This is a genomic window from Pleomorphomonas diazotrophica, assembly GCF_002844595.1.
Classification (GTDB): Bacteria; Pseudomonadota; Alphaproteobacteria; order Rhizobiales; family Pleomorphomonadaceae; genus Pleomorphomonas; species Pleomorphomonas diazotrophica.
Genome location: NZ_PJNW01000011.1, coordinates 57,672 through 169,686, shown reverse-complemented (window position 1 = coordinate 169,686; position 112,015 = coordinate 57,672). Strand labels below are relative to the sequence as shown.

At 65.6% G+C, this 112,015-nt stretch carries 105 protein-coding genes, 2 tRNA genes and 1 other RNA gene (1 of these 108 running past the window's edge); 61 read left to right on the top strand and 47 right to left on the bottom strand.

Annotation, left to right across the window (positions count from 1 at the left end; all coding sequences use genetic code 11):
* On the bottom strand, nucleotides 1-1,124 hold the 5' portion of the coding sequence (ubiB, locus tag CXZ10_RS14150) for a 2-polyprenylphenol 6-hydroxylase (RefSeq protein ID WP_180335999.1). 409 nt of this gene lie to the left of the window's left edge; 1,124 of the gene's 1,533 nt are visible here — the first part of the coding sequence; the start codon lies at nucleotides 1,122-1,124; the stop codon falls past the left edge of the window.
* 86 nt (nucleotides 1,125-1,210) lie between these two features.
* Nucleotides 1,211-1,966, bottom strand: a complete 756-nt coding sequence (gene ubiE, locus CXZ10_RS14145; protein WP_101289988.1) for a bifunctional demethylmenaquinone methyltransferase/2-methoxy-6-polyprenyl-1,4-benzoquinol methylase UbiE — start codon at nucleotides 1,964-1,966, stop codon at nucleotides 1,211-1,213.
* Nucleotides 1,967-2,084: 118 nt separating this feature from the next.
* On the opposite strand from ubiE, the gene mutM reads away from it, so the two are divergent.
* The 7 genes from mutM to gyrB all read left to right on the top strand — a co-directional run bounded on the left by mutM (nucleotide 2,085) and on the right by gyrB (nucleotide 11,485).
* Nucleotides 2,085-2,954: a bifunctional DNA-formamidopyrimidine glycosylase/DNA-(apurinic or apyrimidinic site) lyase gene (gene mutM, locus CXZ10_RS14140; RefSeq protein ID WP_101289987.1), complete on the top strand. Its 870-nt coding sequence runs from the start codon at nucleotides 2,085-2,087 to the stop codon at nucleotides 2,952-2,954.
* A gap of 165 nt (nucleotides 2,955-3,119) precedes the next feature.
* Nucleotides 3,120-3,386 carry a 30S ribosomal protein S20 gene (gene rpsT / locus CXZ10_RS14135; protein WP_101289986.1) on the top strand — a complete coding sequence of 89 codons (267 nt, stop codon included), beginning with the start codon at nucleotides 3,120-3,122 and terminating at the stop codon, nucleotides 3,384-3,386.
* A 663-nt stretch (nucleotides 3,387-4,049) separates the two neighbouring features.
* Nucleotides 4,050-4,454, top strand: coding sequence for a rhodanese-like domain-containing protein (locus tag CXZ10_RS14130; protein ID WP_244617159.1), 405 nt, complete (start codon nucleotides 4,050-4,052; stop codon nucleotides 4,452-4,454).
* 328 nt (nucleotides 4,455-4,782) lie between these two features.
* Complete coding sequence (gene dnaA, locus CXZ10_RS14125) at nucleotides 4,783-6,246, top strand: chromosomal replication initiator protein DnaA (RefSeq protein WP_101289984.1); 1,464 nt, start codon at nucleotides 4,783-4,785, stop codon at nucleotides 6,244-6,246.
* Nucleotides 6,247-6,571: 325 nt separating this feature from the next.
* Nucleotides 6,572-7,690 (top strand): DNA polymerase III subunit beta, encoded by a 1,119-nt coding sequence (gene dnaN, locus CXZ10_RS14120; protein ID WP_101289983.1) that lies wholly within the window; start codon nucleotides 6,572-6,574, stop codon nucleotides 7,688-7,690.
* 20 nt (nucleotides 7,691-7,710) lie between these two features.
* Complete coding sequence (recF, locus tag CXZ10_RS14115; RefSeq protein ID WP_101290125.1) at nucleotides 7,711-8,862, top strand: DNA replication/repair protein RecF; 1,152 nt, start codon at nucleotides 7,711-7,713, stop codon at nucleotides 8,860-8,862.
* A 193-nt stretch (nucleotides 8,863-9,055) separates the two neighbouring features.
* Entirely contained in the window at nucleotides 9,056-11,485 is a 2,430-nt protein-coding gene (gene gyrB, locus CXZ10_RS14110; protein ID WP_101289982.1) for a DNA topoisomerase (ATP-hydrolyzing) subunit B, read from the top strand.
* 67 nt (nucleotides 11,486-11,552) lie between these two features.
* On the opposite strand, the gene CXZ10_RS14105 is transcribed toward gyrB, so the two are convergent.
* The gene (locus CXZ10_RS14105) at nucleotides 11,553-11,924 is read right to left on the bottom strand and encodes a winged helix-turn-helix transcriptional regulator (protein WP_101289981.1); all 372 of its coding nucleotides are present in this window, start codon (nucleotides 11,922-11,924) and stop codon (nucleotides 11,553-11,555) included.
* A gap of 80 nt (nucleotides 11,925-12,004) precedes the next feature.
* Here CXZ10_RS14105 and CXZ10_RS14100 point away from each other — a divergent pair, with 80 nt between their 5' ends.
* The gene (locus CXZ10_RS14100; RefSeq protein WP_101289980.1) at nucleotides 12,005-12,376 is read left to right on the top strand and encodes an MAPEG family protein; all 372 of its coding nucleotides are present in this window, start codon (nucleotides 12,005-12,007) and stop codon (nucleotides 12,374-12,376) included.
* Between the two features lie 33 nt (nucleotides 12,377-12,409).
* On the opposite strand, the gene CXZ10_RS14095 is transcribed toward CXZ10_RS14100, so the two are convergent.
* Both CXZ10_RS14095 and CXZ10_RS21570 read right to left on the bottom strand, forming a co-directional pair.
* Entirely contained in the window at nucleotides 12,410-13,231 is an 822-nt protein-coding gene (locus tag CXZ10_RS14095) for a DUF429 domain-containing protein (RefSeq protein ID WP_101289979.1), read from the bottom strand.
* Nucleotides 13,212-13,544, bottom strand: a complete 333-nt coding sequence (locus tag CXZ10_RS21570) for a hypothetical protein (RefSeq protein WP_180335998.1) — start codon at nucleotides 13,542-13,544, stop codon at nucleotides 13,212-13,214. The genes CXZ10_RS14095 and CXZ10_RS21570 overlap by 20 nt, the downstream gene beginning before the upstream one ends.
* A gap of 211 nt (nucleotides 13,545-13,755) precedes the next feature.
* On the opposite strand from CXZ10_RS21570, the gene CXZ10_RS21565 reads away from it, so the two are divergent.
* From CXZ10_RS21565 to lpdA, 9 genes are all read left to right on the top strand, one after another.
* Nucleotides 13,756-14,259, top strand: coding sequence for a protease inhibitor Inh/omp19 family protein (locus tag CXZ10_RS21565; RefSeq protein WP_180335997.1), 504 nt, complete (start codon nucleotides 13,756-13,758; stop codon nucleotides 14,257-14,259).
* An 8-nt stretch (nucleotides 14,260-14,267) separates the two neighbouring features.
* The gene (zapE, locus tag CXZ10_RS14085; protein WP_210199934.1) at nucleotides 14,268-15,416 is read left to right on the top strand and encodes a cell division protein ZapE; all 1,149 of its coding nucleotides are present in this window, start codon (nucleotides 14,268-14,270) and stop codon (nucleotides 15,414-15,416) included.
* A gap of 170 nt (nucleotides 15,417-15,586) precedes the next feature.
* Entirely contained in the window at nucleotides 15,587-16,549 is a 963-nt protein-coding gene (mdh, locus tag CXZ10_RS14080) for a malate dehydrogenase (protein ID WP_101289977.1), read from the top strand.
* A 115-nt stretch (nucleotides 16,550-16,664) separates the two neighbouring features.
* Nucleotides 16,665-17,861 carry an ADP-forming succinate--CoA ligase subunit beta gene (sucC, locus tag CXZ10_RS14075; protein ID WP_101289976.1) on the top strand — a complete coding sequence of 399 codons (1,197 nt, stop codon included), beginning with the start codon at nucleotides 16,665-16,667 and terminating at the stop codon, nucleotides 17,859-17,861.
* A gap of 4 nt (nucleotides 17,862-17,865) precedes the next feature.
* A complete protein-coding gene (gene sucD / locus CXZ10_RS14070) occupies nucleotides 17,866-18,780 on the top strand; it encodes a succinate--CoA ligase subunit alpha (RefSeq protein ID WP_101289975.1) in 915 nt (304 codons plus the stop codon).
* 126 nt (nucleotides 18,781-18,906) lie between these two features.
* The gene (locus tag CXZ10_RS14065; protein WP_101289974.1) at nucleotides 18,907-21,876 is read left to right on the top strand and encodes a 2-oxoglutarate dehydrogenase E1 component; all 2,970 of its coding nucleotides are present in this window, start codon (nucleotides 18,907-18,909) and stop codon (nucleotides 21,874-21,876) included.
* A 62-nt stretch (nucleotides 21,877-21,938) separates the two neighbouring features.
* Nucleotides 21,939-23,159 (top strand): 2-oxoglutarate dehydrogenase complex dihydrolipoyllysine-residue succinyltransferase, encoded by a 1,221-nt coding sequence (gene odhB, locus CXZ10_RS14060; protein WP_101289973.1) that lies wholly within the window; start codon nucleotides 21,939-21,941, stop codon nucleotides 23,157-23,159.
* 118 nt (nucleotides 23,160-23,277) lie between these two features.
* Nucleotides 23,278-23,910 carry a LysE family transporter gene (locus CXZ10_RS14055; RefSeq protein ID WP_101289972.1) on the top strand — a complete coding sequence of 211 codons (633 nt, stop codon included), beginning with the start codon at nucleotides 23,278-23,280 and terminating at the stop codon, nucleotides 23,908-23,910.
* A 52-nt stretch (nucleotides 23,911-23,962) separates the two neighbouring features.
* The gene (gene lpdA / locus CXZ10_RS14050) at nucleotides 23,963-25,351 is read left to right on the top strand and encodes a dihydrolipoyl dehydrogenase (RefSeq protein WP_101289971.1); all 1,389 of its coding nucleotides are present in this window, start codon (nucleotides 23,963-23,965) and stop codon (nucleotides 25,349-25,351) included.
* Nucleotides 25,352-25,356: 5 nt separating this feature from the next.
* Here the strand turns inward: lpdA and CXZ10_RS14045 are convergent, their stop codons facing one another.
* Both CXZ10_RS14045 and CXZ10_RS14040 read right to left on the bottom strand, forming a co-directional pair.
* Nucleotides 25,357-26,277 (bottom strand): DMT family transporter, encoded by a 921-nt coding sequence (locus CXZ10_RS14045; protein ID WP_101289970.1) that lies wholly within the window; start codon nucleotides 26,275-26,277, stop codon nucleotides 25,357-25,359.
* A gap of 99 nt (nucleotides 26,278-26,376) precedes the next feature.
* Nucleotides 26,377-27,321: a tyrosine recombinase XerC gene (locus CXZ10_RS14040; RefSeq protein WP_101289969.1), complete on the bottom strand. Its 945-nt coding sequence runs from the start codon at nucleotides 27,319-27,321 to the stop codon at nucleotides 26,377-26,379.
* A gap of 151 nt (nucleotides 27,322-27,472) precedes the next feature.
* On the opposite strand from CXZ10_RS14040, the gene CXZ10_RS14035 reads away from it, so the two are divergent.
* The gene (locus CXZ10_RS14035; RefSeq protein ID WP_101289968.1) at nucleotides 27,473-27,817 is read left to right on the top strand and encodes a hypothetical protein; all 345 of its coding nucleotides are present in this window, start codon (nucleotides 27,473-27,475) and stop codon (nucleotides 27,815-27,817) included.
* A 12-nt stretch (nucleotides 27,818-27,829) separates the two neighbouring features.
* Here CXZ10_RS14035 and CXZ10_RS14030 read toward each other — a convergent pair whose 3' ends face one another.
* From CXZ10_RS14030 to CXZ10_RS14020, 3 genes are all read right to left on the bottom strand, one after another.
* Entirely contained in the window at nucleotides 27,830-29,308 is a 1,479-nt protein-coding gene (locus tag CXZ10_RS14030; RefSeq protein WP_149744467.1) for a glucosamine inositolphosphorylceramide transferase family protein, read from the bottom strand.
* Nucleotides 29,286-30,419, bottom strand: a complete 1,134-nt coding sequence (locus CXZ10_RS14025) for a LacI family DNA-binding transcriptional regulator (RefSeq protein WP_101289966.1) — start codon at nucleotides 30,417-30,419, stop codon at nucleotides 29,286-29,288. The genes CXZ10_RS14030 and CXZ10_RS14025 overlap by 23 nt, the downstream gene beginning before the upstream one ends.
* 249 nt (nucleotides 30,420-30,668) lie before the next feature.
* A complete protein-coding gene (locus CXZ10_RS14020) occupies nucleotides 30,669-31,139 on the bottom strand; it encodes an L-2-amino-thiazoline-4-carboxylic acid hydrolase (RefSeq protein ID WP_101289965.1) in 471 nt (156 codons plus the stop codon).
* A 245-nt stretch (nucleotides 31,140-31,384) separates the two neighbouring features.
* On the opposite strand from CXZ10_RS14020, the gene accD reads away from it, so the two are divergent.
* Together accD and CXZ10_RS14010 are read left to right on the top strand one after the other, a co-directional pair.
* Nucleotides 31,385-32,260: an acetyl-CoA carboxylase, carboxyltransferase subunit beta gene (gene accD, locus CXZ10_RS14015; protein ID WP_101289964.1), complete on the top strand. Its 876-nt coding sequence runs from the start codon at nucleotides 31,385-31,387 to the stop codon at nucleotides 32,258-32,260.
* 88 nt (nucleotides 32,261-32,348) lie between these two features.
* Nucleotides 32,349-33,671: a bifunctional folylpolyglutamate synthase/dihydrofolate synthase gene (locus CXZ10_RS14010; RefSeq protein WP_101289963.1), complete on the top strand. Its 1,323-nt coding sequence runs from the start codon at nucleotides 32,349-32,351 to the stop codon at nucleotides 33,669-33,671.
* Nucleotides 33,672-33,678: 7 nt separating this feature from the next.
* Here CXZ10_RS14010 and CXZ10_RS14005 read toward each other — a convergent pair whose 3' ends face one another.
* Complete coding sequence (locus CXZ10_RS14005) at nucleotides 33,679-34,347, bottom strand: sulfate transporter family protein (RefSeq protein WP_101289962.1); 669 nt, start codon at nucleotides 34,345-34,347, stop codon at nucleotides 33,679-33,681.
* Nucleotides 34,348-34,462: 115 nt separating this feature from the next.
* Here CXZ10_RS14005 and CXZ10_RS14000 point away from each other — a divergent pair, with 115 nt between their 5' ends.
* Nucleotides 34,463-35,467 (top strand): adenosine kinase, encoded by a 1,005-nt coding sequence (locus tag CXZ10_RS14000; RefSeq protein WP_101289961.1) that lies wholly within the window; start codon nucleotides 34,463-34,465, stop codon nucleotides 35,465-35,467.
* Nucleotides 35,468-35,586: 119 nt separating this feature from the next.
* On the opposite strand, the gene CXZ10_RS13995 is transcribed toward CXZ10_RS14000, so the two are convergent.
* Entirely contained in the window at nucleotides 35,587-36,573 is a 987-nt protein-coding gene (locus tag CXZ10_RS13995) for a 2-hydroxyacid dehydrogenase (protein WP_101289960.1), read from the bottom strand.
* 217 nt (nucleotides 36,574-36,790) lie between these two features.
* Here CXZ10_RS13995 and CXZ10_RS13990 point away from each other — a divergent pair, with 217 nt between their 5' ends.
* Nucleotides 36,791-37,303, top strand: coding sequence for an SH3 domain-containing protein (locus tag CXZ10_RS13990; protein WP_180335996.1), 513 nt, complete (start codon nucleotides 36,791-36,793; stop codon nucleotides 37,301-37,303).
* Between the two features lie 200 nt (nucleotides 37,304-37,503).
* Here the strand turns inward: CXZ10_RS13990 and gshB are convergent, their stop codons facing one another.
* The 4 genes from gshB to CXZ10_RS13970 form a co-directional block, all read right to left on the bottom strand.
* Nucleotides 37,504-38,442, bottom strand: a complete 939-nt coding sequence (gene gshB / locus CXZ10_RS13985) for a glutathione synthase (RefSeq protein WP_101289958.1) — start codon at nucleotides 38,440-38,442, stop codon at nucleotides 37,504-37,506.
* Between the two features lie 73 nt (nucleotides 38,443-38,515).
* The gene (locus tag CXZ10_RS13980; RefSeq protein ID WP_101289957.1) at nucleotides 38,516-38,872 is read right to left on the bottom strand and encodes a YraN family protein; all 357 of its coding nucleotides are present in this window, start codon (nucleotides 38,870-38,872) and stop codon (nucleotides 38,516-38,518) included.
* The gene (rsmI, locus tag CXZ10_RS13975) at nucleotides 38,869-39,795 is read right to left on the bottom strand and encodes a 16S rRNA (cytidine(1402)-2'-O)-methyltransferase (RefSeq protein WP_180335995.1); all 927 of its coding nucleotides are present in this window, start codon (nucleotides 39,793-39,795) and stop codon (nucleotides 38,869-38,871) included. The genes CXZ10_RS13980 and rsmI overlap by 4 nt, the downstream gene beginning before the upstream one ends.
* A complete protein-coding gene (locus tag CXZ10_RS13970) occupies nucleotides 39,792-40,097 on the bottom strand; it encodes a Dabb family protein (protein ID WP_101289956.1) in 306 nt (101 codons plus the stop codon). The genes rsmI and CXZ10_RS13970 overlap by 4 nt, the downstream gene beginning before the upstream one ends.
* Nucleotides 40,098-40,279: 182 nt before the next feature.
* Between CXZ10_RS13970 and CXZ10_RS13965 the strand changes: the two genes are divergently transcribed.
* The 5 genes from CXZ10_RS13965 to CXZ10_RS13945 all read left to right on the top strand — a co-directional run bounded on the left by CXZ10_RS13965 (nucleotide 40,280) and on the right by CXZ10_RS13945 (nucleotide 45,768).
* Nucleotides 40,280-41,536: a penicillin-binding protein activator gene (locus tag CXZ10_RS13965; protein ID WP_101289955.1), complete on the top strand. Its 1,257-nt coding sequence runs from the start codon at nucleotides 40,280-40,282 to the stop codon at nucleotides 41,534-41,536.
* A 63-nt stretch (nucleotides 41,537-41,599) separates the two neighbouring features.
* A complete protein-coding gene (locus CXZ10_RS13960) occupies nucleotides 41,600-42,259 on the top strand; it encodes a phosphoribosylanthranilate isomerase (RefSeq protein ID WP_101289954.1) in 660 nt (219 codons plus the stop codon).
* Nucleotides 42,256-43,476, top strand: a complete 1,221-nt coding sequence (gene trpB / locus CXZ10_RS13955) for a tryptophan synthase subunit beta (protein ID WP_101289953.1) — start codon at nucleotides 42,256-42,258, stop codon at nucleotides 43,474-43,476. The genes CXZ10_RS13960 and trpB overlap by 4 nt, the downstream gene beginning before the upstream one ends.
* The gene (trpA, locus tag CXZ10_RS13950; RefSeq protein ID WP_101289952.1) at nucleotides 43,473-44,309 is read left to right on the top strand and encodes a tryptophan synthase subunit alpha; all 837 of its coding nucleotides are present in this window, start codon (nucleotides 43,473-43,475) and stop codon (nucleotides 44,307-44,309) included. Before trpB ends, trpA begins: the two co-directional genes overlap by 4 nt.
* 1 nt (nucleotide 44,310) lies before the next feature.
* Complete coding sequence (locus tag CXZ10_RS13945; RefSeq protein ID WP_101289951.1) at nucleotides 44,311-45,768, top strand: sodium:proton antiporter; 1,458 nt, start codon at nucleotides 44,311-44,313, stop codon at nucleotides 45,766-45,768.
* A 70-nt stretch (nucleotides 45,769-45,838) separates the two neighbouring features.
* Here the strand turns inward: CXZ10_RS13945 and CXZ10_RS13940 are convergent.
* Both CXZ10_RS13940 and CXZ10_RS13935 read right to left on the bottom strand, forming a co-directional pair.
* A tRNA-Ala gene (locus tag CXZ10_RS13940) sits at nucleotides 45,839-45,914 on the bottom strand.
* Nucleotides 45,915-46,184: 270 nt separating this feature from the next.
* On the bottom strand, nucleotides 46,185-46,565 hold the full coding sequence (locus tag CXZ10_RS13935; protein WP_101289950.1) for a TIGR02300 family protein: 381 nt from the start codon (nucleotides 46,563-46,565) through the stop codon (nucleotides 46,185-46,187).
* A 339-nt stretch (nucleotides 46,566-46,904) separates the two neighbouring features.
* Between CXZ10_RS13935 and aroA the strand changes: the two genes are divergently transcribed.
* From aroA to CXZ10_RS13905, 6 genes are all read left to right on the top strand, one after another.
* On the top strand, nucleotides 46,905-48,257 hold the full coding sequence (gene aroA / locus CXZ10_RS13930; protein ID WP_101289949.1) for a 3-phosphoshikimate 1-carboxyvinyltransferase: 1,353 nt from the start codon (nucleotides 46,905-46,907) through the stop codon (nucleotides 48,255-48,257).
* Nucleotides 48,250-48,915 (top strand): (d)CMP kinase, encoded by a 666-nt coding sequence (gene cmk / locus CXZ10_RS13925; protein ID WP_101289948.1) that lies wholly within the window; start codon nucleotides 48,250-48,252, stop codon nucleotides 48,913-48,915. Before aroA ends, cmk begins: the two co-directional genes overlap by 8 nt.
* 254 nt (nucleotides 48,916-49,169) lie before the next feature.
* The gene (rpsA, locus tag CXZ10_RS13920) at nucleotides 49,170-50,864 is read left to right on the top strand and encodes a 30S ribosomal protein S1 (RefSeq protein WP_101289947.1); all 1,695 of its coding nucleotides are present in this window, start codon (nucleotides 49,170-49,172) and stop codon (nucleotides 50,862-50,864) included.
* 411 nt (nucleotides 50,865-51,275) lie between these two features.
* Nucleotides 51,276-52,232 (top strand): signal peptide peptidase SppA, encoded by a 957-nt coding sequence (gene sppA / locus CXZ10_RS13915; RefSeq protein ID WP_101289946.1) that lies wholly within the window; start codon nucleotides 51,276-51,278, stop codon nucleotides 52,230-52,232.
* A gap of 40 nt (nucleotides 52,233-52,272) precedes the next feature.
* A complete protein-coding gene (ihfB, locus tag CXZ10_RS13910) occupies nucleotides 52,273-52,563 on the top strand; it encodes an integration host factor subunit beta (protein ID WP_100081969.1) in 291 nt (96 codons plus the stop codon).
* 29 nt (nucleotides 52,564-52,592) lie between these two features.
* Nucleotides 52,593-52,928, top strand: coding sequence for a lipopolysaccharide assembly protein LapA domain-containing protein (locus CXZ10_RS13905; protein WP_101289945.1), 336 nt, complete (start codon nucleotides 52,593-52,595; stop codon nucleotides 52,926-52,928).
* A 3-nt stretch (nucleotides 52,929-52,931) separates the two neighbouring features.
* On the opposite strand, the gene CXZ10_RS13900 is transcribed toward CXZ10_RS13905, so the two are convergent.
* The 3 genes from CXZ10_RS13900 to CXZ10_RS13890 are packed head-to-tail and all read right to left on the bottom strand — an operon-like array spanning nucleotide 52,932 to nucleotide 56,103.
* On the bottom strand, nucleotides 52,932-53,924 hold the full coding sequence (locus CXZ10_RS13900; RefSeq protein ID WP_101289944.1) for an Hsp33 family molecular chaperone: 993 nt from the start codon (nucleotides 53,922-53,924) through the stop codon (nucleotides 52,932-52,934).
* Nucleotides 53,924-54,859 (bottom strand): ornithine carbamoyltransferase, encoded by a 936-nt coding sequence (argF, locus tag CXZ10_RS13895; protein WP_101289943.1) that lies wholly within the window; start codon nucleotides 54,857-54,859, stop codon nucleotides 53,924-53,926. Before argF ends, CXZ10_RS13900 begins: the two co-directional genes overlap by 1 nt.
* 14 nt (nucleotides 54,860-54,873) lie before the next feature.
* Nucleotides 54,874-56,103, bottom strand: coding sequence for an aspartate aminotransferase family protein (locus tag CXZ10_RS13890; RefSeq protein WP_101289942.1), 1,230 nt, complete (start codon nucleotides 56,101-56,103; stop codon nucleotides 54,874-54,876).
* A gap of 482 nt (nucleotides 56,104-56,585) precedes the next feature.
* Between CXZ10_RS13890 and CXZ10_RS13885 the strand changes: the two genes are divergently transcribed.
* Both CXZ10_RS13885 and CXZ10_RS13880 read left to right on the top strand, forming a co-directional pair.
* Nucleotides 56,586-57,137, top strand: a complete 552-nt coding sequence (locus CXZ10_RS13885) for a GcrA family cell cycle regulator (RefSeq protein WP_101289941.1) — start codon at nucleotides 56,586-56,588, stop codon at nucleotides 57,135-57,137.
* A gap of 6 nt (nucleotides 57,138-57,143) precedes the next feature.
* The gene (locus CXZ10_RS13880; protein WP_244617158.1) at nucleotides 57,144-57,596 is read left to right on the top strand and encodes a DUF1284 domain-containing protein; all 453 of its coding nucleotides are present in this window, start codon (nucleotides 57,144-57,146) and stop codon (nucleotides 57,594-57,596) included.
* Here CXZ10_RS13880 and CXZ10_RS13875 read toward each other — a convergent pair.
* From CXZ10_RS13875 to CXZ10_RS13860, 4 genes are read right to left on the bottom strand one after another with little or no spacing between them, the layout of a single operon-like run.
* Nucleotides 57,593-59,233, bottom strand: coding sequence for an ABC transporter ATP-binding protein (locus tag CXZ10_RS13875; protein ID WP_101289940.1), 1,641 nt, complete (start codon nucleotides 59,231-59,233; stop codon nucleotides 57,593-57,595). The genes CXZ10_RS13880 and CXZ10_RS13875 overlap by 4 nt on opposite strands.
* An 8-nt stretch (nucleotides 59,234-59,241) precedes the next feature.
* Nucleotides 59,242-60,372 (bottom strand): ABC transporter permease, encoded by a 1,131-nt coding sequence (locus tag CXZ10_RS13870; RefSeq protein ID WP_101289939.1) that lies wholly within the window; start codon nucleotides 60,370-60,372, stop codon nucleotides 59,242-59,244.
* Nucleotides 60,369-61,475, bottom strand: a complete 1,107-nt coding sequence (locus CXZ10_RS13865; RefSeq protein WP_101289938.1) for a microcin C ABC transporter permease YejB — start codon at nucleotides 61,473-61,475, stop codon at nucleotides 60,369-60,371. Before CXZ10_RS13865 ends, CXZ10_RS13870 begins: the two co-directional genes overlap by 4 nt.
* A 27-nt stretch (nucleotides 61,476-61,502) precedes the next feature.
* Nucleotides 61,503-63,380, bottom strand: coding sequence for an extracellular solute-binding protein (locus CXZ10_RS13860; protein WP_101289937.1), 1,878 nt, complete (start codon nucleotides 63,378-63,380; stop codon nucleotides 61,503-61,505).
* A gap of 222 nt (nucleotides 63,381-63,602) precedes the next feature.
* On the opposite strand from CXZ10_RS13860, the gene ffs reads away from it, so the two are divergent.
* The 5 genes from ffs to rnk all read left to right on the top strand — a co-directional run bounded on the left by ffs (nucleotide 63,603) and on the right by rnk (nucleotide 67,394).
* An RNA gene (ffs, locus tag CXZ10_RS13855) (signal recognition particle sRNA small type) lies at nucleotides 63,603-63,699 on the top strand.
* A 23-nt stretch (nucleotides 63,700-63,722) separates the two neighbouring features.
* Nucleotides 63,723-65,516, top strand: a complete 1,794-nt coding sequence (locus CXZ10_RS13850; protein ID WP_101290122.1) for a DNA polymerase III subunit gamma/tau — start codon at nucleotides 63,723-63,725, stop codon at nucleotides 65,514-65,516.
* A 70-nt stretch (nucleotides 65,517-65,586) separates the two neighbouring features.
* Nucleotides 65,587-65,913, top strand: coding sequence for a YbaB/EbfC family nucleoid-associated protein (locus tag CXZ10_RS13845; protein ID WP_101289936.1), 327 nt, complete (start codon nucleotides 65,587-65,589; stop codon nucleotides 65,911-65,913).
* Between the two features lie 68 nt (nucleotides 65,914-65,981).
* Entirely contained in the window at nucleotides 65,982-66,587 is a 606-nt protein-coding gene (recR, locus tag CXZ10_RS13840; RefSeq protein WP_101289935.1) for a recombination mediator RecR, read from the top strand.
* A 390-nt stretch (nucleotides 66,588-66,977) separates the two neighbouring features.
* Nucleotides 66,978-67,394, top strand: coding sequence for a nucleoside diphosphate kinase regulator (gene rnk, locus CXZ10_RS13835; protein WP_101289934.1), 417 nt, complete (start codon nucleotides 66,978-66,980; stop codon nucleotides 67,392-67,394).
* On the opposite strand, the gene CXZ10_RS13830 is transcribed toward rnk, so the two are convergent.
* Entirely contained in the window at nucleotides 67,395-68,459 is a 1,065-nt protein-coding gene (locus CXZ10_RS13830) for a response regulator (protein ID WP_101289933.1), read from the bottom strand.
* Between the two features lie 275 nt (nucleotides 68,460-68,734).
* On the opposite strand from CXZ10_RS13830, the gene galE reads away from it, so the two are divergent.
* Both galE and kdsA read left to right on the top strand, forming a co-directional pair.
* Nucleotides 68,735-69,727 (top strand): UDP-glucose 4-epimerase GalE, encoded by a 993-nt coding sequence (galE, locus tag CXZ10_RS13825; protein ID WP_101289932.1) that lies wholly within the window; start codon nucleotides 68,735-68,737, stop codon nucleotides 69,725-69,727.
* A gap of 61 nt (nucleotides 69,728-69,788) precedes the next feature.
* Nucleotides 69,789-70,646, top strand: a complete 858-nt coding sequence (gene kdsA, locus CXZ10_RS13820; RefSeq protein WP_101289931.1) for a 3-deoxy-8-phosphooctulonate synthase — start codon at nucleotides 69,789-69,791, stop codon at nucleotides 70,644-70,646.
* Here kdsA and CXZ10_RS13815 read toward each other — a convergent pair.
* The 3 genes from CXZ10_RS13815 to CXZ10_RS13805 all read right to left on the bottom strand — a co-directional run bounded on the left by CXZ10_RS13815 (nucleotide 70,640) and on the right by CXZ10_RS13805 (nucleotide 77,262).
* Nucleotides 70,640-73,150, bottom strand: a complete 2,511-nt coding sequence (locus CXZ10_RS13815; RefSeq protein ID WP_101289930.1) for an ATP-binding protein — start codon at nucleotides 73,148-73,150, stop codon at nucleotides 70,640-70,642. The two genes, kdsA and CXZ10_RS13815, sit on opposite strands and share 7 nt — an antisense overlap.
* 75 nt (nucleotides 73,151-73,225) lie before the next feature.
* A complete protein-coding gene (locus CXZ10_RS13810) occupies nucleotides 73,226-74,275 on the bottom strand; it encodes an HD domain-containing phosphohydrolase (protein ID WP_180335994.1) in 1,050 nt (349 codons plus the stop codon).
* A 545-nt stretch (nucleotides 74,276-74,820) separates the two neighbouring features.
* A complete protein-coding gene (locus tag CXZ10_RS13805; protein ID WP_101290121.1) occupies nucleotides 74,821-77,262 on the bottom strand; it encodes a beta-glucosidase H in 2,442 nt (813 codons plus the stop codon).
* A gap of 205 nt (nucleotides 77,263-77,467) precedes the next feature.
* Here CXZ10_RS13805 and xylB point away from each other — a divergent pair, with 205 nt between their 5' ends.
* A complete protein-coding gene (gene xylB, locus CXZ10_RS13800; RefSeq protein WP_101289928.1) occupies nucleotides 77,468-78,946 on the top strand; it encodes a xylulokinase in 1,479 nt (492 codons plus the stop codon).
* A 9-nt stretch (nucleotides 78,947-78,955) separates the two neighbouring features.
* Here the strand turns inward: xylB and rbsK are convergent, their stop codons facing one another.
* Both rbsK and CXZ10_RS13790 read right to left on the bottom strand, forming a co-directional pair.
* Nucleotides 78,956-79,888 (bottom strand): ribokinase, encoded by a 933-nt coding sequence (gene rbsK, locus CXZ10_RS13795; RefSeq protein WP_101289927.1) that lies wholly within the window; start codon nucleotides 79,886-79,888, stop codon nucleotides 78,956-78,958.
* Between the two features lie 92 nt (nucleotides 79,889-79,980).
* Nucleotides 79,981-80,433, bottom strand: a complete 453-nt coding sequence (locus CXZ10_RS13790) for an RbsD/FucU family protein (RefSeq protein ID WP_101289926.1) — start codon at nucleotides 80,431-80,433, stop codon at nucleotides 79,981-79,983.
* Nucleotides 80,434-80,722: 289 nt separating this feature from the next.
* On the opposite strand from CXZ10_RS13790, the gene CXZ10_RS13785 reads away from it, so the two are divergent.
* The 5 genes from CXZ10_RS13785 to CXZ10_RS13765 all read left to right on the top strand — a co-directional run bounded on the left by CXZ10_RS13785 (nucleotide 80,723) and on the right by CXZ10_RS13765 (nucleotide 86,661).
* Nucleotides 80,723-82,363, top strand: coding sequence for a hypothetical protein (locus CXZ10_RS13785; protein ID WP_101289925.1), 1,641 nt, complete (start codon nucleotides 80,723-80,725; stop codon nucleotides 82,361-82,363).
* A 68-nt stretch (nucleotides 82,364-82,431) separates the two neighbouring features.
* Entirely contained in the window at nucleotides 82,432-83,181 is a 750-nt protein-coding gene (locus CXZ10_RS13780; RefSeq protein WP_101289924.1) for an RluA family pseudouridine synthase, read from the top strand.
* A 45-nt stretch (nucleotides 83,182-83,226) separates the two neighbouring features.
* Nucleotides 83,227-84,681: an NAD-dependent succinate-semialdehyde dehydrogenase gene (locus CXZ10_RS13775; protein WP_101289923.1), complete on the top strand. Its 1,455-nt coding sequence runs from the start codon at nucleotides 83,227-83,229 to the stop codon at nucleotides 84,679-84,681.
* A 331-nt stretch (nucleotides 84,682-85,012) separates the two neighbouring features.
* Nucleotides 85,013-85,882, top strand: a complete 870-nt coding sequence (locus CXZ10_RS13770; protein ID WP_101289922.1) for a glucosamine kinase nucleotide-binding domain-containing protein — start codon at nucleotides 85,013-85,015, stop codon at nucleotides 85,880-85,882.
* A complete protein-coding gene (locus CXZ10_RS13765; RefSeq protein ID WP_101289921.1) occupies nucleotides 85,879-86,661 on the top strand; it encodes a GntR family transcriptional regulator in 783 nt (260 codons plus the stop codon). Before CXZ10_RS13770 ends, CXZ10_RS13765 begins: the two co-directional genes overlap by 4 nt.
* Before the next feature lie 23 nt (nucleotides 86,662-86,684).
* Here the strand turns inward: CXZ10_RS13765 and irrA are convergent, their stop codons facing one another.
* Nucleotides 86,685-87,095 carry an iron response transcriptional regulator IrrA gene (irrA, locus tag CXZ10_RS13760; protein WP_101290120.1) on the bottom strand — a complete coding sequence of 137 codons (411 nt, stop codon included), beginning with the start codon at nucleotides 87,093-87,095 and terminating at the stop codon, nucleotides 86,685-86,687.
* 331 nt (nucleotides 87,096-87,426) lie between these two features.
* Here irrA and fabA point away from each other — a divergent pair, with 331 nt between their 5' ends.
* The 3 genes from fabA to fabI are packed head-to-tail and all read left to right on the top strand — an operon-like array spanning nucleotide 87,427 to nucleotide 90,077.
* The gene (fabA, locus tag CXZ10_RS13755) at nucleotides 87,427-87,936 is read left to right on the top strand and encodes a 3-hydroxyacyl-[acyl-carrier-protein] dehydratase FabA (RefSeq protein ID WP_101289920.1); all 510 of its coding nucleotides are present in this window, start codon (nucleotides 87,427-87,429) and stop codon (nucleotides 87,934-87,936) included.
* 32 nt (nucleotides 87,937-87,968) lie between these two features.
* Nucleotides 87,969-89,195 carry a beta-ketoacyl-ACP synthase I gene (gene fabB / locus CXZ10_RS13750; protein ID WP_101289919.1) on the top strand — a complete coding sequence of 409 codons (1,227 nt, stop codon included), beginning with the start codon at nucleotides 87,969-87,971 and terminating at the stop codon, nucleotides 89,193-89,195.
* A gap of 51 nt (nucleotides 89,196-89,246) precedes the next feature.
* Entirely contained in the window at nucleotides 89,247-90,077 is an 831-nt protein-coding gene (gene fabI / locus CXZ10_RS13745; protein WP_101289918.1) for an enoyl-ACP reductase FabI, read from the top strand.
* A gap of 74 nt (nucleotides 90,078-90,151) precedes the next feature.
* On the opposite strand, the gene CXZ10_RS13740 is transcribed toward fabI, so the two are convergent.
* Nucleotides 90,152-91,147, bottom strand: coding sequence for a heparan-alpha-glucosaminide N-acetyltransferase (locus CXZ10_RS13740; RefSeq protein ID WP_180335993.1), 996 nt, complete (start codon nucleotides 91,145-91,147; stop codon nucleotides 90,152-90,154).
* 141 nt (nucleotides 91,148-91,288) lie between these two features.
* Between CXZ10_RS13740 and CXZ10_RS13735 the strand changes: the two genes are divergently transcribed.
* Nucleotides 91,289-92,266, top strand: coding sequence for a hypothetical protein (locus tag CXZ10_RS13735; RefSeq protein ID WP_101289916.1), 978 nt, complete (start codon nucleotides 91,289-91,291; stop codon nucleotides 92,264-92,266).
* 5 nt (nucleotides 92,267-92,271) lie between these two features.
* Here the strand turns inward: CXZ10_RS13735 and CXZ10_RS13730 are convergent, their stop codons facing one another.
* From CXZ10_RS13730 to CXZ10_RS13675, 12 genes are all read right to left on the bottom strand, one after another.
* Complete coding sequence (locus CXZ10_RS13730) at nucleotides 92,272-92,547, bottom strand: BQ00720 family protein (protein ID WP_425298928.1); 276 nt, start codon at nucleotides 92,545-92,547, stop codon at nucleotides 92,272-92,274.
* 120 nt (nucleotides 92,548-92,667) lie between these two features.
* Complete coding sequence (locus CXZ10_RS13725; RefSeq protein ID WP_101289915.1) at nucleotides 92,668-93,096, bottom strand: Hsp20 family protein; 429 nt, start codon at nucleotides 93,094-93,096, stop codon at nucleotides 92,668-92,670.
* Between the two features lie 90 nt (nucleotides 93,097-93,186).
* Complete coding sequence (locus CXZ10_RS13720) at nucleotides 93,187-94,608, bottom strand: polyhydroxyalkanoate depolymerase (protein ID WP_180335992.1); 1,422 nt, start codon at nucleotides 94,606-94,608, stop codon at nucleotides 93,187-93,189.
* A 162-nt stretch (nucleotides 94,609-94,770) separates the two neighbouring features.
* A complete protein-coding gene (locus tag CXZ10_RS13715; protein WP_101290118.1) occupies nucleotides 94,771-95,271 on the bottom strand; it encodes an MmcB family DNA repair protein in 501 nt (166 codons plus the stop codon).
* A 144-nt stretch (nucleotides 95,272-95,415) separates the two neighbouring features.
* Nucleotides 95,416-95,880: a PTS IIA-like nitrogen regulatory protein PtsN gene (gene ptsN / locus CXZ10_RS13710; RefSeq protein WP_101289913.1), complete on the bottom strand. Its 465-nt coding sequence runs from the start codon at nucleotides 95,878-95,880 to the stop codon at nucleotides 95,416-95,418.
* Nucleotides 95,881-95,974: 94 nt separating this feature from the next.
* Complete coding sequence (gene hpf / locus CXZ10_RS13705; RefSeq protein WP_101289912.1) at nucleotides 95,975-96,580, bottom strand: ribosome hibernation-promoting factor, HPF/YfiA family; 606 nt, start codon at nucleotides 96,578-96,580, stop codon at nucleotides 95,975-95,977.
* 341 nt (nucleotides 96,581-96,921) lie between these two features.
* Nucleotides 96,922-98,439: an RNA polymerase factor sigma-54 gene (rpoN, locus tag CXZ10_RS13700; protein WP_101289911.1), complete on the bottom strand. Its 1,518-nt coding sequence runs from the start codon at nucleotides 98,437-98,439 to the stop codon at nucleotides 96,922-96,924.
* Between the two features lie 102 nt (nucleotides 98,440-98,541).
* Complete coding sequence (lptB, locus tag CXZ10_RS13695) at nucleotides 98,542-99,315, bottom strand: LPS export ABC transporter ATP-binding protein (RefSeq protein WP_425298931.1); 774 nt, start codon at nucleotides 99,313-99,315, stop codon at nucleotides 98,542-98,544.
* A 32-nt stretch (nucleotides 99,316-99,347) separates the two neighbouring features.
* Nucleotides 99,348-99,905 (bottom strand): lipopolysaccharide transport periplasmic protein LptA, encoded by a 558-nt coding sequence (lptA, locus tag CXZ10_RS13690; protein WP_210199933.1) that lies wholly within the window; start codon nucleotides 99,903-99,905, stop codon nucleotides 99,348-99,350.
* A gap of 77 nt (nucleotides 99,906-99,982) precedes the next feature.
* A complete protein-coding gene (lptC, locus tag CXZ10_RS13685) occupies nucleotides 99,983-100,729 on the bottom strand; it encodes an LPS export ABC transporter periplasmic protein LptC (RefSeq protein ID WP_101289909.1) in 747 nt (248 codons plus the stop codon).
* A 242-nt stretch (nucleotides 100,730-100,971) separates the two neighbouring features.
* Entirely contained in the window at nucleotides 100,972-101,586 is a 615-nt protein-coding gene (locus CXZ10_RS13680) for a ribonuclease D (protein WP_101289908.1), read from the bottom strand.
* 302 nt (nucleotides 101,587-101,888) lie between these two features.
* Nucleotides 101,889-101,973, bottom strand: a tRNA-Leu gene (locus CXZ10_RS13675).
* 225 nt (nucleotides 101,974-102,198) lie between these two features.
* On the opposite strand from CXZ10_RS13675, the gene CXZ10_RS13670 reads away from it, so the two are divergent.
* Nucleotides 102,199-103,179: a complex I NDUFA9 subunit family protein gene (locus CXZ10_RS13670; RefSeq protein WP_101289907.1), complete on the top strand. Its 981-nt coding sequence runs from the start codon at nucleotides 102,199-102,201 to the stop codon at nucleotides 103,177-103,179.
* A 10-nt stretch (nucleotides 103,180-103,189) separates the two neighbouring features.
* Here CXZ10_RS13670 and CXZ10_RS13665 read toward each other — a convergent pair whose 3' ends face one another.
* Complete coding sequence (locus tag CXZ10_RS13665) at nucleotides 103,190-103,999, bottom strand: undecaprenyl-diphosphate phosphatase (protein WP_101289906.1); 810 nt, start codon at nucleotides 103,997-103,999, stop codon at nucleotides 103,190-103,192.
* Nucleotides 104,000-104,203: 204 nt separating this feature from the next.
* Here CXZ10_RS13665 and CXZ10_RS13660 point away from each other — a divergent pair, with 204 nt between their 5' ends.
* From CXZ10_RS13660 to CXZ10_RS13625, 8 genes are all read left to right on the top strand, one after another.
* Nucleotides 104,204-104,896 carry a glutathione S-transferase family protein gene (locus tag CXZ10_RS13660; RefSeq protein ID WP_101289905.1) on the top strand — a complete coding sequence of 231 codons (693 nt, stop codon included), beginning with the start codon at nucleotides 104,204-104,206 and terminating at the stop codon, nucleotides 104,894-104,896.
* A gap of 24 nt (nucleotides 104,897-104,920) precedes the next feature.
* Nucleotides 104,921-105,979, top strand: coding sequence for a tRNA epoxyqueuosine(34) reductase QueG (gene queG, locus CXZ10_RS13655; protein ID WP_101289904.1), 1,059 nt, complete (start codon nucleotides 104,921-104,923; stop codon nucleotides 105,977-105,979).
* Nucleotides 105,980-106,019: 40 nt separating this feature from the next.
* Entirely contained in the window at nucleotides 106,020-106,613 is a 594-nt protein-coding gene (gene hisB / locus CXZ10_RS13650) for an imidazoleglycerol-phosphate dehydratase HisB (RefSeq protein ID WP_101289903.1), read from the top strand.
* Between the two features lie 17 nt (nucleotides 106,614-106,630).
* Nucleotides 106,631-107,101 (top strand): DUF2628 domain-containing protein, encoded by a 471-nt coding sequence (locus CXZ10_RS13645; protein ID WP_101289902.1) that lies wholly within the window; start codon nucleotides 106,631-106,633, stop codon nucleotides 107,099-107,101.
* A complete protein-coding gene (hisH, locus tag CXZ10_RS13640) occupies nucleotides 107,098-107,745 on the top strand; it encodes an imidazole glycerol phosphate synthase subunit HisH (RefSeq protein WP_101289901.1) in 648 nt (215 codons plus the stop codon). The genes CXZ10_RS13645 and hisH overlap by 4 nt, the downstream gene beginning before the upstream one ends.
* On the top strand, nucleotides 107,742-108,494 hold the full coding sequence (gene hisA / locus CXZ10_RS13635) for a 1-(5-phosphoribosyl)-5-[(5-phosphoribosylamino)methylideneamino]imidazole-4-carboxamide isomerase (protein ID WP_101289900.1): 753 nt from the start codon (nucleotides 107,742-107,744) through the stop codon (nucleotides 108,492-108,494). The genes hisH and hisA overlap by 4 nt, the downstream gene beginning before the upstream one ends.
* Nucleotides 108,495-108,598: 104 nt before the next feature.
* Entirely contained in the window at nucleotides 108,599-108,898 is a 300-nt protein-coding gene (locus CXZ10_RS13630) for a hypothetical protein (RefSeq protein ID WP_101289899.1), read from the top strand.
* Nucleotides 108,899-109,104: 206 nt separating this feature from the next.
* The gene (locus CXZ10_RS13625; RefSeq protein ID WP_101289898.1) at nucleotides 109,105-109,959 is read left to right on the top strand and encodes a ferredoxin--NADP reductase; all 855 of its coding nucleotides are present in this window, start codon (nucleotides 109,105-109,107) and stop codon (nucleotides 109,957-109,959) included.
* Between the two features lie 72 nt (nucleotides 109,960-110,031).
* On the opposite strand, the gene CXZ10_RS13620 is transcribed toward CXZ10_RS13625, so the two are convergent.
* Nucleotides 110,032-111,720 carry a methyl-accepting chemotaxis protein gene (locus CXZ10_RS13620; RefSeq protein ID WP_101289897.1) on the bottom strand — a complete coding sequence of 563 codons (1,689 nt, stop codon included), beginning with the start codon at nucleotides 111,718-111,720 and terminating at the stop codon, nucleotides 110,032-110,034.
* Nucleotides 111,721-112,015 lie beyond the last annotated feature (295 nt).

Genomic DNA, 112,015 nt, shown 5'->3' with positions numbered 1-112,015 from the left:
ATTTCCGAGGCCGGTACGCCGTGCAACGGCTCACCCACCGCGCGAAGCGCCTGGGCGAAGGTCTCGAGCTCCTGCTCGGGCGGCACATAGCCGGCCTCAAAATGCACTTCGGCAACGCGACGGTAGTTGCGGGTGATGAAGCCGTGCAGGATCTCGGCAAGGAACCGGCGTTCGCGCGGGCCGAGGCGGCCGACGATGCCGAAGTCGACGGCGACGATGCGTCCGGCGGAATCCACGAACAGGTTGCCCTGGTGCATGTCGGCGTGGAAGAAGCCGTCGCGCAACGCGTGCCTCAGGAAGGACTGCAACAGCGTCGCCGCGAGCTTCGGCAGATCGTGGCCGGCGGCCCGGATCGCGGCAACGTCGGACAGCTTGATGCCGTCGATCCACTCCATGGTGAGCACCGAGCGGCTAGTGCGTCGCCAATCAACTGTCGGTACACGAAAATCGGCATCCTCGGCTGTATTCTGCGCCATCTCCGACAGGGCCGACGCTTCGAGGCGCAGATCCATTTCCAAGGTCAGCGACCGGGCGAGGGTATCGACGACAGCAACGGGCCGAAGCCGGCGGACACGCGGCGCCAGAGCCTCGATCAGTCGAGCAGCCAGATAGAAGCCGGCAAGGTCGGAGGCGATGCGCCGATCGATGCCGGGCCGCAGCACTTTCACTGCGACGTCGCGGCGACGGCCGTCCCGGTCGGTCACCGCTGCCTTGTGCACTTGCGCGATCGAGGCGGCGGCGATGGGGGCTCCAAGCTCGGGGAACAGACGATCTGCGTCGAGGCCGAAGCTCTCGCCGATCACCATGCGGGCGCCGGTAAGGCCGAAGTCCGGCATGGCGTCCTGCAGTTCGGCGAGATCGGCGGCGAGCGCAGCGCCGACCACGTCCGGCCGCGTGGCCAGGAACTGGCCGAGCTTGACGTAAGACGGACCGAGACGGGAAAAGGCAATGGACAACCGCTCAGCCCGGCTGGCGGTGCCGCGCCGGCGGATTGCCTTGGCCATGATCAGCGCGGCGGAAACGGCAAACGGACGTGGCTCGGGCAACGGCAGCGCGTTGATCACCCCCTCGCGGGCGAGCACCCAGGCGGCGCGGATGAGGCGGGCGAGGTCGACGGGGAGCATCAGGCTGTTTCCTCGGTGGCGTCATGGCGTGAGGCGCGCCTCACGACGGTCCGTTCATGACGCGTCAGCATCTTCGCGAATTGATTTCAGATCTTGACGCCAACGTGGAGCGCCACGACGCCGAGCGTCATGTTGGTATAGCCGACACGGGAGAAGCCGGCCGCCTCGATCATCGCCTTGAAGCGCTCCTGGTCGGGAAAGCGGCGGATCGATTCGACGAGATAGCGATAGCTCTCCTCGTCCTTGGCGACGACGCGGCCGATCTTCGGCACCAAGTGGAAGGAGTAGAGGTCGTAGACCTTGTCGGCGACCGGCGCGTCGACATGCGAGAACTCCAGGCACAGGAAGCGGCCGCCCGGCTTCAGCACGCGGAACGCCTCGGACAGCGCCTTGTCGATCTGTGGCACGTTGCGGATGCCGAAGGCGATGGTATAGGCCTCGAAGCTGGCGTCCGCCCAGGGCAGATTCTCGGCATTGGCCTCGACGAACTCCAGCCTGTCGAGGCCGCGCGCCCGCGCCCGCTCGCGGCCGACCTCCAGCATCGACGAGTTGATGTCGGCGACGGTGATGTCGGCGGTGCGGTTGGAGCGCTCGGCGATGCGGAAGGCGATGTCGCCGGTGCCGCCGGCCATGTCGAGCACCTTGAAGGGGCGCCGTCCCGAGCGCGGCGGGGCGAGGCGAGAGACCATGGCATCCTTCCAGAGCCGGTGCAGGCCGCCCGACATCAGGTCGTTCATCAGGTCGTAGCGACCGGCCACCGAATGGAAGACGCTGTCGACGAGGCCCTGCTTTTCGCCCGGATTGACCTCGCGAAAACCGAAGGAAGTGCTGTTGTCCGTCATCGTCCGTCCCGTCCTGCCGTGAGCTTCGCGCCCGTGGCGCGCCCGCGACCATAGCCGAAGAGATGGGCGGGCGCTATGTTGGCTGCGACCTCAGTCGCGAAAGGGAGCCGATCAGCGCATGCCTGAGTTGCCGGAAGTTGAGACGGTGCGCCGCGGCCTTCAGCCGGTCCTGGAAGGCGCAACCATCGTGAACGTCGCGCTGGCGCGGACGGGCCTTCGCTATCCCTTTCCGGAGCGCTTTGCCGAGCGTTTGGCCGGCCAGCGCGTTCTTCGCCTCGGCCGTCGCTCGAAATATCTTCTATGGGACATGGAGGGCGGTGAAACGCTGCTCGCCCATCTCGGAATGTCCGGGTCGTTCAGGATAGAGACTGCCGAGGGTTCGACTGGCTCCACGCCGGGCGCCTTCGCCCTTGCCCGCTCGCGCGATACCCGTCACGACCATGTCCGCTTTCAGCTCGAGAGCGGCACGGCTGTCATCTATAATGACCCGAGGCGCTTCGGCTTCATGGATCTCCTGCCGAGTGCCGACTTGGAGCGGCACCCACGCCTCGCCGGGCTTGGTGTCGAGCCGACGTCCAACCGCTTCTCCGCCGAGACGCTCGCCGTCCTGGCCGATCGGCGGACGCCGCTGAAGGCGGCGCTGCTCGATCAGACGATCGTCACCGGCCTTGGCAATATCTATGTCTGCGAGGCGCTTTGGCGGGCGGAGCTCGACCCGCGCCGGCCGGCGTCGGCGCTCGCCGATCCCTTGGTAGCGGAAAGGCTCGCTTCGGCAATCCGCACCGTCATCGCCGAGGCGATCGATGCCGGCGGCTCGTCCCTGCGCGACCATATGCGGGCCGACGGTACGCTTGGTTACTTCCAGCACCGCTTCGCCGTCTACGATCGCGAGGATGAGCCTTGCCAGCGGCCGGGCTGCGGCGGGACGGTGGTGCGAATCCGTCAGGCCGGGCGCTCGACCTTCTTTTGTCCGACTTGCCAGCGCTGACGGCGTTGACGCCGGCCGTTCCAGCGTCTATAAGCCCGCCCCAAGGACGGTGGCCGGCGGTCGTCGGCCGCCTGATAGTTTTACGTCGTCCGTGTGGCCGGGTCCGGCAGCCGCGGCGGCTCAACAACAAGTCCCGGCGCGGCCGGGAGAGAGAAAGGCTTGAGAATGGCCAATACGTCGTCGGCCAAGAAGGCGACCCGCAAGATTGCGGCCCGCACTGAAGTCAACAAGGCCCGTCGCAGTCGCATGCGGTCCTTCGTTCGCAAGTTCGAGGAAGCCGTCGCCTCCGGCGACAAGACCGCCGCCACCGAAGCCTTCAAGGCCGTCGAGCCGGAGATCATGCGGGCGGCGACCAAGGGTATCGTTCACAAGAACACGGCTTCCCGCAAGGTGTCGCGTCTCGCGGCCCGCCTGAAGTCGATCGGCGTCTGATGATCGGCGCCTGACGGCGTCGGCGCGATTCCCTTTTGCCAAGATAAGCCTATCTGGGCCCGGCTTTGAGCTGGGCCCTTTTGCTTTTCCGGCTTGCGTGGACGGGTCCGACAGCCTCGCTGGCCTGGGAGTCGGCTGTCAGATTTTTCTCTTCAAAAACAATAAGTTAATCATACGTCAGATTCAGGCAAGGAAGAATCCGGGGCCTCGGAAACGAAAACGCGGCTAATGAATGGCGGGGCAGCCGGCGTACGACCAAAGAGGGTTTTGCCGGGTGAGTGCGTGCAAATCTTTGAATCCCCTAGCGTTCACCGTTCGCTTTTCGAGGGGCGTCCTCTCCGGTAAAAACCGGGTTAACGACATAGGAAGATTCGGCTCTTGCTCCCCCCATGGGGCCTGTGTATGGTCAGCCCAGTTGAAGCGAGCGAGACAAGAACTCGGTTGCAAAAGTAAACTAAAGCAGGGGGCTAGCCGTCGGTAATTCATAAAGTGCGAAGGCCGAGGCAGGTAGCCAACTCAATCCAGGAAAGATAACTCAAGATATATGCGCATTTTGCGCATGGATTTGTTTTGTCTTTTCTGTTTGGTTCATTTCGGGGTGGTGGGGCGATCTTGAGTTCGGGATCATTCAACGAAGATCCAGGCTACGCAGGGGACGTTGGCGTGCGCCAGACTTGGGAGGCGCTTGCCGCTGATCCCTCGGCTGCGCTGATCGATGTCCGGACTGTGGCGGAATGGAACTTCGTCGGACTTCCGGATCTCGAAAGCATCGGCAAGCGGGTGCTGCTCATCGAGTGGCAGCGCTTTCCGGACATGGCCGTCAACACGGCGTTCGCCCAAGAGCTCAAGGAAGCGCTCGCCGACCTTGGCGTCGGCGCCGACGCTCCGCTCTACTTCATTTGCCGGTCGGGAGCGCGCAGTCGATCTGCGGCAACCGCGGCAACGGCCGGCGGGTTCTCGCGGGCCTTAAACGTGGCAGGTGGTTTTGAGGGCGCGCTCGGCCCAGATCGGCACAGGGGCTGTGTCGATGGCTGGAAGGCGAGCGGTCTGCCCTGGATCCAGAGTTGAACCGATGCGTTGGACGGGGGCGGCCATGCGGCCGGCGTGGTACGCGCAGATCGGGAGAGCTGTCACATTGATCACATGCTGAGTTCCGGAACCTCGTGGCTCCGGTGAATGACGGGCTTTGGCCCGCCATGAGTGCTGCTGTCGGCCCTGCGGCCGGCAAAACCTGAAGGGGGCTTCATCCGCAAGGAAGGGGTTCCAACCTCGCCGGCGGATAGCTGGCGGTACAAGCGGCCTTCGGACGTTGCGTCCGGAAGGCAAACGGAGGGCGCTCCCGGCGGAAGCGACCTTCGCGTGAAAGACTGGTATAGAGTTAGATGGAGGCCGAGATATGTTGGAAGCGGAAGCCTGCGGCGTCGCTGGAGCGGCAGTTGGTCATGCCGATGCGTGGGCGCGCGTTCGTGGCCGCCTCAAGGCCGATCTCGGCGACGAGGTGTTTTCCTGCTGGTTTGCCGGCATGAATGTCGAGCAGATCGAGGGCGGCACCGTCTGGCTCTCGGTGCCGAGCCGCTTCCTGAAGACCTGGATCTCTACCCACTATCGCGACAAGCTCGCCGCTCTCTGGCAGGCCGAAGGCCCTGCTTACCGCAAGGTCGAAGTGTCGGTCCGCTCCGCCATGCGCGCCAAGGTCGAGACGCCGGCCCGCTTCGCGGCGCCGGAAGCGGCTCGCCCGGCCAGCGCTCCGGCGCCCCGCGCTGCCGTGCCTCTGCGCCCGGTTGCCGATGCCGCCTCCGCTCGGCTGTTCGATGACATCTCCTCCCCGCTCGACCCTCGCTATACCTTCGAGAATTTCGTTGAAGGCGCCTCCAACCGCTTGGCGCTGGCCGCCGCCCGCCAGGTTGCCGACGGCTCAGCCTCCGGAGTCAAGTTCAATCCGCTCTACATCCATTCCTCCGTCGGCCAGGGCAAGACGCATCTCCTGCAGGCCCTGACCCATCGGCTCAAGGCCGAGCATCCGGAAATGCGCGTGCTGTATCTGACGGCCGAGCATTTCATGTATCGCTTCGTGCAGTCGCTGCAGACCCAGTCGGCGCTCGCTTTCAAGGAAGCGCTCCGGACCATCGACCTCCTGGTCATCGACGACATGCAGTTCCTGCACGGCAAGCAGATCCAGCAGGAATTTTGCCATACGGTGAACACGCTGATCGACGGCGCCCGGCAGGTGATCGTCGCCGCCGACCGACCGCCGGTCGAGCTCGAGACCATGGATGAACGCGTTCGCTCGCGTCTTTCCGGCGGCCTGCTGATTGAAATCGGCGCCCCCGACGCGGCAACGCGCCGGTCGATCATCGAGCGCCGCATCGCGCTCACCGCCCAGCATATGCCCGGCTTCTCCGTTCCCGACGACGTCATCGACTTCATCGTCCGCAACGTCACGACATCGGGTCGCGACCTCGAGGGCGCGGTGACGCGCCTTGCCGGCCACAATCAGCTGACCGGCCTGACGCTGTCGCTCACCATGGCAGAGACGACGCTGAAGGACCTCATTCGCGTCACCGATACCCGCCGCGTCAAGATCGAGGACATCCAGCGCGTCGTCTCCAAGCACTACAACGTCTCCAAGCAGGATCTCCTGTCCTCGCGCCGCACCCGCTCCATCGTCTGGCCGCGGCAGATCGCCATGTACCTGGCGAAGTCGCTGACGCTGCGCTCCCTGCCGGAGATCGGCCGTCGCTTCGGTGGCCGCGACCACACCACCGTTCTGCATGCGGTCCGCAAGGTCGAGGAGATGATCGGCTCCGACGAGGCGCTGACGCAGGAGATCGAGGTGCTGAAGCGCATGCTTGAGGCCTGATCCCAGGTCTGGAAACGAAAAACGCCGGCGAAAACCCGTGCCGTCAACGGCATGCTGGCTTGCGGAAATCAGCAGTTGCCGTAATGTGCTTTTCCCCGCAGCCGCCCCGGCGGCGAGGGGAGAACGGCCTAGAGCAATCGCCGTCCTGACTGCAGCATCAGGCAGTTCGGCGGAGGCTTCGGATGGTTTACGGGAGCAGCCGCGGCTCGGTAAGGCAGGTCCTGCCGGATCGGTGGATGTTCATCGCCAGATTTTCCGGAGGCCGCGCCGGTCGCACCCAGTGCGGCCGACCAGGGCGCGGCAGCCACGACAGACGGGTTTTTCCATGCGCGTTACGCTGGAGCGGTCGCACCTCCTCGCTTCCCTTACCCACGTCCACCGTGTCGTCGAGCGTCGGAACACCATTCCGATTCTCTCCAACGTGCTGATCCGCACCGATGACGGCCAGCTCAAGCTGAAGGCAACCGACCTCGACCTCGAGGCTCAGGAGTCGGTACCGGCGCTTGTCGAGCGCCCCGGAGCGACCACGGTGCCGGCGCACATGTTCTATGACATCGTGCGTAAGCTGCCCGAGGGGTCGCAGGTCTCGCTTGAAGCGTCGGCCGATGGCGCCACGCTGTCCATTTCCTCGGGTCGCTCGCGCTTCTCTTTGCAGATGCTGCCGGAAAGCGACTTCCCAGACATCACCGTCGGCGAGCTCAGCCATGCCTTCACGCTGGAAGCCGGCGATCTCAAGCGTCTGATCGATCGGACGCAGTTCGCCATCTCCAACGAAGAGATCCGCTACTACCTGAACGGCATCTTCCTGCACACGGTCGATGGGCCGGACGGGTCGTTGTTCCGGGCCGTCGCCACCGACGGCCATCGCCTCGCCCGTGCCGACATCGCCGCCCCCAAGGGGGCCGAGGGCATGCCCGGCATCATTGTTCCCCGCAAGACGGTGGGCGAGATCCAGCGCCTCATCGAGGATCCCAAGGCCGAACTGAAGGTCGAGCTGTCGGACGCCAAGATCAGGCTGACGGTCGGCAACGTGGTGCTGACCTCCAAGCTGATCGACGGCACCTTCCCCGATTATGGCCGGGTGATCCCGCAGGGCAACGACAAGGAACTGCGCGTCGACAAGGCCGAGTTCGCCGAGGCCGTCGATCGTGTCTCCACCATCTCGTCCGAGCGCGGTCGCGCCGTGAAGCTGACGCTTGCCGAGGGGCGCATGGTGCTGACCGTGGTCAACCCGGATTCGGGCACCGCCACCGAAGAGGTGATGGTCGACTACGGCGACACGCCGCTCGAAATCGGCTTCAACGCCCGCTACCTCCTGGACATCGCCGGCCAGCTCACCTCGGAGACGGCGGTGTTCCACCTCGCCGACGCCGGCTCGCCGACCCTGATCCAGGATGCCGGTGACGGCGCCACGCTCTACGTGCTGATGCCCATGCGGGTGTGATCGGCCGCCGCTGGAACGCCATGACAGAGTCCCGTCCGGAGGCGAAGGTGCGCGTGAGCCGCCTTCGCCTCAACGATTTCCGCAACCATGCCGACCTCTCGCTCGACTTTCCGGGCCGGTCGGTGGTGCTCGTCGGCCAGAACGGCGTCGGCAAGACCAATATTCTCGAAGCCTTATCGCTGCTCGCTCCCGGCCGTGGCTTCCGCCGGGCGACGCTGGCCGAAATGACCCGGCTCGGCGGCTCCGGCGGCTTTTCCGTGCTGGCCGACGTCGAGGGGGCCTATGGCGTGGTACGGATCGGCACCGGCTCCGTCCCTGACGAGCCGGGCCGGCGGGTGCTTGTCGATGGCGAACCGCAGAAGGGCAGCGAGCGACTGTCCGACCACCTCCGCCTGATCTGGCTCATTCCCGCCATGGACGGCCTGTTCGTCGGGTCGGCTGGCGACCGCCGTCGCTTCCTCGACCGTCTGGTGCTGGCAGTCGATCCGGCGCACGGTCGGCGCGTTGCCGTCTACGAGCAGGCGGTCTCCTCCCGCAATCGCCTCCTTGAGGCGCGCGAGGCCGACGCCGCCTGGCTCGATGCCCTGGAATCCGAGATTGCCGCAACTGGCGTCGCGGTCGCTGCCGCCCGTCGCGAGACGGTCCATTGCCTCGCGCGACTGATCGAGACGCGGCCGGACGGCGACGGCGCCTTTCCGCGCGCCGTCGTCCAGCTCACGGGCGACGTCGACACGGCGCTCGACGGCGCGGCGGCGGCCGACGTCGAGGACTGGCTGAGGGCCGATCTCCGGGCTGGCCGTTCCCGCGACCGCGCCGCCGGCCGGACGCTCGTCGGTCCGCACCGCTCCGACCTTTCGGTCCGCCATGCCGGAAAGGACATGCCGGCCTCGGCCTCGTCGACCGGCGAGCAGAAGGCGCTACTCACCGGCCTGGTGCTGGCGCAGGCAGCTCTGGTCACCGAGCTGACCGGCAGCCCGCCGGTGTTGCTGCTCGATGAGGTGGCCGCCCATCTCGATGCCCGCCGGCGCCGGGCGCTGGTCGACCTCATCGCCGCGCTTGGCGTCCAGGCCTTCATGACCGGCACCGAGGCCGCACCTTTCGAGGCCTTTTCCGGAGAGGCGGAAATCATCGTGATTCCCGAAGCCGGCGAGCCGGATTTCCGGGAATTTTGAGCCTGATTCGCCGCATTTCCACCCGATTGGCGGACCATGGTGCCCCGACCGCCGGACGAGCGAAGCCTCTGCTTCGCGAGAACCTTGAAAAATAACGGGTTTCAGCCTGCCTCCGAGGGTGGTTGAAGCCGCCCCCGCCAGCCTTTATGAGAACTCTGGCGGGATGTTCCCGAGACGAGAAACGAAGGCCTCCATGACCGACACCACAGCCTACGACCCCGATGATTACGGCGCCGAATCCATCAAGGTGCTGAAGGGGCTCGACGCGGTGCGCAAGCGCCCCGGCATGTATATCGGCGACACCGACGACGGTTCAGGTCTGCACCACATGGTCTATGAGGTGGTGGACAATGCCATCGACGAGGCGCTGGCCGGGCATGCCGACGTGGTGAAGGTCCGCCTCAATGCCGACGGCTCCTGCACAGTTCGCGACAACGGTCGCGGCATTCCGACCGACATCCACAAGGAAGAGGGCGTGTCGGCGGCCGAGGTCATCATGACCCAGCTGCACGCCGGCGGAAAGTTCGACCAGAATTCCTACAAGGTGTCGGGTGGCCTGCACGGCGTCGGCGTATCGGTGGTCAACGCGCTGTCGGTCTGGTTGAAGCTCAGGATCTGGCGGCATGACCAGGTCCACGAGATGAGTTTCTCGAACGGCGTGCCGGACGCGCCGCTCGCCGTGACCGGCACGGCCGTTGGCGAGAAGGGCACCGAGGTGACCTTCATGCCCAGCCACGAGACCTTCAAGGGCGTCACCGACTTCGACTTCGCGACGCTGGAACGGCGTCTGCGCGAGCTGGCCTTCCTGAACTCCGGCGTGCGCATCGTTCTCGAGGACAATCGCGGCGTCGAGCCGCGTATCGAGGAACTGCATTATGAGGGCGGGCTCGAGGCCTTCGTGCGCTATCTCGACCGCTCGAAGAAGCCGGCGATATCCAAGCCGATCCTGGTTGCGGCCGAGAAGGATGGCATCACCGTCGAGGTCGCGCTCTGGTGGAACGACAGCTACCACGAGAACGTGCTCTGCTTCACCAACAACATTCCCCAGCGTGACGGCGGCACCCACCTTGCCGGTTTCCGCGCGGCACTGACGCGTCAGGTGACGAGCTATGCCGAGAGCGCCGGCATTTCCAAGCGCGAGAAGGTGACGCTGACCGGCGACGACTGCCGCGAAGGTCTGACCTGTGTCCTGTCGGTGAAGGTGCCTGACCCGAAATTCTCCAGCCAGACCAAGGACAAGCTGGTGTCGTCGGAGGTGCGCCCGGTTGTCGAGAGTGCCCTCAACGAAGCCTTCTCCACCTGGTTCGAGGAGCATCCGGCCGAGGCGCGCACCGTGGTCGGCAAGGTGGTCGAAGCAGCGGCCGCCCGCGAGGCGGCCCGCAAGGCGCGCGAGCTGACCCGCCGCAAGGGCGCGCTCGACATGGCCTCGCTGCCGGGCAAGCTCGCCGAGTGTCAGGACCGCGACCCCGCCAACACCGAACTGTTCCTGGTCGAGGGAGACTCGGCCGGCGGCTCGGCCAAGCAGGGCCGCAACCGTGAGTTCCAGGCGGTTCTGCCGCTGCGCGGCAAGATCCTCAACGTCGAGCGGGCGCGCTTCGACAAGATGCTGTCGTCGGCTGAAATCGGCACGCTGATCACTGCGCTCGGCACGTCGATCGGTACCGACGAGTTCGATCCGGACAAGCTGCGCTATCACAAGATCATCATCATGACGGACGCCGACGTCGACGGCGCCCATATTCGTACGCTGCTGCTCACCTTCTTTTTCCGGCAGATGCCGGCGCTGATCGAGCGCGGCCATATCTACATCGCCCAGCCGCCGCTCTATAAGGTGACGCGCGGCAAGTCCGAGCAGTATCTGAAGGACGAGCGGGCGCTGGAAGACTTCCTGGTGACCCAGGGCCTCGACGAGGCGGTGCTGAAGCTCGCCGACGGTGAGGCGCGTGCCGGGCAGGACCTTCGCGCTATCGTCGATCGGGCACGTGCCGTCCGCGGCCTGATCGAAGGGCTGCATCACCGCTACAATCACGACGTCGTCGAACAGGCGGCGATCGCCGGCGCCCTCGACGCGCGCCTACTCGGCAACCCCGCCGCGGCGCAGAACGCCGCCGACAGCGTTGCCGCTCGGCTCGACGTCATCGCCGACGAGTTCGAGAAGGGCTGGACGGGCGAAGCCATGCCGGACGGCAGCTTGGCTTTCCGTCGCATCGTGCGCGGCGTTACCGAAACCAGCATCATCGACGCGGCGCTGCTGTCTTCGGCCGACGCGCGCAAGCTCACCGGCCACCATGAGCATCTTGCCGCCGTCTACGGTTCCGCCGCCGTGCTCCGGCGTCGGGACAGTGAGATCGTCGTGCGCGGTCCGCGCACCCTGCTGGATGCCGTCTACGCGGCCGGCCGCAAGGGCATCTCCATGCAGCGCTACAAGGGTCTCGGCGAGATGAACGCCGAGCAGCTCTGGGAGACGACGCTTGACCCCAATGCCCGGTCGCTGCTGCGCGTGCATGTCAGCGAGGCGGTCGAGGCCGACGATATCTTCGAGCGCCTGATGGGCGACGAGGTCGAGCCGCGACGGGAGTTCATCCAGACCAACGCGCTGTCGGTCGCCAATCTGGACGTTTGAGGTCCTTTGGCTTTGCCGAGACGCTTTGGTGTCCCGGGTGTCTTGAGGAACTGCGATGGTCCGGGCGCTATCCGAGAAGGCTCGGGTCGTCCGGGTCCATGGCTTTGAAGCGCGCCGGTATCGTCCATCTGTCCGGAAGGTTTCGCTCGCCCCAGGTGGCGAGCGATTTCAGGACCGGCAATAGCTCTGCGCCGCTCCTCGTCAGCCGATAGGCTCCCCGTTTCGAGCCCGAGCCCTTCTCGCTGAGCTTGATGATGCCGGCCTGCTCAAGGCGTTTCAGGCGTTCCGAGAGTATGTTCGTCGAGATGCCCTCGGGCATGGCGAGGAGATCGGAAAAGCTTCGGGCACCCATGACCATCGATCGCAGGATGACCAGGGACCAACGATCTCCCACGATGTCCAGCGTCGATGCGATGGGGCAGCCCGACCGAAATTCCATCTCCGCCTCCGTGACCATGGTGCTTGCATAATGCAAGAACGATGGTAACGTGGCAACATTGTGACCCTGGAGGTGCGAGGATGCTGACCGTATCAGGCATAACCGCGGCCATTGCGGCCATCTTGTTGGTGGCGTTGAGTCTCCCCGTCAGCTTTCGGCGGATGGCGGTGGGCGTCGACATCGGGCAGGGATCGGATGAGACCTTGCTCAGGAGGATCAGAGCTCAGGGGAACTTCACGGAATATGTGCCCCTTGGTCTGCTTCTGCTCGTTCTGAACGAGTTCCGCGGTGTTTCCCCCGGTTGGCTTTGGTGCCTGGCGGGATTGCTGATCGGGGGTCGGCTGCTGCACGCCTTGGGTATACTGGCAGCGACCAGGCCTTTCCGCGCCGCCGGCATGCTGGCCACTTACGGCTGCCTCCTGCTCGGGGCCGGGCTCCTCCTGGCCGCCTGACACCCTGTTCTTCGGGCCTGTGGGAGCCAGAAGTCATACCCGCCGGGGCGTCGTCACCTGTTCAGCCGGTCGGTCGCGAGCTTTCGGAACCCAAACCGCCGACGTCGCGTCGCCATAAGGCTGAGCTCGGCCGTCAAGCGCCATGGCGCCGACGAGCGCGGCGACGACGGCATCGAGACGATCCTCGAAGGCCTTGAGGGTCCGGCCGCGCGCCTCAGCCGACGGCAGGGAAAGAGCCGCGGCGCTTCCAGGCAGCATGTCGTCGAGGGCAGTGACGATGGCCTCCCATACCTTGAAAAGACGCAGTCTCCGCTCGGTGAGCGGCAGGCCGGGCCAATAGCGACCGGTACGGCTGATCTTGTATTCGAGACGCCTTGTTGCGCCGGTAATCTCGATCAGCGCCGGATGCGGGTAGATCTCAATGCGGCAAGGCGGCCTGATATCGAGGGTCGCGAGAGGGTAGCCGGCTGCCGAGAGCCCTGCCTCCAGCGCTCGGCCCACCGCGCCGGGGCGATCGAGGGTCGGTGAGTGCGTGCCGGCGCTGCGGCCCGAATAGGCGCGATTGACGGCGTTGTCGGCGGCCCGGCGCGCGAGAATGGGGACGTCCATCATCGGCATGTCCACGGCGATGAGGTCGGGGCTTTGCCCTGCCAAGCAGGTCCCTGCGGCGATCAGGGCGGGGGGACTGATTTCGGTTCCGCCCGCGAGACCGACGAACTCCTCAAAGGAAGAGGCCGCAGCGATCAAGCGCCAACCACTGCCGGTCTTGGAGGCGAGGGCGACGCCGCTCGGATTGGTCGCCGTCCAGGCCGCGTCTATGCCGAGCACGACCTTTTCAGGTGGTGAAGCCGACATGGCTCCTCGTGGCGCGCGGCGGGCGGCGGGCACCGGCCAGCATCAGAAAAATGCCCGAAATGCCGGCGACGGCGAGGGTTGGCCAAGCAAGCACCGCCGAACCCCATTCTGCCCACGCCGCATCTCCGACGAGGGGTCTCAGTGATGATTCAATACGATCGACAAAATCAGGAGCGATAAGGGAAAGGCTCCCCGACAGCGGCGTCATCACCACGGCGTCGGCGGCGACCGACGAGATCCCGTCGGAAATCAGTGCCACAACACCGATGGCAAACAGTACCAGCCCCAACACACGCGCAACAAAGGACAACATACGACGTGCTCCCCGCCCGGACGCCTGTTCATCTTGCGGCCTTCGCGCTTTCCGTGCAACGTCAACGTTGAGCATTTGTCGCTATTTTCAAGTTTTTTCGGCCTCCAGTTCCACTCAAGGACTGGGGCGGCTATCATCCACTGCCATTGCCTGGAGAGAATCACGCCGGGAGCCACGGCGTCCTCTCCTCGCCCCCTGGGAGCCTCACCTGATGCGCATCATTGCCACCGCCTCCGTCATGTCCGTCCTCGCGCTCGCCGCGTGCAGCAGCTACTCGCCGCCGCCTCCGTCGTCGCGCATCGCGCCGCTGGCGCCCCAGCCGGTCAACCCCGTGGCGAGCCAGGCTTTGCCGGCGCCGGTGGCAATGCCCCAGCCGACGACCGACCTCACGCTGGCCCAGCCTGTGGCCGACCCGGCCACCGCCGCCGAGGTGCGCAAGGCCGATCTGATCGGTGGCTGGACGCTCGCCTCGGCCGGCGAAACCTGCCAGCTTTCGATGAATCTCACCGCCTGGAGCGGCGGCTACCGCGCCTCGACGCGCGGCTGTGTGTCCGACGAGTTGAAGGCGGTCGGTGCCTGGGATGTCGCCGGCAAGGAGATTCTGCTGAAGGACGCCTCCGGCGCCGTTGTCGCCCGTCTCTACGCTGCCGCTCCCAATCGCTATTCCGGCCAGACCGACGTCAGCAAGCGCGGCGTGCAGTTCTTCCGCGGCTGACATCCGGCATGATGGCTGATACGCCGGCCGGCGAAATCGCCCTCTGGCTCGATGGCGAGGTCGCCGCCGGCCGGCTGACGGCCGATGCCGCCCAGCGGCAGGCCGCCCTCGCCTTCGATCGGCTGCTCAGACGGTTCGCTGCGCCGCCGCCGCGCCGTCGTCTCCTCGGTGTCATTCCGGTGGGGCCAGCGCCGGCGGTCCGCGGCCTCTATCTCTGGGGCGGAGTCGGGCGTGGCAAGACGCTGCTCATGGACCGTTTTCACGCGGCGGCGCCGGTGAAGAGGAAGCGACGACAGCACTTCCATGCCTTCATGGCCGACATGCACGAGGCCATCGCGGCGGCGCGGCGGGCCATGGCGGCCGGTGATGCGCGCGATCCCGTCGAGATCGTGGCCCAGACGCTGGCGGGCGACGTGCAGCTTCTGTGCTTCGACGAGTTTTCGGTAACCGACATTGCCGACGCCATGCTGCTCGGCCGTCTGTTCAGTCGCCTCTTCGACCTGGGGCTGACCCTGGTCGCCACGTCCAACATCGCCCCCGACCGTCTCTACTGGAACGGTCTCAACCGCCAGAGTTTTCTTCCTTTCGTCGGTCTTTTGAAGGATCGCTGCGAGATCGTCCATCTCAAGGATGGAGCCGATCACCGGCTGGAAGGGCTTTCGGCCGCCGACGTCTATCTCTCACCGCTGGTGCCGGCGACGGACGCTGCTGCCGAGCACCTGTGGGCTGGCCTGTCGACCGGAGGCGAGGAGGCTCGCGACCTCCGCGTCAAGGGGCGGCTGGTACATGTGTCGCGTGCTGCCGGTCGCCGCGCCCGCTTCACCTTTGCCGAACTCTGCGATCAGCCGCTGGGCGCCACCGATTATCGAGCCATCGCCCGCCATTTCGATCTTCTGATGGTCACCGGCGTTCCGCGTCTTGCCGCCGGCGAGCGCAACCGGGCAAAGCGTTTCATTACCCTGATCGATGTGCTTTACGACGCCGGCCGGGCGCTGGTGCTGACGGCTGATGGCGAGCCGGCCGATCTCTATCGCGCAACGGGGGGCAACGAAGCCCTGGAGTTTGCCCGCACGGCCTCTCGCCTCATCGAGATGCGTTCGGAGGCTTGGCTGCACCAAGCCGCCGATGTGTCGCACCGGCAATCTCTGACTGCGTGACGTTCGCGTCACCTACTGCATGAAGAAGTGGGCTGGCAAAGCGGTATCGTCTTCGTGGAAAGTTGACTTTCCCCGATAGTCTCGCTTGCACGCGACTCGCGATCATTGTAATTCCATGCCGATCGATTTCGATCTAACTAACCTTTACGTAAAGGGAAAGGTAATAATCAATGGCGCGGAAAAAGATCGCTCTCGTCGGTGCTGGCCAGATCGGCGGCACGCTGGCCCTGCTGGCCGGCCAGAAGGAACTCGGCGATGTCGTCCTGTTCGACATCATGGATGGCGTGCCGCAGGGCAAGGCTCTCGATCTCGCCGAAACGGCCCCGGTTGAGGGCTTCAACGCCAAGCTCTCCGGCACCAACAGCTACGAGGCCCTCGAAGGCGCTGACGTGGTGATCGTTACCGCCGGCGTGCCGCGCAAGCCCGGCATGAGCCGCGACGACCTCCTCGGCATCAACCTCAAGGTCATGGAACAGGTCGGCGCCGGCATTGCCAAGTACTGCCCGAAGGCCTTCGTGATCTGCATCACCAACCCGCTCGACGCCATGGTCTGGGCGCTGCAGAAGTTCTCGGGTCTGCCGACCCACATGGTCGTCGGCATGGCCGGCGTGCTCGACTCTGCCCGCTTCCGCTATTTCCTGTCGGACGAGTTCGGCGTTTCGGTCGAGGACGTTCATGCCATGACCCTCGGTGGCCACGGCGACGACATGGTTCCGCTGATCCGCTATTCGACGGTTGGCGGCGTGCCGCTGCCGGAGCTGGTCAAGATGGGCTGGACCACCCAGGAGAAGCTCGATGCCATCGTCGACCGCACCCGCAAGGGCGGTGGCGAGATCGTCGCCCTCCTGAAGACCGGTTCGGCTTTCTACGCGCCGGCCGCCTCGGCCATCGCCATGGCCGAGTCCTACCTCAAGGACAAGAAGCGCGTCCTGCCGGTGGCCGCCTATCTCAAGGGTGAGTTCGGCGTGAACGACACCTACGTCGGTGTGCCCGCCATGATCGGCGCCGGTGGCGTCGAGAAGATCGTCGACCTCGAGCTGTCGTCCGACGAGAAGGCCGGCTTTGAGAAGTCGGTTGCCTCGGTCAAGGGTCTGATCGAAGCCTGCAAGACCATCGCTCCGGCGCTGGCCTGATCACCTGAAAACATGGGCCGGGCCGCCAGACGGCGACCCGGCCTTTTCGTCTCTGGCGAATCCATCCGCATTTTCACTCAGTTAGCCTCCCCACTCCCCAGCCAAGGACTTCCGGATGAACATCCACGAATACCAGGCAAAGGCCCTGCTCAAGGGGTTCGGCGCGCCTGTCGCCGCCGGTGTGCCCGTCTTTTCCGCCGGTGAGGCGGAGGCGGCTGCCCGGTCTCTCCCCGGTCCGCTCTGGGTCGTGAAAAGCCAGATTCATGCCGGCGGTCGTGGCAAGGGTCGGTTCAAGGAAGCGTCCGCTGGCGAAAAGGGCGGCGTTCGCCTCGCCCGCTCGGTCGACGAGGTTATCGAGTTTGCGCGCCAGATGCTGGGCGCGACACTGGTCACCAAGCAGACCGGCCAAGCCGGCAAGCAGGTGAACCGCCTCTACATCGAGGATGGTGCCGACATCGCCCGCGAGCTCTACTGCTCGCTGCTGGTCGATCGAGCGGTCGGTCGCGTCGCCTTCGTGGTCTCCACCGAGGGCGGCATGGACATCGAAACCGTCGCCCACGATACGCCCGAGAAGATCGTCACCGTCGCCATCGATCCGGAGGCCGGCGTCACGGCCGCCGACGTCGCCGCCATCGTGTCGGCGCTGAAGCTGGAGGGTGCCGCGGCCAAGGACGCCGAAACCCTGTTCCCGCTGCTCTACTGGGCCTTCATCGACAAGGACATGAGCCTTCTGGAAGTCAACCCGCTGATCGTGCTGAAGGACGGCCACCTGCGCCTTCTCGACGCCAAGGTGTCCTTCGACGGCAATGCGCTGTTCCGTCACCCGGATGTCGAGGCGCTGCGCGACCTCACCGAGGAGGATGACAAGGAGATCGAGGCGCACAAGCACGACCTCGCCTATGTGGCGCTCTCCGGCAACATCGGCTGTATGGTCAACGGCGCCGGCCTGGCCATGGCCACCATGGACATCATCAAGCTCTACGGTGCCGAGCCGGCCAACTTCCTCGATGTCGGTGGCGGCGCCTCCCGCGAGAAGGTGACGGCGGCCTTCAAGATCATCACGGCCGACCCCGCCGTGAAGGGCATCCTGATCAACATCTTCGGCGGCATCATGAAGTGCGACGTCATCGCCGAGGGCGTCATCGCTGCCGTGCGCGAAGTTGGGTTGCAGGTGCCGCTGGTCGTTCGCCTGGAGGGCACCAACGTCGCCCTTGGCAAGAAGATCATCGCCGACAGCGGCCTCGATGTCATCGCCGCCGACGACCTCGACGATGCCGCCCGCAAGATCGTCGCCGCCGTGAAGGGAGCCTGACGCGATGTCCATTCTCGTCAACAAGGACACCAAGGTCATCGTCCAGGGCCTGACCGGCAAGACCGGCACGTTCCACACCGAGCAGGCGCTCGGCTATCACGGCACGAAAATGGTTGCCGGCGTCACGCCGGGCAAGGGAGGCTCCACCTGGGAGGGCACGCTGCCGGACGGCAGCAAAGCGGTTCTTCCCGTATTCGACACCGTTGCCGAAGCGCGCGAGAAGACCGGCGCCAACGCGTCTGTCGTCTACGTTCCGCCCAAGGCGGCCGGCGCCTCGATCATCGAGGCGATCGATGCCGAGATGCCGTTGATCGTCACCATCACCGAAGGCATTCCGGTGCTCGACATGGTCAAGGTGAAGGCGCGGCTCGATCGCTCGACGTCGCGCCTCCTGGGTCCCAATTGCCCGGGCGTGCTGACGCCCGGCGAATGCAAGATCGGCATCATGCCCGGCTCCATCTTCCGCCGGGGCTCGGTCGGCATTGTTTCGCGGTCGGGAACCCTTACCTACGAAGCTGTGTTCCAGACCACCAACGAAGGCCTCGGCCAGACGACCGCCGTCGGTATCGGTGGTGATCCCGTGAAAGGCACCGAGTTCATCGACGTGCTGGAACTCTTCCTTGCCGATCCCGAAACCAAGTCGATCGTCATGATCGGCGAGATCGGCGGTTCGGCCGAAGAGGCTGCGGCTGAGTTCCTGAAAGATGAAGCCAAGCGCGGCCGCATGAAGCCGATGGTTGGCTTCATTGCCGGGCGCACCGCGCCGCCCGGCCGCACCATGGGTCATGCCGGTGCGGTCATCTCTGGCGGCAAGGGTGGGGCGGAAGACAAGATCGCTGCCATGGAAGCGGCCGGCATTGTCGTCTCGCCATCGCCCGCTCAGCTTGGCCGCACGCTCGCCGAGCGTCTTAAGGGCTGAACAGGCTTCAGCCGAACGGAACCCGCGAAGGAGCGAGCGCTTCCCGCGGGTTCCCAATCTACCAGCGGCGCAGCGATCCTGCTGTCGCCGGAACGCGAGGACGGAGCGGACGGCTCCGAAACGCACATGGCACGGCAGAACGATAACGACGCTTTCGCCGGGACTTCGTTCCTCTACGGCGGCAATGCCGCCTATATCGAGGCCCTTGAGGCCCGTTACCTCGCCGATCCCAATTCGGTCGACCCCGAGTGGCGGGAGTTCTTTGGCGCTCTGTCCGAGCCGGCGACGGGGCGCGGGGCGCGGGGCGCGAGCTGGTCGCGGCCCGACTGGCCGCCCAAGGTCAATGGCGAACTGGTCTCCGCCCTCGACGGCAACTGGCCCGAAGCCAGCAAGATCCTCGAAAAGAAGATCGAGGCGAAGGCGCAGCCGGCCGGCATCAGCGCCGAGGAGCTCCGGCAGGCGACGCTCGATTCCGTGCGCGCCATCATGATGATCCGCGCCTATCGCATGCGCGGCCATCTCCACGCCGATCTCGACCCGATCGGCGTCGCCAAGAAGCTCGACCACGAGGAACTGCATCCGGCGAGCTACGGCTTCACCGAAGCCGACATGGACCGGCCGATCTTCATCGATCACGTGCTCGGCCTCGAATACGCCACCGTGCGCCAGATGATCGACATCTTGAAGCGTACCTACTGCGGCACCATCGGCTATGAGTTCATGCACATCTCCTCGCCCGAGGAGAAGGCTTGGATCCAGGAGCGCATCGAGGGGCCGGACAAGCAGATCGAGTTCACTGAGAACGGCAAGAAGGCCATTCTCAACAAGCTGATCGAGGCCGAGGGTTTCGAGAAGTTCCTCGACGTCAAGTATACCGGCACCAAGCGCTTCGGCCTCGATGGCGGTGAAAGCCTGATCCCGGCGCTCGAGCAGATCATCAAGCGCGGCGGCAATCTCGGCGTGAAGGAGATCGTGCTGGGCATGCCGCATCGCGGTCGCCTCAACGTCCTGACCCAGGTGATGGCCAAGCCACACCGGGCGCTGTTCCACGAGTTCAAGGGCGGGTCCTATGCCCCCGACGACGTCGAGGGCTCGGGTGACGTCAAATATCACCTCGGCGCCTCTTCGGACCGCGAGTTCGACGGCAACAAGGTGCACCTCAGCCTGACGCCCAACCCGTCGCATCTCGAGATCGTCAATCCCGTGGTGCTCGGCAAGGTGCGCGCCAAGCAGGACGTGTCCGCCACCGTCTGGGAAGGCGACATCATTCCCCTGCGCGAGCGCGTCAAGGTGCTGCCGCTCTTGCTGCACGGCGACGCGGCCTTTGCCGGCCAAGGCGTCGTTGCCGAGTGCTTCGGCCTCAGCCAGCTGCGCGGTCACCGCGTCGGCGGCTCGATCCACTTCATCGTCAACAACCAGATCGGCTTCACCACCAACCCGCACTTCTCGCGGTCGTCGCCCTACCCGTCCGACGTCGCCAAGATGGTCGAGGCGCCGATCCTGCACGTCAACGGCGACGACCCGGAAGCGGTGGTCTATGCCGCCAAGGTCGCCATCGACTATCGGCAGAAGTTCCACAAGCCGGTGGTGATCGACATGATCTGCTACCGTCGCTTCGGCCATAACGAAGGCGACGAGCCGGGCTTCACCCAGCCGATCATGTATTCCAAGATCCGCGGCCACGCGACGACGCTGCAGATCTACGCCAAGAAGCTGATCGATGAGGGCGTCGTCAGCCAGGACGAGGTGATCGGCATGCAGGCGGCCTTCCGCCAGAAGCTCGATCAGGAGTATGAGGCAGGTCAGGCCTACAAGCCCAACAAGGCCGACTGGCTCGACGGCGCCTGGGCGGGCCTCAAGGTGGCCGACAGCTTCGACGAGCAGCGGCGCGGCCAGTCAGGCGTCAATATCGAGACGCTCAAGGAAATCGGCCTCAAGATCAACTCGGTGCCCCCGACCTTCAACGTCCACCGCACCATCCAGCGCTTCCTCGACGCCCGCAAGAAGGCGATCGAGACCGGCGAGGGCATCGACTGGGCGCTCGGCGAGTCGCTGGCCTTCGGCTCGCTCGCCCTCGGCGGCCACAAGATCCGTCTGTCGGGCCAGGATTGCGAGCGCGGTACCTTCAGCCAGCGCCACAGCGTGCTCTACGATCAGGAGACGGAGGCGCGCTACATTCCGCTCGCCAATCTTTCCCCGGAACAGGCGCCCTTCGAGGTTATCAACTCGATGCTGTCGGAAGAGGCGGTGCTCGGCTTCGAGTATGGCTACTCGCTGGCTCGTCCCAATGCGCTCACCCTCTGGGAGGCGCAGTTCGGCGACTTCGCCAATGGTGCCCAGGTGGTGTTCGACCAGTTCATCTCCGGTGGCGAGCGCAAGTGGCTCAGAATGTCCGGTCTCGTCTGCCTGCTGCCGCACGGCTACGAGGGGCAGGGACCGGAGCATTCGTCCGGTCGTCTCGAACGCTGGCTGCAGCTCTGCGCCGAGGACAACATGCAGGTCGCCAACTGCACGACGCCGGCCAACTACTTCCATATCCTGAGGCGCCAGCTGACCCGCGACTTCCGCAAGCCGCTGATCCTGATGACTCCGAAGTCGCTGCTGCGTCACAAGCGGGCGGTGTCCAAGCTCGCCGACATGGGGGCGGAGACCTCCTTCCACCGCCTGCTCTGGGATCACGCCCAGTCGGATCCCGAGACGGTGACGGTGCGCCTCAAGCCCGACGCCGAGATCCGCCGTGTGGTGATGTGTTCCGGCAAGGTCTATTACGACCTCCTCGAGGAGCGCGAGAAGCGCGGCATCGACGACATCTATCTCCTGCGCGTCGAGCAGCTTTATCCCTTCCCGGCCAAGGCGCTGGTCAATGAGCTCAGCCGCTTCCCGAACGCCGAGCATGTCTGGTGCCAGGAAGAGCCCAAGAACATGGGCGCCTGGACCTTCATCGACCCCTATCTCGAATGGGTCCTGAAGCAGATCGGCGCCAAGGTTCCGCGGGCCCGCTACGCCGGCCGGGCACCGGCGGCTGCCACCGCCACCGGCCTGATGTCCAAGCATCTCGCCCAACTCGCCGCCTTCCTCGACGAAGCGCTCGGCTGACCGGCCTACGGGGCGGCCGCCCGGCCGCCTCCACCCCTTTTCGCATCTGGAGAAAAGCTCAAATGAGCAACGAGATCCGCGTTCCGACGCTCGGCGAATCGGTCACTGAGGCGACCATCGGCCGTTGGTTCAAGAAGGTCGGCGAGGCTGTGAAGGCTGACGAGCCGCTGGTTGAGCTTGAGACCGACAAGGTGACCATCGAGGTGCCGGCGCCGACCGACGGCACGCTGTCGGAAATCCTGGTCGAGGCGGGTGAGACCGTCGGTGTCGGCGCCCTCCTGGGATCACTCGGCGCGGCGTCGCAGAGCGCCCCGGCACCGAAGGCTGCCGAGCCTGCCAAGCCGGCCGAACCGGTTGCCGCGGCCAAGCCGATCGAACCTGCCAAGGCCGCCGCGTCGGTGCCGCCGTCGCCTGCCGCCGCCCGCGTCATGGCTGAAACCGGCGCGACCGTTGAGAGCGGCTCGGGCAAGCGCGGCCAGGTGCTGAAGGAAGACGTGCTCGCGGCCGTTGCCGCCGTCCGCACCGCGGCCCCGTCGCCTGCCGCCCCATCGGCGCCCCGCGCCCCGGTTGCCGCTGACGACGCCGGCCGCGAAGAGCGGGTCCGGATGAGCAAGCTGCGCCAGACCATCGCTCGGCGTCTCAAGGAGGCGCAGAACACCGCTGCCATGCTCACCACCTTCAACGAGGTGGACATGACCGGCGTGATGGCGCTCCGGGCATCCTACAAGGACCTGTTTGAGAAGAAGCACGGCGTCAAGCTCGGCTTCATGGGCTTCTTCGTGAAGGCCGTGGTGCAGGCGCTGAAGGAGATTCCGGCCGTCAATGCCGAGATCGACGGCGAGGATCTCGTCTACAAGAACTACTACCACGTCGGCGTCGCCGTCGGCACCGACAAGGGCCTCGTCGTGCCGGTGGTGCGCGACGCGGATCAGCTTTCCATCGCCGGCATCGAAAAGAAGATCGGCGAATACGGCAAGCGCGCCCGTGACGGCCTCCTCCGCATCGAGGAAATGCAGGGCGGCACCTTCACCATCTCCAACGGTGGCGTCTATGGCTCGCTGATGTCGACACCCATCCTCAACGCGCCGCAATCGGGCATCCTGGGCATGCACAAGATCCAGGAACGGCCGATGGTGGTCGGCGGCAAGATCGAGATCCGGCCGATGATGTATCTGGCGCTGTCCTACGATCATCGCGTCATCGACGGCAAGGAGGCGGTGACCTTCCTTGTCCGCGTCAAGGAGAACCTCGAGGACCCGCAGCGGCTCGTTCTCGACCTCTAGTCCAGTAACCGGTACGGTGGGCCTCCCTCCGGTACAGAGGGACGGCTTGCCCGTCGGTGTATGGCCCGGGGCATCCCCGCCTTCGGCAAAGCGGTCTCTCATATCCGAAAGGAAGCCGATGTCTCCTTATCTGGGCGAACTCGCCGGCGTCATGGCCGTTTTCTCCTTTGCCATCGTGGCGCCGGGGGCCGATACCGCCATGGTGATGCGCCAGAGCCTCGTTCACGGCAGGCGGGCCGGCATCCTCACTGCCTTCGGCGTCGGCACATCACTGCTGTTCCACCTGACCTATACCATTCTCGGCCTGGGCCTCATCGTTTCGCAGTCGCTGCTGTTGTTTTCGGTGATCAAGTGGGCCGGTGCCGCCTATCTCACCTACATGGGCATCATGGCGCTGCGAGCGCCGGCGCCGAAGCTGCCTGAACCGGGCGCCGAGGCTGCGGCGCCGATGAGCGACGTCAAGGCCTTTGGCCTCGGTTTTCTGACCAATGCCCTCAATCCGAAGCCGATCCTGTTTTTCCTGTCCCTTTTTTCGGCGCTGGTCAGCCATCAGACCCCCGCCTTGGTGAAAGGCGGCTATGGCCTCGTCATGGCCACCTGTCTCATTCTCTGGTTCTCGGCGGTGTCGTGTTTCCTGACCATGCCCAAGGTCAGGACCGCCTTTTCACGCGCCGGCCTCTGGATCAGCCGGGTAACCGGCGCCGTCTTCATCGCCTTTGGCGTCCGACTGGCCCTGTCGCGAGCCGACTGAGCAAGCGCCGCGTCCCCAACACAAGCCGCTGCAGCCTCAAAGGAGTGCTTTGATGTCCTTCGATCTCGTTGTCATCGGTACCGGCCCCGGCGGCTATGTGGCAGCCATTCGCGCCGCCCAGCTCGGCATGAATGTGGCCGTCGTCGAGAAGCGGGCGAGCCATGGCGGCACCTGCCTCAACGTCGGCTGCATTCCCTCCAAGGCGCTGTTGCATGCCTCCGAGATGTTTCATGAGGCCGGCCACGTCTTTGCCAAGCTCGGCGTCAAGGTCGGCACGCCCGAGCTCGATTTGCCGGCGATGATGGGTCACAAGCATGCCACCGTCCGCAGCAACGTTCAGGGCATCGACTTCCTGTTCAAGAAGAACAAGATCACCGTCCATCGTGGCGCCGGCCGTATCCTCGCTCCGGGCAAGGTGGAGGTCACCGCCGAGGGTGGCGAGAAAACAACGGTCGAAGCGAAGACCATCCTGATCGCCACCGGTTCGGACGTGGCGAGCCTGCCCGGCATCACCATCGATGAAAAGACCGTTGTGTCCTCGACCGGTGCGTTGTCGCTCGAAAAGGTGCCCGGGCATCTGGTGGTGATTGGCGCCGGCGTCATTGGTCTCGAGCTTGGGTCGGTGTGGCAGCGCCTGGGCGCGCGCGTGACGGTGATCGAATATCTCGACCGCATCCTGCCGGGTCTCGACGGCGAGGTGGCCAAGACCTTCCAGAAGCTCCTGGAGCGGCAGGGTTTCACGTTCAAGCTCGGCCGCAAGGTGACGGGCGTCGAAGGTGGCAAGGTGAGTTTCGAGCCGGCAGCCGGCGGCGAAGCCGAAACGATCGCCGCCGATGTCGTGCTGGTGGCGGTCGGCCGCAGGCCCTACACCGAAGGCCTCGGCCTTGCCGAGGTCGGCGTGAAGCTTGATGGCAAGGGCAGGGTGGAAATCGATGGCCATTACGCCACGAGCGTGTCGGGTATCTATGCCATCGGCGACGTGGTGACCGGCCCGATGCTCGCCCACAAGGCCGAGGACGAGGGTATCGCGGTTGCCGAACTCCTGGCCGGCAAGGCGGGTCATGTCAATTACGACGTCATTCCGGCGGTGGTCTACACCTCGCCGGAGGTTGCCGCCGTCGGCCGGACCGAAGAAGATCTCAAGGCGGCCGGCGTGCCCTACAAGGCCGGCAAGTTCAGTTTCATCGCCAACGGCCGTGCCAAGTCGATCCTCAAGACCGACGGCTTCGTCAAAGTGCTGGCGCATGCCGACACCGACCGGGTGCTCGGCGTGCACATCATTGGTCCGGGCGCCGGCGAAGCGATCGCCGAGGCGGCGGTGCTGATGGAGTTCTCCGGCTCGGCCGAGGATCTCGCGCGCACGTGCCACGCCCATCCGACGCTGTCGGAAGCCATGAAGGAGGCCGCGCTCGCCGTCGACAAGCGAGCGATCCACGCCTGAGATTATTAGCGACGGCGCCGGTCGACGACCGTGAACAGACCGACGCCGCCGACCACCAGCGCCGTTCCCAGGAGATCGACGCCGCGCAGTGGCTCGCCGAGAATCGAGACGGCAAGCAACAGCGTCACCACCGGCGACAGCGTACCGATGGTGGAGTTGGCCGCCGCCGAAATGCGAGACAGCGCTGCGCTCATCAGAAAGCTCGGCAACACCGTAGCCCCGATCGCCAGGGCCACCGCCAGCGCGAAAGCGCGACCGGACACCATGAGTGCCGACAACGGGTGCGTCACCAGGAACTGCAGGAAGATCACGACGGCCGCGCCGGTCATGGCGACGGATGTGAAGAGCGGTGCGCCCAGGATGGCGATGCTGCCGCCGGCGAGCAACTGGTAGAGCGCAAAGGAGACGGCAGCGCCCAGCACCCATAGCGCACCGACGGCGATATCTCCGCCCCCCGTTTTGAAGTCCGCAAGAAATACGACGACAAGGCCGAGATAGGCGATGCCAAACGCCATCAGCGACTTCCAGCGCAAGGGCACGTGGAAGAGGATGGCGCCGATGAGCAGGACGAACAGCGGATAGGTGAAGAGAATCAGCCGCTCGAACTGCGGCGTCAGGGTTTCGAGGCCCTTGAAATCGGCATAGGACGAGAACCAGTAGCCGATCATTCCGATCAACAGCGCCTTGCCGTAAGCGGGCAAGGGCACCGCCTTCTGGCGTCCGCGGCCATAGGCCAGGAGGCCCACGGCGACGTAGATCGGCACCGAAAGGCCCATCCGCAGCGCGAGCAGCGTCAACGTGTCGACACCCTCGGCGAAGGCGAGCTTGATAAGGATGCCCTTGGCGGCAAACAGCACGGCGCCGAGGGCGGCAAATCCATAGCCGAGCCAGTTCGGGCCGGTTGAGGGAAGGGTAGAGGCTTTCAAGAGAAATGGCCCGAAAGGGCTCCCGACAAATGGGGTGGGCGGGCAAGCCTTAAGCCATCGGGCGAAGCAAGGAAAGCCGGGCGGTGCGCATTCTCGGCCTCAGGCGCGCGGATGCGCCCCCTTCCACGCGGCAACCAGCCGCTCGGCGTCGACCGAGGTATAGACCTGCGTCGTCGACAGATTGGCATGGCCGAGCAGTTCCTGGATGGTGCGCAGGTCGCCGCCGGAGCCGAGAAGATGCGTGGCGAAGGAGTGCCGGAGCGCGTGCGGCGTCGCCGTCTCGGGGAGGCCGAGCGCGCCGCGCAGCCGCTGGACGGCGAGCTGGACGACCCGCGGCGACAGCGGGCCGCCCTGCACGCCGCGAAACAGCGGTTGATCCGGGGCGAGGCGGAAGGGCGCGAGGCGGACATAGGCGGCAACAGCCCGTCCCACCGCCGGCAGCACCGGCACCAGACGCGTCTTGCCGCCCTTGCCCGTGACGCGCAGGGCTCCGCCCACTTCGGGGGGCGCCTCGGCGGCGGTCAGCGCCAGGGCTTCGGAAATACGCAGGCCGGCGCCATAGAGCAATGCCAACACGGCGGCATCGCGGGCGGCGACCCATGGTTCATCCGCGAGAGCACCGGCATCGGAAACGAGAGAGAGGGCATCGGCGACGCCAAGCGGCCGGGGCAGGCGGCGCGGCGTCTTCGGAGCGGCAACGGCGGTGACCGCTGCACTGCTCGCCTCTCCGCGCTTTTCGAGGAAGCGAATCAGCGACCGGATGCCTGAAAGGCCGCGGGCAAGGCTCGGTGCCGCCAGACCATCGCGTCGGCGGCGCGCAAGAAAGGCGCGGTAATCGGCCGGTACGAGCCGCCCCAGGTCGGAAATGGTCGGCGGTGAGCCGAGGTGACCGGTCAGGAAGCGAAGGAAATCCTCGGTGTCGCGGCCGTAGGCTTCCACCGTCCTGGGGCTGAGACGGCGCAAGTCGCTGAGCCAGCGCCGCCAATCGGTGATGGCGGCGGCAAGATCGGGTGCTACGGTAATGAGCGGGACAGGTTCGGTCATCAGCCTCTCTCAATGCGAACTGTCGGCCGAAAAGCTGAATGGCCGATGAACGCAGGGCTCAGGGTCGGTTCAAGGGAAGAGATGTAGAAACGTGCTCATGATGGCCCGACGGTAGAAAGCCGGTGGGTCCGCGCTCCAAGGAGGCCTTGCCATGTTCCACCGGCGTCTTCTCACGACCCTTGTCGCCTCCCTCGCGGTGGCGCTGATTGCCGCTGCCGGCCTTGCCGGCTCCGCTTCGAGCGCCGCTGCCGACGGTTTCTATTTTGGTTATCACGACGGTCCGCGTATGCCGCCGCCGCCGCGTTGGGGGTGGGGACCTCCGCCTCCGCCGCCCGGACCGGGCTGGGGACGGCCGGGATGGGGAGCCCCGGGTTGGGGGCCGCCCGCCTGTCGGACGCGCTGGGTCAACCGACCGATCGTCGATCCCTGGGGCCGCATCGTCCGCTATCAGCGGATGGAGATCATGGACTGCGGTCCCCGCCGTCACCGTTGGTGACAGCACGAGGCGTCACGGGGTGACGATGGTTGCGTCAGCATCGGCGATAACGTCGATCACCTCGAAGCCGCCGCCCCTGTTGTAGGTGTGAAGCCCCGACAGAGGCGGCGCCGGCCGCAAGGTCACAAGAGGCGTCTCGGCATAGCCGCTCGCGTCGAGGCGATCGACGCGGGCAAAGCCAAGACCGGCACCATAGCCGCCTGAGCTGTCCTGGAACGGCCTGACGACACTCTTGCCCAGGGGAAACATTCGCCCTGCCGGCCGCGCCGAGGCGACATCCACCTTGGCCGGGCCGGCGAACAGCGGTGCCCATGGTCCGGCGAGTCTTTCAGCGGTGAACACCGCAAGCCCATCCCAGCTTGAACCCCAGTTTGGGCGTACGGTGCCGAACAGATGGTAACGGCCGTCCGCCCGAAGCAGCGTGGCATCCCCCAGATCGATGTCATCGATCAGCACCGCCACCGGTTCCCAGCGATCGGGGAACTCGACCGCCCGCCAAAGCTGCACCTGGCGCCGGCCGGATGTCTCCGGAATCATGTAGAGCGTTCCGTCTTCCTCGAAGACGAAGGGATAGGACAGGTGGCAGCCGGTCTCGATCACCGGCCGCGGTGTGCCGATCGGGCCGTCGGCACCGAGTTCCACCGCCGAGATGATGCCCTTCTGGGTCGCGAACGGAAACTCCTCCACCAGCAGAGTAGTGCGGCCTCCATATCGGACCACGAAGGGGTCAGCGTAAAAGCGCTCCCCGTCGTCGAGGAGCCGACGCCAGGGTCGGTCGGCGATCACCGGCAGCGCATTGTCGCCGGTCTCATCGATCCGCCAGGCTACCGCCCAGTTTGGGGGAGTCCTTACGAGACGCTCCAGGCGACCGGCAAGATAGCGCGCAAAGGCGGCGGCGGTGAAACGGCCCGGACTTCCGGGGCGATGTGGCCGCGGCTCCGTTTCGACACGTGGCAGCGTCAGGTCGTGGAGCGTCGCGCCGGCTGCAAGGCGGCTGGCGGCGAGCGTCAGCATCTCGATTGCCCGGCTGGCAGCGGTGGTCATACCGGATCCGAGATGCCGTCTGTCCTCCACGGCAACATGCCACCGACCGACCAGACGATGCAGACCGCCGGTGACAGCGACGAGATCGAGAAAGGGCTCTTCGCCGGCCATGACGGCGTCGGCCGCGCCGGCTGCCACTCCGACACCGCCCACCGTGATCAACAGCCGATCGAAGGACACCTCCGTCGTGGCGGCAAGGTCGATGACAATATCGGCGTTGCCGTCGCTCGGGGGCAGATTCAACGCGGCAGGCGACAGTCGGTCCAGCGGCTCGCTGCGCGGCCGGCGGAAGGCAAGGGATTCGAAGGCGAGGCAGAGATCGAGCAGACCCGCCGGTGACGGACCTGCGACCGTGGCAATGGTGCCGCTTGCCCCGATGGCGGCCAGTACCCCGGTGATCGCTTCGGCTTGCCAGCGCCTGAGATCAGTGGAATCGATTAAAAACAAGACCCGCATCGGGCTCCCCCCCGCCGACGCTGCGCCGATACCGCGTGCTATCCGTCGAAGCGGCGCCGCCGCCGCTCCGCCGCGTTGGCGCGTTGGGCGGCGGACCAACGGTGGCTCCGGAAATGAGTTCGGCGCCGAACTCCACGAGAATGCACGAGCGCACCGGCTTGGGGACCATCAGTCGTGATTCCATAATGGCGAGAGCCGACCTGGCGAGATCGTCATAACCGAGCCTGACTGTTGCGAGTTCAGCTGGCTGCGTCTCTCGGACGCCGTCGCAGCCGATGACCGATATGTCGGCAGGCACCTTGAGGCCGGCTGCCGCCAGCGCTTTCAAGGCGCCTTCGGCGAGCGGATCGGAAAGACAGGAGATGGCGGTGGCACCATCGAGACCGCCGGTTTCGCTTAGTCGCAGGGCAACGGCGGCCTCTCCCGCCTCGACGCTGTCATCGGACGCGACGAGCGCCTCGGCGGCTGTGAGGCCCAGGGTTTCGATCGCTTCGGCGAAGCCGGCGCGCCGGGCGGCCAGGTGGTCGCGACAGGTTGTGCCCAGCATCAGCACACGGCTGTGTCCGGCGTCGGCGAGGTAGCGAAGGGCGGCGCCGGCTGCGAAGGCGTTGGCGGGCACCACCGCGTCGGCCCGGCGCAGCTGTTCCTCGCCATTCATGATGACCAGCGACAGGCCTGACTTGACGAGGCCGCCGAGGTCGAGCCGGCCTCCACTGCTCATGACGATGACGCCTCGGGCCTTTTCGGCGCGGGCCATCTCTTCCAGCTTGCCGACGTCAAAGCCGGCGTCACCGGACATGCAGGTGGTGATCTTCAACGACCGACGCTCGCATTCCTGCTTGAGCCCCTGAAGGAGAGCCCGGTTGCGAAAGGCAGCATCGCCTGTGGTCTCGAAGTCTCGGGACAAGGCCACCACCACGCGTTCCATGGTGGCGATGGTCGCTTTGGCCCGTCGCTGGTCGAGATAGCCGAGCTCGCGCGCTGCGGCCAGCACGCGGTCGCGCACCTCGCGGCTGATCGAGGCCGTTCCGTTGAGGACATGCGACACGGTGCTGACGGCGACGCCCGCCTCCCTGGCAATATCGCGAACCCCGACTTTCATCGCTTTCTTTCCGCGCCGCAGGTCATATCGGATGGCTCCGAGGCCAAAACCAACGCCGACAAAGGCCTGCGATGACCTTTGTGTCCCATTATCTCTGTAATTTTCGTTTCTGCCTGATCTTTCATCAACCGATTTGGCTGGCGGATGCAAGACTGGCACCGGTGGTTGAGCGGCGATTTCGACGAACGGCCGGTTTCCATGCAAACGGTCTGAAACAAAAGCTTGGCGGAGAGCCCTCAGCCGAGGGGGTTAATCTCCCGTCTTGTCGAGACGATAGCGGAAATCGCAGCGTCGGCCGCCTTCCATGATGGTCTCGGTGCGTTCGAGCCGCATCGCGGGATTGTAGCCTTCGCAGAAGGCGGCATCTCGATTGCATGAAAGCAGCGCGCCTATATCGGCGAGGCCCATCTCCCTGTAGGTTTCGGCATAACGACAACGGGTGACGTCGTAGGAAAAACGATCAGCGGTTGATTCCTTCACCTCGATCGTCAGTGCATCCTCCGCCGTCCAGGCCGGCAGAATGGCCTCGAAATCGGCGAAGTCCGGCGTATGACCAAGGTCGACCCGGCATTTTTCGCCATGGGCCACCGCCGCCTTGCGAATGGCTGCGTCGATGGCCTGGCGCGCCGGCCCTTCGCCGAAGCGGGTCACGAGCTCACGATAGAGATGACCGACAATTTCCGCCTCGATACGGCGGCGTTCGATGATGGGCATCGGCATGGCTGTCTCCTGGGGCGGCACAGGCTAACCCGAGCGGCCTTCACGGGAAAGCGGCTTTTCCCGGTGGGCGCGGCCCCGCCGGACCTGCCAACGCCCGCGGCAAAACGACTTTGGTCCTTGGGAAGGCTGTGCTATGAGAGCCGTCGACGAAGGACCGGCAGCGCCCTGAGCCCTGGCTGCGGCCGGTTCTGCGCCGGGAGCGGCATGGCCGGCCGGCGTTCCGCGAGCAAAGGTCGAAATTCCCCGTGAACTGGATCAACAACGTCGTCCGCCCGAAAATCCGTTCCCTCTGGTCCGCCAAGCGCGATGTGCCCGAGAATCTCTGGGTAAAATGCCCCGAGACCGGCGAGATGGTTTTCCACCGCGACCTCGAAGCCAACCAGTGGGTGATCCCCAACTCCGGCTATCACATGCGCATGCCGCCCAAGGAGCGCTTCGTTCAGCTCTTCGACGGCAGCGATTACGAGGCGATTGCGACGCCTGCCGTGACGCAGGATCCGCTCAAGTTCCGCGACGAGAAGCGCTACGTCGACCGACTGCGCGATTCGCGGGCCAAGACCGGCAATGATGATGCCGTGCTGGTCGGCGCCGGCCGCGTCGAGGGCAATGCGGTGGTCGCCGCGGTGCAGGACTTCGACTTCATGGGCGGCTCGCTCGGCACAGCTGCTGGCGAAGCGATCATTCGCGGCATGGAAGAGGCAGTGGCCCGTTCGGCCGCCTTCGTGATGTTCACCGCCTCCGGTGGCGCCCGCATGCAGGAGGGCATCCTGTCGCTGATGCAGATGCCGCGCACCACGGTGGCGGTCGAGATGCTGCGCGAGGCGGGCCTGCCTTATCTCGTCGTGCTCACCAACCCGACGCTCGGTGGCGTCACCGCCTCCTATGCCATGCTGGGCGACGTGCATATCGCCGAGCCAGGGGCTCTGATCGGCTTCGCCGGTCCTCGCGTCATCGAGCAGACCATTCGCGAGAAGCTGCCGGAAGGCTTCCAGCGCTCCGAGTATCTTCACGAGCACGGCATGGTCGATCTCGTGGTGCACCGCCATGAGATGCGTGCCACCATCGGCCGTCTTGTCCGCCTGCTGACCCATGCCAAGGGTACCGCGCTCATCCCGGCCTGACGGCGAGCGGTCTCGATTTTTCGATCCTCCGCGCCGCCGTCAGGCGGCGCTTTCCTTTCGGGCCCTCGGCCCGTATCCGGACTATGCTATGGAAACGCCGCTCGACATCATCGACCGTCTTGGCGCCCGCTGGCCGAAGGGCTTCGACCTGTCGCTCGGCCGCATCCGCCGACTGCTCGGCGCGCTCGGCAATCCCGAACGCCGCGCGCCGCCGGTTTTTCACGTCGCCGGCACCAATGGCAAGGGCTCTACGGTTGCCTTTCTTCGGGCAATCCTCGAGGCCGAAGGGCTTCGCGTGCATGCCGACACATCGCCGCATCTCGTGCGCTATAACGAGCGCTTCCGCCTCGCCGACGGCCCGGGCGCGTCGAGCTTCGTCGATGACGATGCCTTTGCCGATGCGCTCTCTCGCACGGAGAAGGCCAATGGTGACGAGGCGATCACGCTGTTCGAGCTTCTGACCGCCGCCGGCTTTCTGCTGTTTGCCGAGCGGCCGGCTGACGCGTTGCTGCTGGAGGTCGGCCTTGGCGGCCGGTTCGATTCCACCAATGTGATCGACCGTCCGGCCGTGTCCGTCATAACCTCGATCTCGCTCGACCATCAGGCCTATCTCGGCGACACGGTCGAGAAGATCGCCTTCGAGAAGGCCGGTATACTCAAGGCTGGCGCGCCGGTCGTGCTATCGCCCAACCCTGATGGCGTCGTCGCCGTGGTGGAGCGGGTGGCCGCGGAAATCCGCGCCGGGTCGCTCATGATCGGTGGTCAGGACTGGACTGCCTTCGAGGAGCATGGTCGTCTGGTGTTTCAGGATGTCGACGGTCTTCTCGACCTGCCGCGACCGCGCCTTCCCGGCAGCCACCAGATCGTCAATGCCGGCACGGCCATCGCTGCCGTGCGGGCCTCCGGCTTCCGCGTCGGGCATGACGCCTTCGAGCGTGGCATGGAGCGCGTCGAGTGGCCGGCGCGCCTGCAGCGCCTCACCGCCGGCTCCATCGTTGATGCGGCGCCGGAAGGATCGGAGATCTGGCTGGACGGCGGGCACAACCCCGGTGCCGGCGAGGTCATCGCTTCCGCGATGGCCGATTTGGAGGAGCGTGTCGCCCGGCCACTGGTGCTCATTGCCGGCATGCTCGCCACCAAGGACCCGGTTGGCTTTTTCGAGGCTTTCGCGGGCCTCGCCCGCCGCGTCTACACCGTGCCCATCCGCGGATCGGACGCGGCGCGCGACCCGCAGGCGCTTGCCGCCGAAGCGCGTGGCGCCGGCGTCACGGCCATGGCGACGGGCGGTGTCGCCGCCGCGCTTGCCCACCTCCGCGACACTTGGTCGGGGCCCGCGCCGCGCATCCTGATCTGCGGCTCGCTCTATCTCGCCGGCGAGGTGCTGGCCGACAACGGCACGCCGCCGGCATGATTGGCGGTCAGGCCCGGTCCTGGCGCTCGGCGAGCTTCACGACATGGACCATCAAGGCCGTGGCGTAGAGCGGCGTCAGGATGTTGACGACGGGGATGGCCAGCAGCGCCGCGATGGTGAGGCCACCCAGCATGACCTTGCCGGAATGGGCGCTCCGGAACACCCGGGCATCTTCCGGCGAACGGAAGCGCATCGCCGCCTGCTCGAAATACTCCCGTCCCAGCAGATAGGCGTTCACGATCAGGAAGATCGGCACGTTGATGCCGGGCAGGAACAACAGCGGCAACATGGCGATGTTGACCAGCACGACGAAGCCGGTGAACCGCAGCGCCGAGAGAAAGCCGATCATCAGTGACTGAGAGACACCCGGCCGTTCTGTGGGGTAGCGCGTCCGTTCCACCACCTCCGCCACCTCGTCGGCGTAGAGGCCGGCGAACAGGGCCGTCACTGGCGCCACCAGGAAGCCGAGACCGACGAACAGCAGCAGCCCGGCCAGCCAGTCGGCGGCGGTCTGCCATTCCACCGGAAGCATGGCTACGAGATAATCCGCCACCGCGAAGGTGCCGATCCAGACAACGGCGAGCAGAGCGAGCGTGAGCCCGATCGACTTCCACAAAACCGCGCGAAACGGTGGCGTCGGGATGTCTCGGAGCGAGGTCAGGACGGCATTCAGCATTCTTCAGTCACTTCCCTGTATGCCGTAATGGTGCGGCTTGTCGGTCAGTTGGGAATGGTCTAGGCCAAATGGAAGACCTGTCCGCCGCGATCCCGGACCAAGGAGACGTTTTCAGATGAGCCTCGACCTCGATGTGCTGACCATCGGCAATGCCATCGTCGACATTCTTTCTCCCACCGAAGAAGACATGTTGGTGAAGCTTGGCGTCACCAAGGGCATGATGCGGCTGATCGATGCCGAGGAGGCCGGGCGGATCTATGACATGATGGGGCCGGCGGTCGAGGCATCAGGCGGTTCGGCGGCCAACACCGCGGCCGGCGTCGCCTCGTTCGGCGGTCACGCCGCCTATATCGGCAAGGTGGCGACTGACGCTTTCGGCGAGGTATTCACGCACGACATCCGTTCGCAGGGCGTGCATTTTGAGACGCGTCCGTTGTTTGACGGTGCCCCCACCGCCCGCAGCATGATCCTGATCACGCCCGACAGCGAGCGGACGATGAACACCTATCTGGGCGCCTGCCATCATCTCACCGTCGACGACATCGAGGAGAAGACGGTAGCCGCCGCTCGCTACACCTACCTCGAAGGCTTTCTGTGGGACCCGCCGGCCGCCAAGGAGGCCTTCCGCAAGGCTGCGGCTATCGCCCACGCCCACGGCCGCCTGGTCTCGCTCACCCTGTCCGACAGCTTCTGCGTCGATCGCTTCCGTGCCGAGTTTCTTGAGCTGATGCGCACGGGCATGGTCGATCTGGTCTTCGCCAACAAGGAAGAGGCCAAGGCGCTTTACGAGACGCATGATCTCGACACGGCGGTTGGCTGCCTCAGGCGCGACTGCAAGGCCGCTGCCGTGACGCTCGGAGAAGAGGGCGCGCTGGCCTTCGAGGGCGACGACCTCGTCTCGGCACCGGCCGTTAAGGTGGATGAACTGGTGGACATGACCGGCGCTGGCGACCAGTTCGCGGCCGGCTTCCTCTACGCCCGGTCGCGCGGTCTTTCGCTCGTCGAGGCGGCTCGGCTCGGCTGTCTGGCGGGTGGTGAATGCGTCGGCCATATCGGCCCGCGTCCGGCGGTCAGTCTCGCCCAACTCGCCCGCGATTCCGGCCTGAAGCTGCCGGCCTGAGGCTAACCTCCGCAAAGTGGATATTGAGCTGAAGCCGCGGGACGCGGCTTCCGGCGCCAAGCGGCGCCGCGCGAAGCGGAAGCTTAAGGGCCGGAGGCCCCCGGCGACTGAGGCCGGAATCAAAGCATCGACGGCAACACCCGGTCGGGCAGGTGGTGCTCGTCCATGAAGGCGCGGATGTTGACGATGACCTTCTCGCCCATTTCGATGCGGCTTTCGATGGTCGCCGAGCCCATGTGCGGCAACAGCAGTGCCCGGCCACATTTGACGAGCTTCGGGTTGATCGAGGGTTCCTGCTCGTAAACGTCGAGGCCGGCACCGGCCAACTCGCCTGCGACCAGCATGCGCGTCAGCGCCGCCTCATCGACGATCTCACCGCGGGCGGTGTTGATGAGATAGGCGTCAGGCCGCATCAGCTTCAGCCGTCGGGCCGACAGGAGGTGATAGGTTGCCGGCGTATGCGGGCAGTGGACCGTGACGATGTCCATCCGGTTCAGCATCTGGTCGAGGCTCTCGCACCAGGTGGCCGAGAGCTTGTCCTCGATCTCGGGCGGCAGGCGATGGCGATTGTGATAGAAGACCGACAGGCCGAAGGCGCCGGCACGGCGGGCCACCGCCTGGCCGATGCGCCCCATGCCGACGATGCCGAGCTTCTTGCCGCGAAGGCGGCTGCCGAGCATGCCGGTCGGCGACCAGCCCTGCCATTCCCCTGCCTGGAGCGCCCGCATACCACCGGCCATGTGGCGCGGCACGGCAAGGATCAGCGCCATGGTCATGTCGGCGGTGTCTTCGGTGAGCACGCCAGGCGTATTGGTGACGGCGATGCCCCGTTCGGTCGCCTTGATGACGTCGATGTTGTCGACGCCATTGCCGAAATTGGCGATCAGCTTCAGCCCGGCTCCGGCCTGGGCGATCACGCCGCTGTCGACGCGGTCGGTGACGGTCGGCACCAGCACGTCGGCGACACGGCTCGCCTCGACCAGTTCAGCCTGGGTCATAGGCCGGTCTGTTGAGTTGAGGCGGACGTCGAACAGCTCGCGCATCCGGGCTTCCACAACCTCGGGCAGTTTGCGCGTCACCACCACCAAGGGCTTTTTGCCGGCCATATTATCGTCCCGTCCTTCCTCAAGACCGCCGGCGGGCGACGGCCTGTTGCCGCAAGTGTCGGCCAGCCGCCGCCGGGCGTCAATCCGGCTGAGGTCCGATCCGCGTCATTCCATGTGGCGGCGTTGTTGACGCAACGTTAACTTCGACCGGCAACCATTAAGAAAAGCGCCGCCCCGTTGAGCGGCGCGTGTTCTCCGACATGAAAGGCAGGCAGCGATGAGGGCGGCGAGGCGACGGGCAGCGGCAATTCTGGCCGCGGGACTGATGCTCGCGGGACCTTCGTTGGCGCAAACCGTCGGCAGTTCCGGCCTGCCAGTTCCTCGCTTCGTCAGCCTGAAGTCCGACTCCGTCAATATTCGCCAGGGCCCTTCGCGCGATCAGGCGGTGATCTGGCGCTACGTGCGGGCCGGCATGCCGGTGGAGATCACCCAGGAGTTCGAGAACTGGCGGCGCATCCGCGATTTCGAGGGCGGTGAGGGCTGGGTGTTCCACTCGCTCCTGTCGGGTACGCGCACCGCCATTGTCGCACCCTGGGCCGCAGCCGGCACCCAGATCGACCTGCACGCGGATCCCGACGACACAAGCCGGGTCACCGCTCGCGTCGAGCCGAAGGTGCAGGCGCCGGTCGAGAAATGCGACGGCACCTGGTGCCGGCTCGACGGCAAGGGCTTTTCCGGCTGGATCGCCCAAGCCTCGCTCTGGGGCGTCTACCCCGACGAGAAGTTCTGAGAGCCCGACCCCAAACTCTACTGGGGCGGGCATCTCCGGGCATCCGCTTGGCCCGAAAAGTCAGCAACTTTTCGGGCGGATGCCTGAGCTTCGCTTTCTGCGCTTCCGGTGCTCACGAACCTCAAGTTCGCTCCGCTCCGGTTCTCGAAACCATCGCTATCTGCCGCGCCCCAGCGAGTTTCAAGTCGGGCTCTGATCCTTCAGAAGTGGGATTCGATGGCGTCCCACACCAAGGCTGCGACATCGGGACCCCCGAGTCGCTTGATGGCGCGGATGCCGGTGGGCGACGTCACGTTGATCTCGGTCAGCTTGTCGCCGATGACGTCGATGCCGACGAAGATTAGGCCGCGGTCGCGGAGTTCCGGCCCGATCGCCTCGCAGATTTCGAGGTCGCGCTTGCTCACCTCGGTGGTGGCCGCCGCCCCGCCGCGCACCATGTTGGAGCGGAGATCGCCCTCCGCCGGCACGCGGTTGACGAGGCCGGCGAACTTGCCGTCGACCAGGATGATGCGCTTGTCCCCCGCCCGGACGGCCGGCAGATAGCGCTGGGCGATGAAGGGATCGCGTGACTGCGTCATGAACAGTTCGAGGAAGGCGCTGAAATTGTCGTCGTCGGGCTTCACGTGATAGACGCCCTGGCCGCCGGCCCCGTAGAGCGGCTTCAGCACGATGTCGCCGAACTCGGCCCGGAAGGCCCTGATCTCCTCGGGATCGCGGGTGATGATCGTCTCCGGCATCAACTCGGGATAGTTCATCACCAGCAGCTTTTCCGGTGCGTCACGCACTTCCGCCGGATCGTTGACCACCAGCGTCGACGGATGGATGCGCTCCAGCATGTAGGTGGTGGAAAGATAGGCCATGTCGAACGGCGGGTCCTGACGGAGCAGTACCACGTCGAGCGTCGAGAGGTCGGTCTTCTCCGGCGATCCAAGTGTGAAGTGGTTGCCGGGCTCGTCGCGCACCACCACCGGCTCGATCGCCGCCGTCACCCGTCCCGAACGCAGCGTCAGCTTGTCTGGCGTGTAGTGGAAGAGGCTGTGACCGCGCTTCTGCGCCTCGAGCATCAGCGCGAAGGTGGAATCGCCGGCGAGGCGGATCGAGGCGATGTGGTCCATCTGGACGGCGACGGAAAGGCTCATGGCGGCAACTCGTCTTCGGAAAGGGTCGCCCGTTTATGGGCGGCTTCCGGCTGCCGCGCAACGGGAAAGCACTTCACGAAAACGCGTTCTCGACATGCAGCGGCCAGCGGCGCGGGCTGACCACCACGAGGTCGAAGCGCAGCGTGAAATCGATGAATTGCGGGTGGCGGGACAGGTAGAGATCGGCCGCCGCTTCGATGCGTCGGTAGCCTTCGGCGGCGATCGCCTCAAGGCCAGCCTCAAGGGAAGGGCGCGCCTTCACTTCGACGAAGGCCAGTACCTGGCCGCGTCGCGCCACGATGTCGATTTCGCCGAGCGGCGTGCGATAGCGGGTGGCCAGCACGCGGTAACCCTTGAGGCGCAGCAGCCAGGCGGCAATGCCCTCGGCCACCAGGCCGCGGGCGTGGCCGGCTCGGCGATCGGCCCTCATTCCGCGTCTCCGCCGCCGGCGTCGATCACGGCCTTAAGCTTCAGGGCCAGCGCGTAGACCTCCTTGCGCGGCCGGCCGGTGGCCTTTGCCACCTCGGCGGCGGCTTGTCCGGCGCCCTTGCTTTCGAGCGCGGCGGCAAGCAGCGCCTCGATGTCGGCCTCGCCGGCTTGGTCGCCCAGCGGTGCGCCGACCACCAGCACGATCTCGCCGCGCGGCGGATCGGCCTCGGCGCCGGCAGCCAGTTCGGACAACGTACCGCGTCGCACCTCCTCGAACCGCTTGGTGAGTTCGCGGCAGAGCGCCGCCGGCCGATCACCCCCCAGTACCTCGGCCATGTCGGCGAGTGTTTCGGCCGCCCGATGCGGCGATTCGTAGGTGACGAGTGTTGCCGGCACGGTGCGGAAATCGGCGAGACGATTGCGGCGTGTGCCAGCCTTGTGTGGCAGGAAGCCGAGGAAAAGGAAGGTGTCGGTGGGCAGGCCGGCGGCCACCAGGGCCGACAGGATGGCCGAGGCGCCGGGAATGGGGATGACGCGAATGCCCTCGGTGAGGGCCTCCTCGACCAGTTTGTAGCCTGGGTCGGAAATCAGCGGCGTGCCGGCATCGGACACCAGCGCGAGGCGCATGCCGCCCCGGAGCATGGCCAGAAGGCGCGGCCGTTCGCGGGCGGCGTTGTGCTCGTGGTAGATGGCGAGCGGCTTGCGGATACCGTAGCGGTCGAGCAAGACGGCGGTGACGCGACTATCCTCGCAGATGATGAGGTCGGCGCCGGCCAGCACGTCGAGCGCCCGAAGCGAGATGTCCGAAAGGTTGCCGATTGGCGTCGCCACCGGATAGAGGCCGGGCTCGATCGGCTTGCCGGCGAAGGCGGTGCCGTCGATGGAATAACCCGTCGTCGTGGTCTTGCCGCCTGTCTCGCTCATGACGATTGCCGTTCCCTCCTCGCGACGACGTCTGCGGCGATGCGAAGGTCGCGAAGCGGTCGCACCGCGGCGATCGACGCCTGATAGCTCGGATGCGCCTTGAAGGCATCGAGCGCGGCGGCGTCCGTGAACTCGCCGTAAACAACGAAGTCCACCTCATTGCCGAGGCTGTCGAGCTTCAGGTTCTCTCCCACCTCGAGAAGCAGGGCATGCGGATTGGCCTCGAGCAGACGAAGGCCGTCGAGGACCCGCTGGCGGTCGTCCTCGGAACGGACGGAGAAATAGACGATATGCCTGATCATGAAATTCCCTTGGCCGGCCCTTGAGAGCCGCGCGTTCCAGCTCCCAAAACCACACTTCAGCGGGAAAATCGAGCCGTCCGGGTCGATTCCTCGCCTCTCCACCGGTAAATGGCATGTAAGGAGTTGCATCTACGGCCGTTTGTCATTGAAATGGCGCGGATGCTTTTGCGGCGGAAGGTAAGATGATGACCCGTGACGATGGCAGGGTTGCGAGCGGTGCGGTTGGTTTTGCCGTGACGACGGAGGCGAGCGACCGGCATGTTGAGGGAAGCGGGCTGACCCGGCGTCTCGCCCTTCTCCTGTTGGGTGGTGCGGCCTTGGCCGCCTGTTCGCCGACGAGCCGGCCGAGCGGCGGCGACACGCTTCTTCCGGCACCCACCGGACCGGCCATATCGGGCGAGGTGCTCGGCACTGGAACGGTGCGCGTGGCGCTCTTGCTGCCGAAGACGGCGCCGGGCAATGGCGCAACACTGGCCGCTGCCATGCAGAACGCCGCTTCGCTCGGCCTCAGCGACTTCTCCGGCAACGATCTCACGGTTCTGGTGAAGGATACGCGCGGCTCCGCCGAAGGCGCCGCCGAGGCGGCGCGACAGGCAATTTCTGAAGGTGCCGAGTTGATCATCGGCCCGATCTTCGCGGCCGAGGTGGGTGGCGTCGGTCCGGTGGCGCGTGCGGCCTCGGTGCCGGTAATCGCCTTCTCGTCCGATCCGTCCGTCGCTGCGAGCGGCGTCTATATCCTCGGCTTCCTGGTCGACGGCCAGGTCCGCCGCGTCGTCGCCGAGGCCGCGCGATCCGGCCGCAAATCCATCGCTGCCATCATGTCGCAAAGCGCCTTCGGCAATCTCGCGGAAGCGGCGTTGCGCCAGGAGGCCGGCCGTTACGGCATGCGCGTCGTCGCGGTCGAGCGCTTCGCCGCTGGCGGCGAGGCGCAGTCGGTGGCGGCCATCGCCGCCGTCGCCTCGCAGATCGACTGCCTTCTGCTGCCCGAGGGCGCCGGCGTGGCGCCGACCATCGCCCGGTCGTTGCGCACGGCTGGCGTCGATTTGTCCCGCATCAAGCTGCTCGGAACTGGCGTCTGGAACGATCCTTCCGTCTACAACGACCCGGCTCTCACCGGCGGCTGGTTCCCCTCGCCGGAAATCTCCGGCTTCTCGGCCTTCGCCAGCCGTTACCGGTCGACCTATGGCGGGGAGCCGCCGCTCACCGCCTCGCTCGCCTATGATGCGGTGGTGCTGGCCGCCGGCCTCGCCAAGACGGCAGGCGCCCAGCGCTTCCAGCTCTCGGTGATCACCAACCCCGAGGGCTTCCTGTCGTCGGTGAATGGCCTGTTCCGCTTCAACGCCTTTGGCACCAACGACCGCGGCCTCGCCGTTTACGAGGTGACGGGCTCGACACCGTCGCTGGTCTCCGCCGCCCCACGTGCCTTCACCGGCGCCTGACGTCCGGCATTCTCATCGATCGGGCAGAGGCGGCCCTGGCCGCCGTCCCGTCAGGCTGCTGACATGATATCCCCCCTTCACGTCAAGATCTGCGGTCTCTCCACGTCGGAAAGCCTGGAATGGGCGCTTTCTGCCGGTGCCGATCTTGTCGGCTTCGTGCATTTTCCGAAAAGCCCGCGCCACATCTCCGCCGAGGTTGCTGCGACTCTCGCCCGTCAGGTAGGAAACCGCGCGAAGACGGTGGTTCTGACCGTCGATGCCGACGACGACCTGCTCGATCATCTCGTCGCGACGATCGCCCCTGACGCCATTCAGTTGCACGGCCGCGAGAGCCCCGAGCGAGTCGCCGACGTGCGCCGACGCCTCGGGCGGTCGGTGATCAAGGCGCTGGGCATCGGCTCCGCCGAGGACGCTGCTGGCGCCCGCGCCTACACCAGCGTCGCCGATCTCCTGCTCTACGATGCCAAACCGCCGAAGGATGCTAGCCGGCCGGGCGGACTGGGCGTTACCTTCGACTGGTCGCTTCTCGCAGGGGCGCCGACGCCCTTCTTGCTTTCCGGCGGGCTTGATCCTACCAACGTCGAAGATGCGGTACGGCAGGTGCGCCCATATGGCGTCGACGTGTCCTCAGGTGTCGAGAGCGCACCGGGCCGGAAGGACGAGGCCCGCATCCGCGCCTTCGTGGCGGCAGCGCGTGCGGCGAATGAAGAGGGGCAACGATGAACGAGGCGACGCGGAATTCCTACCGGACGGGCCCGGACGAGCGCGGTCACTTCGGCATCTTCGGTGGCCGCTACGTCGCCGAGACGCTGATGCCGCTGATCCTCGAGCTCGATCAGGCCTACGAGGCCGCCAAGGCGGATCCGGCTTTTCAGGGCGAGCTCAAGGCACTGCATGCGACCTACACCGGCCGGCCGAGCCCGCTCTATTTCGCTGAACGGCTCTCCGCCCATCTCGGCGGCGCCAAGATCTACTTGAAGCGTGAAGAGCTCAACCACACCGGCAGTCACAAGATCAACAACTGCCTTGGCCAGATTCTGCTTGCTCGCCGCATGGGCAAGACGCGGATCATCGCCGAAACCGGTGCCGGCCAGCATGGCGTCGCCTCGGCCACCGTTTGCGCCCGCTTCGGCTATCCCTGCGAAGTCTACATGGGTGCCACCGATGTCGAGCGACAGAAGCCCAACGTCTTCCGCATGGAACTCCTGGGCGCCAAGGTTCATCCCGTCACGGCCGGCAACGGTACGCTGAAGGACGCCATGAACGAGGCGCTACGCGACTGGGTGACCAACGTCGAGACGACCTACTACATGATCGGCACGGCGGCCGGTCCCCACCCCTATCCGGCCATGGTGCGCGACTTCCAGTCGGTCATCGGCAACGAGACGCGCGAGCAGATGCTCGCCGCTGAAGGTCGCCTGCCCGATCTCGTCATCGCCGCCGTCGGCGGCGGCTCCAATGCCATCGGCATCTTCCATCCCTTCCTCGATGACCCTGACGTGCGCATCGTTGGCGTCGAAGCTGGCGGTCATGGCATGCATGTCTACAACGGCCATGCCGCTTCTCTGAACGGTGGCAAGCCGGGCGTGCTGCACGGCAACCGCACCTATCTCCTGCAGGACGACGACGGCCAGATTCTCGAGGGCCATTCCATCTCGGCCGGCCTCGACTATCCCGGCATCGGTCCCGAGCATTCCTGGCTGAACGACAGCGGGCGCGTCACCTACGTGCCTGCCACCGACCAGGAGGCGCTCGACGCCTTCCAGACGCTGACCAAGGTCGAGGGCATCATCCCGGCGCTCGAAAGCGCCCACGCCGTCGCCGAGGCCATCAAGCGCGCGCCGACCATGGCCAAGGACGAGATCATTGTCGTCAACCTGTCCGGCCGCGGCGACAAGGACGTCTTCACCGTCGGCAAGATCCTGGGGGTCGACCTGTGAGTTCCCTTCCCGTCACCCGTATCGACACCCGCCTTGCCAAGCTGAAAGCCGAGGGACGAGCGGCATTGGTCACCTTCGTCACCGCTGGTGATCCTGATGCTGACACTTCGCTGTCCATTCTGAAGGCGCTGCCGGGCGCTGGCGCCGACATCATCGAGTTTGGCATGCCTTTCTCCGACCCGATGGCCGAGGGACCGCCGATCCAGGCGGCCGACATCCGGGCACTTGCCGCCGGGCAGACCATGGTGAAGACGCTGGAGCAGGTCCGCGCCTTCCGTGAGGGCGACAACGAGACGCCGCTGGTCCTGATGGGTTACTACAACCCCATCTACATCTACGGCGTCGAACGCTTTGTCTCCGACGCCAAGGCGGCCGGAGTCGATGGTCTGATCGTGGTCGATCTGCCGCCGGAAGAGGACGAGGAACTGTGCCTGCCGGCGATCAAGGCCGGCGTTAGCTTTATCCGCCTGGCGACCCCGACGTCGGACGACAAGCGCTTGCCGGTGCTGCTTCGGAACTCCTCGGGCTTCGTCTATTACGTCTCGGTGCTCGGTGTGACCGGCGTCAAGTCGGCTGCCGCCGGCGACGTCGCCACTGCTGTCGCCCGCATCAAGGCGCATACGCCGTTGCCGGTGATGGTCGGCTTCGGTGTCAAGACGGGCGATCAGGCGGCGGGCATTGCCGCTCACGCCGATGGCGTGGTGGTCGGTTCGGCGCTGGTCAATGCGGTTCGCGATTCGCTCGTGGATGGCAAGGCGACCGGCGCGACGGTCAAGGCGGTCACTGATCTGGTCGCCGATCTCGCCGCCGGCGTGCGGCGCGGACGTGCGTGACATGGGTGGAGCGGCTAGGTCTTCTCTACTTCCCGTCGTCGCGAGACGGATCTGCTTTGCGGCCAGCCTGGTCAGCCTCTCGGCGCCTGCCCTCGCCGCGGAGGGCGCGCATGGTCTCGACGGCGCATCGCTGGGGATGGTCTGGGCATTGCCTTTTGTTGGCATTCTGCTCTCCATCGCCCTAGGCCCATTGCTGGCACCGCGTTTCTGGCATCATCATTTCGGCAAGGTGGCGCTGGCCTGGGCGCTGGCCTTTCTGGTGCCCTTTGCCGCCATAGAAGGGCTGCCCGCTGTGGCGCCCCCGCTGGCCGAGGCCCTGCTGCACGACTACATACCCTTCGTCATCCTGCTCGGCGCGCTCTTCACCATTGCCGGCGGCGTCCTCGTCACCGGCAACCTGCATGGATCGCCGCGCACCAACCTTGCCCTGCTGGGGATCGGCACGCTGCTCGCCTCGGTGATCGGGACGACCGGCGCGTCGATGGTGATGATCCGCCCGCTGATCCGCGCCAATGACGGCCGCCGGCACAACGTGCATGTCATCGTCTTCTTCATCTTTCTGGTGTCCAACATCGGCGGATCGCTGACGCCCATCGGCGACCCGCCGTTGTTTCTGGGCTATCTCCGAGGCATCGGCTTCTTCTGGACGACGCTGCACATGCTGGCGGAAGCGGGTTTCGCCATCCTCGTGCTGCTCGCGCTGTTCTATGCGATCGACCGCCGGCTCTATCGCCGCGACGACGATTTCAGGGGGCTGGCCGATCCCACGCCCGATACTGGCCGCCTTGGTCTTGGGGGCATCGTCAACCTCGTCTTGCTGCTGGTGGTGGTTGGCGCAGTTCTGCTGTCCGGCTCGTGGAAGCCGGGCATCGCCTTCCATGTCATGGGCGTCGACGTCGAGCTGCAAAACACCACCCGCGACGTCCTGCTGATTCTCGCTGGGCTCGCCTCGCTCTGGCTGACGCCCGAGGGCCTCCGTCAGCGCAATGGTTTCGAGTGGGGGCCGATCGTCGAGGTCGCCAAACTGTTTGCCGGCATCTTCGTGACCATCATTCCGGTTCTCGCCATGCTGAGGGCGGCCCATGACGGCGCTTTTGCGCCGCTTATCGGTCTGGTGACGGCAGCAGATGGCACGCCTGTCAACGCCATGTATTTTTGGGCGACCGGCTTCCTCTCGTCCTTCCTCGACAACGCGCCAACCTATCTCGTCTTCTTCAACCTCGCTGGCGGCGATCCCACCCGCCTGATGGGCGACATGGCCGGTACGCTCGTGGCGATCTCGGCCGGCGCCGTGTTCATGGGCGCCAACACCTATATCGGCAACGCGCCGAACTTCATGGTGAAGTCGATTGCCGAACGGTCCGGCATCCACATGCCCTCCTTCTTCGGCTACATGGCGTGGTCGGCTGGCATCCTGTTGCCGCTGTTCCTCATCACGACCCTGATCTTCTTCGGCTGAAGTCGAGAACGAGCACCGACGCAACGCAAAGCGTTGCCAAATCCAAGCATTCAAATCTGTAAGGAAGGATTGGTGGAGCTAAGCGGGATCGAACCGCTGACCTCCTGCATGCCATGCAGGCGCTCTCCCAGCTGAGCTATAGCCCCATCAGGCGTCGTTTCCGGTTTCGGAAGAGGCCGTCCTGCTTTCGCTTTCGGGCGCTGCCGGTGTGGGTTCCGGCTCGACGAGGCGGGATATACTCAGCATTCCCTCGCCGATCAAGAGGTTTTTCAGGCTCCGGCGATTTTTCCGTCATCTTTTTGGAGAAATGGCGGATTTCAGAGGTTTTTGAAGGGCTTGTCCGCTCTCGGCCAAAAAAGGAAAGGCCGGCTGGGAGCGCCAGCCGGCCTTGGGTGTCGCGGAACGGGCAGGGAAGCTCAGTGCTCTTCCTCGTCGCCGACATCGCCGATCAGGTCGGACATGTCGCCGCCGTCTTCGTCCTCTTCTTCGAGGAAAACGTCGTCTTCCGGCGTCTCGTCCTCGATGTCGGAATCCTCGATATCGGGCACATCGTCGCCGTCGGCGTCCTCGGCATCCTCGAGGCTCACGAACTCGGGGGTGAGCGCGCCGACCTCGGCGATCTCCTCCTCGTTGTCCTCTTCATCGTCGATGGCGGTCGCCGGCCGCGCCCGCGCCGCCAGTCCGGCGTCGAACTGGGTGCCGCATTTCGGGCAGAGAATCGGAGAACGGTTGAGATCGTAATATTTCGCGCCACAGCTAGGGCAAAGACGCTTCAGCCCAAGTTCAGGTTTCGCCACGGTCGGCCTCGCGTTTATCAGGGAAATCGGGCAGGCACATATAGGCAAACCGGGGGCTGTGTCAAAGGTGAATTGGTGGCGATGGCCGCGCAAATGAGACCTAGCGCTCCGTTGCCGCCGGTGATGCCGGACGAGTGACGCGGCTCTTCGGCTGTGCTAGAGCGGCCCTGCGTTCGTGACAACCTGTCGCGACGAAGAATGTCGTTCCGGCTGTCGCTTGACGAGGGTGCCGGCTTTTCGTGGCGGATCGCCCGCGCCCGAGGCGTGTAGACAGGTCCGTGAATGTGTCGATCAGCGAATGCGTCAGCATCTCGCGTGTTGGTATCAGGTGTCCGCTCCATGGCTTCCCACGCGACCGCCCGTCCGCTGACCGCCGTGAAATCTGGCCCGCTCTCCGGCCGTATCCGCGTTCCCGGCGACAAGTCGATTTCGCATCGTGCGCTGATGCTCGGTGCGCTTGCTGTCGGCGAGACGGTGATCACCGGCCTCCTCGAGGCCGAGGACGTGATGAACACGGCAGCCGCCATGCGCGCCTTCGGCGCCACCGTCCTTCGCGACGACGACGGCACCTGGCGCGTGCGCGGCCTCGGCGTCGGCGGCCTGCTGGAGCCGGCCGGCATTATCGACTTCGGCAACGCCGGCACCGGCGTGCGCCTCACCATGGGCCTTGCCGCCGCCCAGCCGATCGCCGTCACCTTCACCGGCGATGCCTCTCTCATCAAGCGGCCGATGGGCCGGGTGCTGGAGCCGCTGTCCGAGATGGGTGTCGAGGTGATCGCCCGTTCCGGCGGCCGCCTGCCGCTGACCATGCGCGGGCCGCGCCTGCCGCTGCCGATCACCTACCGGCTGCCGGTACCCTCGGCGCAGGTCAAGTCGGCGGTGCTGCTCGCCGGTCTCGGCACGCCCGGCGTCACCACGGTGATCGAGCCGGTGTTCACCCGTGACCATACCGAGCGCATGCTGAAAGGCTTCGGCGCCGACATCGAGATCACCAGCGAGCCGGACGGCGGTCGCCGCATCGCCCTCGCCGGCCGCCCCGAACTGAAACCCCAGGCGATCGACGTTCCGTCCGATCCGTCGTCGGCGGCCTTTCCGATCGTGGCGGCGACGCTGGTCGAAGGGTCGGACATCACCGTCGAGGGCGTTCTGATGAATCCGGCCCGCATCGGCCTCATCGATACGCTTCTCGAAATGGGCGCCAATATCGAGGTGACGGCCGAGCGGACGACCGGTGGCGAACGCCTCGCCGACCTCAGGGTTCGCCATGCCGAGCTCAAGGGCGTCACGGTGCCGGCTGAACGGGCTCCGTCGATGATCGACGAATACCCCATCCTCGCCGTCGCTGCGGCGGCGGCCAGCGGCGAGACGCGCATGCCCGGCATCGGCGAAATGCGGGTGAAGGAATCCGATCGTCTCGCCGCCGTCGCCGCAGGCCTCCGGGCCAACGGCATCGCGTGTTCCGAAGGTCCCGACTGGTTGTCGGTGCGCGGCGGGCGCATCGCCGGCGGCGGACGGGTCGTGACCCATCTCGACCATCGCATCGCCATGAGCTTCCTGATCCTCGGCATGGTCGCCGGCAATCCGGTAAGCGTCGACGACGCCTCGATGATCGCCACCTCCTTCCCGACCTTCGAGGCGCTGATGACCGGCCTCGGCGCCACCTTCGAGGCGGCGGAGGCGGCCGATGCCTGAGGTGTCCGACGTCGTGTTGAGGAAACCGCTGCTCATAGCCATTGACGGGCCGGCCGCCGCCGGCAAGGGCACGCTGGCCCAGAGCCTCGCCAACCGCCTGAACCTGCCCTATCTCGACACCGGGCTTCTCTACCGGGCCATCGGCAAGTTGATGCAGATAGCTGGCCTCGATCTCGACGACCCCCAGGCGGCGACCGTCGTTGCCGAGAAACTGACGCCGGACGACCTGCGTCGAGGCGACCTTCGAGGGCGGGAAGCCGGTGAACTCGCCTCTCGCGTGGCCGTGCATTCGGGCGTCCGGGCGGCGCTCGTCGCCTTCCAGCGCGATTTCGCCCACGGGCCGCGCGGCGCCGTGCTCGACGGCCGCGATATCGGCACGGTGATCTGCCCCGATGCGGACGTGAAGCTCTACGTCACAGCCAGCGCCGAGGTCCGCGCTCGCCGCCGTACCGATGAACTGCTCGCCAAGGGCAGGATGGTCGATTACGAGGCGATCTTGTCGGAAGTGAAAGCCCGCGACGAGCGCGACAGCGGCCGCGCCGAGGCGCCGCTCAGGCCGGCCGATGACGCCATCGTCATCGACACGTCGGCGCTGGGGCCGGCGGAGGTGCTGGCGACGGCGCTGGCCGTCATCGAAAACCGGCCCGCCGGGGCCTGAGCGCAGCAGCCAGGCAAAAGGCGCGAAATTCCGCCTTTTTATGCCTTGAAGCCGCCGGCAACCTCCGCTATAGAAGCCCGACTTTCGGGAGGTGCCCCAGGCCCCGCCCGTGAAGTCGTTTATCCTCGTCCGTTCGGTCGAAGTCGCGTCGGCACCCTGCTTCTGGCGGGGTCAGGTGGTTCACCGGATCGGAGGGACGGGGCAACTCTTACCCGCCGACGCCGCCGGGCGAGCCCGGCACCCCAGGAGTTTCAATGTCTCAACTCAATCCCACCCGCGAGGACTTCGCCGCCCTGCTCGCCGAGAGCCTCACCGCTTCGGACGTGGCTGAAGGCACCGTCGTCAAGGGCACCATCGTCGCCATCGAGAAGGACCTCGCCGTCATCGACGTCGGCCTGAAGGTCGAGGGGCGCGTGCCGCTCAAGGAGTTCGGCGCCCGGGCTCGCGACGGCGAGCTGAATGTCGGCGACACGGTGGAAGTCTACCTTGAGCGCGTCGAGAACGCGCTCGGTGAAGCGGTTCTGTCGCGCGACAAGGCTCGCCGCGAAGAGAGCTGGGTCCGTCTCGAGGTCGCCTTCGAGAAGAACGAGAAGGTGGTCGGCCAGATCTCCAACCAGGTCAAGGGCGGCTTCACCGTCGACCTCGACGGCGCCATGGCCTTCCTGCCGCGTTCGCAGGTCGACATCCGCCCGGTGCGCGACGTCGCCCCGCTGATGCATACGCCGCAGCCCTTCCAGATCCTCAAGATGGACAAGCGTCGCGGCAACATCGTCGTGTCGCGCCGCGTCGTCCTCGAAGAGACCCGTGCCGAGCAGCGCTCCGAGCTGGTGTCGAGCCTCGAGGAAGGCCAGATCGTCGACGGCGTCGTCAAGAACATCACCGACTACGGTGCGTTCGTTGACCTCGGCGGCATCGACGGCCTGCTGCACGTCACCGACATCGCCTGGCGCCGTATCAACCACCCGTCGGAGGTGCTGTCGATCGGCCAGCAGGTCAAGGTGCAGATCGTTCGCGTCAATCAGGAGACGCACCGCATCAGCCTCGGCATGAAGCAGCTCGAGAACGACCCGTGGGATGCCATCGAGGCCAAGTACCCGGTCGGCGCCAAGTTCTCGGGTCGCGTCACCAACATCACCGACTACGGCGCCTTCGTGGAGCTGGAGCCGGGCATCGAAGGCCTGATCCACGTCTCCGAAATGAGCTGGACCAAGAAGAACGTCCATCCCGGCAAGATCGTCTCGACCAGCCAGGAAGTGGAAGTCATGGTTCTCGAGGTGGATTCGGTCAAGCGCCGCATCTCCCTCGGCCTCAAGCAGACGCTGCAGAACCCCTGGGAAGCCTTCGTCGAGAAGTATCCCGTCGGTTCGGTGGTCGAAGGCGAAGTCAAGAACAAGACCGAGTTCGGTCTGTTCATCGGCCTCGACGGCGATGTGGACGGCATGGTCCACCTCTCCGACCTCGACTGGAACCGTCCGGGCGAGCAGGTCATCGAGGAGTTCGGCAAGGGTGACGTCGTCAAGGCGGTCGTCCTCGACGTCGACGTCGAGAAGGAGCGCATCAGCCTCGGCATGAAGCAGCTCGGCGGCGATCCGATGGAGTCGGCCGGCGAGATCCGCCGCAACTCCGTGGTCACCTGCGAGGTGGTCGAGGTCAAGGAAGCCGGTCTTGAGGTGCGGATCGTCGATACCGACATCACCGCCTTCATCCGCCGTGGCGACCTCGCCCGCGACCGCAACGACCAGCGCGCCGAGCGCTTCGCCGTCGGCGAGAAGTTCGATGCCCGCGTCACCCAGTTCGACAAGAAGACCCGCAAGGTCGGCCTGTCGATCAAGGCCCTGGAGATCGCAGAAGAGAAGGAAGCCGTCGCTCAGTTCGGCTCTTCCGACTCGGGCGCCTCGCTCGGCGACATCCTCGGCGCCGCCCTCAAGGCCCGTCAGGACGGCGAGTGAGAGCTGGCGCAAGCCGCCGCTTTCGGACAATGAGAAAGGCCCGCCCCGCGCGGGCCTTTTTTCTTGATACGAATTATTACCATTGCTCCCAAGGTATCCTTGACGAATGCAAGCATCGGGGCAATATTAGTAACTGTCCACTCGAAAAGAGTCCGGACGTCAAGACGGGCCTCAACCTTCGAGGCTTGCCGACCTCAAACGATGCTTGGCATCGCAAGGTCAGAAACAGGGGCGTCGCTGAACACGACGCCCTTTTTCTTTTCCGATTTGTTTCAGTCATTGCCTAGACTTCGCCTTCACTTCCGGAGGTGGCGTTTCGCGGCTTTGCGCCGGATGCCGGTTTGCCTTGCCCGTCGGCCATCAGGCTGCTACCTCAAGGGAAATAGGAACCGGCAAGCGGAGAGGCGCCTGATGACCCTTGATGCGGATGCGATCGTTGAGCGGCGCCGGCTGCGGCGCCGGCTGTATGTCTGGCGTGGTATCACCCTGCTGCTTGCCATAGGCCTCGCGGTGGCTCTCGGGCTTTTTGCCGGCGGCGGCATGTCCGGCAAGGGTGGCCCTCATATCGCCCGCGTCACCGTGTCCGGCATGATCCTGGCCGACGCGGCGCAGCGCAAAATGCTGAAGGATCTCGCCTCCTCCGATGCCGTCAAGGCAGTGATCGTATCCATCGATAGCCCCGGCGGCACCACGGTCGGCGGCGAGGAACTCTACGACGGCCTGCGCCGCATCGCCGAGAAGAAGCCGGTGGCCGCGACCATGGGCACGCTCGCCACCTCGGCCGGCTACATGACGGCGATCGCCGCTGACCGCATCTTCGCCGAGCGCACCTCCATCACCGGCTCCATCGGCGTGCTGTTCCAATATGGCAATGTCGGCGCGCTGATGCAGAAGATCGGCGTCGACGTGAAGACGATCAAGTCGGCGCCGCTCAAGGCCGAGCCGTCGCCCTTCACCTATCCGGAACAGCCGGGCGCCGCCGCCATGATCCAGCGGCTGGTCGACGACACCTATGCCTGGTTCGTCGATATCGTGGCTGAACGGCGCGGCCTTCAGAGGGCCGACGTACTGAGGGCCGCCGACGGGTCCATCTACTCCGGGCGGCAAGCGCTCGATCTCAAGCTTGTCGATGAGATCGGCGGCGAGGATGCGGCCATCGCCTGGCTCGAGGGCACCAAGGGCATCGAGAAGGACCTCAAGGTGGTCGACTGGTCGCCCGAGCAACCCTATGCCGGCCTGGGCCTTGCCGACCGGGCCATGGCGGCGGTCGGCCGCCTGATCGGCATCGATCTTTCGGCATGGAACAGCGAAGGTCGGCTTGACGGGCTCGTATCGGTTTGGCACCCTCAAAGCTCGAACCTTCAATGATTTTTTCTCATTCGCTCAGCCGGCAGGGAGCTTTTCGCCCATGATCAAGTCTGAACTGGTTGCGCGTATCGCGGCGCAGAATCCGCACCTCTATCAGCGCGACATCGAGAACATCGTCAACACCATCCTCGGCACCGTCGTCGACGCCATGAAGAGCGGCGACCGCGTGGAGCTCAGGGGCTTCGGCGCCTTCTCGGTGAAGAGCCGGCCGGCCCGCACCGGGCGCAATCCGCGCACCGGCGAGAAGGTGCCGGTGTCGGAGAAGTTCGTACCCTTCTTCAAGACCGGTAAGGAAATGCGCGAGCGCCTCAACGACGGCAAGGTGAGCTGACGCTCGGTCGGCGCAGGAGTGACGCCCCCGTGAAGACATTTCTCCGGATCGTCGTCCTCGGCCCGCTGGCCATCGTCCTGGTCGCGCTCGCCGTCGTCAACAATCAGCCGGTGACACTGATCCTTGACCCCTTCAACCCGTCGGCGCCCTTCCTGGCGCTGACGGTGCCTCTTTACGTGGTGTTCTTCGCCACGCTGGCGCTCGGGGTGCTGGTAGGCGGCATCGGCTCCTGGTTCGGCCAGGGGCATGTCCGCCGCGCGGCCCGGCAGAGCCGCCGCGAAGCCGCCCGCCTCAAGGCGGAAATGGAGCGGCAGCATCCGCCGGAAGGACCGGAGACGCTGGCATTGCGCGGCCCCGGAGCCTGAGGTCTAAGCCTCGTCCGTCTCGAACTCCTTGGGATCGAAGTCGTAGTGCGTCGAGCAGAACTCGCAGGTGACGCCGATGCGGCCGTTCTCCACCATGTCCACGCGTTCGGCCGGCGAGAAGGAGGCGATCATCGCCTTGACGCTGTCGCGCGAGCAGCGGCAGCGCTCGATGAGCGGTTGCGGCTCGAATACGCGGGCGCCCCGCTCGTGGAACAGCCTGTAGAGCAGCGTCTCGGCGCTGATGGTGGGGTCGGTCAGCTCGACGTCCTCCACCGTACCAGCGAGACTCTGCGCCTCGACCCAGGCGTCATCTTCTTCGATGGTCGCCGACACGCCTTCCGGCGCATCGCCCGGATGCAGGTCGCGATGCCCCGAGCGTTCCGATGATTCGGGCAGGAACTGCAGGAACAGGCCGCCCGCCCGCCAGGCGCGGCGCGGCTCGTGGCCGGGATCGCGCGTCAGCACCTCGGCCACGGCAAGGCGGACACGCGTCGGGATCTGTTCGGATTGCAGGAAGTAGCCGTGCGCCGCCTCTTCCAGCGATCGCCCGTCGAGTTCGACGATGCCCTGGTAGCGGCTCATGTGGGCGCCCTGGTCGACGGTCATGGCCAGATGGCCTCGGCCCAGGAGATCCTCGGGCCTGTCCTGCCCGGCAGCGACGGCCGCCGCCACGGCGTCGGCATCGAAGCGGGCACAGGCGCGCAGGGCATCAGGCGCCTCGAAGTCGACCACCAGCATGCCGACCGGTCCGTCCGACTGCGTTTGCAAGATGAAGCGGCCCTGGAACTTCATCGAGGTGCCGATCAGGGCGGTCAGCGCCACCGCCTCGGCCAGCAGGCGCGAGACGGCGGGCGGATAGTCATGTCGGCCAAGCAGGGCGTCGATCGCCGGCCCCAGCCGCACGACGCGGCCGCGCAGGTCGAGCGCATCGACCGCGAAGGGCAATACGGCATCGTCGCCGCCGGCGACGGCAAGGGGGCGATCGACGCTGCTCATCAGTCCTCCATCGCTCCAAAGCACCAGGCCAGAATGCCCTTGTGGGCATGCAGGCGGTTTTCCGCCTCGTCGAAGACGATCGACCGCGGTCCATCCATCACCGACGAGGTCACCTCATCGCCACGGTGGGCCGGCAGGCAATGCATGAACACCGCATCCTTGTCGGCGGCGGCCATCAGACGGTCATTGACCTGATAGGGCGTGAGGAGATTGTGGCGGCGGCGCTCGCCTTCCTCGTCGCCCATGGAGACCCAGGTGTCGGTGAACACGGCATCGGCGCCATCGACCGCCTCGAAAGGATCGTTGGTCACCTCGATGCGGCCGCCGTTGGCGCGCGCCCAGTCGATCGGCGCCTGCGCCGGGGCCAGCTCCTTGGGCGTCGCGATGCGCATGGTGTAGCCGAAGCGGGCGGCGGCCTGCACCAGCGAGTTCAGCACGTTGTTGCCGTCTCCCGTCCAGGCGAAGGTCTTTCCGGCGACCGAGCCGCGATGCTCCTCATAGGTCATGATGTCGGCCATCACCTGCGTCGGGTGACTGACCTTGGTGAGGCCGTTGATCACCGGCACGGTGGCGTATTCGGCCAGTTCGTGCAGGGCGTTCACATCCAGAATACGGATCATCATGGCATCGACATAGCGCGACATGACTCGGGCGGTATCGGCGATGGTCTCGCCGCGACCGATCTGCATCTCGGCGCCCGTCAGCATGACGGTCTCGCCGCCGAGCTGACGCATGCCGACGTCGAAGGAGACGCGGGTGCGGGTCGACGGCCGCTCGAAGATCATCGCCAGCACCTTGCCGCTGAGCGGGCCGACGCCGGGGCGACAGCCATCCACCTTCGACTTGAGATCCTTGGCGCGCGTCAGAATGGCGCGGAGCTCCTCGCTCGAGAGCTCGGTGAGATCGAGAAAATGCTTGGGGTTCTTGTCGGTCATATCAGTCGTCTCGTTCAGGCCGACCTGGCGGCGGCCGCCTTGAGGGCGGCGGAAGAAGATGCGGAAAGGGCGACGGCGGCATCGTCGATGCGCTTCACCGCCTCGAGGATCTCCTCGTCAGTGACGATCAGCGGCGGCAGCAGGCGAACGACGCCGTCACCGGCCGCGATGGTCAAGAGATGCTGGCCGCGGAAGGCGGCGTTCATCTCGGCAACCGGTCGCTTGCACTTGAGGCCGATCAGCAGGCCCTCGCCGCGCACCTCCTCGAAGAGATCCGGATGGCGGTCGACGATGCCGGCCAGCGACTGCTTGAAGCGCAGGCTGGCGGCCCGCACCCGCTCGAGGAAACCATCTGCCAGCACGACGTCGAGAACGGCATTGCCGACAGCCATGGCAAGCGGGTTGCCGCCGTAGGTCGTGCCGTGCACGCCGGCCTTCATGGCCGCCGCCGCCGCTTCGGTGGCAAGACAGGCGCCCAGCGGGAAACCGCCGCCGATGCCCTTGGCCACCGCCATGACATCCGGTGTCACGCCCGACCATTCATAGGCGAAGAAGCGACCGGTGCGCCCGTAGCCGCACTGCACCTCATCGAAGATCAGCAGCAAGCCGTGCTCGTCGCAGATCTGGCGGAGCGCCCTGAGGCTCTCGGGCGGGATGACCCGCACGCCGCCTTCGCCCTGGATCGGCTCGACCAGGATGCCGGCCGTCTCAGCGGTCACCGCCGCCTTGACCGCCGCCATGTCGTTGAACGGCACCTGATCGAAGCCGTCGACCTTCGGTCCGAAGCCTTCGAGATACTTTTCCTGCCCGCCGGCGGCGATGGTCGCGAGCGTCCGGCCATGGAAGGCGCCTTCCATGGTGATGATGCGGAAACGCTCGGGATGGCCGTTGGCCCAATGATAGCGGCGCACCGTCTTGAAGGCACACTCCAGCGCTTCGGCACCTGAGTTGGTGAAGAAGCAACGGTCGGCAAAGCTGTTGGCGACAAGGCGCTCGGCCAGACGCTCCTGGTCGGGGATGCGGAAGGCATTGGAAACGTGCCAGACCTTCTCAGCCTGCGCCTTCAGCGTCGCGACGAGATGCGGATGGGCGTGCCCGAGGGCGTTGACGGCGATGCCGGATCCGAAATCGAGCCAGCGCTCTCCTCGGCTGTCGATGAGCCAGGCCCCCTCGCCTCGTTCAAATGCCACGTCCGCGCGCGAGAACGTCGCATAGAGCGGAGAGGTGGAACCGGGGCCGGTCATGACAGTTTCCTTTTCAGTGATAGGGGTTTCCTGCGGGGCGCCGGCGCCAATGCCGCGAGGCCGGCTGAATGAAAAAAGCAGGCCGCGCCCCCGGCTTCTCGGCGGCGCGGCCTCTCGCAAGGCGGCTCTATACCATGGGAAAGGCCGGAACTGTCAAGGTTTTTGAGCCTCAGCCGCCCGAAATTGCGGCAGCCGGACAAGCACTTCCATCCCGGACGAATCAGATGAAAGAGGGTGGCGGTTGAAGCGGAGCGGTGGCGCCACGATATTTGTTGAAAAGTCGTAAAGCGCCGTGGGGCGTGACTCAGTGGTCATTGCGCCGAAGAGAACGCCCATTGTAGCCTAGAAGTCGTCGCCACGAGATATCGTGGCGGGACGCTCCAGCGATACAATCGCATGTGTTTTGCGTTGCCGGACCTATTGGTGGACCGGGCGGGTCTTGAGGGATTCGCCAGGTGATGCGGCGAAGAGAGGATGACAAGATGTCCTGGACCGACGAACGCGTCGAGCGCCTCAAGACGCTCTGGTCTGAAGGGTTGAGCGCCAGCCAGATCGCGGCTGAACTCGGCGCGGTGACCCGAAACGCGGTGATCGGCAAAGTGCACCGGCTGGGCCTGTCGGGCCGGTCGAAGCCTCAGGTGCAGCCGGCACGGCCGACGGTTGCCGCGCCGCCGCGCGTCAAGACCGCCACCAGCCGCCCGGTCGCCCAGTCCCAGACTGCCAGTCGGCCCTCGTCGCCGGTCCGGCCGATCACCATCGGCGCCACGGCGCTCAAGGCCGATGCCCAGGCTGAAGAGGCGATGGCCGTGGCCGCCGTCGCCGAGATCGAGCCGCCGGTGTTCGAGAAGGTCACCATCCTCTCGCTGACCGAGAGCACCTGCAAGTGGCCGGTCGGCGACCCCGGCAAACCCGATTTCTTCTTCTGCGGCCGCAAGTCGGATGTCGGTATCCCCTATTGCGCTTTCCACGCCCGCATCGCCTATCAGCCGTCGGCCGAGCGTCGCCGCGAGCGCGACCGCAAGGCGGCAAGCTGACGTCGCGTGACCGCTGACGACACGGTGAGGCTGAGGGGGCACCACCTCCTCTGCCTCCTGACCTACAAGGGGCTTGGTTATTCCCCGGAGTTCGTCGCCGGCATGACGGCGACCGCCGGTCGGCTTGTTGCCGGTGCAACGGTCGAGATCGTCGAGGGTCCGGACGATATCTGCGAGCCGCTCTGCCGCTCCGAACAAAATCCTCATTGCCATGAGACAACGGTGCCGGAACGCGACCGACGGGCGCTTTCGCTGGTTACGAGTCTGCTCGGCCGCCGCCTTGCCCACGGCGACCGTTTCGTCTTCGACGATCAGCTACGAACCCGCCTGCGAGCCGCCTATCGGGATGGCGCTTTCGAGCAAGCCTGTACCCTCTGCGAGTGGCAGTCGCTCTGCCGCGAAATTGCCGCAGGCGGCTACCAGGATACGCTATTTCGATCTTCCGGCGAGGACATTTAGGCGTCGACCACCGCGCCGCCGATGCTTTCCAGGCGGAAGGCCGCCGCCATCAACGCACGGGTATAGGGCTCTTTCGGCGCAGCAAATACCTCGGCGGCCGGTCCGGCTTCCACCACCTTGCCCGCCTTCATGACGATCAGCTCGTTGGCCAGCGCCCGGACCACCTTGAGGTCGTGGGAAATGAACATGTAAGCGAGGCCGTGCTTGGCCTGCAGGTCGCGCAGGAGATCGACCACCTGCGCCTGCACGCTCATGTCGAGCGCCGAGGTGGGTTCGTCGAGCATGACGAACTTCGGCTTCAGCACCATGGCGCGAGCGATGGCGATGCGCTGCCGTTGGCCGCCGGAAAACTCGTGCGGATAGCGGTGGCGCGTCTCAGGGTCGAGCCCCACCTCGGCGAGCGCCTCGACGACGCGGGCATCGCGAGCCTCGGCCCCGAGCTTCGGCTCGTGCACCGCAAGCCCCTCGCCGACAATGTCCGCCACCGTCATGCGCGGCGAAAGCGAGCCGTAGGGATCCTGAAAGACCGCCTGCACGTCGCGCCGGAGCGGCCGCATGGCGCGCGAGTCCAGCCCGTCAATGCGGCGTCCGAGCACCGCGATCGGTCCTTCGGAAGAAATGAGACGAAGAAGGGCGAGGCCGAGCGTCGTCTTGCCCGACCCGCTTTCGCCGACCACGCCCAGTGTCTGGCCCGCCCTGAGCTTGAAGTCGACGCCATCCACCGCCTTGACGTGGCCGACGGTGCGGCGAAGGAAGCCGGCCTTGATCGGGAACCAGACGCGCAACTTCTCGGCTTCCACGACGACCGGCGCCCCGGGGGCGGCGGATGGCGGCTCGCCCTTGGGCGCCGCCGCCATCAGATGGCGCGTATAGGCGTGTTTCGGGGCGGCGAATACCTCTGCCGTCGGGCCGGCTTCGACGACTTCGCCCTTGGTCATCACCACCACCTCGTCGGCGAAGCGCTCGACGATGCCGAGGTCATGGGTGATGAACAGGATGCCCATGCCATGCCGCGCCTGCAGCGTCTTCAAGAGCGTCAGGATCTGCGCCTGCACGGTCACGTCGAGTGCGGTGGTCGGTTCGTCGGCGATCAGAAGGTCGGGCGCATTGGCGAGCGCCATGGCGATCATCACCCGCTGGCGCTGGCCGCCGGAGAGTTGGTGCGGATAGGCCGAGAGCCGGCTCTCCGGATCGGGAATGCCGACCTCGTTCAGAAGCTCGATCATCCGCCGGCGAACATTGGCGTCTCCGCTCGCGCCATGCAGCTTCAGGATCTCGCCGATCTGCCGCTCGATCGACTGCAGCGGATTGAGCGAGGTCATCGGCTCTTGAAACACCATGGTGATGTCGGCGCCGCGGATTCTCCTGAGCTCCGCCTCGTCCGCCTTCAGAAGGTCGAGGCCCTTGTAGAGGATCTCGCCCGACGGGTGCCGCGCCGCCGGGTAGGACAGCAGGCGAACGATCGAAAGGGCTGTCACCGACTTGCCCGAGCCACTCTCGCCCACCACCGCCAGCGTGCGGCCCTTATGGAGGTCGAAGGAAACGCCGGAGGCGGCGAGCGTTTCGCCATGTTCGTGGCGGAAGGCGACGGAGAGGTTGCGGACGGAGAGGAGGGCCTCGCCGGAGATGTCGGTCATGGCGGGCCTCACTGGAACGTCTTGCGCGGGTCGAAGGCGTCGCGCACCGCCTCGCCAATGAAGATCAGGAGGCTCAGCATGATGGCGACCACGCAGAAGCCGGTGATGCCGAGCCAGGGCGCGAAGACGTTGGTCTTGCCCTGCCGCAGCAGTTCACCGAGCGACGGATAGCCGGCCGGCAGACCGAAGCCGAGATAGTCGAGCGAGGTCAGCGTGGTGATCGAGCCATTGAGGATGAAGGGCAGGAAGGTCAGCGTCGCCACCATGGCGTTCGGCAAGAGATGCCGCCACATGATGGTGAGGTTGCCGACGCCGAGCGCCCGCGCCGCCCGCACGAACTCGAAGTTGCGCGCCCGCAGAAACTCGGCGCGCACGACGCCGACGAGATGCGTCCAGGAAAAGGCCAGCAGGATCAGCAGCAACACCAGGAAGGACGGCGCGATCACCGAGGAAACGATGATGAGCAGATAGAGCGTCGGCACCGCGTTCCAAATCTCGATGAAGCGCTGCATCAGGAGGTCGGTCAGGCCACCGTAATACCCTTGCACGGCGCCGATGGCGATCCCGACCAGCGACGAGATGACGGCGAGCGTCAGGCCGAACAGCACGGAGATGCGGAAGCCGTAGAGGGCGCGGGCGACGACATCGCGGCCCTGGTCGTCGGTCCCGAGCCAGTTCATGTTGCCGAACACGCAATCCCGGTCGTTCTCGCCCTCGGCATAGGCGGCACAACGCTCTGCCCGCGACAGAAGGAAGGCGGGCGGCGAGGGCGCCGGCGTCGGCGCCTCGGTGTTGGGTGTGTCGAAGGAATAGCGGATCGGCGGCCAGATCATCCAGCCATTGCTCTCGATCTCGTCGCGATTATAGGGGTCGCGGTAGTTGGTGACGGCCAGGAAGCCGCCGAACTTCTCTTCCGGGTAGTCGACGAGCACCGGGAACAGGATTTCGCCCTTGTAGGAGACGACGAGCGGCCGATCGTTGGCGATGACGTTGGACAGCAACGTCACCACGAACAGCACCATAAACATCCAGAAGGACCACCAGCCGCGGCGGTTGGCCTTGAAGTTCTGCCAGCGGCGGCGGTTGACGGGCGACAGCCAGGGGCGCCTTGCGGCGTGAAGGGCGGCCATGGCGGTCATACCTCCCGGCTCTCGAAATCGATGCGCGGATCGATCCACATGTAGGTGAGGTCGGAGAGGATGTTGATGACGAGGCCCATGAGCGAGAAGACATAGAGCGTGGCGAACACCACGGCATAGTCGCGATTGATCACCGACTCGAAGGACAGAAGGCCGAGACCGTCGAGCGAGAAGATGGTCTCGATCAGCAGCGATCCGGCGAAGAAGGAGGCGATGAAGGCGCCGGGGAAACCGGCGATGACGATCAGCATGGCGTTACGGAACACATGGCCGTAAAGCACCTTGCGCTCCGAGAGCCCCTTCATGCGCGCCGTCAGCACATATTGCTTGCGGATCTCGTCGAGGAAGGAGTTCTTGACCAGCAGCGTCGTGGTGGCGAAGGCGTGCGTCGCCATGGCGAGAAGCGGCAATGCCATGTGCCAGAAATAGTCGAGAATGCGCTCGGGCCAGCCCATGGCCCCCCAGCCCTCCGATGTGAGGCCGCGCAACGGGAAGATCGACCAGAAGGACCCACCGGCGAACAGCACGATCAGCAGGATGCCGAACAGGAAACTCGGCACGGCATAGCCGATGGCGATGACGAACGACGTCCAGACATCGAAGCGTGAGCCGTCGCGCACCGCCTTGGCGATGCCGAGCGGAATGGAGATGCCATAGGAGAGCAGCGTCATCCACAGGCCGAGCGAGATGGAAACCGGCAGCTTTTCCTTGATCAGGTCGATCACCGAAATGGAGCGGAAATAGCTCTCGCCGAAGTCGAAGCGGGCATAGTTCCACAGCATCAGCCCGAAGCGTTCGAGCGGCGGCCTGTCGAAGCCGAACTCCTTCTCGAGCTTCTTGATGAACTCGGGATCGAGCCCCTGGGCGCCGCGATATTTCGAGGTGATCGCCTCACCGGACGCCTGGTCGGGCGCCTGCCCGCCCAGATCGGCGCCGGCGCCAGTGAAGCGGTCGGTGGCGCCGATGTCGGTGCCCTGCAGCTTGGCGATCACCTTCTCCACCGGCCCGCCGGGCGCGAACTGCACCACGGCAAAGTTGATGGCCATGATGCCGATCAGCGTCGGGATCATCAGGAGGAGGCGGCGGAGGATGTAGCCTGCCATGAACCGGAAAACCTCGTCTCGAACCGATCAGCGTGGAAGACCGGCCGCCTTGGCGGCGGCGGCGTCGTACCACCAGACGCCGGGAAACCCTACGGAGTATTTCGGCAGCGCCTCCGGGTGGCCGAAGCGGTTCCAGTAGGCGTAGAAGTTGACTTTTGAATAGAAGAGCGGAATCACGAAGTTGTTGGCCAGGAGCGCGCGATCGAGCGCGCGCGTCGCCGTGATGAGCGCCGCCCGATCGCCGGCATAGATCACCTTGTCGATGAGGGCGTCGATGGCGGCGTCCTTGATGCCCGCCGTGTTGCGCGAGCCCGGTTGGTCGGCTGCCTTCGATCCCCACATCTCCCTCTGTTCGTTGCCCGGCGACAGGGTCTGTCCCCACACCTCCGTGGTCATGTCGAAATCGAAGCTTATCGTGCGGTTCTGATACTGCGCGTCGTCGACGAGGCGATAGTCGAGGTCGATGCCGATCCGGCCGAGCGCCTTGGCATAGGGCGCCATGTAGCGCTCGTTGAGCTGGTCATTGGTGAGAAACTCGATGCGGAAGGGCTCCCCCTTGGCGTTCCGCATCTTGCCATTCTGGATGGTCCAGCCGGCCTCGGCAAACAGGGCGACCGCCTGTCTGAGATTGTCGCGCACCGCCTCGGGCGTGCCGCCGACCGGATTGGCATAGGGAGCGGTGAACACGGCAGGCGGCAGCTTGTCGCGCAACGGCTCGAGAAGCGCCAGTTCGTCGGGGCTCGGCAGGTTCCTGGCGGCCAGTTCGGTGCCGAAGTAGAAGCTGTCGATGCGGTCATAGAGATTGAAGAACACCGTCCGCTTCAGCGTCTCGTAGTCGAAGGCGAGGTTGAGCGCCCGACGGATGCGGGCATCCTGGTACTTCGGCAGGCGCAGGTTGACGATCAGCGCCTGCATGACGCCGGAGGCATTGCGCGGGAAGGTCATGGTCACGACTTTGCCTTCCCGCTTCGCCGGAAAGTCGTAGCCGGTCGCCCACATCTTGGCTGAACGCTCGGATCGGAAATCATACTTGTCGGCCTTGAAGGCCTCCATGAGCACGGTGGAGTCGACGTAATAGTCGAAGGTCATCTGATCGAAGTTGTTGGAGCCGATGGACACCGGCAGTTTCGCGCCCCAGTAGTCCGGGTCGCGGACGAGCGTGACCCGCCGGCCGGGATCGACCGCCGTCACCTTGTAGGGGCCCGAGCCGAGTGGTGCTTCCAGTGTCGTCTCGCGGATGTTGCGCGGCTTTCCGGAGGCGTCCTTGCCTTGCCACCAATGTTTGGGCAACACGTAGAGCTGGCCGAGGATATGCGGCAGCTCGCGGTTGCCGGGGGCATCGAAGGTGAAGCGGACGACGCGATCGCCGGCCGGTTCCGCCTTGACGACATGATTGTAGTAATTGGCAAAAAGCGGGTAGATCTCCTTCAGTGTGTCGAAGGACCAGATGACGTCGTCCACCGTCACCGGCTCGCCATCCTGCCAGCGCGCCCTCGGATCGAGCCGATATTCCACCCAGGCGTAATCGCTCGGGTAGCGCGCCGCCTCGGCAAGCTGGGGGTAAGTGGCGGAAATGTCGAGTTCGTCCAGCGAAGACGTGAACAGCGACTCGTAGGCGTAGACCACCGCGCCGGTCGGCGTCCCCTTGGTGCCGAGGAACAGGTTCGTGCTGTCGAAGGTGCTTTCGACGCCAAAGCGGGCTTCGCCGCCTTTGGGAGCATCCGGATTGACGTAGTCGAAATGGGCAAAATCGGCGGCATAGCGCGGCTCACCGCCAAGCGCCGTGGCCGTCCGCCACTCCGGCTCCTCGGCCCGGGCCGGGCTACCGGCCAGAAGCGGCTGGAGGATGAGAAGGGCGGCAATCAGGAACCGGCTCGGGAGGCTCTGGACAACGGGTCGAATCATTGGGCGTCCCCTCGCGTTGGTTATCTTTCTGAAATTTTCATCATTACGGCGCGAAGGCAATGGTTTCGCGAGATAGCATCTTTTTCGAGGCCGCCGAACGGGGTGCATATTGTCAAGAGAGCGGCCTTTGGGCTGTTGGAAGTCCGCGACCAACGGCTTGCATGTGAGCATCGCTGAAAGCGCCTCTTGCATTTTGCCGGCAACACCGCGATATGTGGCTCGGGAGGTTGGCGGTGGACGAACCACTCGCCAACCGGGTCAGGTCCGGAAGGAAGCAGCCCCAACGAGCTTCGGCTCGGGTCACTCGTCGGCCTCCCACCCTCCATTTCCCAGGTTGCGAGCATGCCGGACACGCTGACGCCTGCCGATCAGACGGCCGCCTCGCCCTACCGGGTCCTTGCCCGCAAATATCGTCCGCAGAGCTTTGCCGACCTGATCGGCCATGGCGCCATGGTGCGCACGCTCGAGAACGCCTTTGAAACCGGCCGCATCGCGCAAGGGTGGATGCTGACAGGCGTGCGCGGCGTCGGCAAGACCACCACGGCCCGCATCCTCGCCCGCGCCCTCAACTACGAGATCCCCGGCGAGATCGACCGTCCGACGGTCCACATGGATCGCGAAGGCACCCATTGTCGCGCCATTATGGAAGGTCGGCACGTTGACGTCATCGAGATGGACGCCGCCTCGCATACCGGCGTCGACGATGTGCGCGACATCATTGAGGCGGCGCGCTACAAGCCGGTGTCGGCCCGCTACAAGGTCTACATCATCGACGAAGTGCACATGCTGTCGACGCAGGCCTTCAACGCGCTCCTGAAGACGCTGGAAGAGCCGCCCGAGCATGTGAAGTTCGTCTTCGCCACCACCGAGATCCGCAAGGTGCCGATCACGGTGCTGTCGCGCTGCCAGCGCTTCGACCTGCGTCGTGTGCCGACCGGCGAACTCGCCGCCCATCTCGACCGGATCATTGCCTCCGAGAAGGTCACCGCCGATCCGGAAGCGGTGGCGCTGATCGCCCGTGCCGCCGAGGGTTCGGTGCGCGACAGCCTGACCATTCTCGATCAGGCGATTGCCCACGGTGGCGGCCATGTGTCGGCCGACGCGGTGCGCGGCATGCTCGGGCTTGCCGATCGGGTGCGCGTCGTCGATTTGTTCGAAGCGGTGATGAAGGGCGATGTCGCCGGCGCACTGGCCATTCTCGCCGACCAGTATGACACCGGCGCCGATCCCGCCGCCGTGCTGTCCGATCTTGCCGCCTTCGTCCATCTGGTGACGCGGCTGAAGCATCTTCCGGAAGGGGCGGCCGACCTGTCGCTGACCGAGGCCGAGCGGACGCGCGGTCGCGACTTTGCCGAGAAATTGTCGGTGCGCGTCCTCTCCCGCACCTGGCAGCTGCTGCTGAAGGGCATCCAGGAAGTGCAGACCGCGCCGCGACCGCTGCCGGCGGCCGAGATGGTCTTGGTCCGCCTCGCCTATGCCGCCGATCTGCCGACGCCCGACGAAGCATTGAAGATGCTGAAGGACGGCACCTTTCCGGGCCTGACCCCGCCGGTCGGCGGCCCGTCCGGCGGTGGAGACGGTCCGCGCGCCCGTGCCGCCAATGGCTTTGCCGGAGCCATCGCCCGTCGCGCCGAGCCGGAGGTAATGGCCGGCCCGCGCCTCGACAGTTTCGAGGCGGTGGTGGCGCTCGCCGAAAGCAACCGCGACATCGGTCTCAAGTTCGCGCTGGAGCGGCACGTCCGCCTTGTGCGCTTCGAGGATGGACGCATCGAGTTTGCACCGGTCGAGGGCGCCAACCCCGGCCTCGCCGGCGAGATCGGCCGCAAGCTCACGGGCTGGACCGGCCGGCGCTGGATCGTTGCCATCTCCCGCGAAGACGGAAAGCCGACCCTTGCCGAAACGCGTGAGGCGCGCCGGCGGGAAGCCGTCGATGACGCCTTGGCCGATCCGGTGGTGGCCGCCATTTTCCGGCTGTTTCCCGGTGCCGAGATCGTCGACGTCAAGTTCGGCGACGAGCCGGAGCCATTACCCGCCGGCCCGGCGGGGGGCGGCGCCACCTTCGAGGACACCGGCGACTGGACCGAAGGGTTCATCGACGAGATGCCCGATCCCGGCTTCGGCGATTTCGACGATTGATCCCGAGCGGTTGACAAGGGCGGCCGGAGCGGCCATCTGGCGACAAGACAGTTTACCCCGGAGAAGATCCATGTTCGGCGACATCGGCAAGATGATGAAGGAAGCCCAGCAGCTTCAGGCTCGCATGGCCGAGGCGCAGGAAGAAATCGCCAGGACCGAGGCGACGGGCACCTCCGGCGGCGGCCTCGTTTCGATCACCGTCACCGGCAAGGGAGAGATGAAGGCGCTTCGCATCGATCCGTCCCTCCTGAAGCCGGAGGAGGCCGAGATCGTCGAGGATCTGATCGTTGCAGCCTTCGCCGACGCCAAGGCGCACGTCGACGCTCTTGTCGCCGAGCGCATGCAGGCGGTGACCGGCAAGCTGCCTCTGCCCCCCGGATTCAAGCTGCCCTTCTGATTGGTTGGTGACGCGGGCGTTCCGGACGTCTTCGGGCGTTTCGGTGCCCGCTTTGAGCGGAGATCATCTTGGCCCGACGCGTGACAGGACCGGAAATCGAGCGGCTGATCCAGCTTCTCGCTCGCTTGCCCGGTCTCGGGCCACGCTCGGCCCGCCGCGCGGCGCTGCAACTGGTCAAGAAACGTGATCAGCTCCTCGCTCCGCTCACAGATGCCATGCGGACCGTCCATGATCGGGTTCGCGTCTGCTCGGCGTGCGGCAACGTTGATACCGCCGACCCGTGCACCGTCTGCACCGATCCGACGCGCGACGGCTCGGTGATCGTCGTGGTGGAAGACGTCGCCGACCTCTGGGCCCTGGAACGGGCCGGCGCCGTCAATGCCCGTTACCATGTGCTCGGCGGCGTGTTGTCGCCTCTTTCGGGCATCGGCCCTGATGATCTCGATATCACCGGCCTTGTCGAGCGGGCCTCCGATCCGGCGGTCAAGGAAATCATTCTCGCCGTCAACGCCACCGTCGACGGCCAGACGACCGCCCACTATGTGACCGATCGTCTCGAAGGCCTCGGCGTCAAGGTGACGCGCCTCGCCCATGGCGTGCCGGTTGGCGGCGAACTCGATTATCTCGACGAAGGCACGCTTACCGCCGCCATCCGCTCGCGCACCCCGTTCTGATGACCCACTTGAAGCCGATTTATCGGCTTCCGGCGCCAAGCGGCGGCGCCGAAGCGAGTCTTTCGGCACGCAGCCGCCGAAAGACGGAAGCGGAGCGAAAGCCAACGGCCTGAGGCCGGCCGGCGATTGAGGCAGGATAACAGGCCCGCTTGACTTCCTCCGGTCAAATACCGATCTTTCCGGACATGGAACCGCGGACCAGCCATCTCAGAATGCTCAGCAGGATCTATCCCCTCGCGGGATACTGATCTCACGGTCCCGCATTGTCGCGCTGAGGCCGTGAGGCCTTGAGCCGGTTTTCCAACCCGTAAGCTCCGCGCGACATCCCAACTCAGCTTTTTCAAGTTTAGCCCGCCTGACGCGGTGGGGCTCTTTCTTTTGGAGGATATCATGACCACTACCACCCGCCGGCGACGCTTGCCGGCCATCACGCTCGCCCATTCAGACCACGAGCGTCTCGCCAATCTCGCCGATGCGCTGGCCGATCGCGATTCCGTGGCCGCTGACCAACTGGCGGCCGAGCTCGAACGGGCGCGCGTTGTCGCCGACAACCGTCTGGCGCCGGGCACCGTGCGCATGGGCGCCATGGTGCGCTTCAGCCTGGATGGCGCCGAGCCGCGCAGCGTCCGCCTCGTTTATCCCGGCGATGCCGATATCGAGCAGGGGCGCATTTCGGTGCTGACACCGGTCGGCGCCGCGCTGATCGGCCTGACGGTCGGCCAGAGCATCGACTGGATCGGCCGCGACAACCGCCCGCATCACCTCCATGTGCTGGACGTGATGGCCGACGATTCCGTCGACGCCTGATCAGCGGGACAGGCTCGAGAGGCGCAGCGGCACGTCCAGAACGTGCCCGTCTTCGGCCGCGAAGGCGACATTGCCGCCGCAGGCTCGCGCCAGCCCCTCGACCAGCAGGCGCCGCTCGGCCGCTGCCGCCCGCGCCTCGGCATCGATGGCAACCGCCTCCCCGCCCGATGACCGAACCGTCGCCACTAGGCGGCCGGTCGTCGCCTTGAGCGAAACGGTGGCGGTGCCGCCAGCCGCCGCAGCGTCACCGGCTTCCGTCAGAAAACCTTCGACGAGGTCTGCATAGAGCGTCGGGCTGGTTTCGATGGGCAGCGGCAGCGATGGGACGAGGAAGTTGACGGCGCCCCCCGCTTCGGCTCGGAGCGCTTGCTTCTTCACCGCGTCAACGAAGAAGGCGATGGCATCGAAGCGCTGGACACCGGCGCCGAACCGGCTCGCGGCTTCGAGATCGACAAGCGAGCGTTGAAGCGCCGCCCGCCGAACCTCCTGATCCGCAGCTCGGTCGCCATCTTGCTCGGAACGAAGCGTCAGGCCGGCTGCGTAGAGGTTGGACATCAGTGCGCGAAGCATCGAGGCGGCATCGCGGCGCGGCGCCTGGCGCCGCGGCAGCAACGTCGAAAATACCCGGTCGAGCGTCGCCACCGCGAGGTCGCTCTTCATGAGCAGGCCATCGGCGCCGGCTCGGCGGCCGATCAGTTCGATGTCGTCATTGTCCAGCGCCGACGTCAGGATCACCGGCACGTCGGCCACCGCCTTGATCTCGTCGATCAGCGCCATGGTGGTACGGCCTGCCATCCAGAACTCGCATAGCACGACGTCGCAGGGTTGGCGCGACAAGGCCGATAGGGCCGCCTCGCGCGTGCCGGCGGCGACGAAGGTGGCGGAGAAGCTCGGCAGCGCCCCAACGAGCCGGCCGATCAGGAACGTGTCCTCCGGCGTATCGCCGATATGGAGAACGGTAATGGCCCGTCGCGCCGCGCCGGTATCCGACGCGTCGACCAGACGAAGGCGTCGTGCCGCCGCGTCCTCGATGGCTGGAATGAACGGCCCCGACAGTCGAGCCATGAACGATCCTCTTCCCTCTCCGGCCCCGGCTATCGAATCGCATCTTCACCGCGGACATTGAAAAATATGCAGGAAACTGCGAAAAAAGTAGTTAACGAGCCGTTAATTTCCCCTGCCGGCTGAAAATGTGCACATGAATTTCGAGCGTCGCCTCCGGCGGCGTACAATTGTCTTCCTCGGCATGCCCCTACTGGAAAAACGCCGCCAAACGGGCGATAGAGAAGCCTCGCTTCTAGTGCCCTGGCAGGGCACCCAAAGGACTCGAGGAGTTTTCCATGTCCATTCTGGTGACCGGTGGCGCCGGCTATATTGGCAGCCACATGGTGCATGCCCTCGTCGATCGCGGCGAGAGCGTTGTCGTGCTCGACAACCTTTCGACCGGCTACGACGCCGTCATTCCCGGCGCGGCGACGCTGGTCGTCGGCGATATCGGTGACGGCGACCTGGTCGACAAGCTGATCGCCGATCACGGCGTCACCGCCGTTGCCCATTTCGCCGGTTCGATCGTGGTGCCGGATTCGGTCACCGATCCGCTGTCCTACTATGAGAACAACACGGTGAAGTCGCGCTCGCTGATCGCGGCTGCGGTGCGCGGCAAGGTCAAGGCCTTCCTGTTCTCCTCGACGGCCGCCGTCTACGGCGAGCCGGGTGTCGACCTCATCGACGAGGCGGTGCCGCTCGGGCCGGTGTCGCCCTATGGTTCGTCCAAATGGATGACCGAGATCATGCTGCGCGACAGCGCTTTCGCTTACGGCTTCCGCTATGCGGCACTGCGCTATTTCAACGTCGCCGGCGCTGATCCGAAGGGCCGCACCGGCCAGTCGAGCAAGCGTGCTACCCATCTGATCAAGATCGCCGCCCAGGCCGCCCTCGGCCAGCGCGACGGCATGGATGTGTTCGGCACCGATTATCCCACACCGGACGGCACCTGCCTTAGGGACTATATCCACGTCACCGACCTCATCGAGGCGCACGTGCTGGCGCTGAAGCACCTGATGGACGGCGGCGACACCTTCGTCGCCAATGCCGGCTATGGCCACGGCTTCTCGGTGCTGGAGGTGATCGATGCGGTGAAGCGCGTCTCGGGCGTGAATTTCCCCGTCCGCATGGCGCCGCGCCGCGCCGGCGACCCGCCGTCGCTGGTTGCCGATTCGAGCCGCCTGCGTTCGATCACCGGCTGGCAGCCGAAGCTCGACGACCTCGACACCATCGTCGGCCACGCGCTGTCCTGGGAAAAGTCGCTGGCCGGCCGCAACGTCCAGCGCTGAGTTTTGCTTTGCGCCCGGCCGATCGCGGTCGGGCGCCCTCCTTCCGCAAAAGGGTCCGTCCATGGCCGTCGCCACGCCGCAAAAAGCCGTCACCGTCGGCTCCGTCACCTTCGACAACAATGCTCCCTTCGTGCTGATCGCCGGCCCTTGCCAGATCGAGAGTCGGGAGCACGCGTTGAAGATCGCCGCCTTCCTGTCGGAGACCGCCAAGGCGGCCGGTGTGCCCTTCGTGTTCAAAGCCTCCTACGACAAGGCCAATCGCACCTCGCTCAAGGGAACGCGGGGCGTCGGCATCGAGGCGGGCCTCTCCATCCTTGCCGAGGTGAGAGATCGCCTGGGATGTCCCGTGCTCACCGATGTCCACGACATCGAGCAGACCCGCCGGGCGGGCGAGGTCGTGGACATCCTTCAAATCCCGGCTTTCCTGTGCCGGCAGACCGATCTCTTGCTCGCCGCCGGCGAGACCGGCAAGGCCGTCAACATCAAGAAGGGGCAGTTCCTGGCGCCGTGGGACATGCAGAACGTGGCCGACAAGGTGGCTTCGACCGGCAACGACCGCGTGCTCTTGACCGATCGCGGCACATCCTTCGGCTATGGCGCGCTGATCACCGATTTCCGCGGGCTGCCGACCATGGCCGAAACCGGCTACCCCGTGGTTTTCGACGCCACCCATTCTGTACAGGAGCCCGGTGGCCGTGGCTCGTCGTCCGGTGGAAAGCGCGTCTTCGCGCCCGCACTCGCGCGGGCGGCGGTGGCGGTGGGGTGTGCGGCGGTGTTCGTCGAAGCCCATGACGACCCCGACAACGCACCGTCGGACGGACCGAACATGCTGCCGCTGCCGTGGATCGCGCCGCTGCTCTCCGACCTCAAGGCGCTCGATGCCGTCGCCAAGGGCCGGACGCTCACCGAGGCCTACTGAGCAGCCAACGCCTCGTTGGCTCGGGATGCCTTCGCGAACTCGGCCTTGAGGCCGGCGACCACGCTGCCAGCGCTGGCGATGGTCATCATCAGCTTGCCGAGCGCGCCGACATCCGGGTCCGGCAGTTCGGCCATCAACGCCGCCGCCTGCCGCGACAGGTCGTCGAAGCCGACGTTGGCGGAGGCGCCCTTCAGCGTATGCAGGCTGCGCTTGGCAAGTTCGGTGTCGCCGCGTTCGAGCGCCGCCGAGAGGTCGGCAAGCAGGCTCGCCACGTCGGTGGCAAAGGAGTCGAGCAGGAAGGCCGTGTCGTCGGGTCCGAGTTCGCGCAGGAGCGCGTCGATCCGGCGGCGATTGACAGTTTCGCCACGCGCCGCATCGGCATGGGAAGCCGGTCGCGTTATCGGCAGCTTGCCTTCGGGCAGGGCCGCGAGGACCGCCAGCAGATCGTCCCGCTCGACGGGCTTGGGCAGGAAGCCGGTCATGCCGGCCTTGCGGCATGCTTCGCGGTCGGCGGCAAAGGCGTTGGCGGTCATGGCGACGATCGGCACGTTGCGGCCGCGCCCGCTCGACCGGCGGATGGCGCGTGTCGCCTCAAGGCCGTCCATCACCGGCATCTGCATGTCCATGAACACGATGTCGAAGTCGCGGGCATTGACCATGGCCAGCGCTTCGGCGCCATTCTCGGCCAGCGCCGCGTCGATGCCGAGGCGCGCGAGCAGGCGGAGCGCCACTTGCTGGTTGATGCGGTTGTCCTCGACCACCAGCACTCTCAGCCCCTTTGGCACGGTCGCCTCTTCGCCCGTGGCGCGGCGCTTGTCCTCCGTCGCCAGGCTGCCGGCGATCGAGGCGGCAACGATGGCCGGCGTCAGCGTGTTGGCGGGGCGGGCCGGCTTGCCGGCGACCCGAGGCGCCGTTTGCGAGAAGGCGATGTCGAGCCGGGCGCGTTGATGATCGGGGGGCAGCGTCGTCACGGTGATCGCAACGTCGGCCTCGGTTTCGGCGTCCGTCACGCCGGCGCCAAAATAGGCGAAGGTGGCGGCGATCGCCGCCGCTTCAGCCGGAGAGCGGCCTTTCACCCAGATCGAGGCGCCATGCAGCGGGGCAGGGTCGATCTCGGCTGCGGCGGCGCGTTCGAGCGGCAGCTCGAAGAAGAAGGTGGAACCACGTCCTTCCCGGCTGGTGACGCCGATGGTCCCGCCCAATCCCTCGACGATGCGCCGGCTGATGGCCAACCCGAGGCCGGTGCCGCCGAAGCGGCGGGTGATCGAGGCGTCGACCTGCGAGAACTCCTTGAACAGGCGCTTCTGCCCTTCCTCGGAAATGCCGGTGCCGGTGTCCTCCACCTCGAAGCGCAGGATCGGATGATCCCCGTCGCTCACTTCGCGGATCCGAACGGCAATCAGGCCGCTTTCGGTGAACTTGACGGCATTGGACAGGAAGTTGATCAGCACCTGGCGGACGCGCGTCGGATCGCCCGAGTAGCGGGCGCTCATGGCGATCTCCGGCGCCAGCACGGCGACGAGGCCCTTCTCGCGGACGGAAGCCTCCACCATGGACATTGCCGCCTCGGCGGTGCCCACCGGATCGAACACCACGCGGTCGACGTCGAAGGAGCCGGCCTCCAGCTTGGAAAAGTCGAGGATATCGTTGACCAGTGCGATCAGGCTGCGGCCGCAGGCTTCGATGTTGGTGGCAAAGCCCCGCTGCTCAGGGTCGAGCTGCGTGTCCTTGAGAAGATGGGCCATTCCGAGCACGCCGTTGATCGGCGTACGGATCTCATGGCTCATGGTGGCAAGAAACGCTGATTTCGCCTGATTGGCCGCCTCGGCGGCCGCCACGGCCTCTTTGAGCTCGGCTGCCATTGCTTCGAGACGCAGTCTGGAACTCCAGATCTCTCGGATCTGTCGGATCAGACTGAAGATGAAGATGCACATGGACAGCGTCAATGCGCCGACCAGCACCACCAGCACCCGATATAGCTTCTCACGGAGCGCCCGTTCTTCGGAACGAGCCATTGTTTCCGCCGCTTCGGCGAAGGCAGCCAGTCGGGAGGTGATGGCGGGGAGATCACTGAGGCGGCTGGCCAGGGCATCGAGAGCCTGCCTGTCGACCGTCGGTGTGCTGGCCAGACGATCGACGATAGACCGCGCGCCAACGACGATTTCGGTCACCGATCCGACGTCTATGCGGTCGGGCATCGCTGCTGCAAAGTCGCGCGTGGCGGCGCCAAACAGCACAAAGCGGGCCGTGACCGTCTGGACCGTGGCCTCCGAAGGAGCCAGTCTGGCCGTCTCCACCGATCGCAGCAGCTTTTCGGCCGCCCTGTCGAGCCGATAGGCGGTGGCAAGCGTGCGCGTCTCCTCAAGGTCGGTCACATCCGCCTGTTGTCGGATCAGGATCGTGAAGACGGCAACGGCCGAAACAAGGAACAGGAAGCCGACGACGACATAGAGCAAGGCGCCCCTGAGCGGACGGTCTTGTACCGTAGTCTTTCCGGCGCGCATTCCGGCCCCGGGTCCGGCTGAAGGGGTGGTGGTCGTCGTCACGATGGATCTGTCCGGCAAAAGGCGGCAGGGAGGTCAGGCGGCAAATCCGAGGGGTCCGCCGGCCTGTTCCCGGATCTTCAGGATGCGGAAGTAGCGGAGCGAGAAGGCTCTAGCCACCTCGGGATCGAACTGCTGCCCGGCCTTGTCAGCGATGTAGCGAGCGGCGTCTTCGGCCGTCCAGGCGGCCTTGTAGGGTCGCTCGGATGTCAGCGCGTCGAATACGTCGGCGACGGCGACGATACGTCCGGCCAGCGGGATCGCCGATTCCTTGAGGCCGCGCGGGTAGCCGCTGCCGTCCCAGAACTCGTGATGCGTCTCGGCAATCTCGGCGGCGAGGCGGATGACGGGCGACCGTGATCCTTCGAGAATCTGGCCGCCGATCAGCGTATGCGCCTGCATCCGCTGGCGCTCTTCTGTCGTGTAGGGCCCTGTCTTGTAGAGCAGATCATCGGACAGGCCGAGCTTGCCGATGTCATGCATCAGCGAGGCGATGTAGAGGTCCTGGCAATAGGCTTGGCTCTGGCCAAGCTCCTCGGCGAGTTCGCGGGCCGTGCGGGCGACGCGTACGAGATGGCTGCCGATCGAGGGGTCACGGCGCTCGACGGCTCGCGCAAGCCGCAGGATGACCTCCTCTTCGAGGCCCAGTCGGTCGTAAGTCGCCTTCTGCACTTCGGTCTGCAGCCAGTCGGCACGGTCCCTGAGCTTGTTCTGCATCTCGCGCAGCATGGCGAGGTTGCGGAGCCGCGCCTTGGCCTCGGCCATGTCGACCGGCTTGGTGAGGAAGTCGGTGGCGCCGGCCTCAAGCGCGGCGTAGCAGATTTCCCGCTGGTCGACGGTGGTGACCATGACGATGGGCACGTCGACGTAGTCGGGAAGGCTGCGCACCTCGCGGATGAGCGTCAACCCGTCGATCCCCGGCATCATGTAGTCGACGATGATCAGATCGAAGCGGGTCCGGCGGGCCTCGTCGAGCGCCTGCAAGGGGTCGCGGAACGACTGTACATCGGCAATGCCGGAGCTCTGCGCCAATTTGCCGAGCATGAACAGATTACTTGGGTTGTCGTCGACCAGAAGGAGCTTCATGACGGTTTCCATGCGGATTTTCTGCAGGACAACGTATCCGGGAAACGTGAAACTTCAGAAAATGAGCATGAGAAACGCGTTATGAACCTGACAATGGCCCATTTGATCGAAGCTGTAAGGAAAGTATTATCTATATAGCCGCCCGGAGGCCGGAATTTAGGCAAATTGCCGGAGGTAAGCTTGATGCCCTCTATCTGGCATTGTCAGAAATAACAGGGATCTGCGGGTCTCGTTCACGACTTGTCAAGACTTGGCTCCGAGGCGCCGATTGCCGCTGGCGCCCCCTCGGCGACCGGGGCATAACGTCAGCATCGAGCCGACGGAAACCCAGCTCACTTTCCGAAAGCACGCCTCTCGGTCACTGCGACAACAAGGTTGCAGACTTACCACCCCGGACATGGCCTAGCCACGTCCGGGTTTTTCTTTTTGCCTAGAGCATCATCCGACCGGAGTGAAACGAGGATCGGCAAGATGATGCTTCACAGACAAGAATCTAGAGCGTCGATCTTGTTCAGTCAGATCGAACGGCGCTCTGGATGACGGTCTCAGTCTTGGAAGCGAGCGCGCACACCCTCGACGATTTCGCGTGTCACTTCAATGTCGATACCGCCGCGCGGCGCAGCCGACGATGCCGCGGCAATCAGCCTGTAGCGCCCCTTCTCAGCGACGAAGGCGTTCCGTTCGGCATCGAAATAGGAGAAGGCGCGGGCGGATAGCGTCATCGTGGCATCCACTGTCTCGCCCGGTGCGAGATGGAGCTTGGCAAACGCCCTGAGCTCCTTGGCCGGCCGTTCGACCCGCGAGGCCGGCGGCGCGACGTAGAGCTGGACGACCTCCGATCCGGGCCGTGCACCGCTGTTGGACACCCGCACCCGAACCGTAATGACACCCTCGCCGTCGAAGTTCGGCCGATCCACGGTCGGCGCCTGCCAGTCGAAGCTGGTGTAGCTGAGGCCGTGGCCGAACGGGAACAGCGGTTCAATGCCGGCCTTTTCATAGTGCCGATAGCCGACGAACACGCCGTCGCGATAGGCCACGTGGCCGTCCCGGCCGGGGTAGGTCAGCGAATCGCCGGTTTCGACCGGCGTATCGGCGAGGCGGTGCGGGAAGGTCTGGGCGAGCCGGCCGCCCGGCTCGGCGGCACCCGTCAGGACGTCGGCGATGGCGTTGCCGGCTTCCTGGCCCGGATACCAGGCCTCGATCACCGCCCGCACCTTGTCGAGCCAGGGCATGACCACGGGGCCGCCGGTTTGCAGCACGACGACGGTATTGGCGTTGGCGGCCGCGACGGCGGCGATCAGCTCGTCCTGACGGCCCGGCAGATCGAGGCCGGGCAGGTCGTTGCCCTCGGTGTCCCACTCGCCGGACCGGCCGGCGTAGACGATGGCGATATCCGAGGCGCGAGCCAGTTCGACGGCTTCGGCGAAGGCCTTGTCGCCGAGCGGCACCGCGACGCCGACCCGGATGGCCTTGAAGTTGAGGGCGGTGGCCTGCACGAAGCGGTATTCGACGACTACGTCGACCGTGCGCCCGGCTTCGAGTGCGATGGTGCCGCGCGCCTCGCGGTTGCCGCACTCGAAATAATTGTCGCCCGGCGCCCAGTGGTCCCGGATATCCACCACGGTCCGCCCGTCGACCAAGAGACGACTCGGCCCCACGCTGACGAGGCCGAACACGTGTTCTGCCGTTTCCGACGGCGTGAAGCGGGTGGTGGCCCTCAGCGAAAAGTCGGCGTCAGCGACACTCGGCGCCACCGCGTTGAACCACATCACCTCGCCGAGCGGATGGCTCTGATGCTCGACGACGGGGCCGGTCAGGTCGGGCCGGCCATAGACGTCCACCTCGAACGGCCCCGAAATCAGCGGCATCAGGCGATTGGCGGTAACGCCGGCGCCCGTCCGGAGTTGGTTTTCTGAGGTCAGGGAGCGGAGGCCGCTGGCCGGCGAAATGGCATAGTGGGGATTGAGTTGGGCGCTGCCGCCACCCATGATCTGCGCCGTCTCGGCATTGGGACCGATGGCCGCGATTGTCCGGCCGGAGAGATCGAGCGGCAGGATGCCGTCGTTCTTGAGGAGCACGATGGCTTCCGCGCCGGCCCGGCGGATCAGCGCCCGGTGCGTCGGTTTGTCGATGGCCTGCTCGGCCGGAATGTCGGGCGCCTCGAAGCCGCCGACCCGCTCGATCAGTCTCAGAACGCGCCGGGCGGCATCGCGCACTTTCTCCGCAGTAATGTCCCCGGCCCGCACGGCGGCGACCAGCTTGTCGCCGCGATCGCGCGTCGGACCGGGCATTTCGAGATCGAGACCGGCTTCGACGGTCGGCACCGTCGAATGCGAGCCGAACCAGTCGGACATGACGAGGCCGGTAAATCCCCACTCGTCCTTGAGAAGATCGCCGAGCAGCGTCTTGTGCTCGGATGTGAAGGTGCCGTTGAGGCGGTTGTAGGAGCTCATCACCGCGAAGGCACCGGCCGTCTTTACCGCCGCCTCGAAGGGCGGCAGGTAGATCTCGCGCAATGCCCGGTCGTCGATGTCCGAACTCATGGTGGTACGTTGGATTTCCGATTCGTTGCCGACGAAATGCTTGACAGTGGCACCTACCCCGCCCTTCTGCAGGCCGGTGACATAAGCGGTGGCGAGCGTCGCCGTGACGCACGGGTCTTCCGAATAGCACTCGAAGTTGCGGCCGTTGACGGCGGAGCGCTGGATGTTGACGGTGGGGGCGAGCAGCACGGAAGCCCCCTTTGACCGGGCTTCCTCGGCAAGCGCCCCGCCGATCTCCTCGACCAGGGCCGGGTTCCAGCTTGCTCCCAAGGCGATGCCGACAGGAAAGCTCGCCGCCTTGACGCCGCCGATCAGCGAGCCGCCGCCACGGGCGCCGTTCGGCCCGTCCGACAGTTTGATGGCGGGGATGCCGAGCCGCGGTATCGCCACCGTCGTCCAGAAGTCGGCGCCGGCGAGCAGCGACACCTGCTCCTCCAGAGTCATTGCATCAAGGAGCGCTTCGATATCCCGTTCCGTCACGTCAATCTCCCAACATGAAACGATACAATGAGCCTCCTTAGCACGTCTTGGGTGAAGCCGCGAGCCGACACTCGGATGAGCTTCGTCACCTCGACCAACGGCCAACGGGACGGGGCTGGTGGCTTTCGACACGGCGGTCTAGACCAGAGCCGAAGGACGGGAGGCTGCTGTGGCGGAAGGTGATTGTTTTCTGGGGATCGACATTGGAACCTCGGCGGTAAAGACGCTCATTGTCGATTCCCTTGAGCGGCCGGTGGCTGGGGCCGAAGTGGCGCTCACCACGGAAAGGCCGGCTCCGGGCTGGTCCGAGCAGCATCCCGATCTCTGGTGGCAGGCCGTACGGCGGGCGCTTGCCGAAATGTCCGCTTCCGTGCCGGGCGTGCTCGGGCGCGTCGCGGCCGTCGGGCTCTCCGGCCAGATGCACGGGGCGGTGCTGGTGGGCGAGGATGACAGGCCGCTCCGGCCGGCCATCCTCTGGAACGACGGGCGGGCGGCGGCCGAGGCGGCTGCGCTCAATGCGGCGATGCCGGATCTTGGAGAGATCGCCGGCGTGCCCGCCATGGCTGGCTTCCTGGCTCCCAAGATCGCCTGGTTGCGCGCCCATGAGCCGGAGACTCTTGCAAGTACCAAGCAGATATTGCTGCCGAAGGACTGGATACGTTTTCTTCTGACGGGCGAGTTTGCCACTGACATGTGCGACGCCGCCGGCAGCCTTTTGCTCGACGAAACACGGCGGCAATGGTCGACAGCCATCGTCGCGGCTGTCGGGCTTGAGCCCGGTCAGTTGCCGCGCCTCCTGGAAGGCCCGGATATTTCGGGCCGGGTCACCGCGTCTGCGGCTGAAGCCACCGGGCTTCCTCAGGGCATCCCGGTCGTCGCCGGTGCCGGCGACGCGGCGGCGGCCGGTATCGGCATTGGCGCGATCGAAGAGGGCGACGCGTTCATCTCACTCGGCACGTCGAGCCAGTTGTTTCTGACGACGGCCAGTTACCGGCCCAATCCCGGCGCGCTGGTGCACGCCTTCGCCCACGCCCTGCCGAACCGCTGGTTCCAGATGGCGGCCATGCTGAACGGCGCCTCGGTGATGGCCTGGACCGCTGGCGTCACCGGGATGACCGATCTTGGCGCGGCACTCGAGGCCGTGGCGACGCGTGGCCGGGCCATTTCACCGGTCACCTTCCTGCCCTACCTTCAGGGTGAACGGACGCCGCACGACGATCCGGCGGCGCGAGGCGTGTTCTTTGGCATGGATGGCGGCGCCGATGGCCTCGATCTTCTGCAGGCAGCCGTCGAGGGCATGGCTTTTACACTGGTCGACGCGGTGGCGGCCCTGGAGACTGCCGGCCCGGTGCCGGAGACGCTCGCCGCCGTCGGCGGCGGCAGCCGGGGACGCTTCGTCGTGGAGGTGGTGGCGAGCGCTCTTGGCCGGCCGATCCGGCGCTATGCCGTCGGCGAACGCGGCCCGGCCTTCGGCGTTGCGCGCCTCGCCCGGTTGGCGGTGACCGGTGAGGCCATCTCCAGCGTCTGCGCCAAGCCGGAACTGCGCGACGTCGTCCTGCCCAACGCCGAGCGGCAGGCGGCGCTCACCGCTCGCCTACCGCTCTATCGCGATCTCTATCGCGCGCTGAAGCCGTTGTTTCCGAGGTAAGGACGACCGTCAGCTTCTGAGAAACGCCTCGATCTCGGCCGCCGTTGGCATCGAGGCGGCGGCACCCCGACGCGTCACTGAGATGCCGGCCGTCGCCGAGCCGTAGCGCGCCGCCTCGACCGGATCGAGCCCCTTGGAAAGCGCTGCCGAGAAGCCGCCGAGGAAGGCATCGCCGGCCCCGGTGGTGTCGATCACCTCGCCGGCCGCCCGCGCGGGCAGATGCACCGACTGCGTGGCGTTGTGCAGCAGCACGCCGTTGCCGCCCAGCGTGATCAGCGCGTTCTTCGCACCCTTGGCGAGAAGCGCGTCGCCGGCCTTGCGGGCATCGTCCACGGTCCCCGGCGCGATGCCGGTCAGCATCGCCGCTTCCGTCTCGTTGGGAGCGATATAGTCGGAGAGCCGATAGATCTCGTCCGGGAAGGCTGTAGCCGGCGCCGGATTGAAGACGGTGATGGTGCCGGCGGCACGGGCAATCTCAAGGCCGCGGAGGGCGGCGTCGACCGGCTGTTCCAACTGCGTCACGAACACCTTCGATGCGGCGATGGTTTCCTTCTCGAGGTCGAGATCGTCGGGTGAAAGGGTGCCGGACGCGCCGGCATAGACGATGATGGCATTCTGGCCATTGGCGTCGTTGACGAAGATGAAGGCCGAGCCGGTCGGATGGCTGTCGATCCGCTGCACGCGAGCGGTGGCGCCCGCCTCGGCCCAGGTCTTGAGGCCGATGTCGCCAAAGGCGTCCTTGCCGATCTTGGTGATGAAGCGGACCTCGCCGCCGGCCCGTGCCGCCGCCACCGCCTGGTTGGATCCCTTGCCGCCCGGCCCCATGACAAAGCCGGAGCCGGCCAGGGTTTCGCCGATGGCCGGCAGGCGAGGGGCAAGGAAGGTGACGTCTACGGCGAAGATGCCAAGGATGGTGACGCCGGATTTTTGGATGTCGGTCATGTCGTTGGTCTCTTGTCGGCTTGCGCAGATGCGATCGGCACCGTCCGCGTCCTCGCGTCAGTCCGACGGCAAGGACACGGCACCGTTCGTCATCAACTCTTCGGCGGAATCACACCCTTGGTGAGCAGGAAGCAGCCATAAAGGCGGCCCTCACCGGTCTGCAACACGGCGAACGACTTCTTCGCAGCTTCGTAGAAGGCAAAGCGTTCGATGCCGCCAAGTCTGAAGGTCGGTCCTTCCGCATCGAAGACTTCCTGCTGGAACTCATGCTGCACATCGGTCCATTTGTCCGGCTCGCCTACCACTTCCATGCGGAAGGCGGCCGTGGGAATGAAAGTGTCGAGCGGCAACACCGACAGCACGGCCCGCGCCGCGCGCGGCGCCGACACGCCATCGAGGCGTAGCGGACGGCCGTAAACGGTCTCCTGGGCGACAGAATGGATGGGGAAGTTGCTGTCGACGATGGCAAGCGTGTCGCCGTGGCCCATGGAAGCCAGGACGTAGAGAAGATCGGGATTGAGCAGCGGATCGATGGCCTTGAGCATGATTCCTCCTGACGCATCCAACTGGAATCGCCGCCCTTTCGGGCGAACGGATGCGTGACGACAAAGTGGTGACGGTCCTCGTTTTGGCGACGCATGCGCCGCATGGGACGTCTTGAGAAGCGCCTCCTGCGCCTCGTTCATCCATAGGACGTCGGCACGGCCTTGTCAGGTCCGCACAGGTACAGTCCTTCAAAATCTTCGACGGAACGGCACTTTCGTCGTCAAGTTAACTGCTCGGAAGACAAATTCGGGCAATAGTCGCGCAACCCCGTCACTGGTCCATATCGTTTTGCCGTTCAGATCCGCTGTTTCCGTCTTTCGTTCGCTGACAAGACCGGTTGCCGCCGGTATCGCCGTCGTCGGCATCCTGCTCATCGCTCTGTCTTTCTTGGCAACGGTCGACTGGCTGAGGCTGTCGGAAGCCCGGCGCTTGGCTGGCGAAGCCGCCTCCGCGGCGGCGCTGGCGGCGGCCAAGACTCCGGATGCGCCCTATGCCTCGGCACGGAGCGCCGCGAAGGCGGTGATGGGGGGCGCCGAGATCATCGTCACGACCGAACAAGGCAAGGCGCTGCCGGGCCCGTCCGGGCTGGCTTTCATCGCCGGTCCGGGACAGGTCGTTCGCGTTACCGTGTCCATGACGGCACGCAGTCTGCTCGGCACGCCGGTTGGCCTGGGTGAAACGACCGTCGGCGCGGAGGCGATGGCATCGCGGGCGGGCGTTGCTGCCCTCACCGAACGGACGACTGCCGTACCGGAGCTTCCGGCGGTGCCGGCGGCCATTGAGGCGCGCTTGTTCGGATCGGCGGGAGCGCTCGCAGCCGACGAGCGAGTCATGCTCGGACGGGTGGCTTTCCGCGTCGCCGATCTCGTGACCGAGCTTGGCCATGTGCTTTCGACCCGTGAGGGTGGCACCGAAGCAGGCGTGGCGGCCGTGGCCGAGGCATCGTTCAAGCCAGCTGAGTTCTTGTCTGCACTTGCCGCGCTTTACCGCGAAAGCGCCAGAACCTCGGCCGAGGCGGCGAAGGTGCTGGATGTCATCAGTCGTCTCGCCGGGGCCGGAGCGACCGACGAGGTGCCCCTTCCCTTCGCCGGTGTCATCAGCCTTGCCGGAGAAGATGCCGATCTGACGCTTGCCGCTCCGCTCAGGCCTTTGGAGTTCATTCAGGCTGTGATGCGGGCCCGCTTGGCGCAGGGAGCCGTCAGCGTCGAGTTGAGATCGCCGGTCACCGGTGTGGACGAGGTAACTCTGACCCTGGAATCGGAAGGAGCCTCGGCATCGGTGCTGATTGGCGGCGAGAATGGCCTTGTGGGCATTCCCAGCATTCGCATCGCTTCTCGCTTCGTCATCGGCGGCCTTTCCATCCCTGGCGCCGGTACGCTGGAGCTGCCACTCGAGGTGAAGCTGAGCTCCGGCGATGCCCGCATCCGGCGCATCGCTTGTGGTCCGAACGGCCCCGAAGTCGCCGTCACCGGCCGGCCGGTGCGAGCAAGTGTGGCGTTTGCTGCCGAGGCGACGGCGTCACCAGCCGGTGCATCCGATTACGTCCGCCTGCTTGCCGCCGGAGGGTTGACGGCCTGGGGCAAAGGACGCTCGGCTTTCGCCGAGGATCCGCCGGTTGATCTGGTGTTTCGGCCTGGAACCGGCGATACCGTCGCCAGCCTGAGGGCGCCCATCGATTTCAGCAACCGGCTGGAGCGGCTGGCCGCCGAGACCCAGGTCCTGGTGTCGCTCGAAGGGACCGGACGGGAAGCCATGTCGGAAGGCGGTGTCCGCGACGAGATAGCCCGACTGATCGCCGGCAGCGTCAAGCCCGTCGAGGCGGTGTTGTCCAGCGTCTTTGCCACCTTCGGCATCGTGCCGGGCAAGATGGACGTGGTCGCCGCCGGCGCCGCCTGTAACACGGCAACCTTGCTCGGCGAGGCGAAATGACTTCGCTTGGGGCGTCCTTCGGGCTATGAAACCGGGACCGGCGCAGCGCCGCGATTCCAGGATCTTTCATGACCGACGACGAGTTGATCGCCCGCATTCTCTATCGTGACGGTTCCCTCCTCATCGTCGACAAGCCGGCCGGCATCCCCGTGCACGCCGGCTTCGGCGGCGGGGAGACGCTCGACCAGCATTTTCCAGCCTTGCAGTTCGGTCTGCCCAATCCGCCGCAGCTCGGCCACCGGCTCGACAAGGACACCTCCGGCTGTCTGGCGCTCGGTCGCCACCGCCGCGCCATTCGGGAACTCGGCGAGATCTTCGCCGGTCAGAAGGCGCAGAAGACCTATCTCGCCGTCGTGCTGGGCCAGTTGCCGGACGACGAGGGACGCGTCGATGCGCCGCTCGCCAAGGTCAGCCATGAAAAACGCTCCTGGTGGATGAAAGTCGATCCGGCCGGCCAGGCTTCGGTCACCGACTACCGGGTCGTCGCGCGAGGCGAGCGGCTGACGGTGGTCGATCTGATGCCGCGCACCGGCCGGACCCACCAGCTGCGCGTTCACATGGCTTACCTCGGCTGCCCCATCGTAGGCGATGGCGTCTATGGCGGAGACGCTGCGCGGGCCGTCGACCGCAGCTTGCATCTTCATGCCCGCGAGTTGGAGCTGCCCTATTATCGCAAGAAGCCGCCGATCCTGGCGCGGGCTCCGGTGCCGCCCCATATGTTGCGCCTGCTTGGCCGTCTTGGGGCCGTCGACGGCGAGGGTGCGCTTCTCCATCTGGCGCCCGTCGCCACACCGGTCGTCGGCGAGGCCGCCACCTGACGCAAGGCCGAGCCGGCCCGGCATCCAGAACGAAAGGCTGCTACCATGACGCTTCAGCTCAAGGACCCCTCGCTTCTCGTGGAAGCCTGCCTGGTCGACGGTGAGTTTGTGGGCACTCCCGCCCTCGATGTGACCGATCCCTCCACCGGCGACGTGGTCGGCCGCGTGCCGCTGACCGACGCGGATGGCACGACGCGGGCCGTCGAGGCGGCCGAACGTGCCCTGCCGGCCTGGAAGCGCCTGCTCGCCAAGGAGCGTTCGCGCCTCCTGCGTCGCTGGTACGAGCTGATGATCGAACACCGCGACGACCTCGCGCTGATCATGACCGCCGAGCAGGGCAAGCCGCTCGCCGAGGCGGCAGGCGAGATCGATTATGCCGCCGGCTATGTCGAATTCTATGCCGAGGAAGCCAAGCGCATCGCCGGCGAGACGCTGCCCTCGCCGAGGGACGGCGCCCGCGTCCTGGTGATCCGCGAGGCGGCCGGTGTCGTCGCCGCCATCACGCCATGGAACTTCCCGGCGGCGATGATCACCCGCAAGGTGGCTCCGGCGCTTGCCGCCGGCTGCACGGCGGTGGTCAAGCCCGCATCCGAAACCCCGCTCACCGCACTGGCGCTCGCTCGTCTCGCGGTCCGCGCCGGCCTGCCGAAGGGTGTGCTCAATGTCGTGACCGGCAAGTCGTCGGTGGTGGGCGACGTGTTGACCAGTCACCCGGCGGTTCGCGTCGTCTCCTTCACCGGCTCGACCGAGGTGGGCAAGAAGCTGATCGTCCAGTGTGCCGGCACGGTCAAGAAGATCTACACCGAGCTCGGCGGCAACGCGCCCTTCATTGTCTTCGACGACGCCGATCTCGACGCGGCCGTCGAAGGCGTGATGATCTCGAAGTTCCGCAACATGGGCCAGACCTGCGTTTGCGCCAACCGCATCTATGCGCAGGCGGGCATTCACGACGCCTTCGTCGAAAAGCTCACCGCCGCCGTGAAAAAGCTGAAGCTCGGCGACGGCCGCGTCCCCGGCGTGACGCAGGGGCCGCTCGTCAATGCCAAGGCGGCGGAGAAGGTCGAGGCGCATGTCGCCGACGCGCTTGCAAAGGGCGCCAAGGTGGCGACCGGCGGCGCCCGATCGCCGCTCGGCGGCAGCTTCTTCGAGCCGACGGTGCTGACCGGCGTCACCGCCGCCATGGCGGTCGCCCGTGAGGAGACCTTCGGACCCCTGGCCCCGGTGTTCCGCTTCGAGACCGAGGAGGAGGCGATCCGGCTCGCCAACGACACCGAGTTCGGTCTCGCGTCCTATTTCTACGCTCGCGACGTCGGTCGAATCTTCCGTGTCGCCGAAGGACTGCAGGCCGGCATGGTCGGCATCAACTCCGGCGCCATCTCCTCGGAACTGGTGCCGTTCGGCGGCGTCAAGGAAAGCGGCAATGGGCGCGAGGGATCGCACCACGGCATCGACGAATATGTTGAGAAAAAATATCTCCTTATCGCCGGTCTCGATCGCTGAGCCGCAAAGCGAGCGAGCCCCGGGCGGATGAAACCAAGCCTATCCGGACTCGCTTTACTGAGCCCAAATTCAACTCTGGACTCCGATACGGACTCTCTTTTGGACTCCAAACCGGACTCTTAAGCCGGACTCAGAACCCGGTCTTCAGACGCTGAAAAACCCGGTCTTCAGACGCTGAAACGGGCAGTATCCGGCCGAACTCGCCGGTCGGTTTGGGCTGCCCGCAGAGATAGTCGTTGATACCGCCGTGAGGCCAGTTGTCAGGCGAGCGGCAACAGGCTTTGTTCGCCTTGAGGCGTGCGGGCGCCTGGATCAAGGCGGTAGCTGAAGCATGGTGCGGTTTCTTCTCGGCATGGATGGCGGTGGCAGCAATGCGCGCGCCCGTCTCACCGACATTGCCGGGCGGCGGCTCGGTGAGGGAACTGGCGGCCCCGCAAATGCGGGTAATAACCTGCAGGGGGCCATCGCTTCGCTCGACGCTGCGGCACACATGGCCCTGTCGACTGCCGGGCTGCCTCGGCACGCTCGATCCGAAATGTTTGCCGTGATTGGGGCGGCTGGTGTCGGAGACGCCAAAGTGGCCGCGCAGCTCGCGGCCGCCCCTTTTGGTTTCCATGGTCTGAAAGTGGTCACCGACGCGGAAATCGCCCTCGAAGGGGCCTTTGCCGGCGGCGATGGAGCCATTCTGATCGTCGGCACCGGCAGTCAAGGCTACGGTCGGATCGGCGAACGGCGATACCGGGTCGGCGGTTGGGGGCCGGCCATCTCCGATGGCGGCTCCGGCGCCGTCATTGGCAGGCACGCAGTGCGCCGGGCGCTTGAGGCGCATGAAGGTCTCGCCGTGTCGTCCGCCATGACCGCGGCAGTTTTCGACAGGTTGGGCGGTTCGGCGGTGATGCTGTCGGCCTTCGGAAAAACCGCCAGTTCGGCCGATTGGGCGGCGCTGGCGCCCCTCGTCTTCGATCACGCCGAAGCTGGCGATCCGGCAGCCGACACGATCGTCGCCGCAGCCACGCTGGAAATCGAGGCGCTGTTCGATCGCCTTCTTACGGAAGGGACGGGGCGGGTAGCTTTGATGGGCGGACTTGCCGCGCGCTATCGAACCAGGCTGTCACCCCGCTTCATCCCCTTTGTTGCCGATCCGATCGGCGACGCCCTCGATGGCGCCCTCGGTCTTGCGCAAAAGGGGGGCGAGCCATGATTGAGCCCTTCACCCGGGTGGTCGGCCAGGATTGGCGTCTAAGGGGCGAAGACGCGCCTCTCTGCCGGCGCCTGGAGCTTGCGCTCAGGACGGCCATTGCCGACGGACGACTTGGCCGAGGCGCGCCGTTGCCCTCGGAGCGGGCGATCGCTGCTGGTCTCTCAATATCGCGCATCACGGTTCGACAGGCGCTAGCGCCCCTCGTCGCCGATGGCCTGGTGACCACGCGGCCGGGCGGCGGCTCCTCCATTGCCGAGCAGGTGTCAGCAGGTCAGGAGGAGAGTCGGCCCTCCGAACCATCCGCTCGGCGCAGGTCGATATTGCGTTCGCATGCCGACGAGTTGGCGGACAAGGGCGAGCCGGTGGAGACCCGCCTGGTCGATCGCCTCACCGGACCACCATCGGCACCGGAGGCGATGACGCTTGGTTTGGGGCCGGGAGAACGCGTGCTACGTCTCTATCGCCTGCATTGCGTCGGCGACCGACCGCGCATTCTGGAGCTGACCACGCTGCCGGCGACAATCGATTCCGACTTGGCCGTGAACTCACCATCACAAGCGTTGGCTGACGCGGGGCTGCCGGCGTCGCGCGGCGTCGAGCGCTTTCGGGCTGTGGCGCTTGGCGCCGTCGAGGCGGGGCTTCTCGAACTGCCGGAAGGAACGCCGGCGATGCGCGTCGAGCGCGTGAGCTACACCGCCGGCGGCCGTGCCGTCGAAATCAGCCGCGCCTTCTGCCGCGGTGACGGCTATGAAGTCGTCACCGAGCTATCGGAAGAATAGGCTCTCGGACCTGTCCTGCTTCCTCAGCGCTTGTTGCGCAGGCGGACAACCACGTCGACACGAACGATTTCCATGCCCTCAGGCGCTGGCGGCAGGTCACCGATCTCCACGTGCGGACCGGGAATGTCGAACACCCGATTCTCGTCTTCGACGTAGAAATGATGATGATCGTCGGTGTTGGTGTCGAAATAGGTGCGCGTGCCCTCGACGGCCACCTCGCGCAGCAGGCCGGCTTCGGTGAACTGGTTCAGCGTATTGTAGACGGTGGCGAGCGACACCGGTACCTTCGCAGTCACCGCTTCGGCGTGCAGATCTTCGGCCGAGAGATGGCGATGGCCATGGGAGAACAGGATCTCGGCAAGCGCCACGCGCTGGCGCGTGGGCCTGAGGCCGACGTCGCGAAGGCGCGTCCGCACAGGAATCTTGGTCATCATGGATGCGCCGGATACCGACGCAGCGCCGGGAGCGATACGGCGTGCCATGTCCGTCGCGGCGGTCGACGGGCTGGAAGGAAGCGGGCGGTCCATGATGGTGTTATCCTGGGTGGCGGCGGAGGCCGGGCGTCTTTTTCGATTGCGACATATTAGCAAAGTAGTTGCAGACTGCAAGAACGGCCCAAAAAGGCTATTGCCGCGTTTGCGCCAAAGGCTTTCGAGGACGGCTTGCCTGTGTTAGAGATCGACCCACCACGTGAACACCGTCCTGACGGACGGCGATTGGCGCTGCCTTGAGCGCGCCCGAAGGGACAAAGGTACGGACAGCAGCATGAGTCTTCGCAAGAACAGCTACGAGTATGAGGATCTCCTTTCCTGCGGACGCGGGGAGTTGTTCGGGCCGGGCAATGCCCAGTTGCCTTTGCCGCCGATGCTGATGTTCGATCGCATCGCCGAGATTGCCGAAGTGGGTGGCGAGTTTGGCAAGGGCTTGATCCGCGCCACGCTGGCGATCCGCCCGGATCTTTGGTTTTTCCCCTGTCACTTCAAGGGCGACCCTGTGATGCCCGGCTGCCTCGGCCTCGATGCTCTGTGGCAGATGCTCGGTTTTTTCCTCGGCTGGTCGGGTTCGCCCGGCAAGGGACGGGCGTTGTCGGTCGGTGAGGTGAAGTTCAGCGGCATGGTGACCCCGGCCGTCAAGCTGGTCGAGTATGGCGTCGACCTCAAGCGCGTCATGCGCGGCAAGCTGGTGCTCGGCATTGGCGACGGCTGGCTGAAGGCCGACGGCGAGACCATCTACAAGGCGACGGACCTCCGCGTCGGCCTGTTCCAGGCCGCCTGAGCCCGTCTGTACCAGAACAAGGAAAGACAGCCATGAGACGCGTCGTCGTCACCGGCATGGGCATCGTGTCCTCGATCGGTAACAATACGCAAGAGGTGCTGGCGTCGCTGCATGATGCCCGGTCCGGCATCACCTTCGCCCCCTCCTTCGCCGAGCACGGCTTCCGTTGCCAGGTCTATGGCGCACCATCCCTCGATCCCGCGACGGTGGTTGATCGCCGGGCGATGCGTTTCCATGGCGGCGGTACCGCCTGGAATCATGTGGCCATGGATCAGGCCATTCTCGACGCCGGCCTTGAAGCCGGCGACGTCTCCAACGAGCGTACCGGCATCATCATGGGGTCTGGCGGCGCTTCGACGCGCGCCATCGTCGAGTCGGCGCTGAAGACCATCGAAAGCGGCTCGTCCAAGAAGGTCGGCCCCTTCGCCGTTCCCAAGGCCATGGGCTCAACCGCATCGGCGACGCTCGCCACCTGGTTCAAGATCAAGGGCGTCAACTATTCGATCTCCTCGGCCTGCGCCACCTCGAACCACTGCATCGGCAACGCCTATGAGGCGATCCAATACGGTAAGCAGGACGTGATGTTTGCTGGCGGCTGCGAGGAGCTCGACTGGACGCTGTCCGTGTTGTTCGACGCCATGGGCGCCATGTCCTCCAAATACAACGAGACGCCGGCCACGGCCTCGCGCGCCTATGACAAGAACCGCGACGGCTTCGTCATCGCCGGCGGCGCCGGCGTGCTGGTTCTCGAAGAGCTGGAACATGCCAAGGCGCGCGGCGCCAAGATCTATGGCGAGATCGTCGGCTATGGCGCCACCTCCGACGGCTACGACATGGTCGCTCCGTCGGGCGAGGGTGCGGTGCGTTGCATGCGCCAGGCGCTGTCCACGGTGAAAGAGAAGATCGACTACATTAACCCGCACGCCACCTCGACGCCGGCCGGCGACGCGCCGGAGATCGAGGCGATCCGCACGGTGTTCGGCGGCGCCGACAACTGCCCGCCGATCTCGGCCACCAAGTCGCTCACCGGTCATTCGCTGGGCGCCACCGGCGTGCAGGAAGCGATCTACTCGCTGCTGATGATGAACAACCGCTTCATCGTCAAGAGCGCGCATATCGAGGAGCTGGACCCGGCCTTCGCAGACATGCCGATCGTGCGCGACCGCATCGACAATGCCAAGATCGACACCGTGCTCTCCAACAGCTTCGGCTTCGGCGGCACCAACGCCACGCTGGTTTTCCAGCGTTACGCCGCCTGATCCATCCGCCCGGCCTTGCCGGGCGGTTTCTTCTTCACGGGACGTCAGATTATGAATGGACTCATGGCCGGCAAGCGCGGCCTCGTTATGGGCGTCGCCAACGACCATTCCATCGCCTGGGGCATTGCCAAGGCGCTTTCCGCCGCCGGTGCCGAACTGGCCTTCACCTACCAGGGCGAGGCCTTCGGCCGACGCGTCCGGCCTTTGGCCGAGGAGGTTGGGGCGAAGCTGCTCCTGCCCTGCGACGTCGAGGATGAAGCGTCTGTCGACGCGGTGTTCGACGCCCTGAAGGCCGAATGGGGAGGGCTCGATTTCCTGGTGCACGCCATCGGCTTCTCCGACAAGAACGAGCTCAAGGGGCGCTACGCCGACACCACACGCGCCAATTTCTCGCGCACCATGGTCATCTCGGTGTTCTCGTTCACCGAAGTCGCGCGCAAGGCGGCGGCGCTGATGAGCGAAGGCGGCACCCTGCTCACCTTGACCTACGGCGGCTCGACGCGCGTCATGCCGAATTACAACGTCATGGGCGTCGCCAAGGCGGCGCTTGAGAGCTCGGTGCGCTATCTTGCGGCCGATTTTGGCGCCGACGGCATCCGCGTCAACGCCATCTCGGCCGGTCCGGTGCGCACGCTGGCGGGGTCCGGCGTCACCGATGCCCGGCTGATGTTCAATTTCCAGAAGAAGAACGCGCCGCTGAAGCGCACGGTCACCATCGACGAGGTCGGCCGCTCGGCGCTCTACCTGCTGTCGGACATGTCGTCGGGCGTCACCGGCGAGGTTCATTTCGTCGATTCCGGCTATTCGATCATGTCGATGCCGCGGATTGACGAACTGAAGGAGCAGGACCGGCGCGAAACCGCCGAGGCGCCTGCCGTCTGAGCGTTGTCGCATTCGCCACCATCAAAGCAGCCGGCGGCCCAGACCCGCCGGCTTTTTCATGCCTCATAGCACCCTCAGTTCTCATCGTCAGGCGCCACCGGATCGGTGAGGGTGCCGGGCGGCGTCTGGCAGGCCTGAACGGCGGTCGCCAGCAGCGGCTCGAAGCCGAGGTCGCTGTCCCGGCGCTCCCAGATGCCGGTGTCGTCGACCGAGGTAGCGACACAGTCGCAGAAGCGCTTGGACATGTCCGTGGTGGCGCCGTAACGCTCGTACTCCATGCGGCAGTCGGCGACGAAACTTGCCCGCTGTGCCGCCGGGTTGACCGGAATGAGCATCGCAAGACCGACGGCAAGGCCATAGAGCAGCGGCTGGTGCAGGAGATAGAAGGCGAGCGAGTGCCGGCCGAGCCAGGCCAGCCAGTGCGTGCCCTGCGGCAGTGACCACCTCGGCTTCCCATCCAGATGCGCCAACGGACCGCCGGCGACAAGGCCGACGATATAGGGGGCGATCCAGGGGAACAGCGGCACCAGATCGTTGGCGACCGGCGGCGTCTCGGCAAGGCCTAGGAACCCCCACCCAAGGCCGTTGAAGACGGGCGAGCGCCAGACCTGAGGCAACAGCAGTGCCGCCGCTGCGAGAAGGACGAGCAGCACGTTCGGCAGGCGGACGAGCAGCGGCGCCAGAAGGCTCGCCAGAAGCATCATGTGCAGGATGCCGAAGAACACCCAGGCGTCGGGGAAAACGAAATAGGTGGCGATCGACACGGCCGCGGCGGCCAGTGCAAGGCGCAGGAGGCGAAGGCCGTAGCGGACCGGATCGAGACCGCGGTGTTCGGCGAGGCGAAATGAGACGCCCGATAGCAACAGAAAACTGCCGGCGATCGCTGCCGCATAGGCGCGCCAGAGTGGATCGATGGTAACGCCCCAGTCCACCAGCCGCACGTTGGCGAGATCCCAGGAAAAATGATAGGAGGCCATGGCAAGGAGCAACGCGCCGCGAACGGCGTCGATCAACGGCAGGCGCTGCGAACGGCCGCCAGCTTCCTCGGTCTGGGGTAACGAATCAGCCATGTCCCGTCTCTCCAACGTCGGCCAAAGGTGTGCGGCAGCGACGCGGCCATGGCAACCGGCGGCTTTTCGAAAATGACAGCTTCCTTGCTTGGCGCCGACACGAACGGTCTGGCGCATCGATTCCGACCGGGAAGCGACACATTGGTTGTCGTTTTCAGTCAGGTGCGGGTTCCGCCTGGAAAATTCGGTCTCGAGCGACTGTTCGCCGCCACAACCCACAGCCTCTTGCTGCTGAACGAGCCGGAAAACAACTGGTATCGGGGCCTTGAGGCGGCAATTGATGCGTTGATCGAGGCGGCGACCACGACTTCCAAGGCAACACGCCTCATTCTCTATGGCAGTTCGATGGGGGCTTTCGGCGCTGCGGCTGCGGCCTCGCGCCACCCGGAGGCCGAACTCTACGCCTTCGCTCCGGATTACCGGATTGGCGAGCCGGGCAGCCAGTCGGCGGCGGCCGGCCTTGTGGTGCGGCTGGAAGAGGCCGGTCTCGGGGAGTTGCTGGCGGCGCCGCGCCGGGCCACTGCACGGGTGATCGTCCCACTCTTCGATCCCTATGACGCCGGTGTCGGCGCCCGTCTCTCCGGTCGCCGCTTGCCGGACGAAGTGACGCTGGTGCCGCTGCGCTCAAGCCACGAGGTTCACGACCACCTCTACAGCCTCAACATCATCCGCAAGGTGGTCGCCACATTCCGGCGGGATATCGCCCTGGAGGCGGCGGCGCGGGGATTACTGGTCTCAACGGTCGATTGGTCGCCCCACGCGCGCCTTGCTGCCGCCCGCGCTGCTTTCGACGCTGGCGCCGTGCTGGATCCGGATGGCTTGATCGAGATCTTGCCGGAGATAAATCCGGGTCTGACGCTGCTCGTTGCCGAAGCGGCCGAGCGGGCGGGCGACATCGGCCGGGCAGAAGCTCTACTCGCCGATCTCGACGCGGCGATCGTTGCCGACACCGTCCTGTCCGGCCTTGCCAAGCGCTATCTCAAGGAGGTGCCGCGCCGGCGCATCCGGCTTCTACGCGACATGGGGGATATAGCAGCGTCGCGTCTTGTCGCGGCCGAGGCGGCCGCGCGCTTTCCGACCGACGCGGGGTTCGCAACCCTCGCCGCCGGTTCGGATTAGGCTGGTCAATGCACCATCATCGGCGTCAGGTCGGCCTCGGCGGCGTTGGCAATGGCTGCCTCACGGCTGTCGGTCAGCATGATCGGCTGGCCGTCGGCCGAATGCAGCGCCCACAGCTTCATGCCGGGCCTCAGATCGAGATAGCCGGGATGGGCTGCGATCACGTCGTCAGAGGAGACGCGGCGCAGATAGGCGACACTGCCACCACCGAGTTGCCGGAAGGCGGCGTCGGGCATGATCTTCCGGTCTTCGGCGGAAGTGTTCTTGGTGAAAGAACCCATTTTCTACTCCTTTCCCCCCGCGCCGGCTTGGCCGGACAAGGGGAAGACACCGTCCACCAGCCAAGGGCGATCGGGTCTGATACACAGTTTATGAGGAAAAGGTGACCGGCGCGTTTATCGTCAGTCCTCGGCGTTGATCTCAATCCGCCGAACAACCCGCTCGAGCGGCGGCCGTATCAGGTCGATCGACAGGAGGCCGTTCCTGAGGTCGGCGCCGAGAATTTCGATGCCTTCGGCCAGAACAAAGGTGCGCTGGAACTGCCGCGCCGCGATGCCGCGGTGGAGGTAAAGGCGTGACTTGTCGTCCGCCTGCCGGCCGCGAATGACAAGCTGGTTCTCTTCGACGGAAACGTCGAGCTGTTCGCGGGTGAAGCCGGCAACGGCCAGCGTGATGCGCAACACGTCGCCTTCCGGGGCGTCGCGTTCGATTCGCTCGATATTATAAGGGGGATATCCGTCGTTTGCGGCCTTCGACACCCGGTCGAGCGCCCGCTCGATCTCGTCGAAGCCCAGAAGGAACGGGCTCGAGAAGCCTGCCAGTCTCGTCATCTTTCAAAGTCCTCGCAAGGAAGCGACCTTGACCGGGCCCCGAAGGCACCCGGTGATCAGGCTTCTATATGGCCTTGCCATCACCGACGTTCAAGACCGTATCGCCTCACCGAGCCGCACGCGGGCCTCCCGGCCGAGCTCTGTGGCAAGCGGGTGGGGCGTGGTTCCAAGCCGCTTGTCGAGACCACTGGCGGCAGCCTCGTCGAGCCTGGCGAGCTGGCGCACGAAATAGATGCCTTCGCGATTGAGCCGGGCAACCAGGGCGGGGGTAACGCCGGACAATGCCAGAAGGTCTTCTGCCGGCGTCGAGAGCGATCGCGCGGGCGGAGCCGCATGGCTGGCTATGAAATCTGCAACACGCGGGAACACCGAGGCGCGCCAGCGAGCGCCGTTGAACAGCGCGAAGCGGCCGACCTGCTCCTCGGTATAGCGGCATCCCGTCTCGGCGTTGCCAGTGAGGTTATGGGCGGCATGGGTCTGCCCGCCGCCGCCAAAAGAATCGAGGCCCGCTTCCACCGTCATCAGCGGCGTCTCGGCGAGCGGCGGTGTAGCACCTGACCAGCGCGTTCGGCCGGTATCGGGAACGAAGGGTCGGTCGATCAACACTGCCTCGATCCATTGCAGCATGAACTCGGCCGGCACGTCCATGACCGCCAGAAACTCGCTGAAGAAGTCGCGATGGCCGTCGGCCCCGTCGCCGTCGCCCGCCACGAGGCCCAGAAACAGGGTCTTGTGGTCGGCGAAGGACCGATCGAGGCTGCGCGTCAGAAAGCCGGTGAGTGAGAAGAAGCCGGGAAACACCTCGCGGTAGGCGCCCTCGAAAGGCGGTGGCACGGGAGCGATCACTGCCCGGACCAGCCAGTCTAGCCCGCGCGCCTCGGCCCCTGCGGCAAGCCCGGCATGATCGGCACGGCAGTCGACCGGACCGCCGACCAGCGTCAACGTGGCGGGGGGATGGCCGCGCTCTTCCAGCAGCGCGGCTGCGGCAATGCCGACAACGCCCGCTTCCGTGACTGCGACCACATGCACGGCTCCACCGATCTCCGTGATCATCTCGGCAACGGCTTCCACCGCCTCGCCAAAGCCGAAGGCCCCGGCCGAGAGCGGAATGTGCCGGGCATCGGCCCAGCCGGCGACATGCACGTTATGATCGGGCAGAAAGGCGGCCACGGTGTCGCGAACAAGCGTTGGGCAATGGCCGGCATGGGGCGGCAGCACCAGGACGGAGGGGACTGGCGCATCGGGGTTCGGCGCCAGGCGATCGAAGGCGATCAGCCTCCAGAAAGGCGTCGCCCGCAGCACGCGCTCGGTGACGGGTCCACGGACGCCCGAGACGACGACAGTGTCGAAGTTGAACGCTGGAGGACAATAGCGACGCGCCACGCGGGCATAAAGATCGGCCGAGGGGCCGGATGCCTCCGGGTGCCGATCGTTGGGCGGTTGCAGCGACTTGGCCGCTTCTGACCCTGAGTAGCTGTGATAATACGGCACGCCGTCTTCCAGGCGGTCCAACCCGCCCCCTCCCATTACCCCCTTCGCCGCCTCGTGCCCGTGAAGAAAGGATAGCGCCCGCTTCCCATACGGCAAGCGGCGATACCCCCGCTCTTAGTCGCGACGGAGCAGTCTCGGCCTGCTTTTCGGCATAGACTTCAGTCTGCCTGCCATGAAAGGCGGTCAGAAGGCGCCCATGTCGGGGAGTTGGGGATCGATGAGTTGCTGGATGCGGCGCGCCGCCACTTGGGCGAAGCGCAAGGTCATCGCTCGGCGCGTTGCGGCTGCGAGCCGATGGCAGGGCGCTTCCCGAAGAATGGCTCCGCCATAACCGTCGGCGACGATCAATCCGGCATCCTCCGGAAAGATTTCGGCCGGCACACCGGCGTGCGTGGCGAAGAACAGCTGGTCGCAGTGCAGCCGATAGTCGGGCCACTTGCGGTCGGTGCGAAAGTCTTCGACCGACGACTTGATCTCGACGATGAAGATATCGCCATTCCCGCCGAGCGCTGCAACATCGGCACGCCGTCCCGATGCCAGCGGCAGCTCATAAAGGACGGAGAAGCCGTGGCCGGCCAACAACCGTCCAACGCCACGCTGAACAAGGCGGGCGGCTTCCGATTGCCGGCCGTCATTGACGAAGCTTTCGATGGGGGAGGAAAAGGCGGCGGTCGGCACGGGCATCATCAAGTCTCCGCCGCCATTGTTCATGATTTGTTTTCAAAAATCAACAACCGTGCAACCTTGCCGGTCATGCGCTTCCGCGCAGGGTGGCCGACAGGAGAGCGAGGCGGAGCGGGCAGCTGGCAAGCCGAACTGCGGCACGGCTCAGGCGGCGTCGGAACGAACGTTTTCGGTGAGAAGGGTGTACATCGCCGCCGCGTCGTCGGCGGCCCTGAGCTTGGCCGCCGTTTCGTCGTCACGCAGAACGCGGGCAATGCGGGCGAGCGCCTTCAGGTGATCGGCACCAGCGCTTTCCGGCGCAAGCAGCAGGAACATCACGTCGACCGGTTCGCCGTCGAGCGAATCGAAGTCGATCGGCCGGTCGAGCAGCGCGAAGACGCCCACCAACCGGTCCAGACCGGCAAGTTTGCCGTGCGGAATGGCGACGCCGTGGCCCACGCCGGTCGAGCCGAGCTTCTCGCGCTGCATCAGCGTCTCGAAGATATCCCGTTCGTCTCGGCTCGTGAGAGCCGCAGCCTTGGCGGCCATCTCCTGAAGTGCCTGCTTCTTGTTGGCGCTCTTGAGCCGCGGCAGGACTGCGTCGATCACCAGGAGGTCGCTCAGATCCATCGTCTTGTTCCAGGTTTGGCGGAGGGCCGGGTGGCCCGACCCTCGCCTTCATATAGAGGTGTGCACCGAGAAAGGACAGATGGGATCAGTCCCGTCAGCCGGCGATTTCATTGAGCGAGGGATCTATCCAGCCGATATTTCCGTCATTGCGGCGGTAGACGACATTGACGCCGCCGTTGCCCGCGTTGCGGAACATCACCAGCGGCGCGCCGGTGAAGTCGAGCTCACTGACCGCCGAGCCCACGCTCATGGTCCGGATTTTCTGGGTGGTTTCCGCGACGACTGTCGGGGAGAAATCCTCGCCGAGCTCTTCGTCGTCGAATGCGGCGAACACCGTCGCCTGGGCATCGATATCCTCCCAGGACCGGCCGCCCGGCGTCTGGTCGCCGGCCGCCGATTCGCCGCCCTTGAAGTTCTTCAGCTTGCGCTTGTGGCGCCGCATCCGCTTGCCGATTCGCTCAACCGCCTTCTCGGCTGCCGGATAGACCTCGAAATCCTCGCCCCGCGATTGCAGCGTCGTGCCGGAGGCGAGTTGGATCGAGCAGTCGACAATGTAGGCCTTGCCCTCCTTCTGCACCACGACATGGCCGGTGAACGGCTCGTCGTAATACTTGCCGAGTTCCTCGGCGGTGCGGGTGGTGATGTGTTCGCGAAGCGCCTGGCCGATGTCGACGTTCTTTCCGGTAATGCGAAGCGGCATCAGAGTCCTCGTTTCTCGCGCCTTTATGAACCGACGGCTGCTGGTGATATCTCATCCAGCGGCCGCGTCTCCAGCCATCCCGCTTGGCGGGAGGCCGGCGCCGGCGAGCGGGGGGCGCGGCGTTCCGTCTCGTCGGTGGGGTGGTATTGCCGCTTCGTCCATTTGCCTCGCCGTGGACGGCTGGGCAGGCGCCGATCGGGCCTGAAGCGGAAAGCCGAAAAAACCTCCCTGAGCTGGCGTTGCCGGGCGGCGCACCCGCATGCCTCAGATGTGGCGTCGGCCGGAAGCGATATCAATCCGTCTTCCGGATGACCTCGGATTTCCGAAAGGTTACAGCGATTTCACGCCCCGGCAAGCTGCTTCAGGCGGCGGCGCTGCACCGAAGAGGGAATGCGCAACGCTTCCCGATACTTGGCGACCGTGCGACGAGCGATGTCGATGCCGTCGTCACGCAGCATCTTGACCAGCGTATCGTCGGACAGCACGTCGTCGGCGGTTTCCCCGTCAATCAGTTGCCGGATGCGGTGACGCACCGCTTCCGCCGAATGAGCGTCGCCTCCCTCGGAGGAGGCGATCGACGAGGTGAAGAAATACTTGAGTTCAAAAATGCCGCGCGTTGTCGCCATGTACTTGTTCGACGTGACGCGCGATACCGTCGATTCGTGCATGCCGATCGCGTCGGCGATCATCCTGAGATTGAGCGGCCGCAGGTGGGCAACGCCATGGGTCAGGAAGCCGTCCTGCTGGCGGACGATCTCGGTCGCCACCTTCAGGATGGTCTTGGCCCGCTGGTCCAGGCTTTTGGTCAGCCAGTTGGCCGACTGGAAGCATTCGCCGAGATAGGTCTTTTCCTCGTCCCGGGCCGTCTTGGACACCTCGGCATAATAGGTCTGGTTGACCAGCACCTTCGGCAGCGTGTCGGTATTGAGTTCAACCGTCCAGCCGCCGTCGGCGGCCGGCTGCACCATGACGTCGGGCACCACGGTCTGCACCTGCGTCGATCCGAAGGCGTGGCCTGGCTTGGGGTCGAGTGCCAGGATCTCCTTGATCATGTCGCCGAGATCCTCGTCATCGACGCCGCAGAGGCGTTTCAGCGCGGCGAGGTCGCGACGGGCAAGAAGCTCGAGATGGGCGATCAACGTTTGCATCGCCGGGTCGAGTCGGTTCTTCTCGGCAAGCTGCAACGCCAGGCATTCGGCGAGGTTGCGGGCGCAGATGCCGGTCGGCTCGAAGGTCTGGAGGAGGGCGAGCACCTTCTCGACCTGGGACAGCGAAGCGCCCAGCCGCTCGGCGGTTGCCGCAAGATCGGCCCTGAGATAGCCCGCTTCATCCACCTGGTCGATCAGATCATGGCCGATCAGGCGCAGGACCGGATCGGTGACGGCAACGGCCAACTGCTCGGCCAGATGGTCGCCAAGGCTGATCTCGCCGGCTACGAAGCTCTCCAGGCTATAGTCCTCGCCCGTGCCGCCGCGGCCCACCGAAGACCAGTCGCCGCCGGCGAGCGCGCCGACATCGAGCGCCTGTCGTTCGGGCTGACCTGTGTCGTCGGGATAGACGTTGCCGATGTCGGTGTCGAGGACGTTGGAAACCCGCTCCGAACTCGGCGCGCCCTCCGTCTCGAACCAATCCGGCGTATCGGCTCGGGCCGGCAAGTCGGCGTCGGTCGGCTCAAGGATCGGCGCGTCGGCCTCGCCGTCATCGGCCCGTTCGAGCAGCGGATTGCGCTCGAGCTCCTGCTCGATATAGGTGACGAGATCCATGTTGGAGAGCTGAAGCAGCTTGATCGCTTGCATCAGCTGCGGCGTCATCACCAGCGACTGGCTTTGCCTGAGTTCGAGCCGCGCCGACAGCGCCATCGAGCAACTCCCGTCCATCCCGCGTCGACGCGGAAGCCATGAAATCAGCGAGGCGGCCCGAGTGGTCCGCTTCTTGCTTCATAACCTAGGCAGGGGGCAGCATCAAAGGCTAAATTGCTCGCCGAGGTAAACGCGGCGTGCGTCGGCGTCGGCGATGATGTCGTCGGGCGTGCCTTCCACCAGTAGCATGCCGGAATGCAGGATATACGCGCGGTCGATGAGGCCGAGTGTCTCGCGCACGTTGTGGTCGGTGATCAGCACGCCGATGCCGCGCCTGGTAAGGTGTCGCACCAGGGCCTGGATATCGCCGACGGCGATCGGGTCGACGCCGGCGAACGGTTCGTCGAGCAGCATGAAGATCGGCCGACTGGCCAGTGCCCGGGCGATTTCGGCGCGCCGCCGCTCGCCGCCCGAAAGGGCGATGGCCGGCTGGCGGCGCAGATGGGCGAGGTGGAACTCGTCAAGCAGCGCGTCCAGTTCGGCCTCGCGGGCGTCGCGGTTCGGCTCGACCAGCTCCAGCACGGCGCGGATGTTGTTCTCGACCGTCAGGCCGCGAAAGATGGAGGCCTCTTGCGGCAGATAGCCGATGCCGAGCCGAGCGCGGCGGAACATCGGATAGCCAGTGATGTCATGGCCGTCCAGGAAGATTCGGCCGCCGTTGGCCGGGATCAGTCCGGTGATCATGTAGAACAGCGTGGTCTTGCCGGCGCCGTTGGGGCCGAGAAGGCCGACAGCCTCGCCGCGTCGCACCTGCATGGAAACGCCGCGCACCACCGGCCGTTCACCGAAGGTTTTGACGAGGTTGAAGACGGCGAGGTCGGAGGTGTCAGCCGCTTCGGGCAACGGCGGATTCTCGGTTTGGGCGAAACGCTTCAGCAAGACTGTTGTATCCAGCAGAGAGTGGGGCGTCAGCCCTTGGCATCGAGCGACTTGGGAGCGATCAGCATCTGTACCCGGCCACCCTGCATCGTGGCTTGGCTGGTGTTGATGTCGATGAGGAGCTTCGAGCCACGAATGACGTTGTCACCCTGGGTGAGCACCACGTTGCCTGTGAGCACGATCGTGTTGGCAGCGGTGTCGAAGGTGGCGGCGTCGCCACTCGCCGTCTGGGCGGCCGACGTTACGAGCACGCTGCCCTTTGCGTCCAGGCGGCTCACCTGCTGCGGCCCCTCGCCGGTGGGCGAGCCCTGATAGTACACGACGAGGCGATCGGTCTTCAGCACGGTCTCGCCCTGGCGGACGATGACATGGCCGATGAATACCGCCGTCTTGTCCTGATCATGCACCTCGAGCTGCTCCGATTCGAACTGAATCGGCTGATTGGAGGACATGCCAAGCCCCTGGTAGCTATTGGGCGGCAACTTTCCCGTCTGTTCGGCAGCGAAGGCGGGTGCAAAGGTAAATGCAACCAGCAGGCCGGCTGCGGCGGCCAGGCAAGGGAGGCTGGTGCGGGGCATGCGGGTCATCTTTGGTTGCCTTCTGCCTCGTCGAGGCGGCTAGAAAAGGTTGGGCTCGAGTCAAAGCAGGCCGAGCAACAAAATTCTTAAGGACTGGATATCGGTGCGCTTCCGTTTCGGTCGGACGGTTCCGGCTGAGCGGAAGGCATTTTGCCGGTGTCGCCCGAGCGGGCACCCGGATTGACGGTCATACGGACGCCGCCCGAGAACGTCACCGTTCCCGCCTGCTTCTCGACCCCCATCTTCTCGGCGCTGATTTCACCCAGCCGGGAGGAGAATGCCACCGGGCTGTCGGAGGTCAGTGATCCCGTGGCCAGGTCTATCGCTGCGCGCTCCAGCAAACCGCCCGAACCGTCGGAGTTTTTCAGCCGGATGTTTTCCTTGAGCACCACGGTCTGCGCTGCGGAATCGTAGACCCCGCTGTCGGCAAGAAGGTTGGCACGGCTGCCATCGACCTGGATCACGCTCGCCTCAATACCCTTGAGGCGGATGATCCGGGTATCGCTGAGGTCCTGGACGGCGCTCTCGGCGCTCACTGTATAGGTGCGCCCCTTGCCGTCGCTGCCCGACAGGTGCGGCGCATCCATGGCAAGGCCTTCGGCAGTAATCTTCAGATCGCCGATGCTGAGGCTGATGGAAATGCGCGTGACAACCGTGGCGACGATGACGATCACGCAGAGCAATGCACCGAGCGCCGGCAACATGAGGCGCAGGCGTCGGACGCGCCGGCTCTCCCGTGCCGCCATGGCAAACAGCCGCACCCGATCGGCGGATCCGTCGAACGGTTCCATGCCGCCGCTATCGAAAGCGCGGTTCGCTGCAATGCCACTCATCCATTGTTCCCGCTTTGCCGGCGGGACCTCTGTCTTCAGCTTCGATCAGTTTGCCGGCCGCCTCCTCGAGACCGGAGGCTGTTCTTTGCCCGGCAGACTTTAGACATAAAAGATAAACCAACGCTTGCCGCGTCGCGAGTGGGTTGTGATCACATTCAGGCAATCGTCCGAAGCGGTTGCCCCGTTCATCGTCACTCCGGCGCCGGCTCGCTTCTTGCCATATCGTCCCTTGTCGGCCGCCGTCAGCTATGGGCGAAAATGTCCTCTTCGCCCCATCCCGCCAGGTCGAGATCGGCGCGCGTCGGCAGGAAGCGGAAACAGGCTTCTGCCATCTCCATGCGCCCCTCGCGTTCCAGCATGGCGAGAAGCCGCTCGCGCAAGGCGTGCAGGTTGAGCACGTCCGAGGCGGCATATTCGAGCTGCGCCTGGCTGAGCATCGACGCCCCCCAGTCCGATGACTGCTGCGCCTTGGAAATGTCGATGCCCAGTAGTTCCTTGGTAACGTCCTTCAAGCCGTGCCGGTCAGTATAGGTGCGGGTGAGCCGCGAAGCGATCTTGGTGCAGAAAAGCGGCGTGACCGTGACGCCGAAGGTGCGCTTCAGAACGGCGATGTCAAACCGGGCAAAGTGGAACACCTTGATGCGGCGGGGGTCGGTGAGTAGGCGGAGGAGATTGGGTGCAGCGGTCTGCCCCTTGGCGATCTGCACGACGTCGGCCGAACCATCGCCGGGCGACAGTTGCACGACGCAGAGTCGGTCACGATGGGGGTTGAGGCCGAGGGTTTCAGTATCGATGGCGACGACGTCGCCGTAGGCGTCGAGATCGGGAAGATCGCCGGTGTGAAGACGGATGGTCATGGCGGAACTCTGCAAGCTGGCGGCTCCGTCCGAAAATCAGTCCGACCTTCCGGAGGGAGCGGATGCGCAAGACCGGCACGATCGCCGGCCCGGGAAACGATCCGGCGTATATGCGGACGCAAGGCCGAGAAGCGCAAGGAAATTATGCCGTTTCTTGCCGGGCATTGGGATCTGGTCCGGATGCAGCGGCTCTTCCCTGCGCGCGCTCGGCTCCGGATATGAAAAAACCCGCCGATCAGGCAGGTTGTTTCAAACATCAAGAGGTAGAAACCGATATCCCGTCAATCCCAAGGGATCGACGATGGTGCCCAGGAAAGGACTCGAACCTTCACGCCTCGCGGCACACGGACCTGAACCGTGCGCGTCTACCAATTCCGCCACCTGGGCACAGGGGTCGTCGGCTGGCGGGGTGAATACGGGGTCGGCGCGACGTTGTCAACCGCCATTTCGATCACCGCGAATGAATTGGCGCTGGCTACGGAATGCTACGCGGTCCGGTCTGTACAGGGCGCGGCATCCTGCCGTAATAATTCGGTTTTGCTGGTTCGGCGCACCATCTGCAACAAGATGCGGCCGGGATTGTTATAGCATCATATGCAGGAAGGGATCGTCATGCCCCTCGTTCGGGAAGATAAGCCGATCGTCACGATTTTCGGCGCCTCCGGCTTCCTTGGTCGCCACGTCGTGCGGGCTTTCGCCAAGCGCGACTGGCGCATTCGCGCCGCCTGTCGGCGGCCCGACCTGGCCGCGCATCTTCAGCCACTCGGCGGCCTTGGCCAGATCATGCCGATGCAGGCCAATCTTCGCTATCGCGCCTCGGTCGATCGGGCGGTGAGCGGCGCCGATGCCGTGGTCAACCTCGTCGGTATCCTCTCGGCCTCAGGCCGTCAGACGCACTCCGCCGTGCAGGCCTTCGGCGCTCGTGCCGTCGCCGAGGCGTCTGCAGCGGCCGGCATTTCCCGGCTCGTTCACGTCTCGGCCATTGGAGCCGACGCCGCGTCTCCCTCGGTTTATGCCCGCACCAAGGCCGCCGGCGAGGCCGCCGTCTTCGACGTCGTGCCGGATGCCGTGGTGCTGAGGCCGTCGGTCGTCTTCGGGCCGGAGGACCACTTCATCAATCGGTTCGGCGAGCTTTCCATGATGAGCCCGGTGTTGCCTCTGATCGGCGGTGGTCTGACCCTGTTGCAGCCGGTATTCGCAGGCGACGTCGCCGAGGCGATCGCCTGCGCCGTGGATGACGGGATTGCCGGCGGCCGCATCTACGAGCTTGGCGGTCCCGAGGTGCTGACCTTCCGCGCCATTATCGAGCGCCTGCTTGCCGAGACCGGTCGCCGCCGGCACTTGCTGACGATCCCCTTCGGTCTCGCCTCGTTGCTGGCCCGACTGACCGCCTGGATGCCGGGTGCACCGTTGACGCCGGATCAAGTCGAGCTCCTGAAGGCAGGCAGCGTGGTATCGGCCGCCGCCATTGGCGAGGGCCGCACGCTCGAGGCCTTCGGCATTTCGCCGACGTCTCTTGCTGCCGTGCTTCCGGAATATGCCGTCCGCTTCCGCCCGCACGGCCAGTACGATCGGGACAACGCCACGGCCTGACGGCGAAGGGTCAGGTGACCCAGCCGGTCAGGATCATGGCGAACAGCAGCCCGCCGAACAGCACGCGATAGATGGCAAAGGCAGTGAAGCGGTTGGTCTGGATATAGCCCAGCAGCCACTTCACCGAGATGAAGGCGGTGATTGCCGAAGCAATGAAGGCGATCGCCAGGGCGAGCCAGTCCTCGCTGGCCGCCGCCGCGCCGTCCTTCAGCGTGGCCGCGACCTCGAAAGCGCTCGCCGCATACATGGTGGGAATGCCGACCAGGAAGGCAAACTCCGTGGCCGCTGCCCGGTTACCAGTACCGAGCAGCATGGCTGCGAAGATGGTCGAGGCCGATCGCGACGTGCCGGGAAAGACGCCGGCTACCACCTGGGCCACGCCGACCACCACCGCCACCGTCCAGCTGATATGCCGGCTTTCCGGCCTTTTGGCTGCGAAGTGCTCGGCGAGAATCATCCAGAAGCCGCCGATCACCAGCGCCCACGCAATCGGCACCACCGTCTCCGGCAGCTTGAAGCCGAGCTTCTTGGCGAGAAGGCCGAGCACCGAGGTAACCAGGAAGGCGACGATCAGCTTGCCGAGGTAAAGCCGCGTTTCCGGATCGCGCCAGCCGGTCAGGAAGCCGAGGAGCCGCTGCCAGTAGATCACCGTCACCGCCAGAATGGCGCCGGCCTGGATGACGATGTTGAACATGTCGGATCGAGCGCCAAGCCATTGTTCGGCAATGATCAGATGGCCGGTGCTGGAAATGGGCAGGAACTCGGTGATACCTTCAATGATGCCAAGGAAAAGCGCTTGAATGAGGCCCGTCAGGTCCATGTCGTGAAACTTTCGGTCAAAATGAGTGGATCGAATGCGATAAGTCGGTAACCGGTTGTTCATACATGGCGTCGGCTCTATAGGCCAGTCTCACGGTTCCCCGCCATTCCGGTTCGGAGAGGCGTGGTGCGGTTGGGGATATCCCCGGCGATTCCTGTCGTCCTTCTGTCTTGACGCCGGCTTGGCCGGCGATCCGGGTTCACGATGCTCAAGCTTTACCATCATCCCTTTTCCACCACCTCTCGCTTCGTGCGGCTGATGCTGGCCGAACACGACGCCAAGGTGGAGCTCATCGTCGAGAAAAGCTGGGAGCGACGGCCGGAGTTCCTCGAGCTCAATCCGGCCGGAAGCGTACCGGTCCTTGTGGAGAATGATGGTCCGCCGATCGTCGGCGCCGGCCCGATCATGGAGTATGTCGACGAGACGCGCGGCTACGCGCTGGGCGACCGTCGCCTGATGCCGAATCATCCCGAGGCACGGGCCGAAATGCGCCGCCTTGTCGACTGGTTCCTGCACAAGACCCACGACGAGGCGGTGCATTATTTCCAGCACGAGAAGATCATGAAGCTGGAACTGCCGCGGGAACTGGGGGGCGGCTCGCCCGACAATCAGGTGCTGAGGGTTGCCCGCGTCAACATCAAGCATCATCTTCACTACGTCGGCTGGCTGGCCGGCTCGCGCAACTGGCTGTCCGGCGAGCAGCTCACCTTCGCCGACCTTGCCGCCGCCGCCGAACTGTCGGTGGTGGACTATGTCGGCGACGTTCCCTGGGACGAGGATCTCAATGCCAAATATTGGTATGCCCGGATCAAGTCTCGCCCGACCTTCCGCACCCTGCTGGCGGACCGCCTCCCTGGCCTTCCGGCGGCGCCCATCTATACCGATCTCGATTTCTGAGCCTATCTCCGGGGGACGGATGCCGTGAGCTGGCAAGCCCGTGCCCACGACCTCGGCTTTTCGGCGATCGGCATCGCGCCGGTCGACCGGCTCGGCGAGGCCGCGCGGCGCTTGCGCGCCTTCGTCGATCTCGGACGGCATGGCTCCATGGCCTGGATGGAGGAAACGCTCGACCGGCGGGCCGACCCGCGCGTGCTGTGGCCCGAGGCTCGTTCCGCCGTCGTGCTCGCCCTGAACTACGGGCCGGACCGCGATCCGCTTGAGAACCTTGCCAAGCCCGATATCGGCAACATTTCCGTCTATGCGCGTCATCGCGACTATCACGAGGTCATCAAGGGGCGTCTCAAGGAAGTAGCCAGTCTCTTGGCACGCGAAACCGGCGCCGACGTCAAGGTTTTCGTCGATACAGCCCCATTGATGGAAAAGCCGCTCGCCGCGCTGGCCGGCGTCGGCTGGCAGGGCAAGCATACCAACCTCGTCTCGCGCGATTTCGGCTCCTGGCTGTTCCTCGGCGTCATTCTGTCCGCCGCCGATCTGCCGCCGGACGAGTCGGCCGCTGACCGCTGCGGCGCCTGTCGCCGCTGTCTCGATGCCTGTCCGACTGGGGCCTTCCCCGCGCCCTACCAGATCGACGCGCGTCGCTGCATCTCCTATCTCACCATCGAGCACGCCGGCCCGATTCCGGAGGCGCTGAGGCCGCTGATGGGCAACCGCATCTACGGCTGCGACGATTGCCTGGCCGTCTGCCCCTGGAACAAGTTCGCCAGCGCGGCGGCCGAGATGAAGCTTCAGGCCCGGCCGGATCTGACGGCGCCGTCGCTCGCGGCCCTCGCGGCGCTTGATGACGCCGCCTTCCGGGTGCTGTTTGCCGGCTCGCCGGTCAAGCGCATCGGCCGCAACCGATTCGTCCGCAACGTCGCGATCGCCATCGGCAACTCTGATGACCCGACCCTCGCCCCGGCACTGGCGCCGCTTCTCGGCGATCCCGACCCGGTGGTGGCCGACGCCGCCCGCTGGGCAGCCGACCGGCTTGTGCCGCCGGAGCGCGAGTCATTTGGCGTTTCCATTTCTCCGCACCCCTGATAGAAGCCGGATATTCCCGCCGTAGGAGTGACAGCGAGCCATGCGCACGGCCAGCCTCAGCCGCTCGACCCGCGAAACCGAGATTGCCATCCGCCTCGACCTCGATGGCCGCGGCGACGCCGACATCTCCACAGGCGTGGGCTTCTTCGACCACATGCTGACGCAGATTGCACGCCACGGCCTGATCGATCTCGAAATCAAGGCGAAGGGCGACCTTCACATCGACGATCACCATACCGTCGAAGACGTCGGCATCGCGCTCGGCCAGTGCTTCCGCAAGGCGCTTGGTGACAAGGCCGGCATCACCCGCTATGCGGACGTGACGCTGCCGCTCGACGAGGCGCTGTCGCGTGTCGTGGTCGATATCTCCGGCCGCCCGCACCTCGTCTTCCGCACCGCTTTCCATGCGGCGAAGATCGGCAGCTTCGACACCCAGCTCGTCGAGGAGTGGTTTCGCGCCTTCGCCATGCAGGCTGGCCTGACGCTGCATGTCGAGACCTTCTATGGCTCGAACGATCATCATATCGCCGAGAGCTGCTTCAAGGCGCTGGCGCGGGCCTTGCGGCTCGCAGTAGCCGTCGATCCGGCCCAGGCCGGCCGTGTGCCGTCCACTAAGGGTGTGCTCGAAGCCTGACGGAGGCGTTGATAGCCATGTTCAGCGTTCATGTGCCGGGCAAGGTTGCCCCGGAAATCGCCGCCGACCGTGCCGTCTTCGTGCGCGACGGTTTCGCCGTCTGGGCTTTGCTATTGGGGCCGTTGTGGTTCCTGTGGCACCGCGAATGGCTGGGCCTCGTCGGCTGGATCGCGCTGGCCGTCTTGATCACCGTCACCGAGGGATGGCTCGGGCCCGTCACGGCCAGCGGCTTCGAGATTATTCTGGCGATCGCCACCGGGGTCGTCGCCAACGATGTCCGCCGCCTGACGCTGGGACTGCGCGGTTTCCGGGAAGTCGGCGTCATCGAAGGACAAAGCCGCGAGGCGGCCGAGCGGCGCTTCTTCGACGCTTGGTTCGTCCGGCCGCAGCCGGCTTTACCGTCGTCGGTCCCGCCCGTCCTGCATCCTGCGAGAAGCGTCCCGTCGGGCGTTCTCGGCCTCTTTCCCGAAAGCGGAGCGCGGCCATGACTGTCGCCATCATCGATTATGGATCCGGCAATCTGAGATCGGCGGCCAAGGCTTTTGAGCGCGCCGCCCACGACGCCGGCGGCGACACGATCGTCGTCACCTCCGATCCTCAAGCCGTTCGCCTTGCCGACCGCATCGTGCTGCCTGGCGTCGGCGCCTTTGCCGACTGCAAGGCGGGGCTCGCGGCGGTGCCCGGCATGATCGAGGCGCTGACGGAGACGGTCATCGAGAAGGGGCGGCCCTTCCTCGGCATCTGCGTCGGCATGCAGCTGATGGCGCGGCGCGGTCTCGAAAAGACGGTGACCGACGGCCTCGGCTGGATCGATGGCGACGTCCAGGTCATCAAGCCGACAGACCCGACCCTCAAGGTGCCGCACATGGGTTGGAACACCATCGATCTCGTCCGCCCCCACCCTCTTCTCGAGGGATTGCCGACCGGCGAGAACGGGCTGCACGCCTATTTCGTTCATAGCTATCACATGACGCTACGCGAAGCCGGCGCCCTCATCGCCGTCGCCGACTACGGCGGACCGGTCACCGCCATGGTCGGTCGCGACAACATCGCCGGCACCCAGTTTCATCCCGAGAAGAGCCAGGCGCTCGGCCTCGGCCTCATTGCCAACTTCCTGAGGTGGCGCCCGTGATTCTCTATCCCGCCATCGATCTCAAGGACGGCGCCTGCGTCCGGCTCAAGCTGGGCGACATGAACGAGGCCACCGTCTACAACGCCGACCCGGCCGCCCAGGCGCGCGCCTTCCGTGACATCGGCTTCCCCTGGCTGCATGTCGTCGATCTCAATGGCGCCTTTGCCGGGCGCTCGGTCAACGGCGCGGCAGTCGACGCGATCCTCGCGGTCGTCGCGCCCGGGATGCGCGTCCAGCTCGGTGGTGGCATTCGCGATTTGGCGGCCATCGAGGCGTGGCTTGGCAAGGGCATTTCCCGCGTCATTCTCGGCACGGTGGCCCTGCGTGAGCCGGACCTGGTCAAGGCCGCGGCGAAGGCGTTTCCCGGCTGCGTTGTCGTCGGCATCGACGCCAGGGGCGGCAAGGTGGCCGTCGAGGGCTGGGCGGAAAGCGCCGAGCTTACAGCCACAGAACTGGCCCGCCGCTTCGAGGATGCCGGCGTCGCCGCCATCGTCTACACGGACATCGATCGCGACGGCGTGCTGAAGGGACTGAACCTTCCTGCGACGCTGGAGCTCGCCCGGGCGGTGTCGATCCCGGTGATCGCCTCCGGTGGTCTTGCCTCGATGGACGACATCGAGGCGCTCAGCCAGCCGGATATGGCGATCCTCGATGGCGCCATCACCGGCCGGGCGCTCTACGACGGCCGTCTCGATCCGCGCGCCGCGCTGGACCGGCTGGCCGGCCTCCACGCACCCTCCGGTTCGTGATGAGACTTCGCGTCGAATTCAATCAAAATTGAGGGATTTTTGTAAGCGGGTCCTAATCGCGACCTGCCATAGTCCGGATGTCAGGGTTTGTCCGGAGTATGGCCATGTTGTTCATTGTCGCGATGTCGGGGCTGATGGGGTTCGTCGCTGGTGTACGTGCGCGCCTTGTCCCGCTCATCCTGCTCGCGGCGGTCGTGGCCTGCGGCGCCGGCGGAGCCGCCTTCGCGCTGGCTTTGCCTGCTTGGAAGATCGCCCTCTCGGTCGTTCTGGCCGTCACCGCCTTTGAGCTGGCCGCCTTCGCTGCGCTCACCGTGCGCGTCGGCCTGTCGCGCCCGGCTGAGACCTCGGAGGCTGTCGCAAAGCCTGCCCGCCCTTCGCGGACTGGTGCCGCCGCGCTTCGCTGACGGGCGAGCGCATCCGCGCGTGACGTCTCTTTGCCAGTCCGCGCCGCTGCCCCTGCAATCCTGCCATGCAGCATTACCGGCGGTTTTTTCCCTGGAATGACTGGAATTTGCAACTCGTTTGCTTCATCTAGGAAGGGAGCGGGTGCTATCACCCACGCACGTGGCCACGGTCCGCCCTTGCGGACCCGCGTTGGCCGCGGCCGGACATGCACAGGCAGAGGAAGTCAACCTTGAACGCCTACACGTCGACCGTTGCGACCAGCGCCGAGGGCGCCCAGGCCTTCCCCATTCCCGACAACGTCTTTGCCGAGACGGTGACCGAGGTTCGCCACTACACCGACCGGCTGTTCCGCTTCCGCACCACGCGTCCGGCCAGCTTCCGTTTCCGCTCCGGCGAGTTCGTGATGATCGGCCTGCCCAACGCCGAGCGGCCGGTGTTTCGCGCCTATTCGGTGGCGAGCCCCGCCTGGGACGACGAACTCGAGTTCTTCTCGATCAAGGTGCCGGGCGGTCCGCTCACCGAGTATCTGCAGAAGGTCAAGATCGGCGACACCATCCTGATGCGCAAGAAGCCGACGGGAACGCTGGTCATCGACGCGCTGCTGCCCGGCAAGCGGCTCTATCTGCTGTCGACCGGCACCGGCGTCGCACCTTTTGCCAGCCTCATCCGCGATCCCGACGTCTACGAGAAGTTCGACGAGGTCATCCTCGTCCAGACCTGTCGCGAAGTGGCCGAACTCGCCTATGCCCGTGAGCTCTACGACGAAGTGGCCAACCACGAGTTCCTCGGCGAACTGGCGGCCGGCAAGCTGCGTCTCTACGATTCCGCGACGCGTGAACCCTATCCGCGCCAGGGCCGCATCACCGACCTCATCGATTCCGGCAAGCTATTCTCCGATCTCGGCGTCCCACCGTTCGATCCGGCAACGGACCGGGCGATGATCTGCGGCTCCATGGCGATGATCAAGGACACCAAGGACCGCCTGGAGCATTTCGGGCTGGTCGAGGGCGCCAACAACGCGCCCAATACCTTCGTCGTCGAACGCGCTTTCGTCGGCTGATCTTCCATCAACCGCAAGGTCAACGAAAAAGGGCGCCTCGTCGGGCGCCCTTTCCGTTTGTTGCGCGAAGGGTCAGGCGGATTTCAGCATGGCGATGAAGCCGGCAACATCCTGCTTCAGCCGCTCTGAGCGCCCGGCGAGGTCGCCCGAGAGCGTTTCCAGGGTCCGCGACGCTTCGGCGGTGGTGCCGACATTGCCCGAGAGCGCGTGAATGCTTTGCGTCACAGTCGCCGACCCGTCGGCGGCGAGTTTGGTATTGCCGGCGATTTCCTGTGTGGTGACGCTCTGTTCTTCGACGGCCCCGGCGATCGCCGCGGATATGTTTCGGATGGAGTCGATGGTTTCGACGATACGGCCGATCGACTGCACGGTGTCGCCGGTCGCCTTCTGAATGCCGGCGACGCGGGCAGAAATGTCCTCGGTCGCCCGGGCGGTCTGCGAGGCGAGCTGCTTCACTTCGCTCGCCACCACCGCAAATCCCTTGCCGGCTTCGCCGGCCCGCGCCGCTTCGATGGTGGCGTTGAGCGCCAGCAGATTGGTTTGCTCGGCGATCGAGTTGATCAGGGCCACCACCTCGCCGATCTTTGCGGCCGAGTCCGACAAAGCATTGATGTCGACTTCGGTGCGGGTGGCCTCTTCGGCGGCGAGGCCTACGACCTTGTTGGATTCGGCAACCTGTCTGGCGATCTCCTCGACCGACATTGCGAGTTCTGTCGTGGCGGCCGCCACGGTCTCGACGTTGCGCACCGATTCGTCGGCAGCTTCCGCCACCGTGCGGGCATTGGCGATGCCGGCATCGGCGGCAGTCGAGAGCTGCCGGGCCGAACCGAGCAGGCTGTCAGACGAGGCGACGAAGGCGCGGGTCATCTCGCCGATCGATTTCTCGAAATCCTCGGCAAGGATGAGCCGGTTGGCGGTCATCTGAGCTTGGATGTCCTCGCGCAGGCGCTCGCCGGCGGCACGATCCTCCTCGCCACGCAACAGGCTGTCGCGCAGGGAAGACAGCGTCCGCGCCATGTCGCCCAGTTCGCCATGGGCGGAGGTATCGATCACGAAGCGATAGTCGCCGTCTCCCACGGCTTTGAGGGCGGTCTGGACGCGGGCGATCGGCCGGCTGATCGAGCGGGCGATGACGACGACCACCGCCGTTAACGCCAGGGTCAGCAGCGCGGCGAGGCCGAGATAACGCCCCACGGCGGATCGGATCTGCGCGTTGATGTCGGCTACGACGGTGGTCGCGGCGACGGTAACCCCGCCGAAGGCGTCGACATGGCGTACGATGGCCGCCTTCGGTTCGCTGACGCCGGTCTTGGCGTTGATCCAGTCGTAGGTCATCGACGCCGCGCCCTCCTTGCGGGCCAGGGCGACCATTTCCTGGATGACGGCGCGGCCATCCGGCCCCTTCCGGGTGTAGGCGGTTTCATTGCCTCTGAGCTTCGGATCGGGATGGGCGATCATCAGGCCGGTGTCGTCAATGATGAAAACATAGTCCGACGTGTTGAAGCGCATGCTGGACATGGTGTCGGCAACGGTCTTTACGGCCGTCATCTCATCCGTTTCGCCGGCGGAAACCCGCGCTGCTTCGGCGGCCACCATCGAGGCGGCGCTGTCGACGACGGCCTGCAGCTGATCGAGACGCCCGGCCCGGATTTCGGTGGTCAGTTGCCAGAGGCCGTAGCCGGCCATGAATCCCAGTCCGAGCAAGACGAAGGCGACGATCGTGAAGCAGCGTACCGATACGCGGGCGAAGAAGTTCCGCATGAGGACTCCCGGGCAGGCTTGACCGAAGCCATCCGGGCCCGCCTTTCAGTGAGAAGGCGGGGTGCGACATGGCTTGTTCTGGAAATGCGAGACCCATTGCTTCACCGCCGGCAGAAAGACGGAAGACATGCGGTCCTCGGTTTCGCCATATTCGGTGAATCGGCCTAATATGATATTAAGAACCATGATCTTCGTGGTGCCACGTACTTCGACGTAGATCATGTTAATTCTAACAATAGCAATAATGAAAAGGGCCGCCGGTTACCCGGCGGCCCGATCATCTTGGACTTAAAGG

Coding starts and splice junctions, on each gene's coding strand:
- ubiE (WP_101289988.1), bottom strand. CDS start 1,966: ATGACGGACAACAGCACTTCCTTCGGTTTTCGCGAGGTCAATCCGGGC.
- mutM (WP_101289987.1), top strand. CDS start 2,085: ATGCCTGAGTTGCCGGAAGTTGAGACGGTGCGCCGCGGCCTTCAGCCG.
- rpsT (WP_101289986.1), top strand. CDS start 3,120: ATGGCCAATACGTCGTCGGCCAAGAAGGCGACCCGCAAGATTGCGGCC.
- dnaA (WP_101289984.1), top strand. CDS start 4,783: ATGTTGGAAGCGGAAGCCTGCGGCGTCGCTGGAGCGGCAGTTGGTCAT.
- dnaN (WP_101289983.1), top strand. CDS start 6,572: ATGCGCGTTACGCTGGAGCGGTCGCACCTCCTCGCTTCCCTTACCCAC.
- recF (WP_101290125.1), top strand. CDS start 7,711: ATGACAGAGTCCCGTCCGGAGGCGAAGGTGCGCGTGAGCCGCCTTCGC.
- gyrB (WP_101289982.1), top strand. CDS start 9,056: ATGACCGACACCACAGCCTACGACCCCGATGATTACGGCGCCGAATCC.
- CXZ10_RS14105 (WP_101289981.1), bottom strand. CDS start 11,924: ATGGAATTTCGGTCGGGCTGCCCCATCGCATCGACGCTGGACATCGTG.
- CXZ10_RS14100 (WP_101289980.1), top strand. CDS start 12,005: ATGCTGACCGTATCAGGCATAACCGCGGCCATTGCGGCCATCTTGTTG.
- CXZ10_RS14095 (WP_101289979.1), bottom strand. CDS start 13,231: ATGTCGGCTTCACCACCTGAAAAGGTCGTGCTCGGCATAGACGCGGCC.
- CXZ10_RS21570 (WP_180335998.1), bottom strand. CDS start 13,544: ATGTTGTCCTTTGTTGCGCGTGTGTTGGGGCTGGTACTGTTTGCCATC.
- CXZ10_RS21565 (WP_180335997.1), top strand. CDS start 13,756: ATGCGCATCATTGCCACCGCCTCCGTCATGTCCGTCCTCGCGCTCGCC.
- zapE (WP_210199934.1), top strand. CDS start 14,268: ATGATGGCTGATACGCCGGCCGGCGAAATCGCCCTCTGGCTCGATGGC.
- mdh (WP_101289977.1), top strand. CDS start 15,587: ATGGCGCGGAAAAAGATCGCTCTCGTCGGTGCTGGCCAGATCGGCGGC.
- sucC (WP_101289976.1), top strand. CDS start 16,665: ATGAACATCCACGAATACCAGGCAAAGGCCCTGCTCAAGGGGTTCGGC.
- sucD (WP_101289975.1), top strand. CDS start 17,866: ATGTCCATTCTCGTCAACAAGGACACCAAGGTCATCGTCCAGGGCCTG.
- CXZ10_RS14065 (WP_101289974.1), top strand. CDS start 18,907: ATGGCACGGCAGAACGATAACGACGCTTTCGCCGGGACTTCGTTCCTC.
- odhB (WP_101289973.1), top strand. CDS start 21,939: ATGAGCAACGAGATCCGCGTTCCGACGCTCGGCGAATCGGTCACTGAG.
- CXZ10_RS14055 (WP_101289972.1), top strand. CDS start 23,278: ATGTCTCCTTATCTGGGCGAACTCGCCGGCGTCATGGCCGTTTTCTCC.
- lpdA (WP_101289971.1), top strand. CDS start 23,963: ATGTCCTTCGATCTCGTTGTCATCGGTACCGGCCCCGGCGGCTATGTG.
- CXZ10_RS14040 (WP_101289969.1), bottom strand. CDS start 27,321: ATGACCGAACCTGTCCCGCTCATTACCGTAGCACCCGATCTTGCCGCC.
- CXZ10_RS14035 (WP_101289968.1), top strand. CDS start 27,473: ATGTTCCACCGGCGTCTTCTCACGACCCTTGTCGCCTCCCTCGCGGTG.
- CXZ10_RS14025 (WP_101289966.1), bottom strand. CDS start 30,419: ATGAAAGTCGGGGTTCGCGATATTGCCAGGGAGGCGGGCGTCGCCGTC.
- CXZ10_RS14020 (WP_101289965.1), bottom strand. CDS start 31,139: ATGCCGATGCCCATCATCGAACGCCGCCGTATCGAGGCGGAAATTGTC.
- CXZ10_RS14010 (WP_101289963.1), top strand. CDS start 32,349: ATGGAAACGCCGCTCGACATCATCGACCGTCTTGGCGCCCGCTGGCCG.
- CXZ10_RS14005 (WP_101289962.1), bottom strand. CDS start 34,347: ATGCTGAATGCCGTCCTGACCTCGCTCCGAGACATCCCGACGCCACCG.
- CXZ10_RS14000 (WP_101289961.1), top strand. CDS start 34,463: ATGAGCCTCGACCTCGATGTGCTGACCATCGGCAATGCCATCGTCGAC.
- CXZ10_RS13995 (WP_101289960.1), bottom strand. CDS start 36,573: ATGGCCGGCAAAAAGCCCTTGGTGGTGGTGACGCGCAAACTGCCCGAG.
- CXZ10_RS13990 (WP_180335996.1), top strand. CDS start 36,791: ATGAGGGCGGCGAGGCGACGGGCAGCGGCAATTCTGGCCGCGGGACTG.
- gshB (WP_101289958.1), bottom strand. CDS start 38,442: ATGAGCCTTTCCGTCGCCGTCCAGATGGACCACATCGCCTCGATCCGC.
- CXZ10_RS13980 (WP_101289957.1), bottom strand. CDS start 38,872: ATGAGGGCCGATCGCCGAGCCGGCCACGCCCGCGGCCTGGTGGCCGAG.
- rsmI (WP_180335995.1), bottom strand. CDS start 39,795: ATGAGCGAGACAGGCGGCAAGACCACGACGACGGGTTATTCCATCGAC.
- CXZ10_RS13970 (WP_101289956.1), bottom strand. CDS start 40,097: ATGATCAGGCATATCGTCTATTTCTCCGTCCGTTCCGAGGACGACCGC.
- CXZ10_RS13965 (WP_101289955.1), top strand. CDS start 40,280: ATGATGACCCGTGACGATGGCAGGGTTGCGAGCGGTGCGGTTGGTTTT.
- CXZ10_RS13960 (WP_101289954.1), top strand. CDS start 41,600: ATGATATCCCCCCTTCACGTCAAGATCTGCGGTCTCTCCACGTCGGAA.
- trpB (WP_101289953.1), top strand. CDS start 42,256: ATGAACGAGGCGACGCGGAATTCCTACCGGACGGGCCCGGACGAGCGC.
- CXZ10_RS13945 (WP_101289951.1), top strand. CDS start 44,311: ATGGGTGGAGCGGCTAGGTCTTCTCTACTTCCCGTCGTCGCGAGACGG.
- aroA (WP_101289949.1), top strand. CDS start 46,905: ATGGCTTCCCACGCGACCGCCCGTCCGCTGACCGCCGTGAAATCTGGC.
- cmk (WP_101289948.1), top strand. CDS start 48,250: ATGCCTGAGGTGTCCGACGTCGTGTTGAGGAAACCGCTGCTCATAGCC.
- rpsA (WP_101289947.1), top strand. CDS start 49,170: ATGTCTCAACTCAATCCCACCCGCGAGGACTTCGCCGCCCTGCTCGCC.
- sppA (WP_101289946.1), top strand. CDS start 51,276: ATGACCCTTGATGCGGATGCGATCGTTGAGCGGCGCCGGCTGCGGCGC.
- ihfB (WP_100081969.1), top strand. CDS start 52,273: ATGATCAAGTCTGAACTGGTTGCGCGTATCGCGGCGCAGAATCCGCAC.
- CXZ10_RS13900 (WP_101289944.1), bottom strand. CDS start 53,924: ATGAGCAGCGTCGATCGCCCCCTTGCCGTCGCCGGCGGCGACGATGCC.
- argF (WP_101289943.1), bottom strand. CDS start 54,859: ATGACCGACAAGAACCCCAAGCATTTTCTCGATCTCACCGAGCTCTCG.
- CXZ10_RS13890 (WP_101289942.1), bottom strand. CDS start 56,103: ATGACCGGCCCCGGTTCCACCTCTCCGCTCTATGCGACGTTCTCGCGC.
- CXZ10_RS13885 (WP_101289941.1), top strand. CDS start 56,586: ATGTCCTGGACCGACGAACGCGTCGAGCGCCTCAAGACGCTCTGGTCT.
- CXZ10_RS13875 (WP_101289940.1), bottom strand. CDS start 59,233: ATGACCGACATCTCCGGCGAGGCCCTCCTCTCCGTCCGCAACCTCTCC.
- CXZ10_RS13870 (WP_101289939.1), bottom strand. CDS start 60,372: ATGACCGCCATGGCCGCCCTTCACGCCGCAAGGCGCCCCTGGCTGTCG.
- CXZ10_RS13865 (WP_101289938.1), bottom strand. CDS start 61,475: ATGGCAGGCTACATCCTCCGCCGCCTCCTCCTGATGATCCCGACGCTG.
- CXZ10_RS13860 (WP_101289937.1), bottom strand. CDS start 63,380: ATGATTCGACCCGTTGTCCAGAGCCTCCCGAGCCGGTTCCTGATTGCC.
- CXZ10_RS13850 (WP_101290122.1), top strand. CDS start 63,723: ATGCCGGACACGCTGACGCCTGCCGATCAGACGGCCGCCTCGCCCTAC.
- CXZ10_RS13845 (WP_101289936.1), top strand. CDS start 65,587: ATGTTCGGCGACATCGGCAAGATGATGAAGGAAGCCCAGCAGCTTCAG.
- rnk (WP_101289934.1), top strand. CDS start 66,978: ATGACCACTACCACCCGCCGGCGACGCTTGCCGGCCATCACGCTCGCC.
- CXZ10_RS13830 (WP_101289933.1), bottom strand. CDS start 68,459: ATGGCTCGACTGTCGGGGCCGTTCATTCCAGCCATCGAGGACGCGGCG.
- galE (WP_101289932.1), top strand. CDS start 68,735: ATGTCCATTCTGGTGACCGGTGGCGCCGGCTATATTGGCAGCCACATG.
- kdsA (WP_101289931.1), top strand. CDS start 69,789: ATGGCCGTCGCCACGCCGCAAAAAGCCGTCACCGTCGGCTCCGTCACC.
- CXZ10_RS13815 (WP_101289930.1), bottom strand. CDS start 73,150: ATGCGCGCCGGAAAGACTACGGTACAAGACCGTCCGCTCAGGGGCGCC.
- CXZ10_RS13810 (WP_180335994.1), bottom strand. CDS start 74,275: ATGAAGCTCCTTCTGGTCGACGACAACCCAAGTAATCTGTTCATGCTC.
- CXZ10_RS13805 (WP_101290121.1), bottom strand. CDS start 77,262: ATGACTCTGGAGGAGCAGGTGTCGCTGCTCGCCGGCGCCGACTTCTGG.
- rbsK (WP_101289927.1), bottom strand. CDS start 79,888: ATGACCGACATCCAAAAATCCGGCGTCACCATCCTTGGCATCTTCGCC.
- CXZ10_RS13790 (WP_101289926.1), bottom strand. CDS start 80,433: ATGCTCAAGGCCATCGATCCGCTGCTCAATCCCGATCTTCTCTACGTC.
- CXZ10_RS13780 (WP_101289924.1), top strand. CDS start 82,432: ATGACCGACGACGAGTTGATCGCCCGCATTCTCTATCGTGACGGTTCC.
- CXZ10_RS13775 (WP_101289923.1), top strand. CDS start 83,227: ATGACGCTTCAGCTCAAGGACCCCTCGCTTCTCGTGGAAGCCTGCCTG.
- CXZ10_RS13770 (WP_101289922.1), top strand. CDS start 85,013: ATGGTGCGGTTTCTTCTCGGCATGGATGGCGGTGGCAGCAATGCGCGC.
- CXZ10_RS13765 (WP_101289921.1), top strand. CDS start 85,879: ATGATTGAGCCCTTCACCCGGGTGGTCGGCCAGGATTGGCGTCTAAGG.
- irrA (WP_101290120.1), bottom strand. CDS start 87,095: ATGATGACCAAGATTCCTGTGCGGACGCGCCTTCGCGACGTCGGCCTC.
- fabA (WP_101289920.1), top strand. CDS start 87,427: ATGAGTCTTCGCAAGAACAGCTACGAGTATGAGGATCTCCTTTCCTGC.
- fabB (WP_101289919.1), top strand. CDS start 87,969: ATGAGACGCGTCGTCGTCACCGGCATGGGCATCGTGTCCTCGATCGGT.
- fabI (WP_101289918.1), top strand. CDS start 89,247: ATGAATGGACTCATGGCCGGCAAGCGCGGCCTCGTTATGGGCGTCGCC.
- CXZ10_RS13740 (WP_180335993.1), bottom strand. CDS start 91,147: ATGGCTGATTCGTTACCCCAGACCGAGGAAGCTGGCGGCCGTTCGCAG.
- CXZ10_RS13730 (WP_425298928.1), bottom strand. CDS start 92,547: ATGGGTTCTTTCACCAAGAACACTTCCGCCGAAGACCGGAAGATCATG.
- CXZ10_RS13725 (WP_101289915.1), bottom strand. CDS start 93,096: ATGACGAGACTGGCAGGCTTCTCGAGCCCGTTCCTTCTGGGCTTCGAC.
- CXZ10_RS13715 (WP_101290118.1), bottom strand. CDS start 95,271: ATGCCCGTGCCGACCGCCGCCTTTTCCTCCCCCATCGAAAGCTTCGTC.
- ptsN (WP_101289913.1), bottom strand. CDS start 95,880: ATGGATCTGAGCGACCTCCTGGTGATCGACGCAGTCCTGCCGCGGCTC.
- hpf (WP_101289912.1), bottom strand. CDS start 96,580: ATGCCGCTTCGCATTACCGGAAAGAACGTCGACATCGGCCAGGCGCTT.
- rpoN (WP_101289911.1), bottom strand. CDS start 98,439: ATGGCGCTGTCGGCGCGGCTCGAACTCAGGCAAAGCCAGTCGCTGGTG.
- lptA (WP_210199933.1), bottom strand. CDS start 99,905: ATGACCCGCATGCCCCGCACCAGCCTCCCTTGCCTGGCCGCCGCAGCC.
- lptC (WP_101289909.1), bottom strand. CDS start 100,729: ATGAGTGGCATTGCAGCGAACCGCGCTTTCGATAGCGGCGGCATGGAA.
- CXZ10_RS13680 (WP_101289908.1), bottom strand. CDS start 101,586: ATGACCATCCGTCTTCACACCGGCGATCTTCCCGATCTCGACGCCTAC.
- CXZ10_RS13670 (WP_101289907.1), top strand. CDS start 102,199: ATGCCCCTCGTTCGGGAAGATAAGCCGATCGTCACGATTTTCGGCGCC.
- CXZ10_RS13665 (WP_101289906.1), bottom strand. CDS start 103,999: ATGGACCTGACGGGCCTCATTCAAGCGCTTTTCCTTGGCATCATTGAA.
- CXZ10_RS13660 (WP_101289905.1), top strand. CDS start 104,204: ATGCTCAAGCTTTACCATCATCCCTTTTCCACCACCTCTCGCTTCGTG.
- hisB (WP_101289903.1), top strand. CDS start 106,020: ATGCGCACGGCCAGCCTCAGCCGCTCGACCCGCGAAACCGAGATTGCC.
- CXZ10_RS13645 (WP_101289902.1), top strand. CDS start 106,631: ATGTTCAGCGTTCATGTGCCGGGCAAGGTTGCCCCGGAAATCGCCGCC.
- hisH (WP_101289901.1), top strand. CDS start 107,098: ATGACTGTCGCCATCATCGATTATGGATCCGGCAATCTGAGATCGGCG.
- CXZ10_RS13630 (WP_101289899.1), top strand. CDS start 108,599: ATGTTGTTCATTGTCGCGATGTCGGGGCTGATGGGGTTCGTCGCTGGT.
- CXZ10_RS13625 (WP_101289898.1), top strand. CDS start 109,105: ATGCACAGGCAGAGGAAGTCAACCTTGAACGCCTACACGTCGACCGTT.
- CXZ10_RS13620 (WP_101289897.1), bottom strand. CDS start 111,720: ATGCGGAACTTCTTCGCCCGCGTATCGGTACGCTGCTTCACGATCGTC.